The following is a 113533-nucleotide window of genomic DNA, read 5'->3' as shown; positions in this document are numbered from 1 at the left end:
CGTCGCCTGCGACTATCGAGCAAGTAGCCGCCTCCTGCGAAGAGAACCCAACCGACGATGATCGTGACCGCGGTGGGGAGCGCGGGTGCGTCCGTTAGACCATCCCAGACGTACGGACTCACGAACGCGACGACGATCGACAAAACGAAACCGACCGCGAAGAACATGCGGGAGAGGCTAGCACTTCGATTGCACGCACGGACACTCGATGCGATATTCCGTTGAGTCTTCTTGACCACTCGACACCACCCATCTGAAGCCACTGGCGCCCCGAGGCGGTCCGGCTTCAAGCCCTATCTGGACTAGACGCAACGAACATTGGTGAAGTTGCCGTCGAGTGTGTAGTTGTATCGGATTGACTGATTATGGGCCGCGCACGTGAGCTGTTCCATCTGCGGCCCAATCGCCCCGCCCAAACTGCCGAGGAGGAGAGCGCCGAACGGCCCGAGAAGTAGCCCGAGGGATCCGAGCAGAAGAGTGCTCCCGCCCGTAAGGAACGACCGCTGGTCAGCCGGTGAGAATTGAATGTACTGCCCGTTGTAGTCCGAGCCGACGCTGAGCGCCGCCACCATCAGATCGGAAGCACCGGAGGGGATCGGCGGAGTCTCAATTACCGTCAGGATGGAACCACGACCGAACTCATAGTCTTTCTCCACTCCATTCCCTGTGAGCCGAACGTCGACCGGCGTCACCCGCTCGTCGAGCGCGAGGAGCGCACTGGCGAGGGCCTGTTCGTTGGTCACACTTGCCTTGGGCTCCGCCAGGGCCTCTGGCTCCGCTGCCGCCGCTGCTGCGCCTGTTGCGAAGATGCCGCTCACGCTGAGCGCTCCAATCGCCAAGCTCGTCGTTACCTTCTTGATTCCTAGTGTCATTCGAATGCCCATGATGTCTCTCTGTCTTTTTTCTAACTCCCGCCTACCTTGTTTATCTATTATTTTAGATCTTCGAATCTAGAATTTCTGTCCCCATTTTGGGGGACACTAAGAGAGGGTGGGCTTCCGCTTGCTGCGTCGCGGCTGAACGAACGACTTCGCACCGCTGACGCCGCACCAAGAAGCGCCCGGTCCCTTGAGGGGCCGGGCGCTTCTGTCGAGGTGACGACTCAGAGGTCGTTGTCAGCCAGCCACTGCGTCGCGATGTCGGACGCCGACTTCTGGTCGACCGTGCTCTGCACGTTCAGGGCGACGAGCTCCTCGGCGGTCAGCTTTGCGCTGATCGCGTTGATCACGTCAGCGACCCCGTCGGCCACGTCGTCCGAGACGATCGGCACCACGTTCGAGGCCAGGATGATGTTCTCCGGGTCTTCGAGCGCCACGATGTCCTGCGTCTGGAACGCCGGGTCGGCCGAGTAGATGTCGGCGACCTGGATCTTGCCGGCGAGCAGCGACTCCAGCGTCGTCGGGCCGGTGGCCGAGAACGCCAGATCGACGCCGTAGACCTCCTTGGCCGCGGCAGGACCGTACGGACGCTGCTCGAACTCCGGCGCGGCGCCGATGGTCACGGGGGTGGTGACCTTGGAGAGGTCGCCGATCGACGTGAGACCGTTCTCGTCGGCGAAGCTCTTCAGCACCGTGTAGGTGTCCTGATCCGAAGCGTCGGCGTAGTCGAGCGCGGTGAGACCGTCGGGCAGCGCGTCCTGAAGGGCGGCGTAGACGTCGTCGGGGCTCGTGGCGGTGGCGTCCTTGTCGAGGTACTCGAGCAGGTTGCCCGTGTACTCCGGGAACACGTCGATCGCGCCGGACTCGACATCGGGCATGTACGCGTCGCGCTGTCCGATGTTGAACTGGCGGTCGACGTCGAAGTCGGCCGCCTCGAGCGCCTGAGCGTAGATCTCGGCGATGATCTCGTTCGAGTAGTACGCCTGCGAGCCGATCACGATCGTCTCGCTCTCACCGGAGCCTGCGTCGTCGGTGGGCGCGTCGAGCGGGTTGCTGCTCGCGCAGCCGGCGAGGACGAGCGCCGCGACGAGCGAGACGCCGCCGGCGAGGGCGAGTCGTGACTTACGTGCTGTGAACATGGGACTTCCTCTTCTCTGGGACAACGGTATGGATGCTGTGAGTCGGTGTCAGGCGGGGGCCGCGGCCGTGGCCTTGATGGCGGTGCGCGATCGACGCTTGCGCGGTGCGGCGCGCACACCGGCGGGGACGGCAGCGTGCTGGAGAAGCGCGAAGATCAGGTCGACGGCCAGCGCGAGGACGGCGACGAGGATCGCTCCGCCCAGCACCTGATCGAACTTGCGCAAGGGGATGCCCTGGATGATCGGCTGGCCGAGTCCGCCGAGGTTGACCCATGCGGCGATCGTGACCGTGGCGATCACCTGGAGGAGAGCGGATCGGATACCACCGACGAGCAGCGGCAGACCGAGCGGCACCTCGACCTTCCAGAACACCTGCCATTCGGTCATCCCCATGGATCGCGCCGAGTCGAGCACGCGCCGATCGATGGCCTCGAAGCCGGTGTAGGCGCCGGCGAGGAGCGAGGGGATCGCGAGCAGGACGAAGGTGATGATCGCGGCTTCGGGGATGCGGAGCACGCCGAGCAGCAGCACCAGAAGCACCAGGAGTCCGAACGACGGAATCGCGCGCGCCGCACCGGAGATCGCGACGGCGACCTCGCGCCCGCGCCCGGTGTGGCCGATGAGCCAACCGATCGGAACGGCGATGACCGCGGCGATCAGCACCGAGATCAGCGTGTAGTACATGTGCTGGCCGAACAGGATCGGCAGCGCGTAGGTCCCCTCCCACCGGTCGGGGGAGAAGAGCCAGGCGAGGGCGTCGGCGAACACGTTCATGCGGCCGCCCCCATGCTCACAGCGCGACGAGCGGCCGACGGAGTCTTCGTCGCGCGCGTCCACGGCATCAGTGCGCGACCCAGCAGCAGGAGCAGCAGGTCGATCACCAGTGCGATCACGACGACCGCGACGACACCGGCGAACACCTCGGCGAGGATGCGGCGCTGCAGGCCGTTCTCGAACAGGTAGCCGAGGTTGGTGACGCCCACCAGGATGCCGACGGTGGCGAGCGAGATCGTGCTGACGGCAGCCACACGGAGCCCCGCGAGGACCACGGGGCCGGCGAGCGGGAAGTCGACCGTCCAGAACCTCCGGAATCCGCCGTACCCCATCGCGGTGGCGGACTGTCTGATCGCGGGGTCGACCGAGTCCAGGCCGTCGGAGACCGCGCGCACCAGGATCGCGATCGCATAGATCGTCAGCCCGATGATGAGGTTGATGGGGCTGCGAGCCGGATAGCCCGCGACAGACGGCAGGAGGATCAGCAGCGCGAGCGAGGGGATCGTGTAGAGCAGCCCGGTGAGGACGATGACGGGGCCTTTCACCAGCTGGTAGCGCCAGGCGAGCCATCCGAGCGGCAGGGACAACACGAAGCCGAGCACGATCGCGATCGCGCTCTGCTGCAGGTGGATCGCGGTCAGCTCGAAGATGAGGCCGAGATTGTCGACGACCCAGTTCACGGAGCGCCCTTCGTCGCGCTCTCCTCGCTCAGGAGCGCGTCGGTCACGGCATCCGGCACGTCGATGATCGAACCCTGCGTGCGGCCCTCGGAGTCGACCACCACGGTTCCTCGTGGCGTCTGCTTGAGGTGCAGCGCCCGCTTGCCGCGGTCGGCGCCGATGAACGCGGCCACGAAGTCGTCTGCCGGGTTCTCGATGATCTCGCTCGGGCTCCCCACCTGCACGATGCGCGCGCCCTTGTCGAGGATGACGACCTGGTCGCCGAGCAGGAAGGCCTCGTCGATGTCGTGCGTGACGAACACGACCGTCTTGTCGAGCTCGTGCTGGAGTCGGATGGTCTCCTGCTGCAGGTCGGCCCGGACGATGGGGTCCACCGCGCCGAAAGGCTCGTCCATGAGCAGGATGTTCGGGTCGGCGGCGAGCCCGCGGGCCACGCCCACGCGCTGCTGCTGACCTCCGGAGAGTTGGCTCGGGTAGCGCTCGGCGAGCGCCTGGTCGAGGCCGACCGTGTCGAGCAGTTCCCGCGCACGCTTGTGCGCCGCGGCCCTCTTCACACCGGTGAGCCGCAGCACGGTCGCCACGTTGTCGATGACCGTGAAGTGCGGCATGAGCCCGGAGTTCTGCATCACGTAGCCGATACGCCGACGCAAGGTCACCGGGTCGCCGTGCAGCACGCTCTCGCCGTCGATCTCGACGTCGCCGGAGGTCGGCTCGACCATGCGGTTGATCATCCGCAGCAGGGTGGTCTTGCCGCAGCCGGACGAACCGACGAAGACGGTGGTCTTGCGGGACGGCAGCACCAGGCTGAAGTCGTCGACGGCGAGCGCGCCGCCGGGGAACCGCTTCGTGACGTTGCGGAACTCGATCATGGGCTGTTCTCCAGTCGGTCGATCGATGCGAGGGCGGGCGAAGCTTGGCTCTTCAGATGACTACGGGCCGACCTCGACGCGCGGGTCGAAGGCCACGTACCCCGAGAAGTCCTTGCCCACGCGGTCGAAAGCCGAGGGATACGGGTGCGGATACGACCAGGCGTAGTCGGTGTGGAGCTCGCCCTCGGTCTGCACCGAGTAGTACTGAGCGGCGCCCTTCCACGGGCAGGTGTACGGGGTGGGGCTCTCCACGAGCACGCCGGGGGTGACGGATGCGGGTGGGAAGTACCAGTTCCCCTCGATGCGGGCGAGATCGCTCTCGTCGGCCTCGGCGATGACGGTTCCTGCGAGTACAGCCTTCATGGTCCTGCCTCCTCGGATGTGGGTTCGAGCGTATAAGACGGCGGCGACATCGGGCTGGCGGGTTGCGCGCGGGCCGTCAATATGAGAAACAATCCGGGATCTGTTCGGCCTGGTCCCGAAAACGGATTGCCCGCCGGCTCAGGCGGAGTCGCGACCGTAGCCCTCGAGGAGCCTCAGCCAGACCTCGCTCACGGTCGGGTACGACGGCACCGCGTGCCAGAGACGGGCGATGGGGACCTCCCCCACGATCGCGGTGGTCGCGGCGTGCACGAGCTCCGCCACCTCGGGACCGACGAACGTCGCGCCGACCACGACGTCGCGGTCGGTGTCGATCACGAGCCGCGCCTGACCTTCGAATCCGTCTTCGTACAGACTGGCGCCGGCCACCCAGCCCAGGTCGTAGTCGACGACCTTCACGGTCTTGCCCGCCTCGCGCGCCGCGGCCGCGGTGAGACCGACCGAGGCCACCTCGGGGATCGAGAACGTGACCTGCGGGACGGCGGAGGCATCGGCGGTCGCGACATGGCGCCCCCACGGAGCGTCATCGACGTCGTCGCCGTTCGCGCGCGCGACGATCACGTCGCCGGCGGCGCGGGCCTGGTACTTGCCCTGGTGCGTGAGCAGCACGCGCCCGTTGACGTCGCCGACCGCATACAGCCAGTCGGAGCCGGGCACCCGGAGCGTGTCGTCCACCTCGATCCATCGCCCGGGCTCGAGTCCCGCGATCTCCAGGCCGATGTCGCCGCTGCGCGGGGAGCGGCCGGTCGCGGCGAGCACCTCGGCGGCCGTGATCTCCGCGCCGTCGTCGAGCGTGATCGTGACGCCGTCGTCTCCGCGGCGGACGGCCGTCGTGCCGGTACCCGTGCGCACGTCGACGCCGAGCTCCTTCAGTCCTGCGGCCACGCGCTCGCCCGCGAACCGCTCCATGCCGCCGAGCAGGCCGCTGCGTGCGATCACGGTCACGTGCGAACCCAGGGCTGCATACGCGGTCGCCATCTCGACCGCGACCACGCCGCCGCCGATCACGGCGAGACTCTCCGGCAGCTCCTCTGCGCTGGTCGCCTCGCGGCTCGTCCATGGCGCGGCTTCGCGCAGACCGTCGATCGGCGGGATGACGGCATCCGATCCGGTGCTGACGGCGACCGCGTGACGCGCGCGCAGCACGCGCTCTGCGCCGTCGGCATCCGTCACGGTCACCTCGCGCTCGCCCGTGAGCCGGCCGTGCCCGCGGGCGAGGTCGATGCCGGCCGAGTCGAGCCACTTCACCTGTCCGTCGTCGGACCAGTTGCTGGTGAACGAATCACGGCGGTCGAAGACGGCGCGCACGTCGAGCTTCCCGGTCACCGCCTGCGACGCCCCGCCGACGTGCTGCGCGGCACGGAGCGCCTGCGCGGAGCGGAGCAGCGCCTTCGACGGCATGCACGCCCAATAGGAGCACTCACCGCCGACGAGCTCGCTCTCCACGATGATCGCGGTGAGTCCGCCCTGCACGGCGCGGTCGGCGACGTTCTCGCCGACGGGTCCTCCGCCCAACACGATCAGGTCGTATTCGTCGGTCTTGTCCGCAGCAGTCATGCGTCGCACCTCTCGTCGCCGGAACCGTCGCCGGGCTCCGTCGCCCAGTCTCGCTCAAGAGCAACACCGAGTCACGGGTGAGTTGTTCCCGTCGGCGTGGCGTGCGCGTCGGAGCGACCGGGTGCCGGGCCGATGGTGCCGATGGGACAGACGGGGTCGGCGGGTTCACTTGTCGGACCGGAGCGGAGCGAACGGCGTGGCGAGCGCGTCAGGCGGCGACGGGTTGCCGCACCGGACGGCTGTCGGCGAAGGCGCGCGGGTAGGCGCGACGCAGGGCGACGACGACGAGGGTGGCGGCGGTCACCTTGATCAGGTCTCCGGGGAGGAAGGCCAGGCTCGACAGCGCGGTGAGGTCGAGCGGGACGCCGGTGACGAGCGCCTGCACCGGGATGCCGAACGCGTACACGACGAGCACCCCGCCGACGAGGGCGGCCACGGCGGCACGCCACCAGGTGAAGCGCCCGGTACGCAGGATGAGTCCGATCACCACGACGCCGACGATCCAGCCGATCATGTAGCCAACGGTCGGTCCGACGAAGACGCCCAGGCCGCCGCGGCCACCGGCCAGGACGGGGAGTCCGACCGCGGCGAGCGCCAGCACGACGGCGATCGACCACGGTGCGACGCGCGGCCCGAGCACGAGGCCGGCGAGCATGACACCGAGTGTCTGCCCCGTGATCGGCACCCCGCCCGGAAGCGGGACCACGACCGTGCCGAGCACGATGATGAGGGCGGCGAACACGGCCACCCGGCCGAGAGTAGCGCTGGTGTCACGGGGGGAGTCGGTCATCGCCCATCCTTCCTGAACGGTGTTCACCTGAACATCGTTCATCAGAGTACGGATGCGGTGAGTCCAGCGCAAATCACGGCGTCGCTGTCAGTCGCGCCCGCGGGTTTCTTCGAAGCCGGACGCCGCGACACGGACACGGGGCGCGAGGACGGCGGCGGCGAGGGCGACGACGGCCGCCAGGGCGAACACACCGAGGAACGGATCGGCGGCGGCAAGCGCGGTGAACAGCGTCCCGGTGACCGCGAGGGCCAACGCGCTGCCGAACGAGTCGGCGACGGTCATGGCACCGCTGTTGAACCCCTGATCCTCCGCAGGAGACAGTGCGAGCGTGAGCGCGCTCGTGCGCGGACTCATCAGCCCCATTCCCGCCCCCGCGACCACCCACGCCGCAGCCGCCATCACGGCGCCCCAGCCGAAACCTGCGGTCGCGACCGTGAGCACGATGCCGACCAGCACCAGGACCGTGCCCACCTGCACCGCCGTCACGCTGGAGAGCCGAGCACCCATCCGCCCCTGGATGGTCGCGGCGGCCGACCAGGCGAGCGCGCCACCGGTGAGGGCGAGGCCCGCGAGCGTCGGCGAGTTCATAGCGGTCGGTGAGCAGGTACGGCAGGTAGACCTGCGCCCCGAAGAACGCGGCCGCCGTCACGCCGCGGACCAGGATCACGGAGGGAAGACCCCGACGCGCACGGAACGTCCCTCGCGGGACCAAGGGCCGCACGGCGATCAGCGCGACCACGATGGCGAGGAGGGCGAGCACCGGACCGACACCCGGGATGTCGCCGACCAGGTTCAATCCGAGCACGGCGACCGCCGCCAGCACCGACCACCCGAGTCGGCCGAACGCCCACGGCGTCGTCGCGTCACCGTCGTTCGCGAGGCCGCGGAGCGCGGGGATCACCATCAGCAACGCGACGAGCACGAGGATGACCACGCCGAGGAACACCCAGTGCCAGCTCCAAAGCTCGGTCACGGCTCCCGCGACCGTCGGACCGATCAGCGAAGGGATGACCCAGGCCGCAGCGAAGCCCGCGAAGATCGCCGGGTGGAGCTCCTGCGGGTAGACACGGGCGACAACGACGTACAGCGCCACCATGAGTCCGCCGCTGCCGAGGCCCTGAGCGAACCGTCCGGCCACCAGGACCTCCATGTTCGGCGCGAGACCGGCGATGAGCAGACCGACGATGAACAGGGCGACCGCGGTGTACAGCGGCGCGACAGGTCCTCGGCGGTCGGCCCAGTTCCCCGCGATCACCATGCCGATCACGCCGGTCGCCAGAGGTCCGGCGAATGCCAGAGCGTAGAGCCGCTCGCCGCCGAGGTCGGCGCTCACGGTCGGCATCACCGTGGTGACGGCCAGGGACTCGAATGCCCCGAGGAACACGAGGGCGCATGCGCCGATGGTGATCCAGAGGTAGTCGCTGCTCGTGATGCGCGGCGAGGCCGCACCCGGCGTCGACACCTGCTCGGTCTCCGAAGTCATGAAGACGACGCTAGAACCTCAAGTGAGGTTGAGGTCAAGCGCTGTTTCGGGCTGCGCTCAGCGCACGGGCAGGAAGTGGGTCGGCGTCGGGACCTGCGCCTCGTGACGGATGCCGAGGGGCGCGCCGGTGCGTTCATCGAGGTCGAGCAGCGTGATCGTGTCGGAGCGCTGCCCCGCGACGAGCATCTTGCCCTCGTGCACCAGGTGGTGACGCGGCCAGTCCACACCGGAGTCGGCGAGCGCCACGGATTCCAGGGCCTCCCCGCCGTCGCGCACGCGCAGTGCCGCGATCGTGTTGCTGCCGCGCAGGGCCGTGTAGAGGAACTGTCCGTCGCGTGTGCGGGCGAGCTCGGCGGGGAAGTCGGTGCCGACCTGGGCGATCGGGCTCGACAGGGTGGACGACACGACACTCCAGGTGCGATCCGCTGCCTCGGCGAGGGTGAACACCTCGCACGAGTACTCGGTGACCACGTGCAGGTGGCCGCTGGGGTGCAGCACCATGTGGCGCGGCCCGGTGCCGAGGGGGAGCACGACCTCGTGGTCGAGCACGAGCCCGCTGCCGCCCTGACGCCAGAAGCGCACGAGGTCGAACCCGAGGTCGGTCGTGGCGATGCGTCCATCGCGCAGGAACACCGCGGCGTGCGCGTGCGAGGCCCGTTCGCCACCCGCCGCATACGGGTCGATCGCGGCGATGCCGTCTCCCGGAGGAGTCGGCGCAGGGGCGTCGGGGTCCACGTCGTCACCGAACAGTGCCGCACGGAGGGCCGCCGCCGCATCCGGCTTCGCGGGCAGGATGCGGCCCTCTGCGTCGAGGTCGAACCGCACGACACGGCCGTCTCCGTAGCAGCTGGCCACGAGGGCGGAGCCGTTCGGGGCGACCGCGATGTGGCAGACGAACTGACCGACCGGGACCGGGGCACCCAGCGGTGCGAGCATCGACTCCCCCGTGCGGACGAACGCCTGCACGGCCGCGTCGCCCTCGAGGGCCGCGTAGACGATGTCGAGGGACGGATGCGGAGCCAACCACGACGGCGACGGCGCCTCGACAGCCGCGCCACGGTAGGCGAGCGTCGTGGCCTCGCGGCCCTCATCTCCCGCGAGCAGACCGATGCCGTCGGCCGAGCCGTCCATGCCGGGGCCGTAGCCGCCGAGCCAGAATCGCGTCATGGAATGCCGCGTCAGTCGAGCAGGTCGTGACGGACGATGACCTGGTCGCGCTCTGGCCCGACGCCGATCACCGAGATGCGCGTGTTGCTCATCTTCTCGAGCGCCAGCACGTAGTCCTGCGCGTTCTGCGGCAGATCTTCGAAGGTGCGCGCCACCGAGATGTCTTCGCTCCAGCCGGGGAAGTACTCCAGGATCGGCTTCGCGTGGTGGAAGTCGGTCTGGTTGACGGGCACCTCGTCGAACCGCTCACCGTCGACGTCGTAGGCGACGCACACCGGGATCTGCTCGAGGCCCGTGAGGATGTCGAGCTTCGTGAGCACGAGGTCGGTGATGCCGTTGATGCGTGTGGCGTAGCGCGTGATGGGCGCGTCGTACCAGCCCACCCGGCGCGGACGGCCGGTCGTGGTGCCGAACTCGAAGCCCTGCTTGCGAAGCCACTCGCCCTGCTCGTCGAAGAGCTCGGTCGGGAACGGACCGGAGCCGACGCGCGTCGTGTACGCCTTGACGATGCCGACGATGCGGTCCAGCGCGCCAGGACCGACGCCGGCGCCCGTCGATGCCCCGCCGGCGGTCGCCGACGAGGAGGAGGTCACGAAGGGGTAGGTGCCGTGGTCGATGTCGAGCATCGTGGCCTGGCCGCCCTCGAACACCACGACCTCGCCGCGATCCAGCGCCTGGGCGATCAGGTACCCCGTGTCGGCGACCATCGGCCGCAGCCGCTCGGCGTACGACAGCAGGTCTTCGACGACCTCGTCCGCCGTGATCGCGCGGCGGTTGAAGATCTTCACCAGCAGGTGGTTCTTCTGGTCGAGGGCGCCCTCGACCTTCTGGCGCAGGATGTTCTCGTCGAACAGGTCCTGCACGCGGATGCCGACGCGGTTGATCTTGTCGGCGTATGCCGGGCCGATGCCGCGACCGGTGGTGCCGATCATGCGCTTGCCGAGGAAGCGCTCGGTGACCTTGTCGAGCGTGCGGTGGTACTGCGTGATGATGTGGGCGTTGGCGCTCACCTTGAGCCGCGAGATGTCGATCCCCCGCGCCGCGAGCGCCTCGAGCTCGAAGAAGAGGACCTCGAGGTCGACCACGACACCGTTGCCGATCACGGGCGTCACGCCCGGGGAGAGGATGCCGGAGGGCAGCAGGTGCAGCGCATACTTCTCGTCGCCGACGACCACGGTGTGTCCGGCGTTGTTGCCGCCGTTGAACTTCACCACCCAGTCGGTGCGCTCACCGAGAAGATCGGTGGCCTTGCCCTTTCCTTCGTCGCCCCACTGCACGCCGACGATAACGATTCCTGGCATGGGTAACCCCCTGGCTTTCGCCGGGTTCGCACCGGCCGATGAGCTGGCCCTCTTCGGGCGGTCCCATCCTATCGAAGCTGGTCGCGCACACTTTTCGGGCATCCGGGGTCGTCATCGCCCATTCCATCCGTCGCGCAGAGCAACGTCCGTGCGCGCCTCGGCGGCGGCGCGAACGAAGCGGTCGATGCCCTCCGGATGCGCATCACCGACGTTCAGCAGCACATGGAATGGAATCGGCGCCTGGGCGTAGATCTCGGGGCTGTCTACGCCCTCGGACCAGGATTCACCGGCGGAGTGCAGGTGCGCAGGAACGCTTCGAGGTCGAGCGGGTCGTCGACCAGCACCTCCGTCGAGCGTCATCGATGCCCCTCGGCGGCGCGCTTCCGCGCGTTCGCCTCGATCTCCCGCATCCGCGCATAGTGCGCCTCGATACGCAGGGCCTGCGGCGATCCGGGAGCGGGATAGCGCAGAGACTCCGGCATGACCTCGGCTGCCTTTCCGCAACGCTCGTCGGTGGTGGGGTCGATCACTCCCCGGAAGGCGGCGGGGATCCAGGGGTCTCCGCTCAGCGCGCGCAGCTCATCCACCTCCGCCGGGTGCTTCGTCCAGCGATGCAGAGTCCCCAGTGAGGTGGCCGCCATACGTGTGGGGTCGAGATGCGGGGCGACGAGCTCGGCGTACTCCGGGCCGAACCAGGTCAGCCACTGCGGCTCGGTCGGCAATCCGCTCCACGGGTCGTCGCGCTTGACCGCCATGAAGCGCTGAGCCGTGGCGTATCGGCTCGTGTTCACCTCGGCGAAAGCGAAGAAGGAGCCGGTCCGCTCCGCGAGCGCGACGAAGAACGGTTCGATGGCGTCCAGCGCTTTGAGCTTCACGAGCCGATCGAACTCGAACTTCAGCCTGACCGACTGCGTTCGCTGGCGCAGGTCGTTCGTCCAACCGTCGATGGTGCCATGCTCGATCGGCTTGCCCGCGAGGATGAGGTCGCCGATGAAGCAGTCGTCGCGGTACATCGCATCGAACTTCGCGTCATCGTCGCGGGGGAACCGCCCCTGGAACGGTTCGTACGTGCCGAATCTCGACGGCACTCCCGGTGGGAAGAACTCACGAGCGGTGCGGAGGTAGATCTCGGCGAGATCCTTGTCGTTCACGTCATCGAGCAGACGGAACCAGCGCAGATGCAGGAAGCGGGGCCGCTCCGGCTCGGGTTCCGGCGCGGGGTCGGGCTCTGGCTCCGGCGCGGGCGGTTCGTCGTCCTGAGGGTCGATCACCGTACCGTCGACGCGCTCCGCCAGCCGGGCCGCGAACGCCGTCGCCGCCGCCAGGTTCGGACCGTCGACGCTGAAGGAGAACCCTCCGGCACCCGACTGCACGTCGTACGGCACATGGATGCTGTACAGCACCGTCGCATCCGCGACCTCGGTCCATCCCTCCGGAATATCCTCCGGCTCCAGCTGATCGGGGCCGTCGAGTTCGAACGCGATCGCGCGGCCCCGCTTGTGCATGATCGACGAGATCGTCTGCGACCTGCGATCCACCGTGGCCTTGAGGCCCCGCACCGACGAGACGACCTTCGCCAGTTCCCTCGCCGTCAGCGAGACCTTTCCGTACACCTCGAGGTCATACGACATCGACCACTCCCCCTCCGAATCGTCTGTCCTCATCCTGCCCGACGGAACCGACACGACCGCCGGCCCCTGAGCATGGTGTCCGAAAACGAGCGACGTGTGTCGGGTCGGCGGCTCGCCCGATGTCCGCGGCCCCTGTCAGGATCGAAGGATGGCAGAAGCCGCATCCGGCGATCCCGGGATCCGCACGAGCACCACCGACTCCACCAGCACCGGCGCGCCCAAAGGCAGGGGGCGCTCGTGCTCGTCGCCGCCCTGGTCACGGTGGTGCTGTGGGCCTCCGCGTTCATCGGCATCCGCGGCGCCGGCCCGCACTACGACCCCGGCGCTCTGGCACTGCTGCGCATGGCCGTCGGCACAGTCGTGCTGACGATCATCGCCGTGCGCCACGGCATCCGCATTCCGGAACGCCGCCACTGGCTGCTCATCGCGGTCTGGGGCGTCGGCTGGTTCTGCGTCTACAACCTCGCCCTGAACAGCGCGGAGCTCACGCTCGACGCCGGCACCGCGGCCATGGTCGTGAACCTCGCCCCGCTCATGGTCGTGGTCTTCAGCGGGCTGTTCCTGCGCGAGGGCTTCCCGAAGCCGCTCGTGATCGGTGCGCCCATCGCCTTCCTGGGTGTCGTGCTGATCGGCATGAACTCCTCCACGAGCGCCGGACCCGACATCACCGGCCTGCTGCTCGCGCTCCTCGCCGCCGTCATGTACGCCGGATGCACGCTCGTGCAGAAGCGGCTTCTCACCTCGGGCGTCGACCCGACCACTCTCACCTGGCTGGGTGCGGGTGTCGGCACCGTCGCCCTGCTGCCCTGGATCGGCAACCTCATAGGCGCGCTGCAGACGGCACCGCTGGATGCGACGCTGTGGGTCGTCTACCTCGGCATCTTCCCGACTGCGATCGCCTTCACGACCTGGGCCTACGTCTTGCAGCGCAGCACCGCGGGGCAGACCTCGGCGACCACGTACGTCGTCCCCGCAATCGCGATCCTGATGTCGTGGGCGATCCTCGGCGAGGTGCCGACCCCGCTGATGTTCCTGGGCGGCGCGCTCTGTCTGCTCGGTGTGCTCATCACCCGGCTGCGCTGGGGGCGCCGAACCTGACCCCACGGCCCGACGCGCCTGAGCTACAGCTCAACGTCCGGTGATGATGCCCCGCGCGATGCCGAGTTCGGCGAGCCTGCTCGCGGCCAACGTGCGCTTGAGCTCGAGCGACTCCCCGATCTCGGCGGCCAGTCGAGGGCGCGTGCGGATCAAGGTGTCGATCGTGGCCAGCGGCAGCACCACCACGGTGAGGATCTCGCCGGCCACGGTCACCGCCTGCGTGCGCTCCCGGGTGAGGGCGGTCTGCCCGATGAGATCGCCCTTCTCCGCACTCGCGAAGTCGACCCGTCCGTCATGGACGTCGAGCGCGAGCACCGCGCGACCGGACAGCACCACACGTACCTCGTCGGGCACCACGCCGCTGGGCAGCACGATCTCGCCGACGCCGTACCGTTCCAGTCTCGCCGCCGGGAGGATCTCCTCGAAGTCCTCTTCGCGCAGGTGCAGTGTCGGCGCGATCTCGTGCATGGCCTCGACCAGCCGCTGCGGCTCGGCCAGCGGGTCGGTGGAGTCGCCGTCGAGTGCGAAGCCGCGGCGGCGCGCGGCGTACCAGAGCCACGAGAGATACATCGAGAGCGCGCGCGATGCGTCTGCCGGACCCGCCACCGGTATCGACACCGCGTACGCGCCTGCGCCCGAGTAGTCGACACTCGCCCGTTCGCGTTGCAGCCGCATCGGGAGCGAGTCCGCCACCTCGATCAGGAGCGCGATGACCTCGTGCGGCGGGTCGTCGGTCGAGAACTTCACGGCTGTCTCAGCGGAGTACGGCCCCTCGGGTTCGCTCAAGTTCGTGAACGAGGCCCCGGACAGCGAGGAGTTCGGCACGATCTGGATGCCCGCCCCGGTGTCGATGTGCACAGCGCGCCAGTTCACCTCGACGACACGGCCCTTCACTCCGGCGGCATCGAGCCAGTCGCCGATCTTGAACGGTTGCTCGAACAACAGCAGCAGACCCGAGATCACCCCGCCCACCGCGTTCTGCAGAGCGAGGCCGATCACGATCGACCCGACGCCGAGCGCCGTGAAGAGCCCGCCGACGTCGGCGTCCCACACCCACGAGAACAACAGTGCGAGACCGACGCCCACCAGGACGAGCCGTCCGATCTCCACGAAGATCGAGGGGATGCGCTCTCGCCACGAACCCGGCTTCGCGTTGGCGAACAGCGCGACGTTGAAGGCGGAGAGCACGAGCAGGATCACCAGGAACCCGAACACCGTGGCCACGACGCGTGTCCACACCTGATCCGCGGGCGACTGGATCGCGAACACCAGGAGCGCGAACAGGGCCCCCACCGGGATCACCCAGTTGCGCAGCATCCGCAGCGGCTTCGCGACCGGGTTGCCCCGCCGGGTCAGCGCCCCGATCAGCTCGGTGAGCACGACGAGGAGGGCCGGGACGCCGACCGCGAGGCCGATGATCCACCACCCCCATCCGCCCGCGAACACGTCGCCCATGATCAGACCACCTTCCACACGGTCTCGGTCCTGCCCTGGGTCTCCACCGTCCCCGCCTCGACATACGTGACGAGTTCCTGGGTGCGGTCGCGCACGGTCTGACTGACGTAGATTCCTGGCTCACCGGTGACCGAGCGCACCCGGTAGGCGAGGTTCACGGCATCGCCCCAGAGGTCGTAGGCGAGGCTGGTCCGCGCGACGAGTCCGCTCGTGACCGTTCCGGTGTCGACGCCCGCGCGGAGCGAGATCTGCGTGCCGTGCTGGGCGTTGAAGCGCTCGAGGACGCCGAGAAGGTTGCGGGCGAAGTCGACCGCGCGACGGATGTTGTCGACCCTCGGCACGACCAGGCCCGACGAGGCGAGGTACCCACCGCGCAGGGTGCGCACCTTCTCCACGCCGGCTTTCTCGGCCGCCTCGTCGAACCCGCGCATCAGGGTGTTCAGGAGGCTGATCTCCTGCTCCGCACCCATCTCCCGCGCGAGGTCGTCGAAGCCGACCAGCTCGGCGAAGACGACCGACACGTTCTCATGCGCCTCGGTGATGGCCTCATCGCCCTGCTTGTACTTCGTCGCGACGCTCTCGGGCATCAGGGTGTGCAGCAGCTTCTCGTTCTCACGTTGCTGCTCCTCGATCAGGTCCTGCTTGATCCGCAGACTCGAGGCCATGTCGTTGAACGCGCTGCCGAGGTCGCCGAACTCGTCGCGAGAACCCTGCGGCACCTGCACGTCGAGGTCACCCTCGGCCACCCGGTGCACAGCGCCGACGAGGCGGTGGATCGGACGCGTGAACACCTGTGCGAGCAGGAGCGAGAGCAGGGAGACGCCGAGCAGGATGCCCAGCAGCGACAGCAGCACGTTGCGGGTGAAGACGTTGACGGGCTCGAATGCCTCGGCGGTGTCGATGCGCGCGATCACGACCCAGTCGAGGCCTTCGATCTCGAGCGGCGCATAGGCGGTGACGCTCTCTCCGCCGATGAAGTCCCTGCCGACGACGGTGCCGCTGCGTCCGGCCTGCGCCTCCTCGACCGCCTTGGTCGTCACGGGCTGCAGCAGCACGGTTCCCTTGATGGCCGCGATCCGGTCGACGATCGTCGGCGCCATGCCGCCGCTGATGAGCCGCTTCACGTAGTCGTCGGGGTCTTCCACGAGGCGGCGGGCCGTGCTGCGCATCAGGTCGTCTCGGCCGACGAGGTACACCTCACCCGTGTCGCCGAGGCCCTGAGCCTTCCAGCCCTCGTCGCCCGTCATCACGTCGTTGATCGTGTCGATGGAGATCTGGAACGCCATGGCCCCGGTGATGCCGCGGTCGTTGCCGACAGGGGACACGACCCACATTCCCGGCACGTTCAGCGAGGGGATCCAGCGGTCGAAGTCCGTGAGGACGACGGTGTTGACGGAGTTGGTCGCCATCGCCTCGGTGTAGGCCTTCGCGAGCGCGGAATCGCGATACGGACCCGTGAGGAGGTTGGTCCCGAGCTCGACGCCCTTGTACGCCGAGTAGGTGACGTCGCCGTCGGTGTTGAGCAGCAGGGCGTCTTCATACCCGGCTTCCTGCACCAGACGCGTGAAGTAGTCGCCGTAGCGCTCGGTCGCCACGGAGTAGGTCGTGCCGTCTCCGCTGTCGGTGAGCGCGAGCTGTGCGTCGTAGTCGGCGTCGAAGTCCTCGTTGCCCGTCACGAACTGCCGCTGCACATATTGCCCGGCTGTCGATTCGGGGATGAAGGCCGTGTCGCCGTATTCCTCGCCGGAGCGCTGCTCGAGTTCGGGGATGAACACGTCCTTGTAGTACGCCGCCAGCTCGGCGCGTCGGCTCTCGTCGAGCTCCACGTCGGCGAGGTCGGCGAAGCCCGCGTTCACGGCCGCCGACATGCTCTGCGCGCTGAGGTTGCGGCTGTTGAGCGAGGCGTCGCGTCGCACGCTCTCGATCGCCGTCGTGATCTCGGCTGCGCGCATAGAGCGGATGGTGATGAGCTGGTCCACCGCCGAGTCGTGCAGCGACTGCCGTCCGTTGATGAACCCGATGGCGCCGACGATCACCGACGAGACGAGGCTCACCGCCAGCAGCATGATCAGGAGCTTCGACTGGATGCTGAGACCCGCCCGGCCCCGCCAGCTCCTCCTCTTCGTCGTGTGCGCGCTGATCTGCTCTGTTCCGCTGTCGCTCATCTGCCCCTCCGCCATGCGCGTCCTGCGTGCTGGGACCGACGATAGCGATATACCGGTGCCGCGGTCTATGGCGGCGTGACGCTACAGTGTGCGTCGGAGGCGAAATGACGACCTGGTGGCCCTATGCACGACTCGCAGCATCCGTCCTCGCCGTCGCGGCCATCGTCGCGCAGCTGGTCAGGACCCTGGAGATCGCCCTCGTCGCGGAGACGGAGTGGGCAGGCCACCTGCCGACGGTCGTGGCGAACTTCTTCAGCTTCTTCACGATCGAGTCGAACGTGCTGGCAGCGGTGGCCCTCGCCATCGGCGGCATCTGGACGCTCACACACCGCGGCACGACGGCGGAACCACGATGGTTGGCGCTCCTCCTCGTCTGCGCCAGCACGTACATGATCGTCACGGGCATCGTCTACAACACCCTGCTGCGCGGCATCGAGCTGCCCCAGGGGTCGACGGTGGGCTGGTCGAACGAGGTGCTGCACGTCGTGATCCCGATCATCATGCTCGCCGACCTGCTGTTCGCTCCCCGCCGCCGCGCGCTCGGGTGGAGCGCCGTCGCGATCACGGCCGTCTTCCCGATCGTGTGGGTCGTGTACACGCTGATCCGGGCGAACCTCGTGATCGCCCCGTCGACCGGCAACACCTGGTGGTACCCCTACCCGTTCCTGGACCCGCGCCTGAACGGCGGCTACGGGGGCGTCGCCCTCTGGGTGCTTCTCATCGCAGCGATCATCGTCGCGACGGCGGCCTTCGTGGTCTGGGTCGGCCGTCGCCGGGGAGCCGTGGAGTCCGCGCCGACCTCGCCCCTCGAGCCCGCGAGCGAGCGGAGGGGCGAGGCACGCTGACGGCGGTCAGACGGCGGCGAGCGCCTCGCGGTCGTCGTCGCGACGCTGCCCGGCGATGATGCGCTCCGCCTCGACGGCATCCGGATCCACGTCGAGGTAGCGTTCGAGGGAGTCGTCGAGCTCCTCGAGCCACGGCGTGTGGTGCACGACCGCGATGGTCCCCGTCATGACCGATTCGTACACGCGGTCGCGGTACCCCATGATGTCGTCCTTCTTGTCGCGCTTCCACGCGAGGAAGATCTCGACGACACGGTCGATGTCGAACTCGGGATAGTCCGTCAGCTGCAGCAGATCACGGATGTAGTCGGCCTGGAAGCGGATCTCCGCCGCGGCCGAGTCGATCTGCGCGAAGCGTGCACGCCACTCGACGATGGATGCTGCGCGCTCCTGCTCGTCGGGCATCGCGATGCGGCCGAGGATCAGATCGCGCACGAACCAGGCCTGCACGTCGAACATGTTGAACGTGAACCACTGATCCTGCGCGCCGAGGTAGGTCAGGCGCGGATTGCCCTGCCAGACCACACCGCGGTACAGGCCGTCGGGGTACACGTTGTTCGGTGACGAGAGCGCCAGGTCGTCGGGAAGGAACGGGTACTTGTGCAGGTATCCGGTGCACATGATCACCGCATCCACGTGCTTCGAGCTGCCGTCGGCGAAGAAGGCGACGCTCCCCTCGAAACGCTCGACGACCGGGCGCTCCTCGATGCCATCGGGCCAGTCGTAGCCCATCGGCGCCGAGCGGAAACTCGCGGTGACCGAGCGGGCCCCCATCTTGAAAGCCTGGCTGCCGATGTCCTCGGCCGAATAGCTGGCGCCGATCACGAGCACGTCCTTGTCGGCGAACGCCTCGGCGCCGCGGAAGTCGTGGGCATGGCTGATGTAGCCGGGGAAGGTCTCGATGCCGGCGAAGTCCGGCATGTGCGGGAACGAGAAGTGTCCGCTCGCGATGATCACACGGTCGAACTCGTCGGTGGTCGACTCGCCCGTCGGAAGGTGCTCGCTGGTGAGCGTGAACACCTGGCGGTCGGCGTCGAACTCGACCCAGCGCACCACGGTCTGGAAGCGGATCAGAGCCCGCACGTCGGTCTTCTCCAGCCGCCCGGCGATGTAGTCCCACAGCACCGGACGCGGGGGGTAGGAGGAGATGGGGCGGCCGAAGTGCTCGTCGAAGCTGTAGTCGGCGAACTCCAGTGCCTCTTTCGGGCCGTTCGACCACAGGTTGCGGTACATGCTGGAATGCACCGGTTCGCCGAATTCGTCGAGTCCGGTGCGCCAGGTGAAGTTCCACTGTCCGCCCCAGTCGGCCTGCTTCTCGAAGCAGACCAGGTCGGGGATCTCCGCCCCCGTGCGGGCCGCGGACTCGAAGGCCCGCAGTTGGGCCATCCCCGAGGGGCCGGCGCCGATGATCGCTACTCGTTCTCTACTCGTCACGTATCGTCCTCATACTCTTCAGTCATGTATCGGGCGCGGCCGCATCCGAACGAGGAACAGTTCAGTCCCGGCGGGAGCGGAATGCTCGACCTGCCCGAACGCGGCTGCTCTTCGACGTTATCAGTGTCGGCGGTCACCCCCGGGGCCCGTCCCGCCTGCACGATCGATCCCCGGATGCACGACGCGTCGTGGGTGTTGGGTCGCGCATCCGTTCCCGGATCGTGCAAACGTGCCAAGGGACGGGCGGAACGCGGGCCGTGGGCGGCCTCCAGGCGTTGCGATTACGCTGGTCGGCGGAGGGGTGCGCGGGGCAGTCCCCGCGCACGAACGAGGGAGACGCGAAAAACGATGAACGAGCCCGACGTGCAGAATCCGCCGACGATCTCCGCGCCCCCGCCCCCGCCCGCCCCCAGCTCCGCGCCAGTGGCCGCCGCCGCACCGGTACCCGCCCCGGCGCACCCACGGATGCCGAGATGGCCAGGGCGACCGAGGTCCTGCGGATCATCTCCTCCTCATACTCCGCGAAGATGGTCGGCCAGGAGCGGCTGCGCACCAGCCTGCTCGTCTCGCTCATCGCCGGCGGTCACATCCTGCTCGAGAGCGTCCCCGGCCTGGCCAAGACCACGGCGGCCAGCACCCTCGCCGACACCGTGAAGGCGCAGTTCAAGCGCATCCAGTGCACACCCGACCTGCTCCCGAGCGACATCACGGGAAACCAGATCTACGACGCCGCGACCGGCAGCTTCCGCACGGTGCTCGGCCCTGTGCACGCGAATTTCGTGCTCCTCGATGAGATCAACCGCTCGAGCGCGAAGACCCAGAGCGCCATGCTCGAGGCGATGCAGGAGCACCAGACCACGATCGGCGGCGAGATCCATCACCTGCCGAAGCCCTTCCTCGTGATCGCGACGCAGAACCCCATCGAGCAGGAGGGCACGTACGAACTCCCCGAGGCGCAGATGGACCGTTTCCTGCTGAAGGAGATCGTCGAGTACCCGAGCCCCGCCGAAGAGCTCGAGGTGCTCAGCCGCATCGACTCCGGCGTGCTGGATCCTGACAGGCATGTCGCCAGCGCGGTGAGCCTCGACGACGTGCACCTGCTCCAGGACGTCGCGAGCCGTATCTACGTCGACCCCGCGATCCGCAACTACATCGTGTCGATCGCCTATGTCACCAGGAACCCCGCGCCGTACATCGGCGAGGAGCGGGCGCGTTTCATCAAGTACGGCGCGAGCCCCCGTGCGAGCATCGCCTTCCTGCAGGCTTCGCGGGCGCTGGCACTGCTCAAGGGGCGCGCACACGTGCTCCCGGAAGACATCCGCGAACTCCGTCACCTCGTGCTGCGCCACCGCGTGCTGCTCACGTTCGAGGCCGATGCCGAGGGCATCCGCAGCGAGGAGATCATCGACCAGATCTTCGCGTCGGTCCCCACGCCCTGACGCGTCCATGGCCAGCCTGATCACCCAGGTGAAGAGCAAGCTCTTCATCCACTCGTCGCGCAAGTCGCTGCATGCGCTCGACGGCGCCTACGCGTCGCTGCTGCACGGCAGGAGCCTCGACTTCGAGGATCTGCGCAAGTACGAGTACGGCGATCAGGTGCGCGACATCGACTGGCGCGCGACCGCCCGACTCGGCACTCCGCTGGTCAAGCGCTCGCGGGCGACCCGCATGCACACCGTGATGTTCGTGGTCGACACCGGCCGCTCGATGTCGGCCCTCGCGGCGGACGAGCGTTCGAAGAAGGAGCTGGCGATCCTCGCGGCCGGCGTGCTCGGCGTGCTCACCCTGCGCCACGGCGACGACTTCACCACGGTGTACGGCGATGCCGCGAAAGTGCGGCGTCTCGCGCCCGGCCGTAGCGAAGGAGCGCTCGAACACACGCTGCGCACGATCGACCGCGCCATCGACCAGAGTGCGGCGCCGAGTGACCGTGACGCTCTGCTGTCGTTCGTGACGCGCACGATCTCGCGCCGCATGATCGTGGTCGTGATCACCGATGAGGCACCGGTCACGAGCGAGACCGAACGGATGCTGCGCCGTCTGTGCGTGCAGCACGATGTGCTGTGGCTCACCCTGCGCGACGCCGATCCGGTGCTGGACCACGCGACAGGTCGCCTCCGCGCCGACGTGGACAGTCGGTGGCAGGTGCCGGGCTTCGTGCAGGGCGACCGCGAGATCGTGCGGGAGCTGACAGCGCAGCGCGAAGCCGACGCCGCCCATCTCGCCGAACTCCTCACCCGGATGGAGATCAGCCACTCCTCCCTCGACGGGCAGGAAGACGCCGTCGCGCAGCTGCTGCAGCTGCTGAATCGGAGGTCGAATGCCCGGCTCTGACGAGCTCTACCCCCCGGCGCAGTACGGATGGGGATGGATGCTGCTCGCCATCGGCATCCTCATCCTCCTGGTGCTCGGAGCCTGGCTGCTGATGGTGCTCACCCGGCCACGGCGCACCCTGACCGTCGCGGACCCGGCCGTCGAGCACGCGCCGCTGATCGTCGATGTGCTGTCGCAGCTGCGCACCGAGTACTTCGCACGCATCGAACAGATCGAGACCGAATACCGCGAGCGCCGACTGCCCGCACGACAGGCGAACCTCGAGCTGAGCAAGGTCGTCCGCACCTTCGTGAACGAGTACAGTGGCTTGGAGGCTCCGGTGCTCACGCTCGACGACCTCGTGGCACGGGGCGTGCACCCTGCCCTGATCGACGCGTTGAGCAGGCACTACTACCCCAGCATCTTCCGCCCCGGTCCCTCGATCGACCCCGTCGCCGGGGCCGAGGCGGCGCGAACGGTGGTGCGCACATGGCACTAGCGAACGCGTGGATGCTGATCGCCGCAGTCGCCGTGGTCCTGGTCGCCCTCGCGGTCGGCGTCGTCGTCGGACTCCGCCGCAGCGGCCGCGCGCGCGGTGGCGACACGGCCCGCATCGCCAGAGCCGAGCGGCTGCGCGCACTGCCGACCTTCCGCCGCGCGCTGGCACGGCGGGCACTCGCCCTCTCCGGCATCCTGGCGCTCGGCGCGGTGACCACGATCGTGGCCGGTGTCGTCGCCGCCCGCCCGATGTCTGCGCAGACCATCCACCCGGTCAACACGAGCCGGGACATCATGCTGTGCCTCGACGTGTCCGGCTCCATGACCGAGGTGGACGTCGAGGTGCTCACGGTCTTCGACGAGCTGCTCGACGGTTTCGAAGGCGAGCGGATCGGTTTGACGATCTTCAACAGCTCCCCGGTGCAGATCTTCCCCCTCACCGACGACTACGACTTCATCCGCGAGCACCTGGCGAGCATGACGCAGAGCTTCGACTACGTCGATCAGGTCCCGGAGCATTGGGTGGGCACTCTGAACGGAGACGGTGCCTCCCTGATCGGCGATGGACTCGCCGCCTGCACGATGGGCTTCGATCGCCCCGACGACGAGCGCTCGCGATCGGTCATCTTCGCCACGGACAACGAGGTCAACGGCGCCTCGATCGTGACTCTCGAGGAGGCGGCTGCGTACGCGGCGGCGAAGGACGTGCGCGTCTTCGCGCTGAATCCGGTGCAGGGCAAGGATGCGGATGTCAGCGCCGAGCTCGCCGCCGCCGCCGAGGCGACCGGCGGTGCCGCGTTCGGGCTGCGCGACACGACGACGGTCTCCGACATCGTCGCCCAGGTGCAGGAGCAGGAGGCTACCGCGCTGCGCGGGGAGGCGCAGGTGGTCTGGACGGACACGCCGAACCTCTGGATCGCGCTGCTGTCGGTGGGCGTCCTGGCGTTCGTCGTGGTGCTGTGGAGGGTGCGACTGTGATCTTCCAGCCGGTCCTCAACCCGTTGCTCATCGCGCTGCTGTGCCTACCGGTCGCCGCGCTCGTGATCTGGATCATCGTGCGACCGTCGGCATCGACCGGAATCACGGTGTCCGACTCGCGCACCCGTGCCGGGCACCGTGCGCTGTGGGTGATGCGTCTGGTGCTGGTGCTCGCCTGCGCCACGATGCTGCTGCGACCGGGCATCCCCGGGGGCGCGACGCAGACGCTCGCCACCGACACCGACATCGTGCTCGTCGTCGACACGACCGCGAGCATCGTCGCCGAGGACTGGGCCGACGACGAGCCCCGCCTCGACGGCATCCGCGAGGACGTGCGCGCGCTGGTCGAGGAGTACCCGGGCGCGCGCTTCGCGCTCATCACCTCGGATGCCGCAGCCGAACTGCGGATGCCGTTGACGACCGACACCACCGCGCTGATGGGTTCGCTCGACGTGCTGCGCCCCGAGGTCACCAGCCAGTCCCGTGGCAGCTCGATCGGCGTCGCGGCGCCCCTGCTGTCGGAGACACTCGCGTCGGCGGCGTCCTCGTCGCCCGACCGCTCCCGGATGGTGTTCTACTTCGGCGACGGCGAGCAGACGGTCGAGTCGGAGCCGGAGTCGTTCAGTGCGAGCGCGGAGTACACCGACGCCGGCGCCGTCTTCGGGTACGGCACCGTCGAGGGTGGACCGATGCGCATCACCACCGGCGGACTCTCCGACGACGGTGCCGACTACATCCAGTACGAGGGTTCCGATGCGCTCTCGGTGATCGACGAGACGAACCTCGAAGCGATCGGCGAGCAGCTCGGCGTGGACTATCAGCATCGGACGGCCGATGCCGCACCCGTGCTTCCCGAGGCACCATCGACCACGACGAACTACGCGGAGTCGGGCGAGGTCGGCAACGTCACGGAGCTCTACTGGATCGCGGCACTGGTCGCCCTGCTCATCCTCGGCGTCGAGGTGGCCCGCGCCACGGTGCTGATCGTCCAACTCCGCGGGCTCCGCGCTCCGCGCCATCCGGGACGGTGATCGCACCGGCGTCCGCTGCGAGGAGGGGACCTACTCGAAGCCGGGGTAGTCCTGCAGTTTCGTCTCGAACTCGGCCCGGTCGGCCTCGCTGAGCACACCGCTGGCGATGACCACGAGCTGCAACCCCTCCAGAGGTTCTCCGGTACGAGCGTTCTGCGCCTCGCGTGCGGCGCGGAATCCGCCGTCGGTGTCCTGGGAGAGGTCGTAGATGTTGGCGTAGAACCGCAACGGGTCCGGATAGTTCTCGGTGTAGTACTCCCACGTATGCTGAGTGCGCGGGTCGTCGCTGCCGTAGAGCTTCGCGATCATCCCCTGGTCGATGCCGGAGTTCGTCGGGTCGTTGAAGGAGTACAGCTCCCACAGTCCGCTCTGCACGACGACGTCGTCGATGACGGCCATGACCTCGAGCTTGCGGTCGTAGTCCTGAATCGGCTGCTCGGTCGCCCAGGAGGCAGAGGTGTACTCGACGAGCATGGACTCGCCGCCGTAGCCGTTGCGCTCAGGTCGGAGATCCTCGTCTCCGACCTGTGTCCACGTGTAGCCGAACTCCTCGGTGAGCCGTGCGCGGATGTCGGAGAACAGGCTCTCGGACTGCGCGCGGACCTCGTCCAGCGACTGCTGCGCGAGCGTCTCCTGGGGGTCGGTGCCCTTGATGCCGGGATAGGCCTCGGCATGCTTCTGGGCCGCCGACTTCGTGCCTTCGTAGTTGCCGGATGCGGAGGTCTGCAACGCGCTCATGCCGCCGACGGTGGCGACGTTGAACAGCGCGGCGACGACGAGTGCGATCGCCCCGAGAGTGCGCCCTCGCGCCGAGAACAGCGCGGCCACGATCGTCGCCGCGACCACGAGCTGCACCGTGAGCATCGTGACCCCGTAGAGGATGTCCGTGCCCCCGGCGAACAGTGTGCCGAGCAGGACGAGTGCGAACAGGACGGACGCCGCGAGGGCGATCCACCCGAGAGCGTTCGCGGGCTTCTTCTGGTCTGCCGGGGTCGTGGTCTCGATGGGCGCGGCGACGGGTGCCGCAAGCGGTGACGGGACGGAGGCGGGTGCCGTCCCAGATGCGTGGCGTCGCGCGCCGCGATAACCGCCAGGGGGTGGCACAGGAGGTGCGCCTTCTGTGCCGGCGATGTAGCGCGCGCGCTGCTTCTCGTGGTCCATCACCACGGTCTGTCCGTTCCGGAGCCGCCGGGGTCGTCGCCCTGCTGCTGGTCGCGTTCCTGTGTGCCCTGCTCGAGCTTGTCCTGGAGCCCCTGCAGCTTGTCCTCAGAGGGCTGCTCGTTCTCCTCCGGCTGCGGCTGGGGTTGCTCCTGCTGCTCTTGCTCCTGTTGCTTCTGCTTCAGCCGGTCTTCGGTGCCGTCGAGGGTGTCCGACATGTCGCGCTGCGGATCGGAGGACTGCTGCTGCGCCTGATCGCTGTGGCACTCCTCCGGTGTCTCGACCGTCACGGTCAGCGCCTGTCCGTACAGGTCGGCGGCAGTCGCACCGTCTCCGTCGGCCCGCGCCGCATCCCCCATCCGCTCGAGGACCAGGGCGAGGTTGATCCGGACCCCGCACACCTCGAGCCCGGTCGCCAGGTCGAGCGCCTCTTCCAGTTCCGCCCTGGCTTCGGGCAGCTGCTCCGCGGCTCCGAGTGCGGTGCCGATGTTGAACGGGGCCTTGTACGGCTCGAACCAGTTCAGGAAGTCCTGTCCGCGCGCCGATCCCTCGGCTCCCGCGAAATCGTCGACCACATAGGCGGTGATCGCCTGATGGGCGAACGCGTACATGCTCAGCAGCTTGCCCACGAAGAGCAACGCGGCGAGTGTGAGCGGGAGAGTGCCGATCACGACCCACCGGCGGACAGCGCGACGGCGACGGTTCGATCGGAGCAGCGCGGCCGCGTCCCCTGATCCGTCCTGGGTTTCATGGGCCGGGGCTGCGGGGCGTGTCGAAAGACCTGTCACGCCGCACCCCCTCACCGTTCGTCGACCGCACCGCGGACAAGGAATGTTCCCGGGAGCGGCACGAACGAAGCGGTGAACATCCTATCCGCGCAACCTTCCGGCGACGCACAGCCGGCCCCGGGGGTTTCCTCCCGGGGCCGGCTGAGTCGCATCCCTAGTTGGTCGGGGCCAACGTGAACAGGGAGCGGCTTATCGGTGTGGCAGCGCAGTTGTTCTGCACGAATGCTGCACCGTCAGCGGTGTTCCCGTCTTGCAGCGTGAGGCACTTCCCGGAATGAGACGCGATGAGCTGGTTGTAGCCGTTCAGCGACAGCTTCAGGCTCCAGTAGTGGTTCTGCTGTTCGCTGCAGGTCCATTGGACGACGCGTGCCCCATCGTCGACGCTCGGACCGGACACGGCGAGACAGGCACCGGGCGCGGCGTTCTTCAGCTGGAAGGTACCGTCGCCCTTCGGGACCATCGTCCACTGCTGCGACGGCGAGTCCGCGATGGTCTGCTGAACCGTCGGCGAATCGGTGCCGTTCACGCCGACGGCCTTCCCGCTGTCACTCGCCACGATCCTCACCTTGCCCGCCGGGGCCAACATGAACTGCGAGGAAGTTGCCGGCGTGGCAGAGCAGTCCTTCTGGATGAACGCCGCTCCGTCGGCGGTGATGCACTTCCCGGAGTGCGACGCGATGAGCTGAGCGTACCCACCATCCGCCTGCTTCAGGCTCCACAGGAAGTTGGGGTCGTCGTAACACGTCCACTGGATGACCTTCGCGCCGTCGTCGACGCTCCGATCCGCCACGGCAAGACACGCTCCCGTCGCTGCATTCTTCAGCAGGAACTTGCCGTTCGCCCGCGGCACCATCGTCCAGCGCTGCGACGTGGAATCCGTGACCGTCTGCGGAACCGTCGGAGAGACGGTCCCGTCCACGCCGATCGCCTTGCCGCTGTCTCGTGCCATGAGCGCGAGCTGTCCGGTCGGACTCAGTGTGAACTGCGAACGCGTGGCGGGTGTGGCCGCACAGTCGTTCTGGATGAATGCTGCACCATCGGCCGTGTTGCCGTCTTGAAGGGTGACGCACTTCCCGGACTGAGAGCCGACGAGCTGGCTGTAGCCGCCGTCCACCTGCTTCAGACTCCACAGGAAGTTGGGATCTTCGGTGCAGGTCCACTGAAGGATCCGCGCGCCGTCTGTGAGGCTATGGTCCGAGACCGCAAGACACGCTCCCGTCGCGGCGTTCTTCAGCAGGAACTTCCCGCCTGCCCGCGGCACCATCGTCCACCGTTGCGACGGCGACGACACGCCCGAGATGCTCTGCTGAACCGTCGGCGAATCAGTGCCGTTCACTCCGACGGCTTTCCCGCTGTCACGCGCTACGAGCGCGATCTGCCCCGTCGGGAGGGTGGGAGCGACGATAGCGGCGCTCGTCGCGGCGTTACCGTTGCCGTCCTTTGCAACCACCGTGTAGGTCTGCGGAGTGCCGGCGGGCGCTGCCGGGTCCGCGAGATGAACGATCGGTCGCTTCCACCAGGTCGCGTCCATCTTGGTGGTCGCGACCGGCGCCGCTGTTCCGTTGCGGTAGAGCTCGTATGTCAGAGACATATCGTCGCGATCCCAAGTGGCGGGGATGGAGATGCTCACGCTGTGCGGAGCGTCAGCGGTCCGCACCACATTGCCCTTCCACTTGTCACCCGAGACACGAGGTCCGTCCTTCGGACCACCCGGAGGCGTCGTCGAGAAGCGCACGAGACCTTCGAACTGCCCGTTGTTGACAGACCGGAACTCGCCACCGATGGAGATCATGTTGCCCGTACCGGTGATCGACAGACCGGCCTGACCCAGGCCCGAGGTCACGCCCACGGCGAAGTCGGGTGTCCAGGCGTACGCGGAGGGCGCTGGCATACCCGCCCAATCCGTGTAGTGGGAGAGGTTCGTCTGGGTTCCCAGCGTTCCGCGCGCGTCGGCGGTGTATGCCTCGGCGTAGTGGAACGCACTCGGGCTCTGCTCCGGCTGCAGATTCATCGTGCTGCAGGTGTGAGTGTGGCCGGTCGCGTAGACCACCTTGCCGGTGGAGTAGATGCCGTAGTGATCTCCGAGGCAGTCGGCGAGCCAACGGATCTTGCCCGTGCCGGCATCCAGCGCGAAGGTGCCCTCGACGTTGCCTTCGACGCTGAGGCCGTAGGACCAGCCGGTGCCGTACACGCCGTTGGCGTCGACTGCGAGAGCGAAGATTCCGGTCATCCCGTTGTCGACGCCTCCGTTGACCCCGTTGTGGATCGTCTTGGACGCCTGCCACGCAGTGTCCACCGCACCAGTGGTCTTGTCGACGGCACCGATGCCGTTCTGCCCGGTGTCACCGCTGATCTGCGAGAAGCGTCCGCCGATGATCGTGTCTGTGCCGGCCGGATCCATGACCATCGCGTCGACCTGGAGATCGGTCTGCGGCGCCCACGGCAGCAACGCACCGGTGGACGAGTTGAACGCCGTCAGGTTCTTTCGCGCCGTCCCGTTCGCCTGGGTGAACAGGCCACCCGCGTACACGGTGGATCCGGACGTGGTCAGCGCGTAGACGCCGGATCCGCCGATGGAGGGGGCGAAGCCCGGAACCAGTTCTCCCGTGTTGGCGTCGAGGGCCGCGATATTCCATCGCGCCTGCCCGTTCACGGAGCTGAACGAGCCGCCGATGTAGATCCGGGTCCCGTCGGGCGACGCGGCCACAGCCTTGATCACACCGTTGACCTTGGGGGCGAACGGCAGCAACGCGCCGGTGTTGATGTCATACGCGAGCACGTTCGACCGTGCCGTCAATGCCGTTCCGGGCGCTGCCTTCGGCTCCCGCGCGTTGTCGAACTTTCCGACGGCGTAGACGGTCGATCCGATCGTGGTCTGCGCCCACACGTAGCCGTTGTCGATCTGCACCGTCGGAATCGGATCCGACGTGACGACGTTGGCGTCGCGCTGCAGCAGCGGCGGCATGTCGGGCGACACATCCGCCACCGCCGCTCCTCCGCCGAGTGAGACCAGTCCGGCCACGACCAACATCCCGACGACGGCGCCGATGGCCGTTTTTCGGGCGCGCCGCAGCGCGAGGTTCTTTCCCATGATTTGTATCCCCAGTTATCAGCTGTCGACCTTCGCGCCGACAGGACACCGCCGTGTGATCCGAGCCGCGCCAGCTTCCCCAGAAAGCTCTGCGACGCGGGAGAACACCTCGACGACGTGTGGCTGTGGGCACGATAGCCGACAGCGGGTAACACAATAGCATCGAAAACGTGGAGTGCAACTCAGGTTCGGTTGCCCGTTGAGAGCGGACAGACAAAGCCGGCCCCGGGTCACCCCGGGGCCGGCCATAGTGCTCCTTCTGTGTTCTCAGAGCACGAGGTTGCGCAGGTCTACGGAAGAGTTGGAGTTCGGAGCGTCGCAGGCAGCCTGCACGAACTTCGTCCCGTCTGCGATGTTCCCGTTCTCGAGCGCGAGGCACTTGCCGGAGTGGGCAGCCACGAGTTGGCTGTGGCCGTTACCGAGGTCTCTCACGTTCCAAAGAGTGCTGGACAGGTTGGTGCAGGCGGTGGTGACGATCGGAGCGCCGTCATCGACACTCGCGCCGGACACCCCGAGGCACCCGCCGCGAGTCCCGTAGTACGCGTTCCGCACCTGAACGGTGCCGTTGGCCTGCGGAAGGACCCACCACTGCTGCGTCCGATCCTGCGTGACCGGCTGCGTGACCGGCGGAAGGTCATTGCCCACCGCCCCCATCGCCTTCCCGCTGACCGACGAGACGATCAGGACCTCGCGGGACGTCTGCTGAACCGGGTCGGGGCCCGTGTACGGTGCGGGCCCGTTGATGACCGCGCTCGTCGCCGTGTTGCCGTTGCCATCCTTCGCGACGACCGTGTACGACAGCTGCTGATGGCCGGAGGACGTGGAGTCGACGAGCTGGATGTTCGGCCGGTTCCACCGTGTGGTCGAGGCCGCAGCCGTCGCGACAGGGGTCGTTCCGCCCGCGCGATAGAGCTCGTAGTAGAGCCCCAGGTCGTCGCGGTCCCAGTTGGCAGGAATGGTGACAGTGGTGCTGTCGACGTTCGCATCGGGACGCACTGCGGTGCCGGTCCAATCGGCGCCAGACACGCGGGGGCCTTGCTTCGCCCCTCCAGGAGGTGTCGTCGAGAAGCGCACGAGCCCTTCGAACTGGCCGTTGTTCACCGACCGGAACTCGCCACCGATCGAGATCATGTTCCCAGTGCCGGTGATCGAGAGACCAGCCTGGCCCAACCCGGAGGTCGTGCCGACGGCCCAGTCCGGGGCCCACTGATACGCCGACGGTGCCGGGTTACCAGCCCAGTCCGTGTACCCAGCGACCTGGTTGTGCGAGAGAGTTCCCCGCGCGTCAGCGGTGTATGCCTCCGCGTACTGGTTCACGTGCGGAGTCGTCTCGGTGAACTGCCCCATCGTCGCGCAGGCGTGCATGTGGCTCGTGGTGTACACGACCTTCCCTGTCGAATAGACCCCGTAGTGATCGCCGTGGCAGTCCGCGACCCAACGGATCGCGCCGGTCCCAGGCTCTGCGGCGAACGTCCCCTCGAAGATCGAGTTGCCCCACCCGGTACCGTAGACGCCGGTCGCGTCCGTCGCGAGACTGAAGATGCCGCCGATCCCGGTGGTGAGGTTGATGCCCTTCACGGTCTTGGAGAGCAACCAGGAGGTGTCCAGCGCACCTGTCGACATGTTCACCGCGGCCGACCCGACCACTTCACTGCCGTTCACGTGGGTGAAGCGTCCTCCGACGATGGCGTTCGTGCCTGCCGGGTCGATCACCATCGCGTCGACCTGCTGATCCGGCTGTGGCGCCCAGCTCAGCACCGCCCCCGTTGACGCGTCGAACGCGGCGAGGTTCTTCCGCGCGACGCCGTTCGCCTGCGTGAACAGACCGCCCGCGTACACGGTGGATCCGGCCGTGGTCAGGGCATACACGCCCGAACCACCGATGGAGGGGACGACTCCAGGAACCAGCTCGCCGGTCTGTGCGTTGATGGCCGCGAAGTTGTTGCGCTCCTGCCCGTTCACGGAGTTGAACGAGCCGCCGATGTAGATCCGGGTGCCGTCGGGCGACGCGGCCACAGCCTTGATCACACCGTTGACCTTGGGGGCGAACGGCAGCAACGCGCCGGTGTTGATGTCATACGCGAGCACGTTCGACCGTGCCGTCAATGCCGTTCCGGGCGCTGCCTTCGGCTCCCGCGCGTTGTCGAACTTTCCAACCGCGTACACCGTCGATCCGATCGTCGTCTGCGCCCAGACGTAGCCGTTGTCGATCTGCACCGTCGGAATCGGATCCGCGGAAACGACATTGCTGTCGCGCTGCAGCATCGGCGGGACGTCCGGCGAGACAGCCGCCTCCGCCGCACCGCCCAACGAGGCCAGGCCGGCCACTATCAAAGCCCCGACGACGGCACCGACGGCCGCCTTCCGGGCGCGCTTCCGCGCGAAACTCTTACCCATTTCTTACTCCCAGTATTGGCTGCCGACATCGGGCCGGCACGCATCGCTGCCCCCGCCGCGCCGATGCGTCTCCCCTCACACGGCACGACTCTCGGTTTCACGAATCCCCATCGCAGACATATCGACCTGCAACGTGTAACACGCTAGCAGAGTGCGACGAAGGCATCACGAGGTATCGCTCCCGCCAGCGGCGAACTCGTTCCAGCGGCGAGCAGCTCGGCGGGAACACGAAAGCCGGCCCCGGTATCCCCGGGGCCGGCTCCGTGTCGCTCACTCAGCCAGGAGGCCGCAGGTACATACGCGAGTACGAGTTCGCCGCATCACACGAGGCCTGCACGTAGGTCGCGCCCTCCGCCGTGTTCCCGTTCGCCAGGGTGAGGCACTTGCCGGAATGCGCGGCGACGAGCTGCACATCGCCGTTGCCGATGTCCCTCACGTTCCAGACAGTGTTGGACGGATCCGCACACGACGACTGGACGATCTGTGCACCCTCGTCGACGCTCCCCCCGGAAACCCCCAGGCATGTCGCATACAAGGGGCTCCTCAGCTGGAGAGACCCGTCAGCTCGCCAGACCGTCCACCACTGCATCGACCGGTTGAGGGAGATCGTCTGCGCGAAAGGAACGGAGTTGGCGTAGGGTGCTCCGATCGCCTTGCCGCTGAGTCGTGAGACGATCAGCTTCGTCACGAAGGAGTGGTCCACGGGCGTGCCCGGGTCTCCTCCGCCGCCCACACCCGGGGCGGGACCGGTGATCGCGGCACTCGAAGCCGTGTTGCCGTTGCCATCCTTCGCGACGACCGTGTAGGTCTGCTGCTGGCCACCGGAGGGCGTCGAGTCGACGAGCTGGATGTTCGGTCGGTTCCACCAGGTGGTCGAGGCCGCAGCCGTCGCGACAGGGGTCGTTCCGCCCACGCGATAGAGCTCGTAGTAGAGCGCCAGGTCGTCGCGGTCCCAGTTCGCAGGGATGTTGACGGTCACGCTGTCGGCGTTCGCATCAGGACGAGTCGCGGAGCCGGTCCAGCTGGCACCCGAGACGCGGGGGCCCTGCTTCGCCCCTCCGGGAGGAGTGGTCGAGAAGCGCACGAGCCCTTCGAACTGCCCGTTGTTCACCGACCGGAACTCGCCACCGATCGAGATCATGTTCCCAGTGCCCGTGATCGACAGACCGGCCTGCCCCAGGCCCGAGGTCACACCGACTGACCAGTCGGGCGTCCAGACGTATGCCGACGGTGAAGGAGTACCCGCCCAGTTCGCGTAGTCGGGAGTTCTCGGCTGCGTCCCCAGCGTCCCGCGAGCATCGGCGGTGTACGCCTCCGCGTAGGTGTAACGCGTCGGGTTCTGCTCTGAATGCTGACCCATCGTGGGGCACGAGTGCATGTGACTCGTGGTGTAGACCACCTTGCCGGTCGAATACACGCCGTAGTGGTCGCCCAGGCAATCCGCGATCCAACGCACCTGCCCGGTGCCCGCCTCGGCCGCGAACGTCCCCTCCAGGTTGCCCGTCGCGACATTGGCCTGCACCCACCCGGTGCCGTACACGGCGGTGGAGTCGGCGGTGAGGCTGAAGATGCCGGCCTTGCCGGCGTACGTACCCGTCGCCGCACCGTTCTTGACAGTCCTCGGCAACGCCCAGGCGGTATCCAACGCGCCCGTGTTCTTGTCGAGCGCGGCGGAACCGCGCATGGACAGGTCGCCGTTCACCTGCGAGAAGCGCCCACCGGCGATGACATTGTTGCCTGCCGGATCCATCACCATCGCGTCGACCTGCAGGTCGGTCTGCGGCGCCCAGTTCAGCACCGCGCCGCTCGAGGTGTCGAACGCCGCGAGGTTCCGCCGCCCTACTCCGTTCGCCTGCGTGAACAGGCCACCTGCGTAGATGGTCGGTCCCGACGTCGCCAGCGCGAACACGCCCGAACCACCGATCGAGGGCACGACACCCGGAACCAGCTCGCCGGTCTGTGCGTTGATGACCGCGATGTTGTTGCGCTCCTGCCCGTTCACCGAGCTGAACGAGCCGCCGATATAGATGCGGCTCCCGTCCGGCGACGCCGTCACGGCCCTGATCACACCGTTCACCTGCGGAGCGAACGGCAACAGCGCACCCGTGTTGATGTCGTACGCCAGCAGGTTCGAGCGACCTGTCAGCGCGGTTCCGGGCGCTGCGCCGGGCTCTCGGGCGTTGTCGAACCGTCCGCCCGCGTACACCGTCGATCCGATGGTGGTCTGCGCCCAGACGTAGCCGTTGTCGATCTGCACCGTCGGAATCGGATCCGCCGTCGCGACGTTGCCGTCACGCTGCAACATGGGCGGCACGGACGGCGAGACATCCGCCTCCGCCGCCGCACCACCCAACGAGGCCAGTCCGGCCACTATCAAAGCCCCGACGACGGCACCGACGGCCGCCTTCCGGGCGCGCTTCCGCGCGGAGTCTTTACCCATTTCCTACTCCCAGTACTGTGTGCCGACGTCGGGCCGACACGCATCGCAGTGCAGTCCGAGCCGAGAAAGCCCCCCATGACACGCTCGGCGTACAACCACGAATCCCCATCACAAGCCGATTAACCTGCAACACGTAACACGCTAGCAGTGGACTGATCGCCTCGGATGGGGACTTTTGTCTCGACCTGCGTACACTGGGCGCCACACGGAAGGATGCGCGATGATCCGAGTTCTCGATGAGCAGCAGTCCTATGAGATGTTGAGCACGACCACGGTGGGCAGAGTCGGGTTCGTGGCCGACGGGCGGGTGCAGATCTATCCGGTGAACTTCGCCGTCTCCGGGCGCACGCTGCTCTTTCGCACCACCGGCGACGGGCTGCTGGGTTCGCTCGCCCCCGACGCCGTGGATGTCTCGTTCGAAGTCGACTATCACGATCCCCTCGGCGCCACAGCATGGAGCGTGCTGATGCACGGCTCTCTGTCACGCGCCCCCGAAGACCAGGCAGCCGCCGTCAGCGCCAGGGTCAATCCCTGGGCCGGCGGTGATCGCGACGTCGCGCTGATCTTCCAGATCGAGAGCATCGAAGGACGTGTCGTCCGGCGGGACTGATCAGGCCAGCGCGAGACCTGCGGCGAGCGCGAAGCCGAGCACCGTCGCAAGGCCCGTCGACTCCTTGGCTTTCGACTGCGCCTCGGGGACCATCGAGTCGACGAGCATGACGAGGAGCGCGCCGGCCGCGAAACCGCTCGCGGCAGAGCGGAAGTCGTCGCCGGTCACGCTGGCGAGCGCGAACCCGCCGACCGTCGCTGCGGTGCAGACCACGGCGACCGCCGCCCACAGGAGGAGCACGCGCGACTTCGCCATGCCTCCCTCGAGCAGGTCGGCCGCCGAGCCGATGGACTCGGGCAGGTTCGAGACGAGGATGGCCACGACGAGGGCGACGCTCACGGGTTCTCCCGAAGCCAGGCCGATGCCGAGCACCAGCTGCTCGGGAATCCCGTCGAGCAGGGCCCCCACCGCGAGCTGTCCGCCGCCCGCGCTCCGTGTCGTCTTGGCCGCACGGGCATCGAGGATGCGATCGGCGATGTAGTAGCTGATCGCCCCCGCCGCCACTCCGGCCACCAACGGGATCGGGCCGGCGAGATCCAGACCTTCCTCCCACAACTCGAAAGCGATGGATGCCATCAGCGCGCCCGCACCGAATCCCAGCACGATGCCCAGCCATTTCGGCGGCCACTTCCGCACCAGGGCAAGCAGCGCACCGAGGAAGAGCGGCGCCGCAGCCACGGCACCCCATAGGATCGCATCGCCCAAATCGCACCTCCGTGGGCCCTACTCTCCCACCTCGTGCTCTCCTGCGGCCGCGTCGGCGGCGACGACCGCGACGTGTCGCGCTCGGTCGACGTGTCTCGGGCGGCACCCCGCTTCGCCCGCAGCGCTGCTCCGCTTCGGACGGCTTCCCCTGTCGGAGCCGATATGAAGCATCGAGGAGAGATGGCATCCTGCCCTTGGAATGGTAGCGTGATGGCATGAAGGCAACCATGGACAAGGCAGGAAGGATCGTCATCCCCGCGCAGCTCCGCGAGCGCGTAGGCCTGGTCCCCGGGCCGGTCGACCTCATCCTCGACGGCAACGGCATCCGGATCGAGATCGAAGCGCCGGACAACGTCATCGAGAAGGATGGGCGTCTCGTCATCACCGGAGGGCCCGTGCTCACGGTCGACGACGTCCGGGAGTTGCGACTTGCCGACCAGCGCTGATCTCCTCCTCGACACCAGCGCTGCCCTCGCGCTGATCCACGACATGAACCCCGCCCATGAGCAGGTTCGCCTCCGCACGAAGGATCTCCGACTCGGCCTGGCCGGCCACGCGGCCTTCGAGACGTACTCGGTTCTCACTCGCATGCCCGGCGCCGCGCGGGTCACGCCGGCCCGCGCGGTCGAGATCATCGAGAGGGCATTCCCGTCATCGGTTGCACTTTCCTCCGCCGCGGCGTTGAGCGCGGTCCGAACCCTCTCGGAGGCCGGGATATCCGGCGGGGCGGTCTACGACGGACTCGTCGGCCTCGCCGCCCGCGAGGCCGACATCCCTCTCGTGACGTGCGACCGCCGAGCGATCGGCACCTACGCAGCACTGCAGGTCGATGCCCACGTGGTGTGAGCCCCGCTCGTCACGCGGCACGGGGCGACACGCCGCCCGCCGATAGACTGGAGAGCATGTCCAAGGTCCTCCAGTCCCTTCCCGTCGGCGAGCGCGTCGGCATCGCCTTCTCCGGAGGACTCGACACCTCCGTCGCCGTCGCGTGGATGCGCGAGAAGGGTGCCGTGCCCTTCACCTACACCGGCGACCTCGGTCAGTACGACGAAGACGACATCGCCTCGATCCCCGGCCGCGCGCTGGAGTACGGTGCCGAGGCCTCCCGCCTGATCGACTGCAAGACCGCCCTGGTCGAAGAGGGCCTCGTCGCCCTCTCCTGCGGCGCCTTCCACATCCGCTCCGGCGGCAAGACCTACTTCAACACGACACCTCTCGGTCGCGCCGTCACCGGCACGCTGCTGGTGCGCGCCATGAAGGAGGACGGCGTCGACATCTGGGGCGACGGCTCCACCTACAAGGGCAACGACATCGAGCGGTTCTACCGCTACGGCCTGCTCGCGAACCCTCGTCTGCGCATCTACAAGCCGTGGCTCGACGCCGACTTCGTCACCGAGCTGGGCGGCCGCAAGGAGATGAGCGACTGGCTCGTCGCCCGCGACTTCCCGTACCGCGACTCGGCAGAGAAGGCATACTCCACCGACGCGAACATCTGGGGCGCGACGCACGAGGCGAAGACGCTCGAACACCTCGACGTCTCCCTCGAAACCGTCGACCCCATCATGGGCGTCAAATTCTGGGACCCCTCCGTGGCCATCGAGACCGAAGACGTCACGGTCACGTTCGAGGCCGGGCGCCCTGTCGCGATCAACGGCGTCGAGTACAGCGACCCGGTCGCGCTCGTGATGGAGGCGAACACGATCGGCGGACGCCACGGCCTCGGCATGAGCGACCAGATCGAGAACCGCATCATCGAGGCGAAGTCGCGCGGCATCTACGAGGCTCCGGCCATGGCGCTGCTCTTCATCGCCTACGAGCGCCTCGTCAACGGCATCCTGAACGAAGACACGCTCGCGACATACCACGAGCAGGGCCGCCGCCTCGGGCGCTTGATGTACGAGGGCCGCTGGCTCGAGCCGCAGTCGCTCATGCTGCGCGAGTCGATCCAGCGCTGGGTCGGCCTCACGATCTCCGGCACCGTGACGATCCGTCTGCGGCGCGGCGACGACTGGACCATCCTCGACACCGTCTCGCCGAACCTCTCATACGGCCCCGAGAAGCTGTCGATGGAGCGCGTCGGCGATGCGGCGTTCGGTCCGGTCGACCGCATCGGCCAGCTCACCATGCGCAACCTCGACATCTCCGACTCGCGTGCACGCCTGGAGCAGTACGCGGGACTCGGTCTGGTCGGCGGCGCGACGGGCGAACTCGTCGGACGCGTGACCGCAGGCGAGTCCGCCGAGATCACCGAGTCGGTCCACGGCTCGGTCTCGGAGGCCGATGAGTCTCTGGCGGACGCCCTCGACACAGCATCCGAGGGCGCCGCCTTCGACTCCGGCACCGACTGACCTCACGGGCAGTCGGCGGACGGGTCAGGCTTCGCGAGCGTAGGCAGGGCGCATGTGCCCCGGCTGCGATTCATCCGAGTTCGTCTGCTCGGCCGCCCGGTCGATGATCGCCGGCAGCACGTCGTCGAAGAGCCTCACGATGGCCGAGCGCGTCACCGCGGCATCGCGCTGCCGGATCGCCTCGCGGACCTCGGCCGTGGCGCGTTCGATGCCCAGCCAGTCGAAGGCGCCGCGCGCCTGCTGCGTGAACCGCCTGATCTGCGGGCCGAGCACCTCGATCGCGCCGACGCGCGTGGAGTTCCCCTCGATGCGCGCGAAGCCGACGACGACTGCACGAAGGGCTCCGCTGAAGGCCGCGACGTCACGCTCGGTGATCGCCGCGGTCATGTCGTCCGTCAGGTCGATGAGATAGGCGACGTCGTCTTCCTGAAGCAGAGGCATCGCGTGACGCACCGAGCCGATCCAGATGTCACCGAACATCGCGACGGCGTCGCGGATGTGATCGATGTCGAGCGGCGCGACCCGCGTGTACCGGTTGCGCTGCATCTCGACGAGCCCCAGTTCGGCGAGGCGCGCCAGAGCGTGACGGACGGGCGTCTTGGACGTTCCCAGATCCTCCGCCAGCTCGTAGTCCCGAATGCGCTGACCCGGCCGCAGCTCGCCGTTCACGATCGCATCTCTCAAACGCCGATAGACGTCTTCGCTCACCGTCGTGCGCTCCAACGCGCCATCGATACCTGACAATTCGCACCCTCCTCGACCACAGCGGTTCCCCACCCTCAGAGACCGACGTTCACGGTCTCCTGTGCGCTCGCGGGAGCGACGCCCCCCATTGCCTTACGTCGCGCAACGCGTAACATAACACAGCTCTCTCAATGGGCACTGAACAATCGATGCTGAGAGAGTGCAGTGTGATCTTGCACAATCATGTGCATGATAATTATCATCGAAGGATGACCACTCGTGCACCCCGCCGCGACGCGGTGGAGAACCGCGCCGGGATCCTCTCCGCCGCGCGCGCGCCCTCGCCGTCGATCCGCATGCCTCCATCGACGCCATCGCCCGCAATGCCGGCCTCTCGCGTCGCACGCTCTACGGACACTTCGACGACCGTGATGCACTGATCCGCGAACTCATCTCTGCGGGAGCCCAGCGCTTCAACGCGATCGCCGAATCCGTGGACGACGCCGACGCCCGGATCGCCCTCGCCCGTCTCGCCGCACGGCTCTGGCAGGAGGCGGCGCACGTGCAGGTGGCCGCGGCACTCGCACTCGACGAGTCGCATGTGGAGCACACCGCCGCGGCGCTCGCCCCGCTGCGTCGCACGGTCGCCGCGCTCGTGCGACGCGGGCAGGAAGACGGCAGCTTCCGCACCGACCTCGCCGCGCCCACCCTCGCTCGGCTGATCGAGGAGATGGCCCGCACGGTCGTGTCACGGACGGATGCGACGAGCACGGGGGCCGCCGACCTCGCCGTCCGCACGGTGCTGAGCATCGCCGGGCTCTCCTGGCGCGAAGCCGACACCCTCCTGGCATCACACCCCGACATCGACACCACCGTCGTCGCGACAGCCGACGCCGACAGGGAGGCCAACGCATGAAGATCGCCCTGCAGGATGTGAGCAAGGGTCGCGGCGGGCAGGCCCTCCCGTCGACGTCGCTCGAGTTCCACACCGGCGCCGTGCGCTTCGCACTCGCCGAGACCGAGCAGCGCCCGACGGTGCTCGGTCTGATCGCGTCCGGCCGGATGCGCCCGGATTCCGGGAGGGTCAGCATCGATGGGACATCGGACGCGAAGGCGCTGCGTCGCCGCGTCGCACTGGTCGACGCGCCGGATGTGAGCGATCCCCACCCCGACATCACCCTCGCGGGCGTCGTGGGCGAGGAGCTCATGTTCGCCGGCGTCGGCGCCACCCCCTGCACGCGCGACGCTGGCTCGCACAACTGGGCTTCAGCGAGCTCGCCTCCGCGCCGATCGGCACCATCGATCCGGCGGCACGCGTGCGCATCCTGTGCGAACTCGCCGTGCTGCGCGACGGGGTCGACGGCGTGGTGCTCGTGTCGCCCGATCGACACGGAGGAAGCCCCGACGGCTGGTGGCGCATCGCCGGTGAGTTCGCGGACCGCGGCTACGCGATGCTCGTGATCATCGGCGGGTCCGCCGCCGTCGCCCTCGAGCGGATGCACGAGTTCGAGGCGATCAATGCCTCAGGGCCCGTCGAACCTCTGGTCCTCGGGGAACCCGAAACTGAGGCTGCACCCGAACCGGAGCAGGAGCCCGAGCCCGAGCAGGAACCCGAGCCCGAGCAGGAACCCGGAGCGATTCCGGAACCCGACACCGAGCCGGAGACCGAGCCGGAGACCGAGACGGAGACCGAACCACTACCCGAACCCGAAGCGGAGTCCGACGTCACGACGCAGGAGAACGGAGAGGCGCGATGAAGGTTCCCGCCATGATCGCCGCCGAGCTTCGGCGGCTCACCGCGAGCAGGATGGGCATCCTCGCCCTGGTCGCCCTGATCTGCGTGCCGATCCTGTACGGCGGCCTCTACCTGTGGGCGAACCAGGACCCGTACGCGAAGTTCCCCGAGGTGCCGGTCGCTCTGGTCGTCGATGACGACGGTGCGCCGGCACCGACCACCGGCACGGAACCCGCGACGGGTGACACCGTGAACTACGGGGAGGATGTCGCCGAGAACCTCATCGACGGCAACGCCTTCGACTGGCAGCGGATGACGGCCGACGAGGCGGCCGAGGCGCTGCGCACGGGTACGGTCGACTTCACCGTGACGATCCCGGTCGACTTCTCGGCGGCACTCACCTCTGCCGCCGGCGACGACCCTCATCAGGCGCGCATCGAACTCGAGACCAACGACGCCAACAACTACCTCGCGTCGTCGATGGGGACGCAGGCGGTGGAGAAGATCCGCAGCTCGGTCGCCGAGATGGTCGGCAGCGAGGCCGCAGAGCGACTGCTCACGGGACTCAGCGACGTGCGCGACAGCCTCGTCACCGCGACCGACGGTGCGACCCAGCTCGCCGACGGAGCGGGCACGGCCGCTTCGGGCAGCACGACCCTCGCCGAAGGCACGGCGAAACTGGCCGACGGCACCGCACAGCTGGCATCCGGTGCGCAGACGCTCGCGAACGGGGCGCAGCAGGTCAGCGCGGGCAACAGGCAGCTCGCCGACGTCGCCGACCGTGCAGGAGCGGCGGTGCAAGAGGCCGCGAACGCCCTGCCCCAGGTGCGCACCGACATCGCGGACGCCCTCACCGAGCAGGGCCTCACGCCCGAGGAGGTCGACCAGGTGCTGGCCAGGCTCGACCCTCTCGGCGCACGCCTGCAGGAGGGGAACACGCAGGTGCAGAACGCGGTCGGAAAGGTCGACCAGCTCGCAGCCGGCGCCGCGTCCCTCGCCTCCGGCGCCAGCGACCTCGCCTCCGGCGCCGGTACCGTCGCCACGGGCGCATCCGCGGCGAACGACGGGGCCGCACAACTGCGCGACGGCCTCGCCACGCTCGCCTCAGGAACGACGGAGCTGCGTGACGGGCTGTCCGACGGCGTCGAAGCGATACCCGCCTCCACGCCGGAGCTGCGCACCCTGCAGGCCGACACGATCGCGGATCCGGTCAAGGTCTCGAGCGACAAGGTCGCGTCGGCCGAGGACTACGGTGCAGGTCTCGCGCCATTCTTCGCCGCGCTGTCCGCGTGGATCGGCATCTACGCACTGTTCCTGATCGTGAAGCCGATCTCACGCCGCGCCATCACCGCGCTGCACTCCCCCATACGCATCACGCTGGCCGGCTGGCTGACACCCGCCATGCTCGGCGCCGTGCAGATGCTCGGCCTCATGGGCATCCTGGCGATCACGCTCGGCTTCACTTTCGACCACCCCCTCGGCACCCTCGGGGTGATGGTGTTCGCCTCCGCGACCTTCGCGGCGATCATCCTCGCGCTCAACGTGTGGCTGGGTTCGGTGGGCCAGTTCCTGGGGCTCGTGCTCATGGTGCTGCAGCTCGTCACAGCCGGGGGCACGTTCCCCTGGCAGACCCTCCCGGCGCCGCTCGCCGCACTGCACCATGTCCTGCCACTGGGCTATGTGGTCGATGCGATGCGGCAGCTCATGTACGGCGGAGACTACGCACGCGCCGGCTGGGACCTCGCGGTCCTCGGCGCCTGGCTGCTCGGGGCGCTGCTTCTCGCCATGATCGGCGTGACGCGGATGACCCATCGACGCACGCTCCGCGATCTGCAGCCGAGCCTCATCGGGTGACCGTCCCTGCCCGCCGTGGAACACTCCGCGGCGGGCAGGGGGATATGATGCGAAGGCGCGCCCCTGACACGCGCACTGGGGCTCGGTGGGACTGAGTTCCACCTGTCTACCCGAAAGAGTTCTCGACGATGATGACCGATTCGACGGCGTCTGCCGTACCCTCGCGCCGTTCCCTGGGCGTCCGCATCGGACGCATCGCGTTCCTGGTCGTCGCGGGGATCATCGTGATCGCCGTCGCGGCAGCCTTCTTCGTCACCTGGACGATCCAGCGCTCGTTCCCGCAGACCGCGGGAACGCTGGAGCTCGACGGGCTCCAGGCCGAGGTCACCGTGCAGCGGGACGACCGCGGCATCCCCACGATCACCGCCGACTCCACCGACGACCTGTTCTATGCCGAGGGGTTCGTGCACGCCCAGGACCGGTTCTTCGAGATGGACTTCCGCCGTCACGTCACAGCCGGCCGCGTCGCGGAGATGTTCGGCGAGTCGCAGGCGGCGACGGATGCCTTCCTCCGCACCCTCGGTTGGCGCGCCGTCGCCGAAGCCGAGGTCGAGGCGATGGACGAGACCACCCGCGGGTACTACGAGGCCTACGCCGACGGCGTCAACGCCTACCTCGCCAGCCGTTCCGGTGCAGAGCTCTCGCTGGAATATGCGGTACTCGGCATACAGAATCCGGAGTACGCCCCCGAGCCCTGGGAGCCCGCCGACTCGGTGGCATGGCTGAAGGCGATGGCCTGGGACCTGCGAGGGAACATCGAAGACGAGACCGAGCGATCGCTCCTCGCCGCTGAGCTTGGCGACGGCGACGACGTCGACGTCGACGTCGACACCGCGGCTGTGCTCGCCAAGCTCTACCCCGACTATCCGTTCGACGAGAACCCGGTGATCGTCCCGAAGATCTCGACCGTGCCGGCCCTCGACACCGACGCGGAGCCCGCCGCGTACACCTCCTCGGCGGACGACGGAGAGATCCAGCAGGCGACGACGACCGTGGAATGGACCCAGACCTCTGGCGTCATCGAGGCGGCGAGCGAACTCGTCGGCGACATCGGGGAGGGTATCGGCTCGAACTCCTGGGTGGTCTCCGGGGACCTGACCGAGAGCGGCATGCCGCTGCTCGCGAACGACCCGCACCTCGGCGCCTCGCTGCCCTCGGTCTGGTACCAGGTGCAACTGAAGTGCTCGACCGTGGACGAGGACTGCCCGTTCGACGTCGGCGGGTTCTCGTTCTCCGGGCTCCCCGGCATCGTGATCGGGCACAACCAGCACGTCGCCTGGGGCTTCACGAACCTCACCACCGACGTCACCGACCTGTACGTCGAACGCGTCGTCGGCGACGAGTACTGGCGAGACGGCGCCCTCGTCCCCCTCGAGACGCGCACCGAGACGATCAAGGTCGCAGGCGGCGACGACATCGACCTCACGATCCGCTCGACCGTGCACGGGCCCATCATCTCCGGCCTCACGGACGACTTCACCGCGATCGCCGAGGATCCTGGCCCCGCACTGGAAGAGGCGACCGGGGCTCCCGCGACCCTGCCCGATCCCGACGGCGACGCCGAGACCGCGGTCAGCCTGCGCTGGACGGCGCTCGACCCCGGCACGACAGCCACCGCGATCTTCGCCTTGTCGACGGCACAGGACTTCGAGGACTTCCGCTACGCCGCGTCGCTCTTCGACGTCCCGGCGCAGAACCTCATCTACGCCGACACCGAGGGCAACATCGGCTACCAGACCCCCGGCCGCCTGCCGATCCGCGGAGCCGGCGACGGATGGATGCCGCAGCCGGGGTGGGACAGCAGCTACGACTGGACGGGCTTCATCCCGTTCGAGGAACTCCCCGTGTCGTACAACCCGAGGTCGGGGTACATCGTCACCGCGAACAACGCGATCGTGACCGACGACTACTCCTACTTCCTCTCCCGCGACTGGGACTACGGGTACCGTGCAGCCCGCATCACCGACCTCATCGAACGGCGAGCGGCCGCAGCCCCATTGACCGCGCAGGACATGCGCGACATCCAGATGGACGAGGAGATGTGGATCGGCACCCAGCTCGCCGCCGCCATGGGCGACATCGACGTGTCCGGCGCGGGACCCACGGAGGCCGTCGAACTCCTGCGGTCATGGGATGCGCAGAACTCGGCGAGCTCGCCCGCTGCGGCGTACGCGAACGTGCTGTGGTCCACCCTCGTGCAGAACATCTTCGCCGAGCGCGAGCAGCCTCTGCCGATCGACGGACAGGGACGCCTGTTCACCGTGGTCGGAGCCATGCTCGACGACCCCTCGGACCCGCTGTGGAGCAACCCGACTCTCGAGGTCGACGGCATGGAGGCCATGCTGACGCTGTCGGCGGAGGAAGCCTACGACGAGCTCTCGGCGCTGCAGGGAGACGTGGTCGCGCGGTGGAACTGGGGCGACCTCCACGCCATCACCCTCACGAGTGACACGCTCGGCTCATCCGGCATCGCCCCCATCGAAGCCCTCTTCAACCGCGGCCCGTACCCGGTCGGCGGTGGAGCATCGGTCGTGAATGCCACAGGGTGGGAGCTCGGGGTCTCGTACGCCACGACCACGGTGCCCTCGATGCGCATGGTCATCGACCTGGCAGACTTCGACGCCTCGACGTGGAACCACCTCACCGGCGCGTCCGGCCACGCCTTCCACGAGCACTACACCGACCAGACTGCCGACTGGGCGGCCGGACTCCAGAAGCCCTGGGCATACTCGGAGAAGGCCGTGCAGGCCGCGACCGTCGACACCCTCGTGCTGGCCCCCGGCGACTGACACGAGAAGCGGAGCTTCCTCGGATAACGTGGATGCGTGCCATCCAGCTACCTCGCCCCGAAGGGGACCATCGCCACGCTCCTGGAGTACGAGCACGGCGGGGCGACCCTGATCGCCGAGACCTTCGGTGAAGGCCCGCACACGTATCTGCTGCTGCACGGCATTGGCATGGGTCGCAGCGTCTACCTCGACATCGTGCAACGGCTCGAAGGGCGCGTGATCGCCGTCGATCTGCCCGGCTTCGGCGAAGCGCCTGAGCCGGAGAAGACACTCACGATGGAGCGGCACGCCGACCTCGTCGCGGCCTATCTGAAGCACGTGCATGCAGGGCCGGTCATCGTGATCGGGCACTCGATGGGGAGTCAGATCGCCGCGGAGCTCGCAGCCCGGCACCCGTCTCTCGTCGAAGGGGTCGTGCTGGCGGGCCCGACCGTGAACAAGGCGGCACGGAACATCGGCGCACAGGCGCGGTATCTGCTGACCGACCTGGTCGGAGAGCGGCCTCTGGTGATCTGGCGCGGAGCCAGGGAGTACCTCCGCGGTGGACCGCACCTCATCCGCAAGATGCGCGCGACGATCGTGCACGAGCCCGAGGACGCCTTCGTGCGCATCGACTGCCCGGTACTCGTGCTGCGCGGCGAGAGCGACCCGCTCGCGCCGATGAGCTGGTGTCAGGAGATCCTCGACGCCATCCCTGGCGCTGACCTCGAGGTCATCCCCGACCACGGGCACGGCACGCTCATCAGCGACTCCGAGCCCGCGGCGCGACTGATCCACGAGTTCGCCGCCCGCCTCTGACGCCCGCGGACCCTCCTCACGGACGGCTCGCGGGCGGCTCGCGGGATCAGGCCATCTCGTCGGATCAGCCGGCGGCGGGAGGGGTCTGCTTCGACTCGGCCAGCTCGTCGACCACGAGCCCGCGCTGCTCGATGGTCCCGTTGCGATAGGCCTGCCGCCCGACCATGTGCGCCGAGAGCGGAGCCGTGGCGAACTGCATCAGCACGACAGGGGCGACCAGCACGAATCCGACGAGGATGCCCCCGATCGAGCGCTGCGACAGCGCGATGGCGATGCAGATGAGGAGCAGCCCGAGCACCTGGGGCTTGGTGGCAGCGTGCAGCCGCGAGGGGACGTCGCGGAAGTGCAGCAGGCCGACCGCGGCCGACAGGCACAGCAGCGCGCCGAGCAGGATGAGGATCAGGACCGCCACATCGACGACGGCATCCGGGATCATGAGACCGAACACGTTCATGGTGTCGTGTTGTCCCTTCTCGCGACGAACCGGGCGACGGCGATCGACCCGAACACCCCGATGGCCGCGATGATCAGGAGCACGGGGATGTTCCGGGTGTGACCGTTGATCGCCATCTCGGCTCCGATCACGCACATCACTTCGGTGAGGAGCACGTCGGACGCCACGGCCCGGTCGAGGATCGACGGTCCCCGAACGATGCGTATCAGCGCGAGAACCGCGGCGATGCCGAACACCACCATGATCAGCAGCAGCAGGATGTTCATCGGGCGCCACCCTTCGTCAGTCCGAGGCCGGCGCGCTCGTCGGCTTTGAGAGCACGGTACTGAGCGGGGTCGCCGAGCGCACGCACGACCCGCTGCTCCCAGCGCAAGACTCCTGCGCGTTGCTTCTCCACGTCTTCGAGGTTTCTGACGCCGATCACGTGCAGGTAGAGGATGCGTCGATCCCGGTCGGTCTCGACCACCAGCGAGCCGGGGATGAGCGAGGACACGACGGCGACGTGCGTCATCACGAGGTCATCCGCGTATCGCAGCGGCACCGCGATGATCGCCGTACCGGGCTGACGGCGGAAGTCGAACACCTGCACCGTCACCGAGAGGGCACCGCTGAGCACGGCGAACAGGAACTGCACGACGAAGAGCGCAGCGTACCAGAGGTTGATGCGCCCGGAGAGGGCGACGGTCGGCAGGCGGAAGACGCGGGTGACGAAGATCGCCACGACGAGACCGGTGAGGAACGACAGCACCGTGAACTGCGCCCACAGCAGCATCCAGAGCACCACCAGCCACGCGAGGAACGGCAGCTGCACACGGATGTCGCGCCAGAGGTGACGTCGGGTGTCGCGCGCCATCAGCCCACCTCGTCTTCCAGCTGTACGAGGCTCACGGGCTGCAGAAGACCGGCGCCGATCCGGTCGCAGAGGGCGTACAGGGGGCCGGCGAAGACCGTCAGAGCCAGAGTCACCGCGACCATGCCCCCGGTCGCGAGCGTCATGATCTTCGGAATGCGACGACGTTCCTGCTGCTCGTCGGCGGCGGGAGCGTTGCCCAGGTAGGAGATGCGACCCTCGGTCTCGGAGGAGTCCTCCTCCTCACGCCAGAAGGCGAGGTTCCAGGCGCGCATCAGGGCGTACAGCGTCAGCAGTGACGTGATGATGCCACCGAAGATCAGCACGATCATGATCGGCGTCCCCACCGACGCCGCGGCCTCGAACAGCGCGAACTTGCCGATGAATCCCGAGAAGGGCGGCAGGCCGCCGAGGTTGATCGCCGGGACGAAGTACAGCACGGCGATGACGGGCGCGACCTTCAGCAGCCCCTTGACGCGCAGGATGGAGGTGCTTCCCGCTCGGCGTTCCACGAGCCCGACGGCCAGGAACAGCGTGGTCTGCACGACGATGTGGTGCACGATGTAGTACACCGTGGCGCCGATGGCGGCGGGTGTCGCTATCGCGAGCCCGAAGATCATGTAGCCGACGTGGCTGACGAGCGTGAACGACAGGATTCGTTTGAGCTCTGCCTGCGCCACCGCACCGAGCACGCCGACGATCATGGTCGCGAGCGCGATGATCAGCATCAGCGTGTCGATGCTGTTCGAGGCGAAGAGCTGCGTCTCGGTGCGGATCAGCGCATACACGCCCACCTTCGTCAGCAAGCCGGCGAACACCGCGGTGACCGGGGCCGGAGCTGTCGGGTACGAGTCCGGCAGCCAGAAGGACACCGGGAAGATGGCGGCCTTGATGCCGAAGGCGACCACGAGCATCAGGTGCAGCACCAGCTGCGTCTCCTGCGGGAGCTCGGACATGCGCTCGGCGATCTGAGCCATGTTGACCGTGCCCAGCGCGCCGTAGATCATCGCGATCGAGGCGAGGAACAGGATCGACGACACCAGCGAGACGACGATGTAGACCGCGCCGGTGCGGATGCGTGACTCCGTGCTGCCGAGCGTGATCAGCACGTAGGAGGCGACGAGCAGGATCTCGAACCCGACATAGAGGTTGAAGAGGTCGCCGGCGATGAAGGCGTTGAAGATGCCGGCCGCGAGGATCAGGTACGACGGGTTGAAGATCGAGATGGGGGTCTCGTCCGTACCGTCCGCCGCTCCCTGGCCGATCGAGAAGAGCAGCACCGCCAACAGCACGATGCTGGAGATGAGCACCAGCAGCGCGGCGAGCCTGTCGACGTACAGCACGATGCCGAACGGCACGGGCCAGCCGCCGACCGACACCGCGAGGGGCGCCCCGGAATCGACGACGACCAGGAGCACGGCGGCGATCACCGAGACCGCGGCGAGAGTGGCCACGGTGACGACGACCTGGAGCCTGGCGTTGCGCCCGAACACGAGCGTGACCGCCGCGCCGAGCAGCGGCAGTGCGACGAGGAGGGGGACGAGGGCGGTCATGGCCTGCCCTCCTCGTTCTCGTCGCGGTCGTGTGGTTCGTGGGGGTCGACTCCTCGTCGTCCGGCCGCGATGAGGGTTCGGCACCCCACCCGGTCGGTGCGTCGAAGGGCGCGTCGTCGTGGATGGCGGGGTGGTCGCGCATGTGCAGCACGGTGATCGGCGCCGTCTGCACGCCGACGAAGTCGGTGGTCGCCTCGTCGTCGTCGGTCTCGGACTCGTCGTCCATGACGTCTTCGTCGGCGTCGGTGCGCTCGCGGAGCGCGATGTCGGCCTCGTCGTCCTCGACCGTGTCGGCCTGACCGAGCTGCCAGGAGCGGTAGATGAGCGCGAGGAGGAACGCCGACACGGCGAACGTGATCACGATCGCGGTCAGGGTGAGCGCCTGCGGGAGCGGGTCGCTCATCTCGCCCTCCGTGCCGAAGAACGGCGCGTTCCCCGGTACGCCCATGACGATCAGGAGCAGCAGGTTCGTGGCGTTGCCCAGCAGCAGGAAGCCGATCAGCACACGGGTCAGGCTGCGCTCCAGCATCGCGTACACGCCGCACGCGAAGAGGATGGCCATGATGACGATCAGGGTGAGAGAGACATCCATCAGCTGCTCCTCCCGCCCCGTGAGAGGAAGCCTTCCGGCCCCGGGGTCGTGCGCAGAGCGGCCTGTCTGTCGACCTCGGCTCCGAGGCTGCGCAGCACATCGAGCACCAACCCGATCACGACGAGGTACACGCCGATGTCGAAGATGGTCGACGTGACGAACTCCATATGCCCGATGCCGGGGATCTCCCACTCCCAGAACGTGCTCGTGAGCGGTGCGAGGCCGAAGAAGAGCGGGACGACGGCGGTGCCGACGGCGAGGATGAGCCCTGCGCCGAGCAGTCGGCCGGCGTCGGTCGGGGCCGCAGCGCCCAACTCCCAGCGACCGCCCGCGATGTAGCGCATCACGAGTGCCATGCCGGCGACGAGTCCGCCCGCGAAGCCGCCACCGGGAAGGTTGTGGCCCGAGAACAGCAGAAAGATCGACACCACGATGATCGTGTGGAACAGGATGCGGACGATCACCTCGAGCAGGATCGACCTGTTCTCCGGCTTCATCTTCTGTCCGCCGACGAGCCACGCGCGCGGGCTGCTCTCGTTCTCGGTGGTCTGGAACCGGATGCCCTCGGTGGTCTCGACGAGCGGTCTGCTGCGCGCGGCCTTGCGGGTCGCCCGCGGCAGGTTCTTCGTCGCCGCGAGCAGGTCGGCGCGATGCGTCACGAAGACGAGGGAAGCCACGCCGGTCGCTGCGAGCACGAGCACCGAGAGCTCGCCCATCGTGTCCCAGCCACGCAGGTCGACGAGCGCCACGTTGACGACGTTCTTGCCATGACCGATCTCATACGCGAGCTTGGGGAACGCCTCCGAGATCGGGTCTGCGACGCGGGACTGGGTCGCGACGACCGCGACGAAGGCCATGGTCACTCCCACGCCGATGGCCAGGAGCGCACGGGGGACCCGCCCGACGGAAGCGTTGTGCTCGCCCATGCGGGCGGGGAGCCGACGAAGGACGAGCGCGAACGTGACCATGGTGACGGTCTCGACCAGGATCTGCGTGAGCGCGAGGTCGGGGGCGCCGCTCGTCGCGAACAGCACCACCATCCCGAGTCCCGTGACCGAGACGAGCACGACCCCCGTGTAGCGCTTCTGCGCACGGACCGCGAAGACACCGGCGATGGCCATGATGGGCGCCACCACGATCTGCGCGGGGGTGTGCCAGGCCGAGAGGTTGTAGCGGTCGATGTCGCTGGCGATCAGAGCCGTGACCTCGGCGGCGACGAACACCACGAAGATCGTGCCGACGTAGACCGGCAGCGAACCTCGCTGGGTCAACGTGGTGCTGAGGACCGAGAGGCGGTCGACGCCGCGCACGACGAAGTAGTACACGTCTGCTGCGGTGAATCGCAGCACGCGCGCCTTACGATCCCATCCGGTCTTGCGGGTGAGGAGGAACAGTCCGATGCCGAGCAGGATCGACAGGATCGAGATGCCGAGGGCCGGCTCGAAGCCGTGCCAGAGCGCGAGGTGCCCCGGCCCTTCGACGGCCTCGCCCGCGCGGTCGAGTCCGGGGTCGCGGTGACCGCGTAGCCCTGGAGCGCGATGTCGAGCGCAGGAGCCCCGATGCCGGCGGCGAGTGTGACCCCGGCGAGGATGATCGGCGCCGAGAGGAAGCCGACCGGGGGTCGGGCCACGCCGTGTCCGGCACTTGCCGGCCCTGCTCGTCCCGCTTCTTCCAGAACGCTCCCCACAGGAATCGCACTCCATATGCCGCAGTGAGCATAGACCCGAGGACGACCCCGATGAGGGCGACGAGGCCCCAGGGCGAGCCACCGAGGGCGTCGTCGAGGAGCGCGGTGAGTGTGGACTCCTTGGCGACGAAACCGATGGTGGGCGCGATACCGACCATCGAGGCGACCGAGATGAATGCCGCCGTCGCCATGACGGGAGCCTGCCGCCCGACACCCGAGAGCTCCGTGATGTCACGCGTGGACAGCTGACGGTCGATCACGCCGACGATGAGGAACAGGGCCGACTTGAACAGCGCGTGACCGATGACCAGCGCGAGTCCTGCGAGGGCGGTCGCCTGGGTGCCGTAGCCGACGACGACGGCGAAGAACCCGAGCTGGCTCACGGTGCCGAACGCCAGCACGCGCTTGAGGTCGGTCTCGCGCAGCGCCTGGATGCCGCCGAGCAGCATCGTGAGGATGCCCAGGGTGATGACGATCGGACGCCAGGTCGCGCTGAACGCGAAGATCGGCGCGAAGCGGGCGATGAGGTAGATGCCGGCCTTCACCATCGCCGCGGCGTGCAGGTAGGCGCTGACCGGCGTGGGGGCCGCCATCGCGCCGGGAAGCCAGAAGTGGAAAGGGAACAACGCCGACTTGCTGATCGCTCCGACGAGGAGCATGACGATCGCGGCATCCACGATCGGACCTGTCGGGGCGATCTCGAGGATCTCGCGGATGCTCGAGGTGCCGGTATCGACCACGAGCAGCACCACGCCGACGAACATCACGAGTCCGCCCAACGTCGTCACCAGCAGCGCCTGCAGGGCCGCGCGTCGGCTGGCGGCTCGACGACGGTAGTGCCCGATCAGGAGGTACGAGAGGATGCTCGTCACCTCCCAGAACATGACGAGCATGACGAGGTCGTCGGTCAGGACGAGCCCATACATCGCACCGGCGAAGCCGAGCAGCACGCCGGCGAACTGGCCGATGCCGACGGTGTCGTCGTGGAAGTACCACCGGCAGTAGAGGAGCACCAGGGCTCCCACGCCGCTGACGATGAGCGTCAGCACCCAGCCGAGGACGTCCATGTTCATGGACAGGTCGAGACCGAGCTGCGGGATCCACTCGACGGATTCGAACGGCACCGGTCCGTCGAGCACCTGCGGTGTCATGACGAGTGCGTGCACGAAGGCCGCTGCAGGGACGAGGGCCGCGATCGCGAACGCCTGGGCTCCGAGCCAGCGCACCAGAACGGGCATCAACAGCGACCCGAGGAGGAACACGGCGAGGAGCATCAGCATATACGCGGCTCCCTCAGGGCTCGTCGGCCATGCGGCACAGGCGGGCGGGTGTCAGGCCAGTTTACCGGGGCGAAGGGCTTCTGAGGTCCACGGCTTGCACGATCGTGCGAGAGTGGGCGCATGGGGCGGGCTGGGGTGCGAGAGCTGGCCGGGTGGTCCGGTGCCCTCGCGGTGTCGCTCATCACCGCGGCACAGGTCGCCTCCTCCGCCCGATCGGAGCTGCTGTTCCGTGACGGAGATTCCCTGATCGTGGCGATGTTCGCGCGCTCTCTGCTCGCCGGAGGACCGGCGGACTGGGCGCTGTCGAGTGTGCTCTTCGTCCCGGAGACGGCGGTGTTCGCTGGTCTCGACGCCCTGCTCCCGCTCGAGGTCGACGGCGTGCTCGCCGTGAACGCGGTGCTCAATCTGCTCGGCCTCTTCGGTGCGCTTCGGCTCGTGGCTGGCCGACGGCGACCGGGTTCAGCGCCCGTCGCGTGGTCTCTTCTCGGCCTCACGGTGTTCTCCGTGATCGCGATGACCGAGACGTCGGCATCGCGGGATGCCTTCGAGCTGGCTTCCCTCTCGTTGACGACCACCTACTATTCCGGCACCGTGATCGCTGCGGTCCTCTCCGTCGGATTCGTGCGGCGGGTCGTCGATCGCCCCGCCGGCGGTGCCATGATGCTGGTTCTTCTGGGGCTCACGGCGGCTGTCTCCACGCTCTCGAACCCGCTGTACGCGGCGTGGGCGACGGCTCCGCTCGCGCTGCTGCTCACCGTGCTGCTCCTCCGCTCGCGGGAACGGCTCCGACCTGCACTGCTCCTCGCCGTGCTCCTGTGCGGCACGGCGATCGGCTTTGTCGGTCGCATTCCGCTTCAGGCATGGATCACGAACAGCGGGGCGGGCTACGTGCAGCCCGAGCGCTGGGCCGAGTCCCTCCGCTACTACTCCGACCTCTTCGCAGACCGCCTGTCCACGCCAGCCGGGGTCGTCGGGGGCGCCATCGTCCTCGCTCTCCTCGCGCTCGCCGTGCATCGCACGGTGCGGGTCACAGACACGGGAGCGCGCGTCGTGGCTGCGCTCGCGTGGATCACGCCCCTGCTCGTGGTGGTCGGCGCCGTCGCCCTCGGCACCCACGCGGCGCGCTACCTGCAACCGCTCGCTTTCGCCCCGGTACTCGCTCGTCGCCTCCCCGCAGGCGGTGCGAGTCCCTCGGCGGACGCGGAAGTTCGTCATGGCCGCGACCGGGGTGCTGCTGGTGCTCGCGGGCACGCTCAGCATCCCCCGCTTGGCGTCCGCCGCCGGGGCCGCCGACCCCGACCTCACCTGTGTGACCGCGTGGGTCGATGCCTCGGATCGCATCGGGGGCGGTCAGTTCTGGACGGTTCGGCTGCCGAAACTGCACCTCAAGGATCCGGCACGACTGGTGCAGGTCGATCACGAGCTCAACGGATATGCGTGGCTGGTGGACCGTCGCGACTTCGACGCAGGCGAGGTGTCGTTCCTCGTGGAGGATGCGCAGACGGTCCCGTGGCACCTGCCCGTCCCTGCGGTACCCGATGAGGTGGTCGACTGCGGCCGATACCGCATCCTCGATTTCGGCACCGTGACGCTGCCGCTCGGCCCCCTGCGGAGCTGACGGGAGGTCCGGTCAGCGCGGTGCCCGCGCGGTCGTCGTGCCGGCGTGGAACCGGCAGGTGAGGTGCTGCGTGACGCCCGGCTCGCCGCGCAGCATGCGCGCGACCTGCTCCCCGCCGCGCGCCCCTTCTCCACGGCGGGCTGCACGCTGGTCGTGAGGCTGAGGTCGCCGAGGCCGTCGAGGGCGATCCCGTCGAACCCGGCGACCGAGAGGTCCTCCGGCACGCGCAACCCCAGCTCTTCCGCGGCACGGATCACGCCCACTGCGAGCAGGTCGCTCTGTGCGAGAACGGCTGTGGGCCTCGTGGCGGGATCGGTGAGCAGCATCCTCCCCACCAGCACCCCCTCGTCGATGAGACTGCCCGACGCCGAGATCGCCGGTGCGTCGGGGAACACCTCCCGCGTCCCGGCGAGGCGGTGGATGGTCACGTCGACCGTCGCCTCTTCGAGCCTCTCCGGGGTGATGAGAGCACGTTCACGGTCGGTGTCGAGCGGGAGCGTGACGAGCGCGACATCGCGGTGACCGAGATCGTGCACGTGTCGAGCGATGTCGGCGGACGCTGCGGCGTTGTCGAGCGTGATGCGCGGGATCGACTCCCCCGCATCGCCTTCGATGACGACGACGGGCAGTCCGCGACCGACGACGACCTCGAGGGATGCCCTGGTACGGCCGGAGCATCCGATCAGCACGAACGCATCGACCGGCGCGCTCGCGATCGCCGCTCCGTCGTCGCCGGGGTCGTCGCGCATCAGCAGGATGCCCGAGCTGAGCTCGGCGAGTCCGTCGGTGAGTCCGTCCATCATCGCCGTCGTCACGGGGTCGAGGAACGCCGCGCGCAGGTGGCCCTCCAGCACGACGGCCACGATGCCGCTGCGCCCGCGCCGCAGCGATGCCGCGCGGGGATCGGGCCCCGCGTAGCCGAGTTCCGCTGCGGCGGCGAGCACGCGCTCCCTGGTCGCGGGGGCGACTTTGGCTTTCCCGCTGAAGACGACGGAGGCCGTGGACGTCGCGACTCCCGCCTCGCGGGCGACGTCGGCGATCGTGGCGCGACGCGGCGTCTCCTGACTGCTCATACTTCGAGGATAGCTGTCTTCCACCCCCCTGGGTCGAATCGATTCGATAGGCTATCCGGCATGGATGCAGCCCTCACCCGTTCGCAGTTCGTCCGCTGGCGCGCCGCGATCTTCGCCATCTTCCTGGCGAGCGGCCTGTCGATCGCGACCTGGGCATCGCGCGTTCCGGGGATCAAGCAGGCGCTCGACCTCGACAATGCGCAGGTGGGCCTGATCCTGCTCGGCATGGGCGTCGCCTCGATCCTCGGCATCTCGACAGGCCCCGCCGTGATGGCGCGCACCGGGGCACGACGGGGCATGCTCCTCACGATGCTGACCTTCGCCGCGGGCATCGTCCTCGTCGGGTTGGGGGCTGACGTCTTCAGCTCCGTGCCCGTGGTCCTGATCGGCATGGCCCTGTTCGGCTTCGGCAACGGATCGGTCGACGTCATGATGAACGTCGAGGCGACGGCGATCGAGCAGCAGATGGGTCGCACGATCCTTCCGGTGTTCCACGCGTTCTTCAGCTTCGGAACCGTCATCGGCGCAGGGATCGGTGCGCTCGCGGCGCAGCTGGCCTTCGACGTCGCGACCCACGCCACGGCCATGGGAATGCTCATCGCCGCGATCGCGGTCGCCTGCTACTTCCAGGTACCAGTGCGCGAAGCCGCCCTCGACCCCGAAGGTCACGAGAAGCCGCCGTTCCGGGAGCGCATGCACACCGCACTCGAGGCGTGGCGCGAGCCGCGCACCTACCTGTTGGGGACCGTGATGCTCGGCATGTCATTCGCCGAAGGCGGTGCGAACGACTGGATCGCCCTCGGCACGGAGCAGGGGCACGGATTCACCGAAGGCACCGGCGCCCTGGCGCTGGCGGTGTTCTCGATCGGCATGACCACGGTGCGCCTGTTCGGAGGTCCCCTGGTCGACCGGTTCGGCCGGGTCGCCGTGCTGCGGATCCTCGCCGTGACGGCGGCATCCGGGATCCTGCTCTTCATCCTCGCGCCGACCTTCCCCCTCGTGCTCGTCGGAGCGGCGCTGTGGGGCGTCGGCGCCTCGCTCGGCTTCCCCCTGGGCATGTCGGCTGCCGCGGACGACCCCGCCAAGGCCGCGGCTCGCGTGAGCGCCGCAGCCACCATCGGGTACGTTGCGTTCCTCGGCGGGCCCCCGTGCTCGGGATCATCAGCGAGCACATCGGCCTGTTGAACACGCTGTTCATCCTGGTCGCACTCGTCGTCCTCTCCGGACTGTTCTCCGGCGCCGCGCGTCCGCTGCTGCGCGACGACGAGAAGATCGCGGCGAACAGCGCCCGCGAAGGATGATCCTCAGATCTCGCGTCCGCGCACGAGCGCGGCCGCGTGGGATCGGCTGCGCGCGCCGAGCTTCATCAGCACGTTCGACACGTGCGTCTTGACCGTCGGAACCGAGATGCGCAGGCGCGTCGCGAGCTGCGCATTCGACCAGCCTCTCAGGATGCCGTCGAGCACCTCCCGCTCCCGCGCCGTCAGGTCGGGCTGCGCGGCACGACTCGGCGGCACCGGGGCGGCACCGCTCGCCGCTGCGGCGAGCGCACGCCGAGTCACGCGAGGGTCCAGCGCTCCGTCGCCCGCGGCCACGGCACGGACGGCCTGCACGAGGGTCGGCGCATCCACCGTCTTCAGGAGGAAGCCGACGGCACCGGCGCGTATCGCCCCCAAGACCAGCTCGTCTTCGTCGAAGCTCGTCAGCACGAGCACGTCGCCGAGCCCGCGGTCGACGATCTCGCGGGTCGCGGAGACGCCGTCCCTGTCGGGCATCCGCAGGTCCATGAGCACGACGTCGGGACGCAGTGCAGCCGCATTGCGTACCGCGACGTCGCCGTCTGCGGCCTCCCCGACCACGGTGATCCCGTGCGCTTCCAGCATGATCCGAAGGCCCGCTCTGATCGCGGAGTGATCGTCGGCGAGCAGCACGGTCGGGGCGCTCACACCCGCACCTCGATCGGGATCCGGCCCTCGACCGACCAGCCTTCGACCACGGGTCCTGCCGTGAACACGCCGCCGAGCGCCACCACGCGTTCCTCCAGCATCTGCAGACCCCAGCCGTCGCCCGCCCGCACGACGGCAGCGCTGGCGACGCCTCCTCGCGATCGCACGATCACCCGCACGTCGTGGTCATCGCGGTCGACCACGATCTCGACGTGCGCACCGCCGGCGTGACGGATGCAGTTGGCCACCGCCTCCCTGACGATGCGGACGACCGCCTGCTCGGGTCCGGTGCCGAGGTCGCGGAGGTCGGCGACGGAGAGGTCGACGACCAGTCCCGCCCTTTCGGCCTCGTGCACGATGCCGTCGATGTCGCCCCAGCGCGGCGGTCGCGCCAGGTTCCCGTCGCCGCGCCGCAGCACCGAGATCATGGATCTCAGGGCGCCATGGGCGTCGAGGCCGGCGTCGCGAACCGCCTGAAGCGCGTCTCTGTCCTTGGTCCTATCCGCCTCGGTCGACAGCGCCGCCTCCGCACGGATCGCCATCGCCATCACGTGCCCGGCCACCACGTCGTGCAGCTCACGTGCCATGGTCTCGCGTTCGCGTCGGACGGCTTCGGCTCGGTCCCGCTCCGCGACGATCGCGGCGTGCTCTGCTCGTTGACGGTGCAGTTCGGCCAGTTCGTGCGCTTGAGAGACCGCGACGGCCCACCAGTAGTCCGTACCGAAGATCGCTCCGAACTGCACGCCGATGAGGAACGCGACGGCGAAGGAGACGTCGGTGAAGAGCCATGCGGCGACGAAGAGGACGAGCGTCGACGCCCCGAGCAGCAGGAGCAGAGCGCGACGCCCTCGTTCCCCGGCGAGGAAGGCAGCCGTCCAGAGCACGTCCAGCAGCACGACGAGAGTTCCGATGCCGCCGACCGTCAGCAGGTCGACCACGAACAGCGCGGACACGAGCGCGAGCACGGTCATCGGCATCCGACGCTTCGCGAGCGCGAGAGCACAGGCGGGTAGCGCGAGCACCAGTGCCCACCACGGTGAGACGGGAGCGGTGAGGACCGAGAACGGTCCCCAGATTCCGCGGAAGCCGAGACCGGCCATGACCACGGCGAGGATCGCCATCCCGACCGGGTCGGCCCACCAGCGGTGCCGGCGATACCAGGCGCCGATGCCGCCGTGGACCTGCTCGTGCATGTCCTCATGCAACCACGACACGGTCCGCGGCGCATCCGACGAAGGGATGAGACGAGGAGGCGGAGCCCTACTTTCGCCCGATTCGCCGCATCCGTGTTTCGGAGAGCGTGGACGCATGGAACTCTTCGGCGGTCTGCCGCTCCCCCTCTCCCTCGCGCTCCTGGCGCTGATCGACGGCCTCAGCGTCGGCACGCTCCTGATCCCGGTGTTCCTGCTCCTGCATCCCGGCCGGGTGCGGGTCGGACGCATCCTCCTCTATCTCGTCACGATCGCCGCGTTCTATCTGGTCGTCGGCCTCCTGTTCCTCTGGGGACTCGTGAACCTGGTCGACGTCGCCTCCGAGTTCCTCGCATCTCCCGCCGGAATGATCATCCGTCTCGTCGTGGGAGGCGCGCTCCTCCTCACCGCGTTCGTGATGCCCACGGGCGACAAAGCGGCGGCGAAGGTCTCCACCTCGGCGAGCGCTGCACCGACGGCACCTCGCGTCTCGCCGTGGACGGGGATGCCGTCGGCGGCGGACGCCACAGTCGCCGCACCCCTGACACCGCCTGCGGCGACCTCCGACGCCGAGATGGCCCCTCCGTCCGGGCGCATCACGCGCTGGCGGGAGCGTCTGCTCGACCCGCGCACGCGGGGAGCTGCCGTGATGGCCGTGGCGGTCGCCGCCGGCCTCGTCGAGGTCGCCACGATGCTTCCGTACATCGTGGGGATGACCATGCTGGCGGACGCCGGAATCGACACCCCGCTGCGGGTGCTGTCCCTCGTCGGATACTGCGTTCTCATGATCCTGCCCGCGATCGTGCTGCTGATCCTCCGCCTCGTCGCCGCTCCTGTCGTCGAAAGGCCCCTCCAGCGCTTCGCCGCCTGGATGCAGCGCACCGGAGCGGAGAACACCGCCTGGATCATCGGCATCATCGGGTTCCTGATCGCCCGCTCCGCCGCCACCGAGCTCGGCCTCTTCGAGGCTCTCGGCGGCTTCCTCGGCAACTGATCGCCACACTCCGAGGCGGCGAACAATGGGACTCCGACGAAGTAGGCTCGACGGGTGCGTCTCGTCATCGCCCGCTGCTCGGTCGACTACACCGGTCGGCTCAATGCCCATCTCCCGCTCGCCACGCGTCTGCTCGTGCACAAGGGCGACGGGAGTCTGCTCGTGCACTCCGACGGCGGCAGCTACAAGCCGTTGAACTGGATGAGCCCGCCCTGCTCGCTGTCGAGCGAGGAGCCGGGCGAGGAGGAGTCGAGCGCCGGCGTCGTCGAGGTGTGGCGCGTCACGCACAAGAAGACCGGCGATGCGCTGCGGGTGCAGATCTACGAGATCATCCACGACACGTCCCACGAGCTCGGCGTCGACCCCGGACTGCAGAAGGACGGCGTCGAGGCCGATCTGCAGCGGCTGCTCGCCGAGCAGGTGGATCGCATCTCCGAGGGTGCGACCCTCGTGCGCCGCGAATACCCGACCGCGATCGGACCGGTCGACCTGCTCGTGCGCGATGCCGAAGGTGCCGCCATCGCGGTCGAGATCAAGCGCCGCGGCGACATCGACGGCGTCGAGCAGCTGACCCGCTACCTCGAATTGCTCGGGCGCGACCCTCACCTCGCCCCCGTGCAGGGCGTCTTCGCCGCGCAGGAGATCAAGCCGCAGGCACGTGTACTGGCCGAGGACCGCGGCATCCGTTGCCTCGTCCTCGACTACGACGACATGAAGGGGATCGAGTCGGGCATCCCCCGTCTGTTCTGAGCCGCAGTCGTCCTCCCCCGTCGCCTCCCCGGTCCCGAGCGGTCAGCGCACCATCATCAGCCTCGGGGTCGGCCCCTCGAGCCGCGCGACCGCGACCCTCACCCCGGTCATCTCGAGCTCGATGCTGTGGATCCGCTTCTCCAGCCTGTCGAACCTGTCGTCGACGCGGTCGAACCTGTCGTCGACACGGTCGAACCGGTCGTCGATCCTGTCGAAGCGCGCCTCGTACTTCGCGTCCTGCGCAGCGAACCGCGCGTCCATCCGAGTGATCATCCACCCGAAGCCGCTGACGATCGCCACCAGCAGTGTCGCCGCTGTCGCCAGCATCGTGATGACTTCCATCGACACGTACATCCCCCCATTCTCACCCGCTCACCCGCCGTTGTCACGACCTTATATGGGGACACAACGCATTCACGTAAGGTGTGGAGAAGATAGCACCCTGCACACCTGTGCAGGGTGAGTGATCACCCTCCCGCGTGACCCTAGGCTGGAGGCATGCCCCACTCCCCCTTCTCCTGCGTGCTCTGGGACGTCGACGGCACGATCGTCGACGCCTCCGTCGGCATCCTCCGCCGGTTGAACGTCGCGCTCACGCACTTCGGGCACCCGGCACCCACGCGCGAGGAGCTGGTGCACTGGATCGGGCCTCCCATGTTCCAGTCGTTCCAGGACCAGGCGGGGATGACGCCGGAGCAGTCAGCGGAGGCGGTGGCCTTCTACCGCACTCTCGGCAAGGCCGACGGGTACACGACCGATGTCGCGACCTACCCCGGCGTCACCGAGCTCATCCACGATCTGCACGCCGCCGGCGTGCCGCAGGCGACCGCCAGTTCGAAGCCGGAGAACCAGGTCGACGCGCTGGTTGACCACTTCGGCCTCCGCCCCGCCTTCCTCACGACCGTGGGCGCGACGCCCGACGAGTCGACCCTCGCCTCGAAGACCGACATCGTCGCCGAGGCCCTGCGCCGCCTCGGTGAGCTCGGGGCTGACACGGCACGGCCCGTGCTCGTCGGCGACCGCCACCATGACGTCGAGGGCGGCCTGGCGAACGGCGTGCCCGTCATCTTCGTCGACTGGGGCTTCAGCGATCACCACGAAGGAGACGATGCCGCGTTCCGCGTCTCCACGGTCGACGAGCTCCGAGGACTCCTCCTCGACTGATCCGCTGTCCGCCGCCCCCGCACGGGCCGTGTCGAAGCGGTGCTCAGGCCACGCGCGAGGCCTCATCGACCCGCACGAAGCACAGAACTCCCCGCCGGATGTCGCGCGAGAGGCGCGCTCCGGTCGGGGAGTTCCGTGTCTCGCCCGTCTCAGACGGGGCGAATGTTCTCTGCCTGAAGGCCTTTCGGACCCTGTGCCACATCGAACTCGACTCGCTGGTTCTCTTCGAGAGACCGGTAGCCGGATGACTGGATGGCGGAGTAGTGCGCGAAGACGTCAGCGCCTCCGTCGTCGGGGGAGATGAAGCCGAAGCCCTTCTCCGAGTTGAACCACTTGACCGTGCCCTGGGTGCTCATGTACTGCCTGTTCTGCTGGGTAAAAAGCCGACGCAGGGATGCCCCGACATCGCTAACGCTAGTGGAGGAGGCCCCGAGGGGAATAGCGGCGGCGAGAAGGTAATCCAAATGTTGCACGAGCGCTACACGGCCGTCACGTGGCGGAGTCGCGGCGAGGGGGCGGAGTCACCCGGAAAATGGTGTGGCCCTCACCGCGGGGGGAGCGATGAGGGCCGAAGACGACCGGAGGGTGCGTCAGAAACAGCCTAGCTCCTTTTCGGAGGCCTTGTCCCCCTTTTGGGGGACAAATCCGAAAATCGGTGGGAGGATGACGATAGCGGCCCCCTCGAGTAGCCCATTGGGGACTGAACTACTCGAGAGGGCCCAATCGCATGCACGGATCGTCTTGCCCCTGGGGTGGGCCGTCCGTCTCCTGGGGAGAGACGGAGACGATCAATCCCCTTGTGCATGCACCTTCACCATAGGGGAGGACTCGCGCGGCACGCGAGTACCCTGATGCGGTGACGCTGCTCAACAAGGACATGACCCTGTGCATCTCGCTGTCCGCTCGACCGAGCAACAACGGGACACGGTTCCACAACCACCTCTACGAGGCGCTCGGCCTGAACTGGATCTACAAGGCCTTCGCTCCGACCGACCTTCGACTGGCCATCGCCGGCGTGCGCGGACTCGACATCCGCGGCTGCGCGATCTCGATGCCCTACAAGGAAGACGTGATCGCGCTCGTCGATCGGATGGACCCGTCTGCGCAGGCCATCGATTCGGTCAACACGATCGTGAACGACGCCGGCGTTCTCACCGCCTACAACACCGACTACTCCGCGATCGTGCAGCTGATCGAGCGCTCCGGCCTCGACCCCGCCGCGTCCGTGCTGCTGCGCGGCTCCGGCGGCATGGCGAAGGCCACCGCAGCCGCCTTCCGCGACGCCGGGTTCGCGCACGTCACCGTCGTCGCCCGCAACGAGACGAGCGGTCGCGCGCTGGCAGATCTTTACGCATTCGCGTGGCGGCCGGAAGTCGGCGGCGCGACCGCGGACGTCCTGGTCAACGTCACCCCGATCGGGATGGCCGGCGGAGCGGACGAGGGCGCGCTGGCTTTCGCGACCGAGACGATCGCCGCGGCTTCGGTGGTCTTCGACGTGGTGGCCCTTCCTGCCGAGACGCCGCTGATCGCCGCTGGTCGCGCCGCAGGAAAGACCGTGATCACCGGCGCAGAGGTGGCGACACTGCAGGCGCTCGAGCAGTTCGTCCTCTACACGGGTATCCGCCCCTCCAGGGAACAGGTGCGTGCCGCCGAGGAGTTCATGCGCGCAGGAACCGCGTGATCACCGGGCCGATACCTGGGTAGCCTAGGCGCATGAGCGCGCCTCGCACCGCACGAAGGACCCTGTACCGGCGAACACCCGCCGCGTTGGCCACAGCAGCCATCGCCGCACTGGTTCTGGCGGCCTGCACGGGCGGGGAGAAGATCCGGAGCCCGAGGCAGGGCAGGGGTTCCCCGACGACGGCTGCACCCACATCACGGTGGCGACCTCGTCGGAGAAGGTCAACATGCTCGACGAGCTCGCGACCGCGTTCAAGGATTCTCCCGAGCACGAGGGCTCGACACGTGCGCGACGGTGCGCCCGACGAACGTCTCCTCCGGCAACGCCGCCCGCTACCTCACCTCCGGCGACGACTGGCCCAGCGACGATCGTGCCCTGTGGCCGACACTGTGGTCGCCCGCATCGACGGTGTGGACCGACCGTGTCGCGGCCGCCGCCTCGGCGAACCTCGTCGGCGAACCCGCCTCGTTCACGCGCACCCCTGTCGTGTTCGGGATGCCCGAGCCGATGGCCAAGGCGCTGGGGTGGCCGGACACCCCCATCAGCATCACCGACCTCGAGGGCCTGTGCCAGAACCCCGAGGGTTGGGGGAGCGTCGGCAAGGACATCTGGGGCGCGTTCAAGATCTCCAAGACGAACCCGAACACCTCGACGACCGGGCTGTCGACCATCCTCATGCAGTCGTACGAGGCCTCGGGCAAGTCGGAGGGACTCACCGGTGACGACGTGGACGCTGCCGAGGACTTCTCCCGGGTGTTCGAGGAGTGCGTGATCCACTACGGCGACACGACCGGCAACGTGCTCTCGACCCTGTATGACGAAACGCAGAACGGCGCCAACGGCTCGGCCTACGTCTCGGCCGTCGCGCTCGAGGAGACGTCGCTGCTCAACTACAACAAGGGGAACCCCGACTCGCACACCGTGCAGCCGGGAGAGACGCTGACACCGCCGAAGACCAAGCTCGTCGCCGTGTATCCCTCCGGCGGCTCGATGTGGTCCGACAACCCGGTCACGGTGCTCGGCGCAGACTGGATCACCCCCGAGCAGCGCACCGCCGGCGAGGCGTTCGCAGCCTTCCTGCAGACCACGCCGGCCCAGCAGATCCTCCCCGAATACGGCTTCCGCCCGCTCGACGAGTCCGTCGCCCTCGGCGACCTCTTCACCGCCAACTTCGGCGTCGACCCTGCGCAGCCCACCGTGACACTGCCCAAGCCCGACGTGGATGTCATCTCGACCGCGATCGACCAGTGGACGCAGGTGCGCAAGCCCTCGTCCGTGCTCGAGCTCATCGACATCTCCGGGTCGATGGATGACCCGATCGGCGACGGACGCTCGCGGCTCGACGGGGCGATCGAGGGAGCACAGACCACACTCGACCACTTCCGGTCGACCGACGAGGTCGGCGTCTGGGCCTTCACGACCGGGGTCGAGTCCGACGAGGGCGACGGCATCCAGGTGCTGCGCGACGTGTCGGCGCTCGGGTCGGACGGCGAGAAGCTCGACTCCTCGCTCGACGATCTGCGGTACGCGCAGCGCAACGGGACTCCGCTGTACGACGCGATCCTCACCGCGTACGAGGCCATGGGCGAGCGCGCCGAACCCGGACGCATCAACGCCATCGTGGTGCTGTCCGACGGGGAGGACACCGACTCGACGACCTCACTCGACTCGCTGATCGCGAAGATCGGCAAGAGCACGAAAGAGGGCGGCACCGATGCCCCGGTCCGCATCTTCCCCATCGCTTACGGCGAGGGCGCCGACACCTCGGCGCTGCAGCGGATCGCGGACGCCACAGGGGGGCAGATGTTCGACGCCTCCGACGCCGAGCGCATCGACCTCGTGTTCGCCTCCGTGATCAACAACTTCTGAGGTGAGGATGATCAGCACCACCGCATCCGACCCGAGCGGGGTGACCGACGCGATCGCGGCGCTTCAGTCCGGCGACGTCTACGTCGCGCCCGGCGTGCAGGGGCAGGCAGCGCTGACCGAGGCGCTGACGGCCGCCGTGCCGGGAGACCGGACGATCGCCGTCGTGGTGCTTCCGGAGGATGCCGACCTGGCCGCCGTCTACGACCTCGAACTGCTGGACCGGCTCAGCGAGCGGGTGCCGCAGACGACCGTGGTGCTCGCCGTCGGGGACGATCTGCAAGCGGGCTCCACGGTGATCGACAGCAACGACGTGCTGCGGATCGCCAACGAGAACGAGGCAGCGGCCGGTGGTGACACGCAGTCCGCCCTCGTCGAGACGGTGCAGCAGATCGTCGACGAGGCGCCCTCGTCGCCGGGGAGACCGCGGGGGAGCGGGAGATGCGATCCTTCCCGTCGTCATCGGAGGCGTCGTCCTCGCCGCAGCCGCCGGTACCGCCATCGTCCTCTTCCTCCGCCGGCGCCGCACACCGAAGGCGGTCGCCACCGCGGACCCGTTGCCTCCGGCCATCCGCCTGCGTGTGAACCGGCTGCGCGAACTGCGCGTCGACTATGCGACCCTCCAGGGCGACACGGTCGCGGCGGAGACCGCGGCGGCGATCGACATGCTCGCCTCCCACGTCGAGCAGCTCTTCGTGCGGCTCGACGCCAAGGCCGAAGCAGACCAGGTCATGCTCGCCGAAGCCGAGTACGCCGACAAGCTCGCCCGGCTCGTCGCGGCACTCGAACCCGACTACCTGCTCGACCTGCTCACCCGACCCGACCTGTGGGATTCACCGCAGGAGCGTGTCGACGAGGTGCGCGAGGCCCTCGCCGGCCTCACGACGCAGATCGTCGACAACATCAAGCAGGTCAACGCCCGCAAGGGGCTGCTGTTCCAGGTGTCGCTCGACTCGCTGATCGGCCGCTCCGAGCTGCGGGATTGGGAGCGGCAGTTCAAGGACGGCGCGGGGGAGTGACGTCGCGATGAAGACCATCGGAGTGCTCGGCGGCATGAGCTGGGAGTCCTCGCTGGAGTGGTACCGGCTGGCGAACGAGCGCGTGCACGCACAGCTCGGCGGGCATCATTCCGCGCGCATCGTGCTGGACTCGCTCGACTTCGCCGAGATCGAGGCGATGCAGGCTCGCGGCGACTGGGACGCCGCGGGCGGTCTCCTCGCCGACCGCGCCGCAGCGCTTCAGGGCATGGGAGCCGAACTGCTCGTGCTCGCCACCAACACGATGCACCTGGTGGCGGATCGGATCGAGGCCGCCGTGAGCATCCCCTTCCTGCACATCGCGGATCCCGCGGGCGAGGCCATCCGTGCGTCCGGTCTCGCGACGGTCGGGCTGCTCGGCACCGCGTTCACGATGGAGCAGCCGTTCTATGCGGATCGGCTCGCCGCACACGGCATCCACACGATCGTGCCCGACGCGGAGGATCGTGCCATCGTTCACCGGGTGATCTACGAGGAACTCGTGCACGGCATCATCAGCGACGACTCGCGACGGCGGTACGTCGACGTGATGGAGCGTCTCGTGCTGCGGGGTGCCGAGGGTGTGGTGCTCGGATGCACGGAGATCGAGCTTCTCGTCTCGGCGGAGGACGCGCCGGTCCCCGTGTTCCCCACGACCGCCCTGCACGTCGAGGCGGCCGTCGCTCTCGCGCTCAGCGCATGAGGTCGCTGACCCGGACGACCGCTCAGCCGTGGTTCACGACTCCGCGCGCCCCTCGGCGAGGTAGGCGAGTCGATGAAGTGTCTCGGCGTTGCGCCAGCGCAGCATCGGCGCCGTGAACAGTCGCGGGATCAGCGCGGCCGGCCCCTTCACGGGCTCCTCGTCGATGCGGACCTGGCACCCGGCGGGAGTCGTCCGTGCCCGCAGTGTGACCTGCGCCTCACCCATCGGCCAGCCACGCGCACGGAGCACGATGCCGCGAGGGGGATCCCACTCCAGAACCTCGGTCGTGTCGTCGAGCAGCGCCGGCCAGACGCCGACCGAATGGTGCAGCTGCGCGCCGGGTTCCGGCCAGGACTCGTCGACATCGCGCATGCGGGAGGCTCCGACCACCCACGCGGGGTAGAGCCAGCCGTTCGCGAGCACCCGGAACACGTCATCGGTGGTGCACGCCATCTCTCGGGTGTTGCGCGTCATGGTTCCTCCATCCACCGCCATCCTGGACGACACGGTCTCTTCGCAGCAGGTGCTTGACACACGCAGCGTCGATCCGGATACCACATCCGGATCGCGAACGCTCCCCCCTGGAGCACTGTCACAGCTCCTGGCACGGTCGGAGGATGTTCCAGAGACTGACCTCCCGAGTGTCGCGCGCGGTCGACGCGATCGTGCACGACGATGCCCCGACGCTCCTCACCCGCGGCTACGACTTCGGCGAGCGCATCTGGCGGCGAGCGCAGTCCGGAGCGCGGTCGGCTCCGATGCGGCTCCTCGGCGACGACACGGCGTTCGTGCGGGGCGCGGAGGGCGTCGAGCTGTTCTACGACGAGTCCCGTATCGTGCGTCACGGCGCCATGCCGGCCCTCGTGCAGGAGACGCTGTTCGGTCACGGCTCTGTGCACAGCCTGGACGGCGAGGCCCACCGACACCGCAAAGCCACGTTCGTCGAGGTCGCCTACGAAGACGCGCAGGTCGGGCGGCTCACACCGTGGCTCGAGAGGGAGTGGGCGGTCGAGCGCGAAGAGTGGCTTCGCGACGGTACCCGCAGCGCGTACGACGCCGCGATCGGGGCCTTCGGCCGCGCGATCATGGGATGGGCGGGCCTGCCAGGGACCCCGGGAGCGAAGACACGGTGGTCGGCGCGACTCGCGCAGATCGTCGACGGCTTCGGCGTTCCCTACTCGCCGGAGTACCTCGCGGCCGCCCTGAACCGAGTGTGGTCGGACCGGCACGCGCAGCGTCTCATCGAGGCCGTCCGCGCCGGCTCGCTGGATGCCCAGGAGGGGACGGCGCTCGCGCTGTGGTCGGCGCACCGCGCTCCGGACGGCGAACTCCTCCCTTCGCGGGTCGCCGGCATCGAGCTGCAGAACAGCATCCGTCCCATGATCGCTGCGGCCCGGTTCGTGGCGTTCGCCGCCAAGGAGCTGCACGACCGCCCGGAGTGGCGCGCGCGCATCGCCGCGGAGACGGAAGAGCGTGGAGCGCTGGTGGGCGGCACCCTCGCCACGATGTTCGCGCAGGAGGTCCGCCGGACGGCGCTGTTCGTGCCGATGCTCCCCGGGCGCGCGATCGCCGACATCGAGATCGGCGAGGTGCGGGTTCCCGCGGGCGGACGGGTGGTGCTCGACATCCTCGGCACGAACACCGACGAGCAATCCTGGGCACATCCGCACCGGTTCGCCCCCGAGCGGTTCACCGACGTCGACGACTACGAGTCGCTGCGCACGTTCATCCCGCAGGGTGGTGCCGAGGTCGCGACCGGTCATCGATGCCCAGGGAGAAGCTCGTGATCGCGGGGCTGTCTGCCGCGATCGCCGTGCTGAGCGATCCGCGACTCCGGATCCTCGACGACGGCCTCGACGTGAACCGCCGCCGCCTGCCGACCAAGCCCGCATCCGGCGGACGCGTACGCGCCGCCGGCTCCGGACGAGGCTGCCCGTTCCACTGAGCGGGGGCGCATGCCCGGAGGCACCTGTCAACCGGGTAGGCGGGATCCACATCGGCGACGACCGTGGGGCGGACGACGACACGAGCGGAGGACGCCATGAAGGCACTGACCTGGCAGGGCAAGCGCACGGTGACGGTCGAGGAGGTTCCCGACCCGGTGATCCAGCAGCCCGAGGATGCGATCATCCGCATCACCTCGTCCGCGATCTGCGGCTCGGACCTGCATCTGTACGAACTGCTCGGGCCCTTCCTCGACCGCGGCGACATTCTCGGCCATGAGCCGATGGGCGTCGTCGTGGAGGTCGGCGCGAACGTGACGAGTCTGTCGGTGGGCGACCGCGTCGTGATCCCGTTCAACATCGCGTGCGGCGAATGCTTCCTCTGTCGGCGCGGGTTCCAGTCGCAGTGCGAGACGACGCAGGTGCGGGAATACGGCAGCGGCGCCGCGCTGTTCGGTTACACCAAGCTGTATGGCCAGGTGCCCGGCGGGCAGGCGGAGTACCTGCGCGTACCGCTCGCGGACTACAACCACATCCCGGTCGGCCCCGACCTGCCGGACGAACGGTACCTCTTCCTCAGCGACATCCTCCCCACGGCCTGGCAGGGCGTCGAGTACGCCCAGGTCCCGGAAGGCGGCACGCTCGCGGTGATGGGTCTCGGGCCGGTGGGGCAGTTCGTGTCACGGATCGGGCGACACCGCGGCTATCGGGTGCTCGCGGTCGATCCGGTGCCCGAGCGCCGCGCGATGGCCGAGCGCCACGGGATCGAGACCTTCGACCTCACCGACACGATCGTGGAGGAGCTGCGCGATCTGACCGAGGGGCGTGGCGCGGACTCCGTGGTGGATGCCGTCGGCCTCGAGGCGCACGGCAACTCGGGCGTCGAGTTCGTGCAGAAGGCGGTGGGGCTGCTGCCGGATCCTGCGGCGCGCCAGGTGCTCGACAAGGTCGGCGTCGACCGGCTCGCCGCCGTGTACGCATCGATCGATGTGGTCCGCCGCGGCGGCACCGTGTCGCTGAGCGGCGTGTACGCGGGCGATGCCGACATCATGCCGATGAAGACCCTGTTCGACAAGCAGATCACTCTGCGGATGGGGCAGTGCAACGTGAAGCACTGGGTCGACGACCTGGTGCCGCTCGTCGAGGACATCGCCGATCCGCTCGGAGTGATGGACCTCACGACCCACAACGCACCCCTCGACGATGCCCCCGGGCTCTACCGCACGTTCCAGCAGAAGGAGGACGGCTGCATCAAGGTGGTGCTGCACCCCTCGACAGTGTGAGTCGACCGCGTGAGTCCTCGGCGGGGGTGGCCTCAGGCGTTCGCGCCGGGGTCGCCCACGTCGCGGTTCGCCTCGTCGACGTCGGGACGCCGGGTGCCGATGCCGGGTTCGTCGTTGTGCGTCGACTCGTCGGGCACGGATGATCGCGATCCGCGCTCGACGCCGACGGCCTCCGCCGCACCCGAATCGGCTCCCGCTCCTCCCGCAGGGACCTCCCCGAGGTCGCGGCCGCGTCACCGCCGCGCTCGGCGAGGTGCTCGGCGATCCGTCCGTGCGCATCGCCGTCAGCGGGGGACGACACGTTCTCGGAGTGCTGACCCTGATCGTCGATGCCGCTCATTCTGACCCGTCCCTCAGGTCGGTCGGCGCGTCGCCGCTGTGGCCACCGCCCTCGTCCTCGGGCGCGATATCGCCCTGGCCGTCTTCGCCGAGCTCGGCCTCGACCGGGTCGTCGCCCTGCGTCTCAGGCTGCTCGGCATCGGTCGGGTACACATCGGGATTCGACATCGTGACCTCCTTCTCGTCGGGAGACTCCAGCGTCCGGCGGATGCCGTCGCGACGCAGCACCGTTGACACGCGCACGAAGGGAAGGTAGCTGGGACCGGTGGGTACGCCGGACGCGCACGTCGACGCACCCACCGGGGGAGTTCGCTCAGCCCTTCGCTCCCTTGCGCGGCTTCAGGAACTCGTCTGGTGCGTTCTTCTCGCGCTTCGCGGCCCGCTTCTCCTTGAGCGTGAGCTGCGGCGCCTTCTTGCTGGCCTTACCCTGGATGGACTTCCCGGACATGGTTACTCGCTTCCCCTTGTGCTGGCTGGCGTAACCTCCGACCATAGCCCGCCCCAGAGGGAAGTCAAATTTCCCTCTGACCGGGAAATATTTGCTAGGCTGGAGTATTCGCTGACCACGGAGGACGACCTCCGGCGGGAGATTCAGACCGGGGACGGCCCCGACTCCAGGAGTCCGCCCATGTCCCGCGCAGAAGTGAAGCAGTTGATCGGCGTCAAGGACGTCGCCCGCATCGTTCTCGGATGGGGAGCGTTCGCCGCGCTCCTGATCCTGCACCCGCTGCTGGAGCCGCCCGTGCCCGCTCCGGTCCTCGTCATCGCGCTCGCGGTGATCGTCGCGGTGATACTCGTGTGCGCGTTCGGCGTGGTCACGCAGGCCGAGGCTCTCGCACATCGTCTCGGCGATCCCTACGGCTCGCTCGTCCTGACGCTCTCCATCGTCCTGATCGAGGTCATCCTGATCTCGGCGGTCATGCTCGGACCCGGTGAGCATGCGACGATCGCCCGCGATTCGGTGATGGCCGTCGCGATGATCATCCTGAACCTCGTCATCGGTCTCGCGCTCCTTCTCGGCGGCATGCGTCACCGTGGCATGACGCACAACCGCACCGGCACATCCGCGTACCTGTCGATGCTGGTGGTGCTCGTGGCTCTCGCGTTCGGCCTGCCAGCGCTGATCGGCGTCGACGGCTCATACGCCACCGCGCAGGAGGTCCCGATCGTCATCCTGACGCTCGTGCTCTACGCCTTCTTCCTGTTCCGGCAGATGGGCGCGCAGGCGGGCGACTTCACCGAGGTCGAGCCGCTGTCGCCGCAGCGGTCGCCGCGCGCGCAGGAGGAGGAGCGAACCGGCATCCGGCAGGTGCTGGCCGCACACCGCACCGAGGTGATCGTCCGCCTCGCGCTTCTGGTGGTGACCGTGATCCCGATCGTGCTGCTGTCGCACGACATGGCGGCGCTGCTCGACGACGGCCTCGGTCGCCTCGGCGCTCCGGTCGCCCTCGCGGGAGTCCTCATCGCGGGCATCGTGTTCCTGCCGGAGTCGATCACCGCCGTCCGTGCCGCGCTCGGCGGCGAGGTGCAGCGCGTCGTCAATCTCTGCCACGGCGCCCTGGTGTCGACCGTGGGGCTGACGATCCCCGCCGTGCTGGTGATCGGCATCGCGACGGGCCAGACCGTGGTGCTGGCCGAGTCTCCGGCGAATCTGCTGATGCTGGGCGTCACGCTGCTGCTCTCGGTGACGACGTTCGCCGCGAAACGCGTGACGGCCATGCACGGCGCGGCACACCTGGTGACCTTCGCCATCTACGTCGTCGTGCTGTTCAGCTGACACTCTCGTGCCCCCGCCCCGGCGACCTAGACTTGCCGCTATGAGGGGGAGCCGGCTCGCATCGACGTCGGCCGTGACCTGGGGACGCCTCTACTTCGCCGGTCAGGCACTGGCGGGCGTCGCGTGGTGGATCGCGGTCTTCACGGTGCCTGACGTGCGTACGGCGACGCTCGGCACCCTCGATCCGCGGCTGCTCGCCGTCGCGGACATCCCTCTCTTCGTGGTGGCGTCGGCGCTGGTGGCGCTCGGCGTGCGGCGCGCGGCATGGATCGCCGCCCCTGGACGCTGCTGGTCGCCATCGGGATGGGTCTGTACGCGACGGTCACGGCGACCGCGGGCTGGGGCGCACTGCTGATGGTGGCTGCGGCAGCGGGCTCGACGGGCGCGGCGATTCTCGTGCTCGTCGGGAGGGTGCCGTCGAACTGGCTGCTGATCGGGCCGTTCCGCTTCCGGTCGGCTCCGCCGATGAACACCCGCGCGCTCGTGTCGAAGGCCACGCTCCAGACTGTGGTGTTCTCGGCGATCTTCCTGCTCGCGCTGCCCGCCGTCATCGTCGTGCTGGAGCTGCGGTGGGGACTGCACGTCGCCTTCCCGCCAGCTCTGCGCATCGGCGGCGCGGCCCTGTTCGCGGCAGCGCTCGCCCTCTCGACCTGGTCGTCTGCCGCGATGTCGGTGCAGGGAGCGGGCACGCCCCTCCCGTCGTCGATGCCGCGTCGACTCGTGATCTCCGGTCCCTACCGGTTCGTCCGGAATCCGATGGCGATCGGGGTCATGGCAGGCTCGTGGCTCGTGGTCGTCTACGCCCTCTGTGGCTCTCTGGTCTGGAACACGGTCGTGCGACCACTCGAAGAGGCAGACCTCGAGGAGCGTTTCGGCTCGGCGTTCCTGGCGTACCGAGACCGCGTCGCCTGCTGGCTGCCACGGCGCCCACTCGCTGCGTCGGAGGGCGCGCACGAGGAGTCGGTCTCGTCCGACGTCTGAGTCGAGGTCAGCAGAAGTCGCCTCCTCAGTTGCCTCAGGCAACTATCGGCGTACACTGGCGGTATGACAGTCGCTGACGGTGTCGCGGGCATCCACGTCGCACTCGTGCGAGTGGTCTCCGAATGGACGGAGAGCGATGTCCAGGCGCAGATCGCCGACGGCGTCGGTGTCGCGCTCGACCCGACGGGCATCCGTGCGGTCTACCTGCTCGGACTCAGCGGGGGTGCGATGGGCTTCACCGCGTTGTCCGAGCGCGCCTCGATGTCGCGCCCGACCACATCCAAGCTCGTCACTCGGCTGGAGACCCAGGGGTCGTCGAGCGCGTGCGTTCGGGACGCACGGTCGAGGTGCGGCTGACGGATGCCGGAGCCCGGGCGTACGCGCGCCTCGTGGCGGCAGGGCATCGCATGGTCGATGACGCCGTCACGGACTGGACGCCTCAGGAGGTCGAGCAGTTCCGTGCGCAGCTCGTCCGGTTCGTCGCGGCCCTCTCGCGGACGACACACCCGCACGACCCCATGACGACGCCTGATCGGGCGCCCACCCACAAGGAGGAAACATGACACGTACCTACATCGTCACCGGCGCCGCATCCGGCATCGGTGCCGCCACGACGCAGCTGCTCCGCGCGCAGGGCCACACCGTGGTCGGCGTGGACCTCGCCGGCACCGAGGTCGAGGGAGACCTGTCGACCCCGGACGGCCGCACGGCCGCAGCGGAGGCGGCGATCGACGCGGCTGGCGGCAGCATCGACGCCGTGATCGCCTGTGCGGGGATCGCCGCGCCGATCGCGAAGACGATGGCGATCAACTACTTCGGCGTCACCGAGTTCCTGACCGCGCTGCAGCCGACGCTGAGCCTCGCCGATCAGCCGAGGGCTGCGGTGGTGTCGTCCATGGCCTCCCTGCAGCCCGTGTCGGCCGCGCTCGTCGATGCCGCGCTCGACGGCGACGAGGCACGAGCGTTGGAGATCGGCGACCAGCTCGCCGCGACGCCCGAGGCCGGCTTCCTCAACTACTCGTCGAGCAAGCGCGCGGTGTCGCGGTGGGTCCGCCGAGAGTCGGTCACGCCCGCGTGGGCCGGGGCGGGCATCCCGCTCAACGCCGTCGCACCCGGCACGGTCACCACGGCCATGACCGCCGGCCTGCTCGCGAGCCCCGAGGGCCTGGCTCAGGTGGATGCCGCCGTGCCGATGCCCCTCAACTACCACCAGCCCGCATCATCGATCGCGGAACTGCTGGTGTGGCTCACGAGTCCGGCGAACACCCACATGGCCGGTCAGACCATCTACTGCGACGGCGGTGCCGACGCCGTGCTCCGCGGCGACGACATCTGGTCGTGGAACGACGCCTCGCAGGGTTGAGACACGCCCCGACGAAGGCCCGGACCGCGGCGGACCGGGCCTTCGTCGTATCCCGCACCCGTTCCTTATTTTGAATGACTCAAAATAACTTGCTAGGGTCGAAGAGACCCCCACAAGAGGAACCACCATGGATGAGACCCGATCCGGCTGGACACCCAGCCCCGTCTTCAGCTCGATGCCGCACGCGATGGGCCGTGGCTCCCGTGAGGACATCGTGTGGGAAGCACTCGAGCGTGTGGACGGCAAGCCGGCGCCGACGATGGGCGCGATGCAGGCGGCCATGGGCAACGAGGCGCAGATCCGACTGGTGACCGACGTGATCCGCCGCTACCTCGACGCGCGCGGGGTGCGCGACCTGGGCGAACTCACCGCCCGCACGTCCTAGTCCCTCCACCCGCATCCGACACGTGTCTCCGTCCTGCTGATGGCCGAGGTCGCCGGAGTCGCGGTCGGCGCCGCCGAGGCTCATGTGCACCCGGGGGAGCCCGCGGACGTCGAGATCGCCGTCCGCGAAGACTGCCGGCGTCACGGAGTCGGTCGAGCGTTGCTCGAAGCCGTGCGGTCCGCGCTGCATGGCGCTGCCACGGTCATGCGCGCCGAGACCTCCACCGAAGCCGGAGTCTCGTTCGCCCGATCAGCGGGGCTCGACGTCGGCACCCGCGAGATCCGTCAGATCGTCGAGCTTCCGGTGCCGGAGAGCAGGCTTGCGGAAGGAGCCGGAGCACCCGCAGGTGTCGAGGTGCTCTCCTGGTCCGGTCGGTGTCCTGACGACGCGCTCGACGACTGGGCTCGACTGCGATCACGGATGTCCGCTGAGGTACCGACAGGAGAGCTGACCCGCACCCTGGAGACCGCCGACGTCGAGGCGGTGCGTCGCAACGAGCAGCGCATGTCGGCTCAGGGCTACACGCTCGTGCGGAGTCTGGCGCGCGAACACGGAGACGCGGTCGGATACACCGAGATCCTGCTGTCCAGAGCCGATCCCGAGATCGTGTATCAGGACGACACCTTCGTCGAGGAGCGGGCTCGAGGTCGAGGGATCGGTCGCGCGATGAAGGTCGCCAATCTCCGTCAGCTCATGACCGTGCCGGAGAGCGCCGCCTCGCGGATCCTGCAGACCCACACCGAGCCGGGGAACGCGCCGATGCTCGCGCTCAATCGATCCTTCGGGTTCGACGAGGCCGACGTGCTCACGGTTCTCGAGGGTCCGCTGGGCTGAGTCCCCGCACTACCGACGGTGCACGATGATGAGGCCGTCCCACCCCTTCTCGCCCACCGTCTGCAGCGCCGTCGCATCGAGGTGCGGGTTCGCGGCGATCGCATCGATCACTGCACGCACCCCCTGCACACGCGGGTCGCTGCTGTTCGCATCGGCGACGGCGCCGTCGCGCACCACATTGTCGATGACGATCACCGCACCCGGCGCCGTCAGCTCGAGCGCCGCGGCGAGGTAGATCGGATTGCTCGGCTTGTCGGCATCGATGAAGACCAGATCGAACGGCTCGACCTGCTGGTCGATCAGCCTCTGGGCGGAGTCCGCGGCCGGACCCACCACCACATCCACCCGGTCGGCGACTCCTGCGCGCTCCAGGTTCTCGCGTGCGATGGCGGCGTTCTGCTCTTCGAGTTCGAAAGTGACGACATGGCCGCCGGCGCCGACGGCACGCGCCAACCAGACCGTGGAGTAGCCAGCGAGCGTACCGAACTCGAGCACGCGCTGCGAGCCGGAGATCTGCGCCAGGAGGCCGAGCAGTGCGCCCTGATTCGCGGCGACCTCTGCGTTCGGCATGGTCGTGCGCGCCCCCGACTCGCGTGCCTCCACCAATGCGGCATCCTCGTCCACGAGTGCGGCGGCGAAGTAGGAATCGACAGCGCGCCAGGCCGGAGCGGATGCGTAGCGGTTCTCGGGAGGCTCGTGCTGGTCGCTCATGATGCCATTCTTTCACCCGCGCTCGGACGTGCTGGCGCGTGGCGGGCCTCCCGATTCGGAAGGCCCGCCGCGGGGGTCAGCGGCTCACTTCCGCCCAGGTGCGCGTGCGAAGCGAGTCGTCGATGGCGTCGAGCACTCGCGCCGCAGACACCGCTTCCTCGATGCCGATGCGGCTGGGGAGATCGAACTCGACCATCTGCAGGAAGTAGTCGAACTGCTGCGGCACGACTCCCTCCAGCCGTCCGTCGAGTTCCGGGTCGAGCATCGTGTTGGGGAGCCGGAACTCGTCGAGCGTGTCGAGCGAGATGCCTTCGGCCGTGACATCCACCTTGATGTTCCCGTCGGTGCCGTACAGATCGAACTGCGAGGCGAGGCCGCTCGGAGTGGAATCAGGGAGCACCCAGGAGATCTCGATCGTGCCCACGGCACCGTTCTCGAGCTCGGCGAGGATCAGGGCGACGTCCACGCCCTCCTTGCCGGCCGCGGGGAGGACCTTCGCGGCGGTGGTGGCCGAGACGCGCACGATTGGGCTCCCGGAGATCCACTGCACGAGGTCGATGTCGTGGATGCCCTGATACATGTAGATCGGGGACGCCCCGTTGTTCGCGAACCCGACGCTGCGGGGGACGATCCGCGCCGCGCGGAAGTGGACGGGGTCGCCGACCGTCCCCGCGGCCACGGTCTTCGCCGCCGACCGGAACCGAGGATCGTGGCGCAGCACGTGTCCGACGAGGACTTTGGATGCTGTCGCCTTCGCCGCGGCGTCCGCGATGGTGCGAGCACCTTCGAGCGTGTCGGCGAGGGGTTTCTCGACGAGGACGTGGAGTCCTGCCTCGATGGCCTCCACGGTGACGCCGACGTGCAGCTTGTCGGGGACTGCGATCACCACGCCGTCCAGAGCGACAGCCTCACGGGCGGCGCTGAGCGTGGGGAACCACGGCGCTCCGTACTGCGTGGCGACGCGGCGACCGCTGTCCTCGAACGGGTCGACCACGGCGGCCAGTGTCGCCCTCGGGTTCTCGGCGACGATTCGGCAGTGGACCTGGCCCATGCGGCCGGCGCCGACGACGGCGATGTTGGTGGTCATGCGGATGCTCCCTTCGTGAGCGTGGGTACTGCAGCCAGGTAGCGCTTGGTCAGCGCCATCGGCTCGGTGATGGATGTTCCGACGACGACCGCGAAAGCTCCGGCCTCGAACGCTGCCCGAAGCTCCTCGGGTGATTTGATGCGCCCCTCCGCGATGACCGGGGTCGGGCGGGTGGCGAGTCGGGCGACGAGCTCGATGTCGGGATCGCCGCCGCGGTTCTGCGGCACGCTGGTGTAGCCGGACAGCGTCGTACCGACCAGGTCGGCGCCGAGCTCACCCGCGTGCGCGCCGGCCTCGAAGCTGTCGATGTCCGCCATGACGGCCGCGCCGAGCTCGCGAACAGCCGGAAGGAGGGTGTCGACGCCCGGGTGCTCGCCGCGAGCGCGCAACGTCGCATCGACGGCGATGATGTCGGCGCCGGCGTCGAGGAGGGCCTTGGCCCTGTCGACGGTGGGGGTGATCCACTGGAACCCGTCCGTGACGACCTTCTCCAGACCGATGATGGGGACGGTGACACGTTCGCGGACGGCCGCCACGTGCTCGGCGCTGTTGATGCGTACAGCGCCCGCGCCCGCGAGCACGGCCGCCTCGGCGATCGCGGCGATGATTCCCGGGTCGCGCAACGGCGACCCGTCCGGCGCCTGACAGGACACGATGAGGCGTCCACGAAGCGTCTCGAGGTCGAGCATTCTTACTCCTTCACTGCGATGAGACCGGCGAACGCCGGTCGGATAGATACGTCTTCGGCGATGACGCGCGCACCTTCGAGGGCGGCATCGGCTCGAACGAGGACGTCGTCGATCGGCAGACCGATGAGGCCCAGCGCTGCGCGGACTTCTTCGACGAACAGGGGAGCGCGCACCAGGCCGCCGGTCAACCCGATGGGCCCATCGGAGATCCGGGCGGCGCGGATGGTCTGAGCGAGTTCGGCGGCGGCGGCTCTGACGATGTCGTGCGCGACGGAGTCGCCTTCGGCCGCTGCTCGGATCACGTCAGGGGCGAACTCCGCGACGAACTTCGGGGGCGGGACCGAGCCCATGGCCTGGAGATAGATGTCCGCCGGGGTGCCGAGACGCTTGCTGCGGCCGGCGAGCGCTGTGGGTTCTCCGCGCCCTTCGAGAGCATCGAGAGCTGCCTGAAGACCGCGTTGACCGATCCAGAACCCGCTGCCGACGTCGCCGAGCAGGTAACCGCGAGCGTCGATGCGCCGCGGCGAGGCACCGGTGTCGATACCGAGCGCAGCGACCCCGGTTCCACAGATCACGACGGTGCCAGGGCGCGCGCCGACCGTGCCGAGGAGCGCGGTGACGGCGTCTGCCGCGACCACCACGCTGCGGGCGCCGAGCGCTTCCTTCAGATGTGCCGCGAGGGCGTGCGGAGCGTCTGAGCCGTCGACGAAGCCGGACAACCCGACGCCCACGTGCTCGGCCTGCGTGCCCTCCGGGACGTGAGCGGCGATGCGCTGCGCGAGCGAACGGACGTGCTCTTCGCTCGTGAGTGCCGTGACGCCGAGGGAGAAGCCGACGACCTCGCCCTCGTCACCCCGCATGCGGAACCCGGTCTGCCCGACGTCGATGGCGAGGGTGCCGTTCATGCGTCGCCCCCGTCCCGCGCGGGAGGCCGGAGCTGCGAGGCGGCACCCTCGTCGAGGAACCACGTGACGTCCGCGTGGTCGCGGAGGACGCTCGCGGGCATCGCCTCGGTGCGCGGTCCGTCGATCGCCGCAGCGACCGCTGCCGCCTTGTCGACCCCCGAGGCGACGACGACGATTCTGCGCGCATTCAGGATGGTGCGGATTCCCTGGGTCACGCTGCGGTGGGGGACTTCGGCGAGGGAGCCGAAGAAGCGGGCGTTCGCTTCGCGCGTCGACTCGTCGAGGTCGACCACCCGCGTGAGGGAGTCGAACGACGAGCCCGGTTCGTTGAATCCGATGTGACCGTTCCTCCCTACTCCCAGGATCTGCAGGTCGATGCCGCCGTTGGCCGCGATGAGTTCGTCGTAGGCGGCGGGCTCGGCGCCGTCCGGCAGGTGCACACGCGTCGGGGGGACGCGGAGGGGGTGGGCGACCTCCCGTTCGACGACGGTGCGATAGCTCTCCTCGTGACCGTCCGGCAGCCCGATGTACTCATCCAGCGCGAACAGCGTCACCTCCGACAGGTCCAGCTGACGTCGGGCCATCTCTCGATAGACGGGGCCGGGAGATGAGCCCGTCGCGACTCCCAGAGTGCGCAGGCCGCCGGAGTGCAGGAACGCTTCGATGACATCGACCGCTGCCGATGCCGCCGCCGTGGCCGTCCGGTGCGTCGCAGCCACGGACTTCCGCACGGTGATGCCGGTCACTTGACCCCTCCGAACGAGAGGCCGCGGGCCATGTGCTTGCGGACGATGATCGCGAAGATGACGATGGGCAGCGCACCGATGACGCCGGCGGCGGTGAGTCGGGCCCAGTTGGTGCCGAAGAAGCTCAGGAAGCCCGCGATGGTCACGGGAACCGTCTGGCTGTCGCCGCTGGTCAGGACGAGGGCGTACAGGAACTCGTTCCACGACTGGATGAGCGCGAGCACGAACGTCGCGAACGCGGCGCCCCAGACGTTCGGGAGCACGCACCGGAACAGGGTGCGCCACTCGCCCAGGCCGTCGATCATCGCCGCCTCACGGATCTCGCGCGGGAAGGCGACGAGGAACGAGCGGAAGATCAGCACGGCGAGAAGGATCGCGTAGAAGGAGTGCACGATCGTGAGCCCCACCGGGTTGCCGGTCAGCCCGATCCCGAAGAACGCCCGATAGAACGGCGTCAGCGTGAGCACCGGGGGAACCGTCGTCAGCAGGAGGATCGCGAGCGTCACGCGCGCGGACCACGCGGACTCCGGCGGCCACACCTGGGTCGTCAGGTACGCGAGGGGCAACCCGACGACGATGCCGACGACGCTGCTGATGATGGCGACGACGGCGCTGACGACCATGGCCTGCCCCATCCCGCCGTCGACCCAGGCGCTGACGTAGCTGCCGAACTGGGGGACGAAGAACCAGACCGGCTCACGACTGAACGCGTCGACGTCGCTCTTGAGAGACGTGCTGACCAGCCAGACGACCGGAAGGATGCACCAGATGACGAAGACGTAGACCGCGACGACGCGGAGGGTGTGCAGGATGTTGCGGCGCGTTTTCATCGGCGTGCCTTCCAGATTCGCAGGCCCATGAGGCGCGTGGCAGTGGGGAACAGGACGACCAGGACGACCAGGGAGACGAGGGCGCCCACGGTCGTCGCATACCCGATGTCGAAGGTCTCGAAACCGAGGCGGTAGACGTAGTTGCTGATGGCGAGGGTCGATGTGCCTGGTCCGCCCTTCGTCATGGTGTTGACGATGGCGAACGTCTTGACGGCATCGATGACGCGAAGGAGCACGACGATCGACAACACGGGAGCGAGCATCGGCAGGGTGACGTTCCAGAGCAGGCGGAATCCTCCCGCGCCGTCGAGCTGCGCGGCCTCGAACGGAGACGGGTCGAGCGACTCGAGGCCGGCGAGCACGATGATCACGACGAAAGGCGTGTTCTGCCAGACCTCGACGAGGATCACGGCGGCGAGCGCAGTGGCCGGGTCGGCGAGGAACGCATGACCGCCGATGCCGACGGCGTCGAGGAACCAGTTGATGAAGCCCGAAGTGGGGTCCATGAGCAGGCGCCACATGAGCCCGGCGACGACGGGAGTCAGCACCATCGGGATCAGGATGAGGGCGCGGAGCACGCCCTTGCCCGGGATGCGTCCGTGCAGGGCGAGGGCGATGGACACACCGAGGACGAGTTCGATGGCGACGGCCGCGACGACGTAGACGAGGGTGACCCGGATGGAGCCGAGAAGCGTCGGGTCCGACAGCGCCCTGGTGAAGTTGTCCCACCCGACGAAGATCTCCTCGCTGCCGGGGCGGAGGAGGTTCTCGGCGTGGGTGACGAGGTTGGCGCCCTGCATGATGATGATCACCAGCAGAGGGACGATCACGATGAGTGCGGGGAGTGCGAGGCTCGCTTGCGCGAGCCTGGGCCGGAGGGCCTTCCGGCGAGGTGGACGCCGGAACGGAGGGTCGTCGACTCTGGTTTCCGCATCGGGACGTGGGGGCGTCAGGAGCTTGGTCATCGTCTTTCTTCTTCCGTTCCGGCGTCCGTGGTCTCAGCCGAGCTGAGTCTCGAGTGCTTTCTGAGCGGCGGTCAACGCGTCCTTCGCGTCCGCTTCTCCCGCCAGGGTCCGCGACAGCGCCTGGCCGACCTCGGTGATGATGGCGTTGGCGTCGGTGCCTGCGGGGAGGTAGTCGACGTTTCCGGTGGCCAGCTGCCCGAGGAGCGCGTCCTTGAACGGCCCGTACTTCTCGTCGTAGGCGGGGCTCTCCAGGACGGAGTCGAGGGTGACCCCCACGGCCTCGGTGGTCTCGACGGCGTTGTTCTGCACTTCCTCGCTCGTCGCCCAGGTCATGAACTGGTAGGCCGCGTCCTTCTTCTGGGAGAAGGAGCTGAGGTACAGCGCGTGGACGTTGAGGGAGTTGTCGGTGTTGCCGCTGGTGGGCGGGTCGGAGATGGCGTACGGGATCGGTGCGTACCCGACCTTGCCCGCGATGACGCTGGCCTCGGTGTCTTCGTTGAAGGGACCGTTGGCGGTGGCGTCGATGGTCATCGCGGCGGTGCCCTGCGTGAAGGCGATGCGGTTCTGCTCCCAGTCGAAGTTGCCGACACCGGAGGGGCCGTACTCCTTGAGCAGGTCAGCCCAGAACTGGGTCGCTTCGACGGCCTCGGGCGAGTCGACGGCCAGGGTGTCCCCGTCGTAGAAGTCGCCGCCGAAGGCGCGGAGGAACCCCGCCCACGGGTACACGCTCTGGATGCCCGGGGCTCCGCGGAGGGTGATGCCTGCGACCTCGCCGCCCGATCCCTCGCTGATGGTCTTCGCTGCCGCTTCCAGGTCGTCCATGGTGGTGGGCGGCCCGTCGATGCCGTACTCCTCGAAGAGATCGGTGCGGTACATCAGCCAGGTGCTCTCGCCGTAGACGGGAAGGCCGAACGTGGCATCGTCCTTCTGCATGGGGGCGAGGTACGGCTGGTAGAAGTCGTCGAGCGCGACGAAGTCGGATTCGTACTCGGACAGGTCGTCGATGTAGCCGGACTCGAAGTAGCCGGTGCCGTACGTGTTGTCCGTGAAGACGACGTCGTAGTCGCTGGATTTCTGGCTGAAGTTCAGCAGGATCTTGGCGGCCTGGTCGCTGTACGGCACCGTCTCGATGTTGACCTTGATGCCGGTCTGCTCCTCGAAGTCGGGGAGCAGCTCCTTCCAGTTGTCGGTGTAGGAGATGTCTTCGGCGAGGACGTTGATCGTCACGCCGCTGCCGTCGCCGTCTCCGTCCGAGCCGGACGGTGCGCAGGCGGTGATGCTTCCGGTAGCCGTCGCGAGACCGACGAAACCGGCGCCGATGCGGACGGCGAGCCGTGGTGCACGCGAGCGGGCGGGTGTTGCAGCGCTCATGGGATCCTCCGTTGGAAAGTGGTGCATTCGGGTGGGGTCTTGAATACCATAGGGTAGAAGTAGCACCCTAGGGTTACAAGGAAGTTACACCGTCCGTCGAACATCCGCAATCACGCACCGGACCGGATCCGACGGCCGATGCGTGATAGTTATGGTGCTGGCTCTCACGCGAAAGGAGGGGATGTGGCTGCGAAGTACGAGCTCGTGATGAAAGAGCTCTCCGCGGAGATCGCGCAGATGCGCGCAGGCGATCAGCTGCCCACCGAGCAGCAGCTCGCGGCGCGGTTCAACGTCTCCTCGATGACGGTGCGACGGGCGCTCGAGGCGCTCGCCCACGCGAAGAGGATCGTCGGCATCCGGGGCAAGGGCACCTTCGTCGCCGAGCCGGCTCTGACCAAGCGCATGACTCTGGCCTCGTTCACCGATTCCATGCGCGCGGCGGGGCGGACGGCCCGTGCGGAGGTCCTTTCCGCTGGCATCGCCCCGGCTCTCCCGGAGGTCGCCGCGGACTTCGGGCTGGAGGGGACCGCATCGGTCTACACGGTCGAGCGCCTGCGGTTCGGTGATGACACGCCTCTGAGCATCGACCGCTCGCTTCTTCCTGCCGCGCTCTTCCCGAACCTGCTGGGCAACGATCTCACCGGGTCGCTGTACGAGATCCTCCGCCGGCGGTACGACGTGCACCTCACCCGCGCTTCGTCACGGGTGGCCGCTGTGCTGCCGACCGCGCGCGAAGCGGAGCTGCTCGGGATCACGCTCGACCAGCCGTGCCTCCGCGTCGTCGCCCGAGGCAGTCTGGGCGACGGCAGGGTCGCCGAGATCACCCGCTCGATCTACCGTGGCGACCTCTACGAACTCCTGATCGAGCCCGAAGACTCCTGACGAGAAGCCGCGGCAGAGCTCCCCCGGTGATCGCTCCCGCGAGCGCATGACGTCGAGAAAACGGAAGAGCCGGTCAGAAGCATCTTCTGACCGGCACTTTTCCTTGAGGAGCACTCGAGGCTGAAACGAATTCAGCCTTCGTGTGCGCGAGGGGGGACTTGAACCCCCACGTCCTTACGGACACTGGCACCTGAAGCCAGCGCGTCTACCATTCCGCCACTCGCGCGAGTGTCTCGTTCCGAAGAACTCAACTTCCCGAGGATATCACGCGATTTCACCCCCCGTTGCACACCCCCGAACGCCGATCGGCGGCGTTCCCCCAGGTCACCTGACTACGATGTGTCTACCGGTCGGCATGCCAGAGGAGCCCAGTGGGACTACTTGACAGCTTTGAGAAGGGTCTCGAGCGCGCAGTGAACAGCGCGTTCGCGAAGACCTTCCGCAGCGGCATACAGCCGGTGGAGATCGCCTCTGCGCTCCGCCGCGAAGCCGACACGAAGGCCGCGGTCGTGAGCCGCGACCGCATCATCGCGCCCAACAGCTATGTGGTGCGTCTGAGTACCGACGACGCGGAGCGGATGCGCGGCCTCGGCGGCGCTCTCACCGATGAACTGCTCGCTCTCATGACCACCCACGCCAAGGCCCAGGGCTACAGCTTCGCCGGCCCCCTCTCGATCACGCTCGAGGCCGACGAGAAGGTCGCGACGGGAACCGTGCGCGTGAACTCCGGCACGGTGGAAGGTCGCGTCAGCTGGCAGGCCGTCGTCGACGTCGACGGTCGCCGCCACTCGATCACCCGCGCCCGCACCGTGATCGGTCGGGGGACGGATGCCGACATCACGATCGCCGACGCCGGATCGAGCCGCAAGCACGTCGAGATCCTGTGGGACGGCGAGCGCGCCATGATGCGCGACCTCGGATCCACCAACGGCACCAAGGTCAACGGGCAGAAGCTCCGCGAAGCCGCGCTCCCCAGCGACACCACGATCACCATCGGCCGTACCGAGCTGGTGTTCCGCATCGTCCCGGTGGCCGCACCTTCGCGCCCCGCCCCACGTGGCGACGACGCCACCCGCGCGTTCGGAGGCCTCGGTTGAGTGAGCTGATCCTCCTCCTGCTCCGCATCGGGTTCCTCGTCCTGATGTGGTTCTTCGTGTTCGGTGTCGTGTACTCGCTGCGCGCCGACCTCTTCGGTGTGCGCGTGCGCAAGCTTCCGGCCGAGGCCACAGCGGGAGCGCCTGCGCCGGCGCCGACGCCCGCCCCCGCCGCGAAGCCGGCCTCCTCCCGTCCCTCCACGGGACCCGCGACCGTCGCGACGGCCAAGCGCCTCGTGATCACCTCGGGCCCGAAAGCCGGCCTGGAACTCCCGCTCAGCGCCGATTCGCTCACGATCGGCCGTTCGAGCGAGTCCGCCCTCGTGATCCGCGACGACTACACGTCCAGTCACCACGCGCGCCTGATGCTGCGCGGCGATGCCTGGGCCATCCAGGATCTCGACTCCACGAACGGCACCTTCGTCGCGGGCCAGCGCGTCGGCTCCTCGCCTGTGTCCCTCTCGCTCGGAACCCCCATAAAGGTGGGCGCCACGACCTTCGAGCTGCGAGCCTGACCCCGGCATGGTCTTCGAGGGCTCGAGCGTCGCGATCTCCCATACCGGGAAGGTCCGCTCCAACAACCAGGATTCCGGCTACTCCGGAGCGAACCTGTTCGTCGTCGCCGACGGCATGGGCGGCCACGCCGGCGGAGACGTCGCCTCGAGCATCGCGATCCAGCGGTTGGAGCCCCTCGACCAGGCGTACGCCTCGACCGAAGACGCTCAGGCGTCGTTGCAGGCGGCGGCGACCACCGCTGCGGGCGACCTCATCCGCGCGGCCAAGGATCGCCCGGAGCTCGCCGGCCTCGGCACCACCGTCAGCGCGATCATCATGGTCGACGAGTATGCGGTCATCGGCCATATCGGAGACTCCCGCATCTACCTGTACCGCGACGACGCGCTCACGCAGATCACGGCAGACCACACCTTCGTGCAGCGGCTCGTCGACTCGGGGCGCATCACCCCGGAAGAGGCGAGATACCACCCCCGCCGGTCCGTGCTCATGCGCGTGCTCAGCGATATGGACTCCGACCCCGAGCTCGACATGTTCGTCATGCACACCCAGCCGGGCGACCGGTGGCTGCTGTGCTCCGACGGTCTGTCCGGCGTGGTCGACGAGCCTCACATCCTCAAGGCCATGCAGCTCGGTCTCGCTCCCGGTCGCACGGCAGACAACCTCCTCAAGCAGGCGCTCGACGGGGGCGCCCCCGACAACGTCACGATCGTCCTGGTCGATGTCGGCGGACAGCATCCGATCCACTCCGGCACACCGACCATCGTCGGCTCGGCCTCGAACCCCGACGGCGTGTATGTGCCGCCGGTGCGCCCGCCGCGCGGCAACTGGCTGCACCCGGTGCGTCAGGCTGCGAACGAGCCGAGTCACTTCGAACCAGCGCCCGAATACCTCGAAGAGCTCATCGAAGAAGACCGTCGTCGTGCGAAGCGGCGGCGTCTCGGCTGGATCGCGGGCGCGCTGGTGGTCGTCGCGATGCTGGCGGTCGCCGCCTTCGCCGCCTACAGCTGGACGCAGACGCGCTACTTCATCGGCGCCGACGACGACAGCGTCGTGATCTTCCAGGGCGTGCAGCAGAACATCGGCCCGATCACCCTGTCGACACCGGTCGAAGACACCGACATCCTGCTGGCGAACCTCCCGCCGTATCAGCGTGCGTCGGTCGAGCGCACCATCACCGCACGCTCGCTGTCCGACGCGATGGCGATCGTCGACCGGCTGCGTGCGGGTGCCGATGCGAACGCGATCCCCACCCCGCTTCCGACGCCGCTGCCGACCCCGACCGACACGCCCGCAGGCGGTGAGGGATGAGCACCGACCTCCAGGCGGACACCACCGTCATCAAGGCACTGAAGCGTCTGCGTCTGCCCCAGACGCAGCGCAACCGCGAGTTCTGGCTCCTGCTGTTCGCGTGTGCGATCAGCGGCGCGGCGCTCACCCTCGTGCAGCTGGGTGCGCTCGGAGTCATCGACCCGATGATCCTCGCGATCGGCGGAGGCCTCGCCGCGCTCGCCTTCGCCCTGCACATCGTGCTGCGCTTCGTCGCCGCCGACGCCGATCCGTTCGTGGTGCCGATCGCCACCCTGCTCACCGGCCTCGGTATCGCGATGATCTACCGCATCGACATCGCGTATGAGAACACCGGGTGGGATGCATACTCCACGAAGCAGCTCGCCTGGACGGCGATCTCCCTCGCGGGTGCGATCGCGGTCGTCATCCTGCTCCGCAACTACCGGATCCTCTTCCGCTACACGTACATCTTCGGCCTCGCCGGAATCCTCCTGCTGCTGCTGCCGTTCGTGCCCGGTCTGCGCATCGCAGACGCGAACGCAGCCGTCTGGGTGTCTCTCGGCGGGGTCTTCGCCTTCCAGCCGGGCGAGCTCGCGAAGATCTGCCTCGCGATATTCTTCGCCGGCTACCTGGTGCGCACCCGCGAAAGCCTCACCTCGGTCGGCAAGCGGGTGCTCGGCATCACGTGGCCGCGGATGCGCGAGCTCGGCCCCGTGCTGGTCGTCTGGATCATCTCCCTCGGCATCATCGTGTTCCAGCGCGACCTCGGCACGGGAACCCTGATCTTCGGCATGTTCGTCGCGATGCTGTACGTCGCGACCGGCAAGACGAGCTGGGTGCTGATCGGCTTGACCCTGGTGGTCGCGGGTGTCGCGGTGGCGACGCAGATCCTCAGTTACGTCCATGGCCGTTTCATCAACTGGCTGTTCCTGTTCGACGCGAACCAGGTCGACCCCGACGGCGCCGGTTATCAGCCGATGCAGGGCCTCTTCGGCCTCGCCCGCGGCGGACTCATCGGCACGGGGTGGGGCCAGGGTCGCCCCGAGGTGACCCCGCTCGCCCACAGCGACTACATCATCACCAGTTTGGGAGAAGAGCTCGGCCTCATCGGGCTGTTCGCGATCCTGTGTCTCTACATGGTGTTCGTCAGCCGCGGCATGCGCATCGGTCTCGCGGGGCAGGATGACTTCGGCAAGCTGCTCGCGACCGGGCTCTCGTTCACGATCGCATTGCAGGTGTTCATCATGGTCGGCGGCGTGACCCGTCTGATCCCGCTGACCGGCCTGACGACGCCGTTCCTCGCCGCCGGTGGTTCCTCGCTCGTGGCGAACTGGCTCATCGTGGCGCTGCTGCTGCGCATCTCCGACGGCGTACGCCGCCAGCCGAGGGTGGTGATCGGATGACGAGAGAGCTCCGTCGTCTCAGCATCGTGATGCTGTTCATGTTCGTGGCGCTGTTCGCGGCGACCAGCTGGATCCAGGTCGTCGAGGCCGACAGCCTCGCCCAGAACAGCAACAACACGCGCACCCGGCTCGACAGCTATGAGATCCAGCGCGGGTCGATCATCGTCGACGGCGCCGCCATCGCGAACTCGGTTCCGAGCGACGACCGCTACCAGTTCCAGCGGGTCTACACCGACGCCGCGATGTGGGAGCCGGTCACCGGGTACTTTAACGCGGCACTCGACTCGCGGACCGGCATCGAGCAGGCGATGAACGCCGACCTCTCCGGCACCGGGAGCAACGCGCTGCTCGGCGAGATCGAGCGCATCCTCTCGGGTCAGCCGCAGCGCGGATACAGCGTCGAACTGTCGCTCGACACCGCCGCGCAGCGAGCCGCCTTCGAAGCCCTCGACGGCCTCCAGGGTGCCGTCGTCGCCATGGACCCGAAGACCGGACGCATCCTCGCCATGGTCTCCACGCCGGGGTTCGACACGAACCTGATGGCGACGCACGACGCGGATGCGGCGAACGCCACTCACGATCAGCTCGCCGCCGACCCCGGAAAGCCGCTGTCCAACCGGGCGATCGCCGGAGACCTCAACCCGCCGGGCTCCACCTTCAAGGTCGTCGTCGCGGCCGCAGCATTCGCCAGCGGCAACTGGACACCGAGCTCGACGCTCCCGAACCCCGCCTCGTACACGCTCCCCGGCTCGTCGAACCGCGTGTCCAACGCGTGGGGCAGCGCCTGCGGCCCCGGAGCCACCGTCACGATCGCGGAGGCCATCCGTCTCAGCTGCAACATCCCGATGGCCGAGCTCGCGGTCGAGCTCGGCGACGACGCGATCCGCGAGATGGCGGAGAAGCTGGGATTCAACCAGTCGTTCGACACGCCGTTGACGTCGACGGCCTCGAGCTACCCTCGTGCGCTCGACGATGCGCAGACCGCCCTGACCGGATTCGGGCAGGGGCAGGTCACCGCGACACCGCTGCAGATGGCCATGGTCTCTGCGGGCCTCGCGAACGACGGAGTGGTCATGAACCCGCGGATGGTGGACGCCGTGATCGGCAACGATCTCTCGGTGATCAGGGCCTTCGAGGACAGCGAGTTCGGCCGCGCGATGGAGGCGGATGTGGCGAACGATGTCACCGCGGCCATGGTCGCGAGCGTCGCTACGGGCGCGGCGCAGGGTGCAAGAATAGACGGGATCGACGTGGCCGGTAAGACGGGCACCGCAGAGAACGGAAACAGGCCGCACACGTTGTGGTTCACCGGCTTCGCGCCGGCGGACGACCCCGCGGTCGCAGTAGCGGTCGTCGTCGAAGACGGCGGCGGACAGGGACAATCAGGCAGCGGCGACACCATCGCCGCTCCGATTGCGAAGAAGGTCATAGAGGCGGTGCTGGGCAGATGAGGCCGACGCAGGGTGTGTCGTTCGGTGGTCGTTACGAGCTGCAGTCGCGTATCGCGATCGGTGGCATGGGCGAGGTGTGGGAGGCGACGGATCACGTCATCGGACGTACCGTCGCCATCAAGATCCTCAAGGACGAGTACATGGGGGACCCCGGGTTCCTCGAGCGGTTCCGCGCGGAGGCCCGGCACGCAGCGCTCGTCAACCACGAGGGCATCGCGAGCGTGTTCGACTACGGCGAGGAGAACGGCAGCGCCTACCTCGTCATGGAGCTCGTGCCCGGTGAGGCCCTCTCGACCGTGCTCGAGCGCGACGGCGCGCTGAGCGCCGACAAGACGCTCGACATCGTCGCGCAGACGGCATCCGCCCTGCAGGCTGCACACGCCGCCGGCCTCGTGCACCGCGACATCAAGCCGGGCAACCTCCTCATCACGCCCGACGGCCGCGTGAAGATCACCGACTTCGGCATCGCCCGCATCGCCGACCAGGTGCCGCTCACGGCGACCGGTCAGGTCATGGGAACCGTCCAGTACCTCTCGCCCGAGCAGGCGTCAGGACACCCGGCCTCCCCCGCGACCGACACCTACTCGCTCGGCATCGTCGCCTACGAGTGCCTGGCGGGCAAGCGTCCGTTCACGGGCGAGTCGCAGGTCGCGATCGCGATGGCGCAGATCAACGAGCAGCCGCCGCCGTTGCCGCCGACCGTGCCGATCCCGGTCCAGAACCTCGTCATGGCGATGATCGCCAAGAAGCCCGCCGACCGGCCTTCGTCCTCCGCGACCGTGGCGCGTGCCGCACAGGCGCTGCGTCGGGGTGACCTGAACTCCGCGGCGATCGCCGTGCCGGCCATCGCATCCGGCGGCGTCGCGTCCGCCGACGACGCGACGCGGATGCTGACGGCGTCGGGGGACGACGGCACCACCCGCATCCTCCCCACCACCGCGCAGCTTCCACCGAAGACGCAGCGGAGGAGCCGAAGAAGAAGCGCAGCCGGTGGACATGGCCGCTGATCGCGCTGATCGCCCTGCTGGTGATCGTGCTCGGCGGAACGTTGTGGGCGATGCTGGCGAACCAGGGCGGCGACGATCCTGATCCGACGAGTCCGCCTCCCAGCTCCCCGTCGCAGTCGCCGACGCCGTCGGACACGCCGACGCCCGAGGTGACCCGCGTCGACGTGACGGCCCTCAACCTGGTCGGGATGGACTGCGGCACCGCGACGTCGACCCTGAAGAGCGCCGGCTTCGACAGCGACATCACCTGCACCGACGGCGACCCCGCCGCCACCGATGACAAGGTCGGCACCGTCTACCGCGTCGCGCCATCGGGGAACGTCGAGACCACGCAGCCGATCGCGCTGACGGTCTACGCACCGCGGGCAGCCCTGCCGACGCCGACCGATGCGCCGACGATCACCGGAGACCCGGTAGCCGGCAGCACTGTGAGCATCGCGTGGGGCACCGGATTCACGTGCCCGAGCGGCACCACGCTCTCGGGTTACGTCGTGTCGCTGCAGAACGGGACGTTCGTCTCCGGAGGACCGAACTTCCAGCCGACGCAGCGCAACACGCAGGTGCAGGTCGCCGACGCGGCGGGTCAGCAGCTCATCGTCACGTACCAGGGCATGTGCTCCGGTGGCGATCAGCGCACCTCCGCCGCCTCGCCGCCGCTGTCGGTGCCGATCGTCGCCGCGCCCGACCCCGGCGAGGGTGACGACGGCGGCGAAACCGCCGGGTAGCCTGTAGTTCCAGCTCAGTCGAAGTCGTTTCCAGGGGGTAGTACGTGTCCACAGAGCCACGAGTCATCGCGGGCCGATACCGCGTCGACGAGCTCATCGGGCATGGCGGCATGGCGAAGGTCTACCGCGGGTACGACCTGACTCTCGGCCGCGAGGTCGCGATCAAGATCCTCGATCCTGAGCTCGCGCGCGACACGGCGTTCCGCACACGGTTCCGGCTGGAAGCCCAGGCGGCCTCGCGCATGTCGCATCCCTCGATCGTGCGCGTGTACGACGCGGGCGACCCTTCGACCAACGACGCCTCCTCCGAAGAGCTTCCGTACATCGTGATGGAGCTGGTCAAGGGAACCCTCCTCAAGAAGATCATCGCCGACGGTCCGGTTCCCGTGGAAGATGCGGTGCGCTACGTCGACGGCATCCTCGAAGCCCTCGACTACTCGCACCGTGCGGGCGTGGTGCACCGCGACATCAAGCCGGGCAACGTCATGGTGACCGACAAGGGCCAGGTCAAGGTGATGGACTTCGGCATCGCACGCGCGGTGTCCGATTCGTCGTCTACCGTCGCCGAGACCACGCAGATCATCGGCACCGCGGCCTACTTCTCGCCGGAGCAGGCCAAGGGCGAGCCGGTCGACGCCCGCGCCGACCTGTACTCCACCGGCGTCGTGCTGTACGAGCTGCTCACCGGCCGTCAGCCCTTCCGTGGTGAGTCTCCGGTCGCCGTCGCATACCAGCACGTGAGCGAGACCCCGATCCCGCCGACCGAGGTGAACGAGAACGCACCGGGCGCACTCGACCCGATCGTGCTGCGGGCACTCGCGAAGGATCCGTACCAGCGGTACCCCGACGCCGCGCACTTCCGCGCCGCCCTCGACTCCGCCGTCGCGGGCAACGCTCCGACGCGCAAGGAACTCGGGTCGCTGACGAGCGAACTGTACGGGCCGAGCCCGCGGCAGGCTCAGGAGACGGCGCGGTCGCTGCGACAGCTCAGCACCGACACCACCATGACCCGCACCCAGTCGGGTCCGCCGGTCGCCTGGATCTGGGCCGGTGTCGCTCTGCTCGCCGTGCTGCTGGCGTCCGTGCTGTTCTGGGTGGTCACGATCAGCATGCGGCCGCCCGAGGTACCCAGCACATCACGCATCGTACCGAACCTCGTGAACGTCTCCTCGGAGCGCGCGCAGGACGATCTCGCCAAGCTCGACCTCACGGCGAAGATCGTGATCGAATCCAGCCCGGACATCGCGGAGGGCAACGTGATCCGCACCGATCCCGAGGCTGGAGTCTCGGTAGAGGAAGGGTCGACCGTCACCGTCCATGTGTCGTCCGGGGTCGAGACGGTCACGGTGCCGAAGATCGAGGGCATGGCCCTCGCCGATGCCACGAAGGCGCTGAAGACCGCGGGGCTCGAGCTCGGCACGGTGATCCAGCGCAACGACAAGGCCCTGGCAGCGGGAACCGTGATGTCCGCCAGCGAGGATGCGGACAGCGAGGTGGCTCCGGGGACCGTCGTGAACGTCGAGGTCGCGAGCGGCAAGGTGACTCTGACCAACCTCGTCGGCTGGACCGTCGATGCCGCCACCACGAATCTCACCGATCTCGGATTGAACCCGGTTCCGGTCGAGGAGACGGATTGCCCCGCGACCGAGCCGACGACCGTGCACTCGATGTCGGTCGCGCCCGGAGACGTCCCGGTCGGATCGTCTGTCGAGCTGCGGTACTGCGCCGGGGGCTGAGTCGTAGAGCGTCGCTGGAGCGACACGGGTCAGCGTGACAGCGGGTGCAGGCTCTCTGCACGGGCCACGGCATCCTGCGCGCCGCACAGCTCGAGCCAATTGGCGAGGAGCCGGTAGCCACCCTCTGTGAGCACACTCTCGGGGTGGAACTGCACTCCCCACAGCGGCAGTTCCCGGTGGGCGAGCGCCATGACCGTTCCGCTCTCGGTCCACGCCGTGGCGACCACACCGGGCGGGAGGTCGGCCTCCGCGAGCGCCAGCGAATGGTAACGGCCGGCCTCGAATGGGGAGGGGATGCCCGAGAATAACGCCGATCCGTCGTGCGACACCGCCGAGACCATCCCGTGCATGAGCTCCGGCGCCTCGTCGACGTGCGCACCGAAGGCTTCGCCGATCGTCTGATGGCCCAGGCAGACGCCGAGAGTCGGCGTGCGCAGGCGTGCCGCGGTCCGCACCGCCGCGACGGATGCGTCGGCGTCGGCAGGACGACCGGGTCCGGGGGAGAGGAGTACGGCATCGTGGGAGGGCATCAGGCGCTCGAGTTCGTCGGCGTCCACGGCGTCCGACTCGACGATCGCGGTCTCCGCTCCGAGTTCGTGGAGGTAGCCGACGAGCGTGTGCACGAAGCTGTCGTGGTTGTCGACCACGAGCACGCGGGTCATTCGACGTCGACCTCGCCGGGGGAGATGATCGGACTCACCCACGGGAAGACGTACCAGAACAGACCGTAGAGGATGGCAGCGACGACGATCACCAGGATCAGCACGCGCAGCCACCACGGACCGGGCAGCAGGCGCCAGAGTGCGGCGTACATCAGTCTTCTCTCTCGTGAACGTCCATGGTCATACCGATGGGGCGGCCGGAGGCGGGGGCGGGTCGGTCAGTGCACTGGGCGGTCCCTCTGCGCGCGGCTGGAAGCTCTCGAAGACCCCGTAGGCGACGATGCGCTCGGCGAGCGAATACAGCGGCGAGCAGGCCGTGAGAGTGATGTACTGCTCACCGGTCTGCTGCTCGGGCATCTGCGGGACATCGGCGAGGACGTCGGTCTGAGTCGGCTTGACATACTCGAGCGTCCGGAACCGGTATGTGTACCACCCGTCGGGCGTCTCGACGACGATCGCATCGCCCAACTGCAGCTTGTCGAGCTGATTGAACGGCTTGCCCCACGTGGTGCGGTGCCCGGCCATCGAGAAGTTGCCGACCTCGCCGGGCATCTTCGAACCCTTGTAGACCCCGATCCCCTTCTGGTCCAGCGTACGAGCGCGGCTCGTGCCGCCATAGATCCCGAAGTTGTAGTCGGCTCCGAAGCGGGGGATGTGCATCTGTGCGAACCACGCTCCATCGGCGGGCGCGGCCGGTACGGGTGGGACGTACGTCGGGGTTCCCTCGTCATCCTCGACCACGGGCGGCAGCTCGGGTGCTTCTGCCTGAGCCAGTTGCTGAGAGATGGCCGCACCCTCGTCGTTCTTCTGAGCGCTGATGATGATGTCGCCGATCCACATCTGCCACGCGACGAACAACAGGACGATCACTCCGGCGGTGAGCAGGAGCTCGCCGAGCACGCTCGCGAAAGTGGCGCGGGAGCGCGGTCGCTCTCGTCGCGGGCGTCGCCCCCCAGGCACGACGGTTGCGGTCATGCCGTGATCATATCCGTCGTCGCTGAACAGTCACCGGATCGGCGCTACGACCGGCGAGGGTCCCGTGCGAGATGCGCCGCACCGGAACTCGAGGGCTCTCGGCGCGGCACAGATGTCTTGGGTACAATGACGGCATGGCACGTGACCACAAGACCGAAGAACCCGCCGTCGAGCGCGCCGAAGGCGAAGCAGCTCCCAACGCCGTCTGGTTCAAGCCGGTGATGATCGGCTTCATGCTCCTCGGTCTCGCCTGGATCCTCGTGTTCTACATCTCGGGCATGCAGTTCCCCATCCCGGGGCTCGACAACTGGAACCTCGCGATCGGTCTCGGCATCGCTCTGATCGGCTTCCTGATGACCACACGCTGGCGCTGACGCCACTCCTTCTTCTCGAAAGGCCCCTCGCATCGCGAGGGGCCTTTCTTCATGCGGGAGCCAGAGTTATCCACAAGACTCTCCACAGCCTGGGGAGAATTACACCGGTGTTATTCACAGGGGTTAACAACCCTGTTAACAACTCCGGATCAGGCCAAAAGGAGCAGGGGCGGAACGAAGGCGACGATCACGAGCAGCAGGACGACCAGTGCTGCGAGCAACACGATCTGCCAGGTGCGCTGATCACGGCGCTTCGTCCGGGTGTAGATGAGGGCGACCAGGGCGCCGACGACCGCGCCGCCCAGGTGGGCCTGCCAGGAGATCCCGCCGACGAACAGGCCGAAGGCGAAGTTGATCCCGAGGATGACGAGGATCCCCGTGACGTTGGCGCCGATGTGGCGTCCGATGATGAGCAACGATGCCAAGAGCCCGAAGATCGCGCCGGATGCGCCGACCGTCCACGACCCTGGAGCGAGGAGCGCGACCATCACCGACCCGCCGAGGCCGCTGATCAGATACATCGCCAGGAAGCGGACACGACCGAGCATCGGTTCGAGGCTCTGCCCGAGCATCCACAGGGCGAGCATGTTCAGCGCGAGATGGATGAAGCCGCCGTGGACGAACAGGACCGTGAGCAGACGCCATGGTTCGAAGGGCAGAGCGAAGAGGTTCGGGTAGAGATAGGGAGCGAAGAAGCCCAGAGCCTGGGTGATCGGCTGATTCATCCCCGGGATCAGCTGCACCAGTCCGATGAACGACGTCACGGCGAGCAACGCGTAGGTGACGACGGGCCTTCCGCTCCGGGCCATCGCCATCGTCCCGGTGCCGCGACCGCCCCAGCGGCGAGCGGCCTTCTTCTGTGCCGGCGTACGGTTCTTGCGCTCGGCGTTCATGCACTGCGGACAGATGACGCCGACGGGCGCCTGTGTCTGACACTCGGGGCAGATGGTGCGCATGCACCGCTGGCAGAGCACGAAGCTCTGCCGATCCGGATGCCGGTAGCAGAAGTTTTCGCGATTGCTCGTGAACTCAGGCGTGGTCATCCGGATCGGCCGCAGCTGTCGTCAGGCCGCGACGATGTCGATCGACTGCAGCACCACGGGCTCGATCGGCTGGTCGCCCGGACCCGTCTGCACGGCGCCGATCTTGTCGACCACAGCCTTGGAGGCGTCGTCGGCGACCTCGCCGAAGATCGTGTGCTTGCCCTGCAGCCACGGCGTCGGGTCGGTGGTGATGAAGAACTGCGAGCCGTTGGTGCCCTCGGGCTTGCCGGTGATGGCGTTGCGACGAAGGCCGGCGTTGGCCATGGCGAGGATGTAGGGCTCGTTGAAGTTGAGCTCCATGTTGATCTCGTCGTCGAAGTTGTAACCGGGACCGCCGACACCCTTACCGAGCGGGTCGCCGCCCTGGATCATGAAGTTCGGGATGATGCGGTGGAAGATGACGTCCTTGTAGAGAGGTCCCTCGCCCGGCTTTCCGGTGGCGGGGTGCGTCCACTCCTGGGTGCCGTCGGCGAGGCCGATGAAGTTCTTGACCGTCTTCGGGGCGTGATCGCCGAAGAGGTTGATGACGATGTCACCGTGGTTGGTGTGCAGGGTTGCGACGTGAGAAGCGTGAGCCATGCCCTCATTCTCGCAGAGCTTTCGGTGAGTTCGCCCGGTGTACCGCGGATCGGACGAAGGCGCAAGGGCCGGGCGATTCCCGCCCGGCATCCAGCCTCTCGTGGCAAGATGGGGAACCCGTACTCCAATGGACAGGAGAGCATCGTGAGCCTCAGCCGCAAGCGGAAGAAGGAACTGCGTCGTCTTCAGAACGACGCGAACCAGCTTTGGGAGAACCAGCAGGTGCTCGTCGGCCACGCCGCTGACGTCGCCCGTGAGGCCGGTCGTCAGCTCGGCAACATCAATCGCGAGCAGGTCGTGCCCGTGATCCAGGACGCGTACAACCGTCGTGTCGCCCCGACCGTCGACCGCGGTGTGCAGTTCGGCAAGCACGTCGTCGACGACAAGGTCGTCCCGATCGTCGGCGGGGTCGTCGGATCCGCGCTGACCGCGTGGGACGTCGCGAACGCCAAGCGCCACGGGGTCTCGGCCCCCGCGCCTCGTGGCGCATTCGGCAAGAAGCAGAAGTCGGGTCCCGGCCTCGGGTCGGTCATCGCGATCATCCTCGGTGCTGCGGCCGCCGTCGGCGTCCTCTACGCCGCATGGCAGACGCTGCGCGCGGATGACGAGCTCTGGGTCGCCGACGACCCGCTCTCCGCTCCTGACGCGTGAACACCTCTGATCCCGCCTCCGTCGCCTCCGGTGGCGGAGGCGATCAGCATGCACGGGTGCGCGATGCGGCCCGCGCGCGGGGCCTCGAGATCGAGATCCGCGAGCGCCCCGCCGCCGGAAGCCTGTTCGAGGCCGCGGAACTGCTCGGCATCCCCGCCTCCGGCATCGTGAAGACGCTGGTCGTGAAGCGGTCGGATGACACCTTCCTGTTCGCCCTGGTTCCCGGTGGGCGCTCGATATCCTGGCCGAAGCTGCGGGCACTGGTCGGCGTGAACAAGCTGCGGCTCCCTGAGCCGGAGCTCGCGCTCGCGGCGACCGGCTACGAGCGCGGCACCATCGTGCCGATCGGCAGCACGACCGCGTGGCCGGTCTATGCGGACGAGTCGATCGTCGGCCGGCGGATCGCGATGGGAGCGGGCGCCCACGGCTACAGCCTCTTCGTCGAAGCCGACGACCTCATCGCCGCGTACGGGGCCACCGTCGCCGACATCTCCGTGCCCGAGGACCGCTGACTCCCGGGTCGACGATCCGGGTCGGGATCAGATGATCCCCGCCATGCGCATCGCGATGTCGACGAGCTTCACCCGCTGCAGCTGGGCGACGGCCTTCAGGGAGAACCACTCCGCCATGTCGGTCGACCCGCCGGTCTCGAAGCGGAGCTTGCCACCCGTGACCTCGGCTCGATAGACGATGCGAAGGGTGTGCAGGGGGTCTGCAGCTTTCTGGACGCGACGGCCAGCGGGGATCACCCGGGAGTGGATACCGAGGAGCTCCCCCACCTTGACGCTGTAGCCGGTCTCCTCCCGGAGTTCACGACGAACCGCATCCTCAGGGGATTCGCCGGGTTCGAGGCCACCACCGGGCATCGTCCAGGCCACGCGGCGACCTTCCGTCCAGCGCGCCAGCAACAGACGCCCGTCGTCATCGGTGACGACCGCGTACGCCGCGACACGCAGGTCCATGGCTCACACACTATCCGGCGGCGGAAGGTCCCGATGACCGCGTGTCAGACGACGCGGACCCCGAGGATCGATCACGAATCGAGAAGCGCGTCCTGGTCCGGAATCCGTAGTGTGAGTCCCACACCGGCAGCACATCGAGAGGACAGGTCATGGCGGAGAAAGAGAAGAACTTCAGCGCCGAGGAACGCGAGGCCATGCAGGCCGCAGCGAAGGAAGCACGAACTCGGCGTTCTCGGGCGAAGAAGTCTCCGGAGGAGCTGCGAGCTGCAGGAGAGGCCGATCTCAAAGAGGCGATCGAGAAGCTGACGCCGGAGGACAAGTCTCTCGCCGAGAAGCTGCACGCGCTCGTCTCCGAGGTCGCGCCGGAACTCGTTCCCCGCACCTATTACGGCATGCCCGCGTGGGGTCGAGACGGCAAGGTGCTGTGCTTCTTCCAGCCGGCGAGCAAGTTCAAGGTGCGTTACGGGACCTTCGGCTTCGAACCGATCTCCAACCTCGACGACGGCACCGTATGGCCGACCGCTTACGCCGTGACCGACCTGACGAAGAAAGACCTCGAGTTCCTGGCGGAGCGCATCCGCGTCGCGATCAGCTGACGGCGACCGAGAGTCGCGGGGCAACTCCGTCGGAGGATCGGGTGCCCAGTGCGAGGGGTGCACAGTAGCGTGGATGCCGTGAGCACATTGCCCTTCCCCGCCGCCGTGTACGCCGCCCGTCTCGCCCGGGCCTCATCGCTCGCCGCCGAGTCGGGACTCGACGCCATCGTGGTGGGCCCCGGCCCCGATCTGCAGTACCTGCTGGGCGTGGAGGGCGACACCATCGAACGGCTGACCGCCCTCGTGATCGGACCGGCCGTGACGCCGACCGTTGTTGTGCCGCGGATGGAGCTCGCCAAGGTCCGCAGCACGGCTGTCGGGGAACTCGAACTCGAGATCGCCGACTGGGTGGACGGCGAAGACCCGTACGGGCTGGTGACCGCCGCCGTCGGCCATGCTTCTCGAGTAGGAGTCTCCGATGCACTGCCCGCGCTGCATGTGATCCCTCTCGGTGAGCGCCTCGGTGTGCAGCTGGAGCTCGCCACACCCGTGCTCCGGGAAGGGCGCATGATCAAGGATGCCGAGGAGATCACGGAGTTGCGTCGCGCCGGCGAGGCGATCGACGCCGTCCACCGCCGCGTTCCGCAGTGGCTTCGTGCCGGACGCACCGAGAGGGAGGTGGCCACCGACATCGCAGAGGCCATCGTCGCCGAAGGCCACCGAACGGTCGAGTTCGTGATCGTCGGATCGGGTCCGAACGGTGCCGACCCGCATCACGAGGTCTCGGACCGCGTGATCGAGCAGGGCGACGTCGTGGTGGTCGACATCGGCGGCGCCGTGCCCAGCGGGTACAACTCCGACAGCACGAGGACCTACGTCGTCGGCGCACCCGACCCCGCGGCAGCCGAGCGGATCGCCGTTCTCGTACGCGCGCAGCAGGCGGCAGTGGATGCCGTGCGTCCCGGCATCACCGCGGCCGAGGTCGATGCGGCCGCGCGCACCGTGCTCGTCGAGGCGGGCCTGGGTGAGGCGTTCCTGCATCGCACGGGTCATGGGATCGGCGTCTCAGTGCACGAGGAGCCGTACATCGCGCCGGGCAACGACCTCGTGCTGCGTGAGGGCATGGCGTTCAGCATCGAACCCGGTATCTACTTCGCTGGGGAGTGGGGCGCCCGCATCGAAGACATCGTGGTCGTCACGGCTGCGGGGGCGAGCGGTTGAACGTCGCGCCGCACGAGCTCGTCTCGGTCGGCTCGGACTGACGACGCTCCAGCGCCCGTCGGGGTAGCATCGGCCCATGCGCCGCCGCCGCAAGGTCTCTTCCGCCACCGCGTCTCCGGCGACCCGTGCCCGCTACGCCAAGCGACGTCAGGGGCGACTCGCCCGTGTCGACAATGACTTGACCGATACACAATGGCATGAGCTGATGGAGGCCTGGGGCGGGTGCGCGTACTGCGGGGGAGACGGCGCGGCACTGCAACGCGACTGCATCCAGCCGATCTCCCGTGGCGGTCGATACACGCTCGCTAACGTGGTCCCGGCGTGCGCGTCGTGCAACGCCAGCAAGCACAACGACGAGGTGACCGGATGGCTTCGCCGCAAGAAGCTCGATGAGCGCACCTTCCTCGTGCGTCACGCCACGATCCTGCGGGACCTGCGTCCTGCCGAGTGAGACCTCGCAACGGAAGAAGCCCCCGGCGGCGGCCAGGGGCTTCATCTTCCTGTGGAGCCTAGGAGATTCGAACTCCTGACATCCTGCTTGCAAAGCAGGCGCTCTACCAACTGAGCTAAGGCCCCGTGAGGGTGTTTCTTGAATTGAGGAGTGGGGCTACCAGGACTTGAACCTGGGACCTCTTCATTATCAGTGAAGCGCTCTAACCGCCTGAGCTATAGCCCCGTCAACCTCCAAGACTTTACCGGAGAAAGACGGAAAATCCGAATCGAGGGCGAGGACCACGCAGAGTCCCCACCCCCGACGGGATTCAGCGGCTCGGACGGATGGTCGCCGTGCCCGCGGAGAGCGAGACGTCGATCGTCCTGCGAGCGCTCGAGGCTTCGTCGACCTTCGCGTTCAACGTGCCGGCGCTGATGTCCTGGGTGATCGCATACTCGACATCGGGGACGGTCAGATCCAGCGAGCCCGCGCTCACGTCGATCGTCGTCTGCGTCGGAGGCGTGCCCGTCAATTCGACCGTGAGGTCACCGGCCGACACACCCAGGTCCGCGGAGGAGACACCATCGACGATGATGTCTGCACGGCCGGCGCTCATCTGCACGTCGAGCTCCTCGGCAGACCCCGTGGCATCCAGGGCCCCCGCGCTCACTGTCACGTCGAGCACCCCGAAGTCCCCGTCCACGTCGAGGCTGCCGGCCTCGAGAGTGAGGTCGGCGTCGAGTCCCGCGCCGCGGAGACTCTCGGGCAGGGTGAGCACGGCGATCTCCTCATCGCCGAACCAGTTCCCGAACCACCAGCCGAAGACACCCTGCGGACTCCGCACGATCAGCTCATCGTCGTCACGCTCGAAGGTCCACGCGGTGCCGCGACCGTTGGTCACGGCCAGCTCCGCCTCATCGACGTCGCCGAACTCGACGCGCATGCTGCTGGCGTCCGCGTCGACGTCGAGTCCCTCGATGCCCGCGACATCGACCGTCTGCACCGAGTCTGGGCGACTCGACGAGATGACGGTGCCTGCCGCCGCCGCGGCGGCCGTCCCGCCGGTTCCCAGCAGGGCGATCCCGCCCACGACGGCGGTCACGACCAGAACCGCGGTGGCGCCGGACGAGCGTCCACCCGCGGAGGGTGGTGGCGTACTCGGAGACGGGGGCGCCTGAGGTGCGGACATCTGAGGTCCACCGGGGGCGGCGGTGAGGCGGGCGGCGGCGTGAACGATGTGTGCTCTGCCGGGGCGTCGTTGTTTTCGGTGGTCATCGTGCCACTCCTGTCTGGCCGGTCGGCGGCGTCGTGCCGCCCGTGTTCTCGATGTGGGCGAGCGCGGCGAGCACGCGGCGGTTACCGGACTCGTCCGGGTCGAAGCCCAGCTTCTGGAAGATGGAGGTGATGTGCTTCTCGACGCTGGCCTCCGAGAGGAACAGCAGTCCGGCGATCGCCTGATTCGACTTCCCCTCGGCGATCAGCGCGAGAACGGTGCGTTCGCGTTCCGTGAGCCGCAGCATCCGATCGTCGCGATTCCGTCGCGTGAGCAACTGGGCGACGACCTCGGGGTCGAGCACGGTCGCGCCCTCCGCGATGCGCTGCACCGAGGCGAGGAACTCCGCGACGTCGGCGACGCGATCCTTGAGCAGGTATCCGAGCGGACCGCCCTGCGCTGCGATGAGATCCGAGGCGTATCGCTCTTCGACGTACTGCGACAGCACCAGGATCGCGAGCGAAGGATCGGTCGACCTCAGTGCCAGCGCCGCGCGGATGCCCTCATCGGTGAACGTCGGGGGAGCCGCACATCCAGGATGCAGAGCTCGGGCGCGGTATCCGCGACGGCGGCCTCGAGGCCTTCGGTGTCGGACAGCGCCGCGACCACCTCATGGCCGGCGTCTTCGAGAAGACGGACGAGGCCCTCTCGCAACAGGACGGAGTCCTCGCAGATCAGGATGCGCATGGGACGGTCACCTCCAGGCTGGTCGGTCCGCCCTGCGGGCTGTCGAGACGGAAGGTTCCGCCGGCGGCGAGGATGCGGTTGGCGATGCCGTCGAGGCCGCCTCCCGGTTGCACCTGCGCGCCGCCGATCCCGTTGTCCTCCACGCGGGCCCAGAGCGTGTTGCCTTCGCGAAGTCGCACGATGACCCGCGCCTCGCTGGCTCGGGAGTGCTTCGCCGCGTTCGTCAGCGACTCGGCGATCGAGAAGTACACCGCCGCTTCGGCCTCGCGGCTGCACCGCCCGTCCATGCGCACGTCGAGGTGCACGGGGATGTGCGAGCGTCCGGCCAGGGCGGAGAGGGCCGCGTCGAGGCCGCGATCGTCGAGCACCGAGGCGTGGATGCCGCGCGCGAGCTGCCGCAGCTCGGTGATGGCTGCCTTCGTCGAGGTGTGCGCCTCGTTGATCAGCTCCTTCGCGGTCTCCGGGTCGCTGTCGATCTTCTGCTGGGCGAGGCCGAGGGTCATGCCGACCGACACGAGCCGAGGCTGGACCCCGTCATGGAGGTCCCGCTCGATGCGGGTGCGCTCCACGTCGGCGGCGCGCACCGCGCCTTCCCGCTGAGCGGAGGAGGTGCGGACCCGCTCGGTGAGCTCCGTCTCCCTGCTCCGAACCACGATCGCCAGCGAGAGGGTCCGGTGCAGCAGGGCGAGACCGATCATCCCGACGATGCAGGCGGCGATTCCGAGGATGCCCACCAGAGGGGCCCATGCCACGGGGATGCCTCCGCCGCCGAAGGGTCCCATCACCGCGTCCGCGGCCGTGAGGGGGGCGAACGAGATGATGATCGACCACACCAGGCCCCAGAACAGACGGAGGACGACAACACCGAGGATGGCCGAGATCGCGAAGTTGGCGACGGCGCGCCACATGCGACCGTCGATCGCCTGGCGCCCGAGAGAGCGGAGCCAGCCGCCGAAGCCGGGACGGTCCCGTCGCTGAACCTGCAAGGGGGCGATGGGCGTGCGGTAGAGGGCTCCGACGCGAGCCACCTCGAACCAGCCGAGGCCGTACAGAGCGTAGACGAGCCCTACGAGGAGCACGAGGCCGACGCCCGCGACGAAGAGGAGGCCGAGGCCGGTACCGAGGAGTCCCGCGAGCATTCCGAAGATGGCGCCGCCGAGCACTCCGAGACCTGCCAGGTGCAGGATCGTGAGGAAGATGCGCGACGGCGGCTTCACCGCGGGTGCGGGTGCCGGGGTCGCAGTCTGAGTGGTCATGTCTCCAAGGTACGGCGGGGCACCCAGAGCCGACACCGAGTCATCCGGACTCTCGTCTTCGGGTTTTCCCTACCCGGGAGACGACGAAGGGCGGATGCCGCAGCATCCGCCCTTCGTCCGGTTCGAGGAACCGTGGGTCAGTTCGACATGAAGCCGACGAGCAGTCCGCCGGTCACCTTGACGGCGAGGTTGTAGATTCCGGCGATCACTGCGCCGAGAACCGTGAAGACGATCAGGTTCAGGATCGCGACCACCGCCGCGAACGCCATGACCTGCGGCAGACCGACGACCTCGGAGAGCACGAACGTGTTGTCGGTGATGCCGAGCAGGAAGCTCTCGGCCGTGCTCATCACATTCGTCGCCTGGAGCACGAGGAAGATGAGGAAGAACGACACCATGGTGACCACCGCGAGAGCGACCGCTCCGAGGAACGAGAGCTTCACAGCCGACCAGAAGTCGACGTAGACCAGACGGAGTCGGACCTGCTTGCCGCCTGTCTTGCGTGTCGACTTCTTCGCCAGCTTGTCGGCCACTGTACTCATGCGTCTGTATCCTCGGGGGTCTCTGTCGTCTCAGGCGCCTGGGGGTCGGCATCCTCCGCATCCGCCTCTTCGTCTGCGAGGCCACGCTCGCCATTACGGGCGATGGCGAGGATGCGATCGGCCTCGGTCGTCCGGGCGAACACCACTCCCATGGTGTCTCGACCCTTGGCGGGGACCTCGGCCACGGCAGAGCGTACCACCTTGCCGCTGGACAGAACCACCAAGACCTCGTCGTCCTCCGAGACGATCAGACCGCCCGCGAGAGTGCCTCGATCGTCGTTCAGTTTCGCGACCTTGATGCCCGTTCCGCCGCGGCCCTGGACGCGATATTCCTCGACCGCCGTGCGCTTCGCGTACCCTCCGTCGGTGACGACGAAGACGAACTTACCTGGTGCGGCGACGGATGCCGAGAGCAGGCAGTCCTCGTCGATCTTGAACTTCATGCCCCGGACACCGGCCGTCGCCCGGCCCATCGGACGCAGGGCCTCATCGGTGGCTTCGAAGCGCACCGACATGCCGCGACGGCTGATCAGGAGGATGTCGTCTTCGGCGTTCACCAGCAGGGCGCTGACCAGCTCGTCCTCGTCGTTGAGACGGATCGCGATGACGCCGCCCTGACGGTTGGTGTCGTAGTTGTCGAGCCGTGTCTTCTTGACCAGGCCCTCGCGCGTCGCCAGCACGAGGTAGTCGGCGACCTTGTAGTCGCGGATGTCGAGCACCTGGGCGATGCTCTCGTCGGGCTGCAGAGCAAGCAGGTTGGCGACGTGCATGCCCTTCGCATCGCGGCCGGCTTCCGGGACCTCATAGGTCTTCGCGCGGTAGACGCGGCCCTTGTCTGTGAAGAACAGCAGCCAGTGGTGCGTCGTCGTCACGAAGAAGTGCTCGACGATGTCGTTCGCACGCAGCTGGGCACCCTTGACGCCCTTGCCACCGCGATGCTGAGAGCGGTAGTTGTCGCTGCGCGTGCGCTTGATGTATCCCTCACGCGTGACGGTGACGACCATCTCCTCCTCGGCGATCAGGTCTTCCATCGACACGTCGCCGTCGAATCCGTGCAGGATGTGCGTGCGCCGCTCGTCGCCGAAGCGCTCGACGATGCCGGTCAGCTCTTCGCGGATGATCGTGCGCTGACGACCCTCGTCGGCGAGGATCGCCTTGTAGTCGGTGATCTGGGCTTCGAGCTCGTTCGCCTGGTCGATGATCTTCTGACGTTCGAGGGCGGCGAGGCGTCGAAGCTGCATCTGCAGGATCGCATCAGCCTGGATCTCATCGATGTCGAGGAGCGTCTGGAGCCCTTCGTTGGCATCTGCCGTGGTCTGCGAACGACGGATGAGCGCGATGACCTCGTCGAGCGCGTCGAGCGCCTTCAGGTATCCGCGCAGGATGTGCATGCGCTTCTCGGCCTCGCGCAGACGGAACTCCGTGCGCCGGACGATCACATCGATCTGGTGGGCGATCCAGTGCGAGATGAAGCCGTCGATGGCGAGCGTGCGCGGAACGCCGTCGACGATCGCGAGCATGTTCGCGCCGAAGTTCTCCTGCAGCTGGGTGTGCTTGTACAGGTTGTTCAGCACGACCTTCGCGACCGCGTCGCGCTTGAGCACGACCACGAGACGCTGACCGGTGCGGTCGGACGACTCGTCGCGGATGTCGGCGATACCCGTGATCTTGCCGTCGCGGGCGAGGTCGCCGATCTTGACCGCGACGTTGTCGGGGTTGACCTGATACGGCAACTCGGTGATGACGAGGCAGGTGCGTCCCTGGATCTCTTCGACGTTGACGACCGCGCGCATCGTGATCGAGCCGCGTCCGGTGCGATACGCCTCGTGGATGCCCTTGGTTCCGAGGATCTGGGCACCGGTCGGGAAGTCCGGCCCCGGCACCCGCTGGATCAGGCCGTCGAGCAGCTCCTCGCGGGGGAGGCCGGGGTTGTCGAGCGCCCAGAGCGCCGCATCCGAGACCTCTCGCAGGTTGTGCGGCGGGATGTTCGTGGCCATGCCGACCGCGATGCCGACCGATCCGTTGACGAGCAGGTTCGGGAAGCGTGCCGGGAGGACCGTCGGTTCCTGCGTCTGACCGTCGTAGTTGTCGGTGAAGTCGACGGTGTCTTCTTCGATGTCGCGCACCATCTCGAGCGCGAGCGGAGCCATCTTGGTCTCGGTGTATCGCGGGGCTGCGGCGCCCATGTTGCCGGGGGAGCCGAAGTTGCCCTGGCCGAGAGCCAGCGGGTAGCGCAACGACCACGGCTGCACCAGGCGGACGAGCGCATCGTAGATCGCAGAGTCGCCATGAGGGTGGTACTGCCCCATGACCTCGCCGACCACGCGAGCGCACTTCGAGAACGACTTGTCCGGTCGGAAGCCGCCGTCGTACATGCCGTAGATGACACGGCGGTGCACCGGCTTGAGTCCGTCGCGCACGTCCGGAAGGGCGCGGCCCACGATGACGGCCATCGCGTAGTCGAGGTAACTGCGCTGCATCTCGAACTGCAGGTCGACCTGGTCGATCTTGCCGTGTTCGTGTTCCGGCTCGGTGCGTTCTTCGTCAGTCATAAGTCAATCTCTCTGTCACACATCTGGTCTGAGCCCGCGGGGCGTCAGATGTCGAGGAAGCGGACGTCCTTGGCGTTGCGCTGGATGAAGCTGCGCCGGGACTCGACGTCCTCACCCATCAGCACGCTGAAGATCTCGTCGGCCGCGGCCGCGTCTTCGATGGTGATCTGCTGGAGGGTGCGCGTGGTGTGATCCATCGTCGTCTCCCACAGCTCCTTGGGGTTCATCTCGCCGAGACCCTTGTAGCGCTGGATGCCTGCATCCTTCGGGATGCGCTTGCCGTTGTCGAGGCCGTGCTTGAGCAGGGCGTCGCGCTCGGCGTCGCTGAACACGTACTCGTGCGCCGAGTTCGACCACTTGAGGCGGTACAGCGGCGGCATCGCGAGGTACACGAAACCGGCCTCGATGAGTCCGCGCATGTAGCGGAAGAGCAGGGTGAGCAGCAGCGTCGTGATGTGCTGGCCGTCGACATCGGCATCGGCCATCAGCACGATCTTGTGATAGCGCGCCTTCTCGATGTCGAACTCTTCGCCGATGCCCGTGCCGAAGGCCTGGATCATCGCCTGGACTTCCTTGTTGCCCAGGGCCTTGTCGAGTCGGGCGCGCTCCACGTTGAGGATCTTGCCTCGCAGCGCCAGGATCGCCTGCGTGTGCGGGTCGCGACCCTGCACCGCGGAGCCGCCGGCGGAGTCACCCTCGACGAGGAAGATCTCGCTGATCGACGGATCCTTGCTCGTGCAGTCCTTGAGCTTGTCGGGCATGGCCGCCGACTCGAAGACGCTCTTGCGGCGGGCGGTCTCGCGAGCCTTGCGGGCGGCGAGACGAGCCGTCGCGGCATCGATCGCCTTGCGGATGACGTTCTTCGCCTGGTTCGGGTTGCGCTCGAACCAGTCTCCGAGCTGGTCACCCACGACCTTCTGCACGAAGGCCTTCGCCTCGGTGTTGCCCAGTTTCGTCTTGGTCTGACCCTCGAACTGCGGTTCACCCAGCTTGATGGAGATGACGGCGGTCAGACCCTCTCGGACGTCGTCGCCAGAGAGGTTGTCATCCTTCTCCTTGAGCAGGTTGTTCGCACGGGCGTACTTGTTGACCAGGGTGGTCAGCGCCGCGCGGAATCCCTCCTCGTGTGTGCCACCTTCGTGGGTGTTGATCGTGTTCGCGTAGGTGAAGACGTTCTCGGTGTACGAGGTCGTCCACTGCATGGCGACCTCGAGCGAGATCTTCCGTCCGGTGTCCTCCGATTCGAAGGCGATGATCTCCTCGTTGACGACCTCGGCGTGACGCACCTTGTTGAGGTATTCGACATAGTCGACGAGTCCGCGCTCGTAGAAGAAGACGTCGCCGGGCTGCTTGGTGACGGTCGCGCCGTCTTCCTCGACCTCGTAAGCGGACGACTCTCGCTCGTCGCGCAGCTCGATGCGCAGTCCCTTGTTCAGGAACGCCATCTGCTGGAATCGGGTGCGCAGCGTGTCGTAGTCGAAGTCGATCGTCTCGGTGAAGATCTCGGCATCCGGCCAGAACGTGATGCTGGTTCCCGTGTCGTCGGTCGCCTCGCCCTTCTCGAGCTTCTGCTGCGGGACCCCGCCGTCGGCGAAGGAGTGGCGCCAGACGAAGCCCTTCTGCTTGACCTCGACGTCGAAGCGGGTGGACAGAGCGTTCACGACGGACGAGCCGACACCGTGCAGACCACCGGAGACGGCATAGGCACCACCGCCGAACTTCCCGCCGGCGTGCAGGATCGTCAGCACCACCTCGACCGTCGACTTGTTGGGATCGGACGAGTGCGGGTCGACCGGGATTCCACGACCGTTGTCGACGACACGGACGCCGCCGTCCGCGAGCATCGTCACCAGGATCGTGTCGGCGTAGCCGGCCAACGCCTCATCGACGGAGTTGTCGACGATCTCGTAGACCAGATGGTGCAGGCCTCGTGGTCCGGTCGAGCCGATGTACATGCCGGGGCGCTTGCGGACGGCTTCGAGACCTTCGAGGATCTGGATCGAATCCGCGCCGTACTCTCCCGGCTGCTTCGCCTTGGGTGCAGTGGTGCCCTCGGTTGCGGGGGTTCCCCCGTTGTTCGATTCCGTCTCGTCAGCAGGGGATTCAGGCGTCATCAGAGGGCATTCTCCACATCGATATCACGAACTCCCATTCTAGCGGGGTTTCGTCGGGAAATGCCGCTCAACGGCCGCGTGTGGCCCTCTGAGCGTTTCAGACCCCTTGCACGGTGCCCTACCCGTAGGTATCGCGCGGGCCCCGTCCTGGAACGGCTCTGGGACCCCATTTCCAAGAGGGGACGTCCGGGCCGATGAAGCGGAGGTTCTCGACGCCCGCGTCGGGATACCGTCGACCGATCTCGGTGAGAATCGTGGCTCGCATGAATTGGAGGTTCTTCGCCCATGCCGTCGAATCGCACTTCACGGTGAGCAATCCACGCTCGAGAGAGACAGGTTCGGAGTGCTTCGCGGTGTCGGCGCCGGCGAGATCGGCCCATTGCCGCACGAGGTCTTCGCGAGCGAGGGTGGTCTGCCATCCGGAGTCGCGGGTCAGCCGATCGAGGATGTCACCGAGCATTCCCGGATCCCGCCCTGGTGTGAACGGCGCGTTGTCATCGTCGACGGCGATACGGCGTTTGCGCTTCCAGCTCGTGGAACTCGGCTTGAGGCCACGCAGGCGCAGGTAGGTGGCGACCGTCTCCGGGACCTCGGCTGCGGGAGCCGGAACCGCGTCACTCATCGTCACCCGCCTCACTCTCGCTGGATCCGTGTGCGTGCCGGACCGCCCGGTCATCGCTGATGGTCCCGGCGCTGATGTGGACCACATGCGCATGCAGCACCGCAGGGATATCCTCCTCCACCGCAGCGGTGACCACCACCTGCTCGTATCCTGCTGTCAAACCCGCGAGCCTCTGACGGCGGTCGGCATCGAGTTCTGCGAACACATCGTCGAGAATGAGCACGGGATCGCCCGCGGGCGACTCGCTCCGCAACAATTCGGCCGAAGCGAGCCGCAGTGCGAGGGCGACGGACCAGGACTCGCCGTGAGATGCGTAGCCCTTCACGGGAAGATCGCGCACCCGCAGCACGAGGTCGTCGCGGTGGGGTCCGGTGAGGGTGAGCCCACGATCGAGTTCGTTCGATCGCTTCGCAGCGAGCGACGCACGGAACATCTCGGCGATCCGGGCCGTGTCTCCGACCGGTGCGGCCTCGGCGTCGTCGACGACACCGTCTTCTTCTTCCGGATCTCCCCCATCGACCGACAGCGCCCATTCGAGTCGAGGCCTATGGTCGGCTCCGGCGATGGCCTCGTAGGCGTCGGCCACCGGCTGCTGCAGATCGGTCGCGAGTCGCTGTCGTGCCGTGATGATCTCGGACCCGAGGGCCACGAGCTTGTCATCCCAGACGTCGAGGGTGCTCAGTCCCTCGCCCCGGACACCGCGCGCCCGTGCGGACTTGAGAAGTGCGTTTCGCTGTTTGAGCACACGGTCGTAGTCGCCGAGCACCGCTGCCATCCGCGGGGTGCGCTGTATCAGCAGCTGGTCACTGAACCTGCGGCGTGCAGACGGGTCGCCCCGCACGATCTGCAGATCCTCCGGGGCGAAGAGAACGACGTGCGCGTAGCGGGGCAGTTCGTTGGGTTTCGAAGGGGCGCCGTTGATTCGTGCTTTGTTCGAACCTTGCCGATTCACCTGCACCTCGGCGAGGACGCGACGTTCGCCATGCGACAGCCGGGCACGGATGACGGCGAACTCCTGGCCATCGCGCACCAGCGGAGCGTCGGACGACACGCGGTGCGAGCCGAGAGTCGCGAGGAAGACGACGGCTTCGGCCAGATTCGTCTTGCCCTGCCCATTGCGCCCGACGAGCACGTTCGGTCCGCGGTGAAGTGAGAGTTCGGCGGTCGCGTAATTGCGGAAATCGACCAGACTCAGGTGCTCCACAATCACGGAGCCAGCCTACCTTCGGGGTCTGACACGGGATTTCTTCTCGGTTTTGGTGCTTGTGGGTCGCAGGTGAAGACGCACCCTTCGCTCGCAGAGCGGGTTCCCTCCCACTTCATGGGGCCCCTCCCGATGCTCGCTCCGGGAGCATCGTCACCTGCGACGGTTCCGTGGATCGTCTTACTGGCTGATCCGGGGACGTTCGGGTATGACGGGGAGTGAGGGATCAGCGAAGGAGGAGGTTGGGCTGAAGCAGGTACTTGAACGAATCCAGACCTGCCTGATCGACAGAGGTCTGGCTCGTGATGAGGACCGGGCTGAGCTTGTTGGCGTTGTCGCTCGAGGTGAACGTCACCCGCACGAACTCGCTCTTCACCGCACCCAGAGCCTCGATCAGGTACTGGGGGTTGAGGCCCAGAGTGACTTCGTCGCCACCGGAGAGGATCGCATCGACCGACTCGGAGGCCCGTGCATGCTCGCTGCCGGAGGCATCCATCGTCACGCTGTCGTTCGAGAAGGTGAAACGCAGCGGAGCAGCGCGGTCGAGCACGAGAGAGACGCGGCGAACCGCTTCGATGAGATCGGCGGTGTTGACGACGGCGTAGTGGTCGGTCTGCTCCGGGAACAGACGCCTCACCGGCGGGAAGTTGCCCTTGATGAGCAGCGACGTCACTGTCTTGTTGCCTGCGGTGAATGCGATGATCTCGCGGTCACCCGCTCCGGAGAACGCGACCTGGATAGTGCCGGCATGACCGAACGTCTTACCGACCTCGAGCAGGGTGCGAGCCGGAACCAGAGCGGTCGCTTCGACCGACTCTCCGTCCCATGGGACGTCTCGGAGCGAGACACGGTACCGGTCGGTGGCGACCAGGCTCAGGTTGTGACCCGAGACCTCGAGCTGGACACCGGTGAGCACAGGCGTGACGTCGTCGCGGGACGCCGCGAATCCGACCTGGGCGATCGCGGTGCCGAAGTCATCGGCCGGGACGACGCCGGATGACCCGGTGACCTCGGGGATCGACGGGTATTCCTCGACCGGCATGGCAGCGAGGGTGAATCGGGCGGAGCCACAGGTCACGGCGATACCGCCGTCTTCCTCGACGGCGATCTCGATCGGCGCATTCGGCAGCCGGCTGGCGATGTCGGAGAGCAGTCGACCGTGCACGAGGATTGTGCCCGGGGTGTCGACGGTGGCTTCGATCGTGGTGCGAGCAGACGCTTCGTAGTCGAAGGCCGAGAGCGTGAGTCCGGAGCCGTCTGCCTCGATCAGGACTCCGGCGAGGATCGGCTGCGGATTGCGCTGGGGCAGAAGCTTGACGACGAACGAGACAGCCTCGCTGAAGACATCGCGGTTGACCTGAAACCTCACGGGTGCTCCCTTGTCGTCGATCTGTGACGCGTTGTCGTCGTTCCTGCCGGTGCAGGGCTTCCCATGCTAGCCCCACACTCCCGCGTATCCCTACGCCGAGCTTCTTGTCGTCCCTCCGACGGTTCTCCCCACCGTCTGGTGATCGGATCGCGCCTTGAATGGGTTAACTCCTTAACAGTGTTAACAGCTGTGGATACTGTGGATAACTCGGTGGATATCAAGAGCGAGTAGGGAACTACACGGCTGTCAGTTGTGGAATCCCTGAGGAAACCGCGGGTTCCACCGTTTTTGGGGCCTGGTGCCGAACCCCGAGTTATCCACAGGTTCCACCGATCGGCCCACATTCGTCCCGATCCGGAGCGCTCTCATCCACAAGTTATCCACATGTGCATAGAGGCATTTATCGGTTGCACCTGAGCGGTGTCAAGTACAAGAAGAGGGGGGCACACCGCTCCTCATCCGGATGCGGTGTGCCCCCTCGGCGGAGACGGTGCGGACTCAGCGACGACCGAGCTGCGTCGTGATCTCGGTGACCTGGTTGTAGATCGAACGCCGCTCCTTCATGAGCTCGCTGATCTTCTTGTACGCGTACATGACCGTCGTGTGGTCGCGATTGCCGAAGAGCTGGCCGATCTTCGGCAACGACAGACTCGTGCGCTCCCGGCACAGGTACATCGCGATCTGTCGGGCGGTCGCGATCTGCTGCGACCGGCTCGAGCCGTACAGGTCGTCGACGGTGAGCTTGAAGTACTGCGCGGTCGCCGTGATGATGTCGGTCGGCGAGATGATGTTGTCTTCCGCCGTGTCGATGATGTCGCGGAGCACGGTCTGGGCGAGCGAGATGTCGAGCGCAGAGCGGTTGAGACTGGCGAACGCCGAGACGCGGATGAGCGCACCCTCGAGTTCACGGATGTTCGACGAGACCACCGTCGCGATGTACTCCAGAACTTCATCCGGGATGTGGAGTGCTTCGCTCTGGGCCTTCTTGCGGAGGATGGCGATGCGGGTCTCGAGGTCGGGTGCCTGAACGTCGGTGATGAGACCCCACTCGAAGCGGCTCCGCATCCGATCCTCGAACCCCGTGAGGTGCTTGGGGGCCACATCGCTCGTGATCACGACCTGCTTGTTGTGATCGTGAAGCGTGTTGAACGTGTGGAAGAAGGCTTCCTGGGTCTCGGCGCGCCCTTGGAGGAATTGGATGTCGTCGATCAGGAGGATGTCGACGTCGCGGTACCTGGCCTGGAACGCCGCGCCGCGGTTGTTCGCGATCGAGTTGATGAAGTCGTTCGTGAACTCCTCACTCGAGACGTAGCGAACCTTGACCCCGGCATAGAGGGACTGCGCGTAGTCGCCGATGGCGTGCAGGAGGTGCGTCTTACCGAGGCCCGAGTCGCCGTAGATGAACAACGGGTTGTATGCCTTGGCCGGTGCCTCGGCGACCGCGACCGCTGCGGCATGCGCGAAGCGGTTGGACTGGCCGATGACGAAGTTGTCGAAGGTGTACTTCGGGTTCAAGCGTGATTCGTGCCGCAGCTGCGTCGGCTGCTCCATCGGCGATTCGATGCGTGTCGGTTCCTGGCGTCCGAAGTCACCGACCGCGATCGGCGCTGTCGGCTGCTCCGCGAGCTCATGGTTCACCACGACCCGGTACGAGGTGACCTCATCGCCGATGTGTGAGAGCGCCTCCATGATCGGAAGACGGAGTCGCTTGTTGATCTGCGCCGCCGTGAGGTCGTTGGGAACCTCGAGATAGAGCGTCGCCGCCATGACGCCCGCCGGCACGGCGAGACTCAGGAACCCCTGAAGCTGCGGGGTGACCCGATCGTCGTCGACCAGAAGATCCTGCACCGTGGTCCAGATCGGGACGTCGGGCTGGGCAGGTGATGACAT

The 113533-nt window shown here is 67.9% G+C and carries 105 protein-coding genes, 3 tRNA genes and 7 pseudogenes; 51 read left to right on the top strand and 64 right to left on the bottom strand.

Annotated elements, in window-relative coordinates; genetic code table 11:
* Window positions 1-302: 302 nt before the first annotated feature.
* From K1X59_RS00560 to K1X59_RS00505, 12 genes and pseudogenes are all read right to left on the bottom strand, one after another.
* Window positions 303-818: a hypothetical protein gene (locus K1X59_RS00560; RefSeq protein WP_210274217.1), complete on the bottom strand. Its 516-nt coding sequence runs from the start codon at window positions 816-818 to the stop codon at window positions 303-305.
* 284 nt (window positions 819-1102) lie between these two features.
* A complete protein-coding gene (locus tag K1X59_RS00555) occupies window positions 1103-2017 on the bottom strand; it encodes an ABC transporter substrate-binding protein (protein ID WP_183151462.1) in 915 nt (304 codons plus the stop codon).
* A 48-nt stretch (window positions 2018-2065) separates the two neighbouring features.
* Window positions 2066-2791: an ABC transporter permease gene (locus K1X59_RS00550; RefSeq protein ID WP_183151461.1), complete on the bottom strand. Its 726-nt coding sequence runs from the start codon at window positions 2789-2791 to the stop codon at window positions 2066-2068.
* Window positions 2788-3471 carry an ABC transporter permease gene (locus K1X59_RS00545; protein WP_183151460.1) on the bottom strand — a complete coding sequence of 228 codons (684 nt, stop codon included), beginning with the start codon at window positions 3469-3471 and terminating at the stop codon, window positions 2788-2790. Before K1X59_RS00545 ends, K1X59_RS00550 begins: the two co-directional genes overlap by 4 nt.
* Window positions 3468-4340, bottom strand: coding sequence for an ABC transporter ATP-binding protein (locus K1X59_RS00540; RefSeq protein ID WP_220173824.1), 873 nt, complete (start codon window positions 4338-4340; stop codon window positions 3468-3470). Before K1X59_RS00540 ends, K1X59_RS00545 begins: the two co-directional genes overlap by 4 nt.
* Before the next feature lie 60 nt (window positions 4341-4400).
* Window positions 4401-4703, bottom strand: a complete 303-nt coding sequence (locus K1X59_RS00535) for a DUF427 domain-containing protein (protein ID WP_183151459.1) — start codon at window positions 4701-4703, stop codon at window positions 4401-4403.
* Window positions 4704-4841: 138 nt separating this feature from the next.
* Window positions 4842-6278, bottom strand: a complete 1437-nt coding sequence (locus K1X59_RS00530) for an NAD(P)/FAD-dependent oxidoreductase (protein ID WP_220173823.1) — start codon at window positions 6276-6278, stop codon at window positions 4842-4844.
* A gap of 208 nt (window positions 6279-6486) precedes the next feature.
* On the bottom strand, window positions 6487-7068 hold the full coding sequence (locus K1X59_RS00525) for a biotin transporter BioY (RefSeq protein ID WP_183151458.1): 582 nt from the start codon (window positions 7066-7068) through the stop codon (window positions 6487-6489).
* 87 nt (window positions 7069-7155) lie between these two features.
* Window positions 7156-8551, bottom strand: a pseudogene (locus K1X59_RS00520) (MFS transporter).
* 57 nt (window positions 8552-8608) lie between these two features.
* Window positions 8609-9718, bottom strand: a complete 1110-nt coding sequence (locus K1X59_RS00515; RefSeq protein ID WP_220173822.1) for a beta-propeller fold lactonase family protein — start codon at window positions 9716-9718, stop codon at window positions 8609-8611.
* Between the two features lie 11 nt (window positions 9719-9729).
* Window positions 9730-11019 (bottom strand): adenylosuccinate synthase, encoded by a 1290-nt coding sequence (locus K1X59_RS00510; RefSeq protein WP_220173821.1) that lies wholly within the window; start codon window positions 11017-11019, stop codon window positions 9730-9732.
* A gap of 356 nt (window positions 11020-11375) precedes the next feature.
* Window positions 11376-12650: a hypothetical protein gene (locus K1X59_RS00505; RefSeq protein ID WP_183151454.1), complete on the bottom strand. Its 1275-nt coding sequence runs from the start codon at window positions 12648-12650 to the stop codon at window positions 11376-11378.
* Window positions 12651-12887: 237 nt separating this feature from the next.
* On the opposite strand from K1X59_RS00505, the gene K1X59_RS00500 reads away from it, so the two are divergent.
* On the top strand, window positions 12888-13748 hold the full coding sequence (locus K1X59_RS00500) for a DMT family transporter (protein ID WP_258566985.1): 861 nt from the start codon (window positions 12888-12890) through the stop codon (window positions 13746-13748).
* A 30-nt stretch (window positions 13749-13778) separates the two neighbouring features.
* Here the strand turns inward: K1X59_RS00500 and K1X59_RS00495 are convergent, their stop codons facing one another.
* Both K1X59_RS00495 and K1X59_RS00490 read right to left on the bottom strand, forming a co-directional pair.
* A complete protein-coding gene (locus K1X59_RS00495) occupies window positions 13779-15203 on the bottom strand; it encodes a mechanosensitive ion channel domain-containing protein (protein WP_183151453.1) in 1425 nt (474 codons plus the stop codon).
* Window positions 15204-15205: 2 nt separating this feature from the next.
* Window positions 15206-17368 (bottom strand): adenylate/guanylate cyclase domain-containing protein, encoded by a 2163-nt coding sequence (locus K1X59_RS00490; protein WP_183151452.1) that lies wholly within the window; start codon window positions 17366-17368, stop codon window positions 15206-15208.
* Between the two features lie 104 nt (window positions 17369-17472).
* On the opposite strand from K1X59_RS00490, the gene K1X59_RS00485 reads away from it, so the two are divergent.
* Window positions 17473-18213, top strand: coding sequence for a Pr6Pr family membrane protein (locus K1X59_RS00485; RefSeq protein WP_183151451.1), 741 nt, complete (start codon window positions 17473-17475; stop codon window positions 18211-18213).
* 6 nt (window positions 18214-18219) lie between these two features.
* Here the strand turns inward: K1X59_RS00485 and K1X59_RS00480 are convergent, their stop codons facing one another.
* On the bottom strand, window positions 18220-19644 hold the full coding sequence (locus K1X59_RS00480) for an NAD(P)-binding domain-containing protein (RefSeq protein WP_258566984.1): 1425 nt from the start codon (window positions 19642-19644) through the stop codon (window positions 18220-18222).
* A 473-nt stretch (window positions 19645-20117) separates the two neighbouring features.
* Here K1X59_RS00480 and K1X59_RS00475 point away from each other — a divergent pair, with 473 nt between their 5' ends.
* Genes K1X59_RS00475 through K1X59_RS00455 form a run of 5 tightly spaced genes read left to right on the top strand, consistent with a single transcriptional unit; the run spans window position 20118 to window position 24464 of the window.
* Window positions 20118-21083 (top strand): MoxR family ATPase, encoded by a 966-nt coding sequence (locus K1X59_RS00475; protein WP_183151450.1) that lies wholly within the window; start codon window positions 20118-20120, stop codon window positions 21081-21083.
* Between the two features lie 7 nt (window positions 21084-21090).
* On the top strand, window positions 21091-21978 hold the full coding sequence (locus K1X59_RS00470) for a DUF58 domain-containing protein (protein WP_183151449.1): 888 nt from the start codon (window positions 21091-21093) through the stop codon (window positions 21976-21978).
* Complete coding sequence (locus tag K1X59_RS00465) at window positions 21965-22456, top strand: hypothetical protein (protein WP_183151448.1); 492 nt, start codon at window positions 21965-21967, stop codon at window positions 22454-22456. Before K1X59_RS00470 ends, K1X59_RS00465 begins: the two co-directional genes overlap by 14 nt.
* On the top strand, window positions 22447-23433 hold the full coding sequence (locus K1X59_RS00460) for a VWA domain-containing protein (protein WP_244632281.1): 987 nt from the start codon (window positions 22447-22449) through the stop codon (window positions 23431-23433). The genes K1X59_RS00465 and K1X59_RS00460 overlap by 10 nt, the downstream gene beginning before the upstream one ends.
* The gene (locus tag K1X59_RS00455) at window positions 23430-24464 is read left to right on the top strand and encodes a VWA domain-containing protein (RefSeq protein WP_183151447.1); all 1035 of its coding nucleotides are present in this window, start codon (window positions 23430-23432) and stop codon (window positions 24462-24464) included. The genes K1X59_RS00460 and K1X59_RS00455 overlap by 4 nt, the downstream gene beginning before the upstream one ends.
* Window positions 24465-24494: 30 nt before the next feature.
* On the opposite strand, the gene K1X59_RS00450 is transcribed toward K1X59_RS00455, so the two are convergent.
* The 5 genes from K1X59_RS00450 to K1X59_RS00430 form a co-directional block, all read right to left on the bottom strand.
* Window positions 24495-25625 (bottom strand): hypothetical protein, encoded by a 1131-nt coding sequence (locus tag K1X59_RS00450; protein ID WP_183152713.1) that lies wholly within the window; start codon window positions 25623-25625, stop codon window positions 24495-24497.
* Window positions 25625-26293 carry a tetratricopeptide repeat protein gene (locus K1X59_RS00445; RefSeq protein ID WP_244632280.1) on the bottom strand — a complete coding sequence of 223 codons (669 nt, stop codon included), beginning with the start codon at window positions 26291-26293 and terminating at the stop codon, window positions 25625-25627. The genes K1X59_RS00450 and K1X59_RS00445 overlap by 1 nt, the downstream gene beginning before the upstream one ends.
* Before the next feature lie 271 nt (window positions 26294-26564).
* Window positions 26565-29501, bottom strand: coding sequence for an RICIN domain-containing protein (locus tag K1X59_RS00440; protein WP_183151445.1), 2937 nt, complete (start codon window positions 29499-29501; stop codon window positions 26565-26567).
* A gap of 267 nt (window positions 29502-29768) precedes the next feature.
* Entirely contained in the window at window positions 29769-31898 is a 2130-nt protein-coding gene (locus tag K1X59_RS00435) for an RICIN domain-containing protein (RefSeq protein ID WP_183151444.1), read from the bottom strand.
* 274 nt (window positions 31899-32172) lie between these two features.
* Window positions 32173-34338 (bottom strand): RICIN domain-containing protein, encoded by a 2166-nt coding sequence (locus K1X59_RS00430; protein ID WP_183151443.1) that lies wholly within the window; start codon window positions 34336-34338, stop codon window positions 32173-32175.
* 220 nt (window positions 34339-34558) lie between these two features.
* On the opposite strand from K1X59_RS00430, the gene K1X59_RS00425 reads away from it, so the two are divergent.
* A complete protein-coding gene (locus tag K1X59_RS00425; RefSeq protein WP_183151442.1) occupies window positions 34559-34948 on the top strand; it encodes a pyridoxamine 5'-phosphate oxidase family protein in 390 nt (129 codons plus the stop codon).
* Here the strand turns inward: K1X59_RS00425 and K1X59_RS00420 are convergent, their stop codons facing one another.
* Window positions 34949-35626, bottom strand: a complete 678-nt coding sequence (locus tag K1X59_RS00420) for a ZIP family metal transporter (RefSeq protein WP_244632279.1) — start codon at window positions 35624-35626, stop codon at window positions 34949-34951.
* Between the two features lie 242 nt (window positions 35627-35868).
* Between K1X59_RS00420 and K1X59_RS00415 the strand changes: the two genes are divergently transcribed.
* The 3 genes from K1X59_RS00415 to argG are packed head-to-tail and all read left to right on the top strand — an operon-like array spanning window position 35869 to window position 38001.
* Entirely contained in the window at window positions 35869-36099 is a 231-nt protein-coding gene (locus tag K1X59_RS00415) for an AbrB/MazE/SpoVT family DNA-binding domain-containing protein (protein ID WP_244632278.1), read from the top strand.
* On the top strand, window positions 36083-36499 hold the full coding sequence (locus K1X59_RS00410) for a PIN domain-containing protein (protein ID WP_220173820.1): 417 nt from the start codon (window positions 36083-36085) through the stop codon (window positions 36497-36499). The genes K1X59_RS00415 and K1X59_RS00410 overlap by 17 nt, the downstream gene beginning before the upstream one ends.
* Before the next feature lie 56 nt (window positions 36500-36555).
* Window positions 36556-38001 carry an argininosuccinate synthase gene (gene argG, locus K1X59_RS00405; protein ID WP_183151440.1) on the top strand — a complete coding sequence of 482 codons (1446 nt, stop codon included), beginning with the start codon at window positions 36556-36558 and terminating at the stop codon, window positions 37999-38001.
* A gap of 24 nt (window positions 38002-38025) precedes the next feature.
* Here argG and K1X59_RS00400 read toward each other — a convergent pair whose 3' ends face one another.
* Window positions 38026-38745 (bottom strand): GntR family transcriptional regulator, encoded by a 720-nt coding sequence (locus K1X59_RS00400; RefSeq protein ID WP_244632277.1) that lies wholly within the window; start codon window positions 38743-38745, stop codon window positions 38026-38028.
* Between the two features lie 304 nt (window positions 38746-39049).
* Between K1X59_RS00400 and K1X59_RS22635 the strand changes: the two are divergent.
* From K1X59_RS22635 to K1X59_RS00370, 7 genes and pseudogenes are all read left to right on the top strand, one after another.
* A pseudogene (locus K1X59_RS22635) lies at window positions 39050-39094 on the top strand (hypothetical protein); the annotation flags it as partial.
* A gap of 84 nt (window positions 39095-39178) precedes the next feature.
* A complete protein-coding gene (locus K1X59_RS00395) occupies window positions 39179-39601 on the top strand; it encodes a hypothetical protein (RefSeq protein ID WP_309491612.1) in 423 nt (140 codons plus the stop codon).
* Window positions 39598-40146, top strand: coding sequence for a hypothetical protein (locus tag K1X59_RS00390; protein ID WP_220173819.1), 549 nt, complete (start codon window positions 39598-39600; stop codon window positions 40144-40146). Before K1X59_RS00395 ends, K1X59_RS00390 begins: the two co-directional genes overlap by 4 nt.
* Complete coding sequence (locus tag K1X59_RS00385; protein ID WP_220173818.1) at window positions 40137-40442, top strand: hypothetical protein; 306 nt, start codon at window positions 40137-40139, stop codon at window positions 40440-40442. The genes K1X59_RS00390 and K1X59_RS00385 overlap by 10 nt, the downstream gene beginning before the upstream one ends.
* Complete coding sequence (locus K1X59_RS00380; RefSeq protein WP_183151437.1) at window positions 40439-42274, top strand: YhgE/Pip family protein; 1836 nt, start codon at window positions 40439-40441, stop codon at window positions 42272-42274. Before K1X59_RS00385 ends, K1X59_RS00380 begins: the two co-directional genes overlap by 4 nt.
* 131 nt (window positions 42275-42405) lie before the next feature.
* Entirely contained in the window at window positions 42406-45063 is a 2658-nt protein-coding gene (locus tag K1X59_RS00375; protein ID WP_396652595.1) for a penicillin acylase family protein, read from the top strand.
* 36 nt (window positions 45064-45099) lie between these two features.
* A complete protein-coding gene (locus K1X59_RS00370; protein ID WP_183151435.1) occupies window positions 45100-45861 on the top strand; it encodes an alpha/beta fold hydrolase in 762 nt (253 codons plus the stop codon).
* A gap of 64 nt (window positions 45862-45925) precedes the next feature.
* Here the strand turns inward: K1X59_RS00370 and mnhG are convergent, their stop codons facing one another.
* The 7 genes and pseudogenes from mnhG to K1X59_RS00330 all read right to left on the bottom strand — a co-directional run bounded on the left by mnhG (window position 45926) and on the right by K1X59_RS00330 (window position 54968).
* Complete coding sequence (gene mnhG, locus K1X59_RS00365) at window positions 45926-46315, bottom strand: monovalent cation/H(+) antiporter subunit G (protein ID WP_183151434.1); 390 nt, start codon at window positions 46313-46315, stop codon at window positions 45926-45928.
* Complete coding sequence (locus K1X59_RS00360) at window positions 46312-46581, bottom strand: monovalent cation/H+ antiporter complex subunit F (RefSeq protein ID WP_021200077.1); 270 nt, start codon at window positions 46579-46581, stop codon at window positions 46312-46314. The genes mnhG and K1X59_RS00360 overlap by 4 nt, the downstream gene beginning before the upstream one ends.
* Window positions 46578-47168: a Na+/H+ antiporter subunit E gene (locus K1X59_RS00355; protein WP_183151433.1), complete on the bottom strand. Its 591-nt coding sequence runs from the start codon at window positions 47166-47168 to the stop codon at window positions 46578-46580. The genes K1X59_RS00360 and K1X59_RS00355 overlap by 4 nt, the downstream gene beginning before the upstream one ends.
* Window positions 47168-48718, bottom strand: coding sequence for a Na+/H+ antiporter subunit D (locus K1X59_RS00350; protein ID WP_220173817.1), 1551 nt, complete (start codon window positions 48716-48718; stop codon window positions 47168-47170). The genes K1X59_RS00355 and K1X59_RS00350 overlap by 1 nt, the downstream gene beginning before the upstream one ends.
* An 87-nt stretch (window positions 48719-48805) precedes the next feature.
* Window positions 48806-49310, bottom strand: a pseudogene (locus tag K1X59_RS00345) (Na(+)/H(+) antiporter subunit C); the annotation flags it as partial.
* A pseudogene (locus tag K1X59_RS00340) lies at window positions 49310-52277 on the bottom strand (Na+/H+ antiporter subunit A). The pseudogenes K1X59_RS00345 and K1X59_RS00340, both read right to left, overlap by 1 nt.
* Window positions 52278-53693: 1416 nt before the next feature.
* On the bottom strand, window positions 53694-54968 hold the full coding sequence (locus tag K1X59_RS00330) for a LacI family DNA-binding transcriptional regulator (protein ID WP_258566983.1): 1275 nt from the start codon (window positions 54966-54968) through the stop codon (window positions 53694-53696).
* A 60-nt stretch (window positions 54969-55028) separates the two neighbouring features.
* On the opposite strand from K1X59_RS00330, the pseudogene K1X59_RS00325 reads away from it, so the two are divergent.
* Window positions 55029-56269 (top strand): annotated as a pseudogene (locus tag K1X59_RS00325) (MFS transporter).
* A gap of 3 nt (window positions 56270-56272) precedes the next feature.
* On the opposite strand, the gene K1X59_RS00320 reads toward K1X59_RS00325, so the two are convergent.
* Together K1X59_RS00320 and K1X59_RS00315 are read right to left on the bottom strand one after the other, a co-directional pair.
* Window positions 56273-56914 carry a response regulator transcription factor gene (locus K1X59_RS00320; RefSeq protein ID WP_220173816.1) on the bottom strand — a complete coding sequence of 214 codons (642 nt, stop codon included), beginning with the start codon at window positions 56912-56914 and terminating at the stop codon, window positions 56273-56275.
* Window positions 56911-58107, bottom strand: a complete 1197-nt coding sequence (locus tag K1X59_RS00315; RefSeq protein WP_220173815.1) for a sensor histidine kinase — start codon at window positions 58105-58107, stop codon at window positions 56911-56913. The genes K1X59_RS00320 and K1X59_RS00315 overlap by 4 nt, the downstream gene beginning before the upstream one ends.
* A gap of 115 nt (window positions 58108-58222) precedes the next feature.
* On the opposite strand from K1X59_RS00315, the gene K1X59_RS00310 reads away from it, so the two are divergent.
* Together K1X59_RS00310 and nucS are read left to right on the top strand one after the other, a co-directional pair.
* Window positions 58223-59098, top strand: a complete 876-nt coding sequence (locus K1X59_RS00310; protein WP_183151431.1) for a GAP family protein — start codon at window positions 58223-58225, stop codon at window positions 59096-59098.
* Window positions 59099-59152: 54 nt separating this feature from the next.
* Window positions 59153-59848, top strand: a complete 696-nt coding sequence (nucS, locus tag K1X59_RS00305) for an endonuclease NucS (protein ID WP_183151430.1) — start codon at window positions 59153-59155, stop codon at window positions 59846-59848.
* A 42-nt stretch (window positions 59849-59890) separates the two neighbouring features.
* Here nucS and K1X59_RS00300 read toward each other — a convergent pair whose 3' ends face one another.
* Window positions 59891-60202, bottom strand: coding sequence for a response regulator (locus K1X59_RS00300; protein WP_183151429.1), 312 nt, complete (start codon window positions 60200-60202; stop codon window positions 59891-59893).
* A gap of 144 nt (window positions 60203-60346) precedes the next feature.
* Here K1X59_RS00300 and K1X59_RS00295 point away from each other — a divergent pair, with 144 nt between their 5' ends.
* Window positions 60347-61012, top strand: a complete 666-nt coding sequence (locus K1X59_RS00295) for an HAD hydrolase-like protein (protein WP_183151428.1) — start codon at window positions 60347-60349, stop codon at window positions 61010-61012.
* 149 nt (window positions 61013-61161) lie between these two features.
* Here the strand turns inward: K1X59_RS00295 and K1X59_RS00290 are convergent, their stop codons facing one another.
* A complete protein-coding gene (locus tag K1X59_RS00290; protein WP_017203899.1) occupies window positions 61162-61368 on the bottom strand; it encodes a cold-shock protein in 207 nt (68 codons plus the stop codon).
* 500 nt (window positions 61369-61868) lie between these two features.
* Here K1X59_RS00290 and K1X59_RS00285 point away from each other — a divergent pair, with 500 nt between their 5' ends.
* Both K1X59_RS00285 and K1X59_RS00280 read left to right on the top strand, forming a co-directional pair.
* The gene (locus K1X59_RS00285) at window positions 61869-62693 is read left to right on the top strand and encodes a shikimate 5-dehydrogenase (RefSeq protein ID WP_258566982.1); all 825 of its coding nucleotides are present in this window, start codon (window positions 61869-61871) and stop codon (window positions 62691-62693) included.
* 294 nt (window positions 62694-62987) lie between these two features.
* A complete protein-coding gene (locus K1X59_RS00280; RefSeq protein ID WP_258566981.1) occupies window positions 62988-64562 on the top strand; it encodes a substrate-binding and VWA domain-containing protein in 1575 nt (524 codons plus the stop codon).
* On the opposite strand, the gene K1X59_RS00275 is transcribed toward K1X59_RS00280, so the two are convergent.
* A complete protein-coding gene (locus K1X59_RS00275; RefSeq protein ID WP_220173814.1) occupies window positions 64549-64842 on the bottom strand; it encodes a hypothetical protein in 294 nt (97 codons plus the stop codon). The two genes, K1X59_RS00280 and K1X59_RS00275, sit on opposite strands and share 14 nt — an antisense overlap.
* A gap of 70 nt (window positions 64843-64912) precedes the next feature.
* Between K1X59_RS00275 and K1X59_RS00270 the strand changes: the two genes are divergently transcribed.
* Window positions 64913-65578: a hypothetical protein gene (locus K1X59_RS00270; protein WP_220173813.1), complete on the top strand. Its 666-nt coding sequence runs from the start codon at window positions 64913-64915 to the stop codon at window positions 65576-65578.
* A 7-nt stretch (window positions 65579-65585) separates the two neighbouring features.
* Window positions 65586-66278, top strand: coding sequence for an aspartate/glutamate racemase family protein (locus K1X59_RS00265; protein WP_183151426.1), 693 nt, complete (start codon window positions 65586-65588; stop codon window positions 66276-66278).
* Window positions 66279-66311: 33 nt separating this feature from the next.
* On the opposite strand, the gene K1X59_RS00260 is transcribed toward K1X59_RS00265, so the two are convergent.
* Window positions 66312-66752 carry an SRPBCC family protein gene (locus K1X59_RS00260; protein WP_220173812.1) on the bottom strand — a complete coding sequence of 147 codons (441 nt, stop codon included), beginning with the start codon at window positions 66750-66752 and terminating at the stop codon, window positions 66312-66314.
* Between the two features lie 143 nt (window positions 66753-66895).
* Between K1X59_RS00260 and K1X59_RS00255 the strand changes: the two genes are divergently transcribed.
* The 3 genes from K1X59_RS00255 (at window position 66896) to K1X59_RS00250 (ending at window position 69504) form a co-directional block, all read left to right on the top strand.
* Window positions 66896-68065, top strand: a complete 1170-nt coding sequence (locus tag K1X59_RS00255; RefSeq protein ID WP_258566980.1) for a cytochrome P450 — start codon at window positions 66896-66898, stop codon at window positions 68063-68065.
* Window positions 68044-68223, top strand: coding sequence for a hypothetical protein (locus K1X59_RS20510; RefSeq protein WP_258566979.1), 180 nt, complete (start codon window positions 68044-68046; stop codon window positions 68221-68223). The genes K1X59_RS00255 and K1X59_RS20510 overlap by 22 nt, the downstream gene beginning before the upstream one ends.
* Window positions 68224-68319: 96 nt before the next feature.
* A complete protein-coding gene (locus K1X59_RS00250; RefSeq protein WP_183151424.1) occupies window positions 68320-69504 on the top strand; it encodes a zinc-dependent alcohol dehydrogenase in 1185 nt (394 codons plus the stop codon).
* A gap of 336 nt (window positions 69505-69840) precedes the next feature.
* On the opposite strand, the gene K1X59_RS00245 is transcribed toward K1X59_RS00250, so the two are convergent.
* Window positions 69841-70086, bottom strand: coding sequence for a hypothetical protein (locus K1X59_RS00245; protein WP_183151423.1), 246 nt, complete (start codon window positions 70084-70086; stop codon window positions 69841-69843).
* Between the two features lie 70 nt (window positions 70087-70156).
* Window positions 70157-70291: a hypothetical protein gene (locus K1X59_RS20505; RefSeq protein WP_258566978.1), complete on the bottom strand. Its 135-nt coding sequence runs from the start codon at window positions 70289-70291 to the stop codon at window positions 70157-70159.
* A gap of 180 nt (window positions 70292-70471) precedes the next feature.
* On the opposite strand from K1X59_RS20505, the gene K1X59_RS00240 reads away from it, so the two are divergent.
* The 8 genes from K1X59_RS00240 (at window position 70472) to K1X59_RS00210 (ending at window position 75183) form a co-directional block, all read left to right on the top strand.
* The gene (locus tag K1X59_RS00240) at window positions 70472-71620 is read left to right on the top strand and encodes a calcium:proton antiporter (RefSeq protein ID WP_183152710.1); all 1149 of its coding nucleotides are present in this window, start codon (window positions 70472-70474) and stop codon (window positions 71618-71620) included.
* Between the two features lie 40 nt (window positions 71621-71660).
* On the top strand, window positions 71661-71975 hold the full coding sequence (locus tag K1X59_RS22250; protein WP_309491611.1) for a hypothetical protein: 315 nt from the start codon (window positions 71661-71663) through the stop codon (window positions 71973-71975).
* The gene (locus K1X59_RS00235; protein ID WP_309491610.1) at window positions 71885-72601 is read left to right on the top strand and encodes a methyltransferase; all 717 of its coding nucleotides are present in this window, start codon (window positions 71885-71887) and stop codon (window positions 72599-72601) included. Before K1X59_RS22250 ends, K1X59_RS00235 begins: the two co-directional genes overlap by 91 nt.
* A 63-nt stretch (window positions 72602-72664) precedes the next feature.
* The gene (locus K1X59_RS00230; RefSeq protein WP_220173811.1) at window positions 72665-72958 is read left to right on the top strand and encodes a MarR family transcriptional regulator; all 294 of its coding nucleotides are present in this window, start codon (window positions 72665-72667) and stop codon (window positions 72956-72958) included.
* A 50-nt stretch (window positions 72959-73008) separates the two neighbouring features.
* A complete protein-coding gene (locus K1X59_RS00225; protein ID WP_220173810.1) occupies window positions 73009-73164 on the top strand; it encodes a hypothetical protein in 156 nt (51 codons plus the stop codon).
* On the top strand, window positions 73161-73964 hold the full coding sequence (locus K1X59_RS00220; RefSeq protein ID WP_220173809.1) for an SDR family oxidoreductase: 804 nt from the start codon (window positions 73161-73163) through the stop codon (window positions 73962-73964). Before K1X59_RS00225 ends, K1X59_RS00220 begins: the two co-directional genes overlap by 4 nt.
* A 127-nt stretch (window positions 73965-74091) precedes the next feature.
* The gene (locus tag K1X59_RS00215) at window positions 74092-74349 is read left to right on the top strand and encodes a hypothetical protein (RefSeq protein ID WP_183151420.1); all 258 of its coding nucleotides are present in this window, start codon (window positions 74092-74094) and stop codon (window positions 74347-74349) included.
* Window positions 74350-74388: 39 nt separating this feature from the next.
* Entirely contained in the window at window positions 74389-75183 is a 795-nt protein-coding gene (locus tag K1X59_RS00210) for a GNAT family N-acetyltransferase (protein WP_220173808.1), read from the top strand.
* 9 nt (window positions 75184-75192) lie between these two features.
* On the opposite strand, the gene K1X59_RS00205 is transcribed toward K1X59_RS00210, so the two are convergent.
* The 8 genes from K1X59_RS00205 to K1X59_RS00170 all read right to left on the bottom strand — a co-directional run bounded on the left by K1X59_RS00205 (window position 75193) and on the right by K1X59_RS00170 (window position 82487).
* On the bottom strand, window positions 75193-75894 hold the full coding sequence (locus K1X59_RS00205; protein WP_183151418.1) for an O-methyltransferase: 702 nt from the start codon (window positions 75892-75894) through the stop codon (window positions 75193-75195).
* Between the two features lie 76 nt (window positions 75895-75970).
* Window positions 75971-76981: a Gfo/Idh/MocA family protein gene (locus tag K1X59_RS00200; protein ID WP_220173807.1), complete on the bottom strand. Its 1011-nt coding sequence runs from the start codon at window positions 76979-76981 to the stop codon at window positions 75971-75973.
* Window positions 76978-77670: an N-acetylmannosamine-6-phosphate 2-epimerase gene (locus tag K1X59_RS00195; protein ID WP_183151416.1), complete on the bottom strand. Its 693-nt coding sequence runs from the start codon at window positions 77668-77670 to the stop codon at window positions 76978-76980. Before K1X59_RS00195 ends, K1X59_RS00200 begins: the two co-directional genes overlap by 4 nt.
* A gap of 2 nt (window positions 77671-77672) precedes the next feature.
* The gene (locus tag K1X59_RS00190; RefSeq protein WP_220173806.1) at window positions 77673-78575 is read right to left on the bottom strand and encodes an N-acetylglucosamine kinase; all 903 of its coding nucleotides are present in this window, start codon (window positions 78573-78575) and stop codon (window positions 77673-77675) included.
* On the bottom strand, window positions 78572-79321 hold the full coding sequence (locus K1X59_RS00185) for a glucosamine-6-phosphate deaminase (protein WP_244632271.1): 750 nt from the start codon (window positions 79319-79321) through the stop codon (window positions 78572-78574). Before K1X59_RS00185 ends, K1X59_RS00190 begins: the two co-directional genes overlap by 4 nt.
* Window positions 79318-80151 (bottom strand): carbohydrate ABC transporter permease, encoded by an 834-nt coding sequence (locus tag K1X59_RS00180; RefSeq protein ID WP_183151413.1) that lies wholly within the window; start codon window positions 80149-80151, stop codon window positions 79318-79320. The genes K1X59_RS00185 and K1X59_RS00180 overlap by 4 nt, the downstream gene beginning before the upstream one ends.
* Entirely contained in the window at window positions 80148-81116 is a 969-nt protein-coding gene (locus K1X59_RS00175; RefSeq protein WP_183151412.1) for a carbohydrate ABC transporter permease, read from the bottom strand. Before K1X59_RS00175 ends, K1X59_RS00180 begins: the two co-directional genes overlap by 4 nt.
* 33 nt (window positions 81117-81149) lie before the next feature.
* Entirely contained in the window at window positions 81150-82487 is a 1338-nt protein-coding gene (locus K1X59_RS00170) for a sugar ABC transporter substrate-binding protein (RefSeq protein ID WP_183151411.1), read from the bottom strand.
* A 183-nt stretch (window positions 82488-82670) separates the two neighbouring features.
* Here K1X59_RS00170 and K1X59_RS00165 point away from each other — a divergent pair, with 183 nt between their 5' ends.
* Complete coding sequence (locus K1X59_RS00165; protein ID WP_183151410.1) at window positions 82671-83369, top strand: GntR family transcriptional regulator; 699 nt, start codon at window positions 82671-82673, stop codon at window positions 83367-83369.
* Window positions 83370-83512: 143 nt separating this feature from the next.
* On the opposite strand, the gene K1X59_RS00160 is transcribed toward K1X59_RS00165, so the two are convergent.
* Window positions 83513-83595, bottom strand: a tRNA-Leu gene (locus K1X59_RS00160).
* Window positions 83596-83740: 145 nt separating this feature from the next.
* Here K1X59_RS00160 and K1X59_RS00155 point away from each other — a divergent pair.
* The 7 genes and pseudogenes from K1X59_RS00155 (at window position 83741) to pknB (ending at window position 92588) form a co-directional block, all read left to right on the top strand.
* On the top strand, window positions 83741-84466 hold the full coding sequence (locus tag K1X59_RS00155; RefSeq protein ID WP_183151409.1) for a DUF3662 and FHA domain-containing protein: 726 nt from the start codon (window positions 83741-83743) through the stop codon (window positions 84464-84466).
* Complete coding sequence (locus K1X59_RS00150; protein WP_220173805.1) at window positions 84463-84978, top strand: FHA domain-containing protein; 516 nt, start codon at window positions 84463-84465, stop codon at window positions 84976-84978. Before K1X59_RS00155 ends, K1X59_RS00150 begins: the two co-directional genes overlap by 4 nt.
* A 7-nt stretch (window positions 84979-84985) precedes the next feature.
* Window positions 84986-86287 carry a PP2C family serine/threonine-protein phosphatase gene (locus K1X59_RS00145; RefSeq protein ID WP_183151408.1) on the top strand — a complete coding sequence of 434 codons (1302 nt, stop codon included), beginning with the start codon at window positions 84986-84988 and terminating at the stop codon, window positions 86285-86287.
* Entirely contained in the window at window positions 86284-87669 is a 1386-nt protein-coding gene (locus tag K1X59_RS00140) for an FtsW/RodA/SpoVE family cell cycle protein (RefSeq protein ID WP_183151407.1), read from the top strand. The genes K1X59_RS00145 and K1X59_RS00140 overlap by 4 nt, the downstream gene beginning before the upstream one ends.
* Window positions 87666-89120, top strand: coding sequence for a penicillin-binding transpeptidase domain-containing protein (locus K1X59_RS00135; RefSeq protein WP_183151406.1), 1455 nt, complete (start codon window positions 87666-87668; stop codon window positions 89118-89120). Before K1X59_RS00140 ends, K1X59_RS00135 begins: the two co-directional genes overlap by 4 nt.
* Window positions 89117-90852: pseudogene (locus K1X59_RS00130) on the top strand (protein kinase). The gene K1X59_RS00135 and the pseudogene K1X59_RS00130 overlap by 4 nt, the downstream one beginning before the upstream one ends.
* A 44-nt stretch (window positions 90853-90896) precedes the next feature.
* On the top strand, window positions 90897-92588 hold the full coding sequence (gene pknB / locus K1X59_RS00125) for a Stk1 family PASTA domain-containing Ser/Thr kinase (protein WP_183151405.1): 1692 nt from the start codon (window positions 90897-90899) through the stop codon (window positions 92586-92588).
* A gap of 29 nt (window positions 92589-92617) precedes the next feature.
* Here pknB and K1X59_RS00120 read toward each other — a convergent pair whose 3' ends face one another.
* From K1X59_RS00120 to K1X59_RS00110, 3 genes are read right to left on the bottom strand one after another with little or no spacing between them, the layout of a single operon-like run.
* Window positions 92618-93250, bottom strand: a complete 633-nt coding sequence (locus tag K1X59_RS00120) for an aminodeoxychorismate/anthranilate synthase component II (RefSeq protein ID WP_183151404.1) — start codon at window positions 93248-93250, stop codon at window positions 92618-92620.
* Entirely contained in the window at window positions 93247-93402 is a 156-nt protein-coding gene (locus K1X59_RS00115; protein WP_183151403.1) for a hypothetical protein, read from the bottom strand. The genes K1X59_RS00120 and K1X59_RS00115 overlap by 4 nt, the downstream gene beginning before the upstream one ends.
* 28 nt (window positions 93403-93430) lie before the next feature.
* Window positions 93431-94225, bottom strand: coding sequence for a class E sortase (locus K1X59_RS00110; protein WP_183151402.1), 795 nt, complete (start codon window positions 94223-94225; stop codon window positions 93431-93433).
* A 134-nt stretch (window positions 94226-94359) separates the two neighbouring features.
* Here K1X59_RS00110 and K1X59_RS00105 point away from each other — a divergent pair, with 134 nt between their 5' ends.
* Window positions 94360-94599 (top strand): cell division protein CrgA, encoded by a 240-nt coding sequence (locus K1X59_RS00105; protein WP_183151401.1) that lies wholly within the window; start codon window positions 94360-94362, stop codon window positions 94597-94599.
* Between the two features lie 149 nt (window positions 94600-94748).
* Here K1X59_RS00105 and K1X59_RS00100 read toward each other — a convergent pair whose 3' ends face one another.
* Window positions 94749-95642 carry a rhomboid family intramembrane serine protease gene (locus K1X59_RS00100; RefSeq protein ID WP_183151400.1) on the bottom strand — a complete coding sequence of 298 codons (894 nt, stop codon included), beginning with the start codon at window positions 95640-95642 and terminating at the stop codon, window positions 94749-94751.
* Window positions 95643-95663: 21 nt separating this feature from the next.
* Window positions 95664-96221, bottom strand: a complete 558-nt coding sequence (locus K1X59_RS00095) for a peptidylprolyl isomerase (protein ID WP_183151399.1) — start codon at window positions 96219-96221, stop codon at window positions 95664-95666.
* Between the two features lie 144 nt (window positions 96222-96365).
* On the opposite strand from K1X59_RS00095, the gene K1X59_RS00090 reads away from it, so the two are divergent.
* Together K1X59_RS00090 and K1X59_RS00085 are read left to right on the top strand one after the other, a co-directional pair.
* Window positions 96366-96872, top strand: coding sequence for a DNA helicase (locus K1X59_RS00090; protein WP_183151398.1), 507 nt, complete (start codon window positions 96366-96368; stop codon window positions 96870-96872).
* Window positions 96873-96928: 56 nt separating this feature from the next.
* Complete coding sequence (locus K1X59_RS00085; protein ID WP_183152708.1) at window positions 96929-97384, top strand: aminoacyl-tRNA deacylase; 456 nt, start codon at window positions 96929-96931, stop codon at window positions 97382-97384.
* Window positions 97385-97411: 27 nt separating this feature from the next.
* Here K1X59_RS00085 and K1X59_RS00080 read toward each other — a convergent pair whose 3' ends face one another.
* Window positions 97412-97834, bottom strand: coding sequence for an NUDIX hydrolase (locus K1X59_RS00080; protein ID WP_183151397.1), 423 nt, complete (start codon window positions 97832-97834; stop codon window positions 97412-97414).
* Between the two features lie 149 nt (window positions 97835-97983).
* Here K1X59_RS00080 and K1X59_RS00075 point away from each other — a divergent pair, with 149 nt between their 5' ends.
* The 3 genes from K1X59_RS00075 to K1X59_RS00065 all read left to right on the top strand — a co-directional run bounded on the left by K1X59_RS00075 (window position 97984) and on the right by K1X59_RS00065 (window position 100042).
* The gene (locus tag K1X59_RS00075) at window positions 97984-98430 is read left to right on the top strand and encodes a DUF1801 domain-containing protein (protein WP_183151396.1); all 447 of its coding nucleotides are present in this window, start codon (window positions 97984-97986) and stop codon (window positions 98428-98430) included.
* 78 nt (window positions 98431-98508) lie between these two features.
* Complete coding sequence (locus tag K1X59_RS00070) at window positions 98509-99591, top strand: Xaa-Pro peptidase family protein (protein WP_258566976.1); 1083 nt, start codon at window positions 98509-98511, stop codon at window positions 99589-99591.
* A gap of 76 nt (window positions 99592-99667) precedes the next feature.
* Window positions 99668-100042 carry an HNH endonuclease gene (locus K1X59_RS00065; protein WP_183151394.1) on the top strand — a complete coding sequence of 125 codons (375 nt, stop codon included), beginning with the start codon at window positions 99668-99670 and terminating at the stop codon, window positions 100040-100042.
* A gap of 52 nt (window positions 100043-100094) precedes the next feature.
* On the opposite strand, the gene K1X59_RS00060 is transcribed toward K1X59_RS00065, so the two are convergent.
* The 12 genes and pseudogenes from K1X59_RS00060 to dnaA form a co-directional block, all read right to left on the bottom strand.
* Window positions 100095-100167 (bottom strand) — tRNA-Ala (locus K1X59_RS00060).
* A 26-nt stretch (window positions 100168-100193) separates the two neighbouring features.
* Window positions 100194-100267 (bottom strand) — tRNA-Ile (locus tag K1X59_RS00055).
* 85 nt (window positions 100268-100352) lie between these two features.
* Window positions 100353-101126 carry a DUF4097 domain-containing protein gene (locus K1X59_RS00050; protein ID WP_244632269.1) on the bottom strand — a complete coding sequence of 258 codons (774 nt, stop codon included), beginning with the start codon at window positions 101124-101126 and terminating at the stop codon, window positions 100353-100355.
* A gap of 169 nt (window positions 101127-101295) precedes the next feature.
* Window positions 101296-101984 (bottom strand): annotated as a pseudogene (locus K1X59_RS00045) (LuxR C-terminal-related transcriptional regulator).
* Window positions 101972-103240, bottom strand: a complete 1269-nt coding sequence (locus tag K1X59_RS00040; protein ID WP_183151392.1) for a histidine kinase — start codon at window positions 103238-103240, stop codon at window positions 101972-101974. The pseudogene K1X59_RS00045 and the gene K1X59_RS00040 overlap by 13 nt, the downstream one beginning before the upstream one ends.
* Window positions 103241-103377: 137 nt before the next feature.
* Window positions 103378-103782: a DUF3566 domain-containing protein gene (locus K1X59_RS00035; protein WP_183151391.1), complete on the bottom strand. Its 405-nt coding sequence runs from the start codon at window positions 103780-103782 to the stop codon at window positions 103378-103380.
* Window positions 103779-106334 (bottom strand): DNA gyrase subunit A, encoded by a 2556-nt coding sequence (gene gyrA, locus K1X59_RS00030; protein WP_183151390.1) that lies wholly within the window; start codon window positions 106332-106334, stop codon window positions 103779-103781. Before gyrA ends, K1X59_RS00035 begins: the two co-directional genes overlap by 4 nt.
* A 44-nt stretch (window positions 106335-106378) precedes the next feature.
* Window positions 106379-108448: a DNA topoisomerase (ATP-hydrolyzing) subunit B gene (gene gyrB, locus K1X59_RS00025; RefSeq protein WP_183151389.1), complete on the bottom strand. Its 2070-nt coding sequence runs from the start codon at window positions 108446-108448 to the stop codon at window positions 106379-106381.
* Between the two features lie 118 nt (window positions 108449-108566).
* Window positions 108567-109070, bottom strand: a complete 504-nt coding sequence (locus tag K1X59_RS00020; RefSeq protein ID WP_183151388.1) for a DUF721 domain-containing protein — start codon at window positions 109068-109070, stop codon at window positions 108567-108569.
* Window positions 109063-110280 carry a DNA replication/repair protein RecF gene (gene recF / locus K1X59_RS00015; RefSeq protein WP_183151387.1) on the bottom strand — a complete coding sequence of 406 codons (1218 nt, stop codon included), beginning with the start codon at window positions 110278-110280 and terminating at the stop codon, window positions 109063-109065. The genes K1X59_RS00020 and recF overlap by 8 nt, the downstream gene beginning before the upstream one ends.
* 220 nt (window positions 110281-110500) lie before the next feature.
* Entirely contained in the window at window positions 110501-111643 is a 1143-nt protein-coding gene (gene dnaN / locus K1X59_RS00010; RefSeq protein ID WP_183151386.1) for a DNA polymerase III subunit beta, read from the bottom strand.
* A gap of 498 nt (window positions 111644-112141) precedes the next feature.
* Window positions 112142-113410, bottom strand: coding sequence for a chromosomal replication initiator protein DnaA (dnaA, locus tag K1X59_RS00005; protein WP_396652594.1), 1269 nt, complete (start codon window positions 113408-113410; stop codon window positions 112142-112144).
* Window positions 113411-113533 lie beyond the last annotated feature (123 nt).

Origin of the sequence: Microbacterium sp. Se5.02b, assembly GCF_019464375.1 — a bacterium.
In the GTDB taxonomy this organism is placed as follows: Bacteria; Actinomycetota; Actinomycetes; order Actinomycetales; family Microbacteriaceae; genus Microbacterium.
Note: the sequence above shows the minus strand (reverse complement) of the source record. Positions and strands in the feature narration are given on the sequence as shown.

Excerpts from the sequence above, each read along its gene's own strand:
- K1X59_RS00450 (WP_183152713.1), bottom strand. The coding sequence starts at position 25,625 with ATGGACCACGAGAAGCAGCGCGCGCGCTACATCGCCGGCACAGAAGGC.
- K1X59_RS00515 (WP_220173822.1), bottom strand. The coding sequence starts at position 9,718 with ATGACGCGATTCTGGCTCGGCGGCTACGGCCCCGGCATGGACGGCTCG.
- K1X59_RS00425 (WP_183151442.1), top strand. The coding sequence starts at position 34,559 with ATGATCCGAGTTCTCGATGAGCAGCAGTCCTATGAGATGTTGAGCACG.
- K1X59_RS00295 (WP_183151428.1), top strand. The coding sequence starts at position 60,347 with ATGCCCCACTCCCCCTTCTCCTGCGTGCTCTGGGACGTCGACGGCACG.
- K1X59_RS00380 (WP_183151437.1), top strand. The coding sequence starts at position 40,439 with ATGAAGGTTCCCGCCATGATCGCCGCCGAGCTTCGGCGGCTCACCGCG.
- K1X59_RS00485 (WP_183151451.1), top strand. The coding sequence starts at position 17,473 with ATGACGACCTGGTGGCCCTATGCACGACTCGCAGCATCCGTCCTCGCC.
- K1X59_RS00105 (WP_183151401.1), top strand. The coding sequence starts at position 94,360 with ATGGCACGTGACCACAAGACCGAAGAACCCGCCGTCGAGCGCGCCGAA.
- K1X59_RS00385 (WP_220173818.1), top strand. The coding sequence starts at position 40,137 with ATGCTCGTGATCATCGGCGGGTCCGCCGCCGTCGCCCTCGAGCGGATG.
- K1X59_RS00180 (WP_183151413.1), bottom strand. The coding sequence starts at position 80,151 with ATGAAAACGCGCCGCAACATCCTGCACACCCTCCGCGTCGTCGCGGTC.
- gyrB (WP_183151389.1), bottom strand. The coding sequence starts at position 108,448 with ATGACGCCTGAATCCCCTGCTGACGAGACGGAATCGAACAACGGGGGA.
- K1X59_RS00210 (WP_220173808.1), top strand. The coding sequence starts at position 74,389 with ATGGCCGAGGTCGCCGGAGTCGCGGTCGGCGCCGCCGAGGCTCATGTG.
- K1X59_RS00200 (WP_220173807.1), bottom strand. The coding sequence starts at position 76,981 with ATGACCACCAACATCGCCGTCGTCGGCGCCGGCCGCATGGGCCAGGTC.
- K1X59_RS00115 (WP_183151403.1), bottom strand. The coding sequence starts at position 93,402 with ATGTACGCCGCACTCTGGCGCCTGCTGCCCGGTCCGTGGTGGCTGCGC.
- K1X59_RS00465 (WP_183151448.1), top strand. The coding sequence starts at position 21,965 with ATGCCCGGCTCTGACGAGCTCTACCCCCCGGCGCAGTACGGATGGGGA.
- K1X59_RS00375 (WP_396652595.1), top strand. The coding sequence starts at position 42,406 with ATGACCGATTCGACGGCGTCTGCCGTACCCTCGCGCCGTTCCCTGGGC.
- gyrA (WP_183151390.1), bottom strand. The coding sequence starts at position 106,334 with ATGACTGACGAAGAACGCACCGAGCCGGAACACGAACACGGCAAGATC.
- K1X59_RS00435 (WP_183151444.1), bottom strand. The coding sequence starts at position 31,898 with ATGGGTAAGAGTTTCGCGCGGAAGCGCGCCCGGAAGGCGGCCGTCGGT.
- K1X59_RS00145 (WP_183151408.1), top strand. The coding sequence starts at position 84,986 with ATGGTCTTCGAGGGCTCGAGCGTCGCGATCTCCCATACCGGGAAGGTC.
- K1X59_RS00120 (WP_183151404.1), bottom strand. The coding sequence starts at position 93,250 with ATGACCCGCGTGCTCGTGGTCGACAACCACGACAGCTTCGTGCACACG.
- K1X59_RS00505 (WP_183151454.1), bottom strand. The coding sequence starts at position 12,650 with ATGTCGTATGACCTCGAGGTGTACGGAAAGGTCTCGCTGACGGCGAGG.
- K1X59_RS00020 (WP_183151388.1), bottom strand. The coding sequence starts at position 109,070 with ATGAGTGACGCGGTTCCGGCTCCCGCAGCCGAGGTCCCGGAGACGGTC.
- K1X59_RS00350 (WP_220173817.1), bottom strand. The coding sequence starts at position 48,718 with ATGACCGCCCTCGTCCCCCTCCTCGTCGCACTGCCGCTGCTCGGCGCG.
- K1X59_RS00555 (WP_183151462.1), bottom strand. The coding sequence starts at position 2,017 with ATGTTCACAGCACGTAAGTCACGACTCGCCCTCGCCGGCGGCGTCTCG.
- K1X59_RS00440 (WP_183151445.1), bottom strand. The coding sequence starts at position 29,501 with ATGGGAAAGAACCTCGCGCTGCGGCGCGCCCGAAAAACGGCCATCGGC.
- K1X59_RS00065 (WP_183151394.1), top strand. The coding sequence starts at position 99,668 with ATGCGCCGCCGCCGCAAGGTCTCTTCCGCCACCGCGTCTCCGGCGACC.
- K1X59_RS00035 (WP_183151391.1), bottom strand. The coding sequence starts at position 103,782 with ATGAGTACAGTGGCCGACAAGCTGGCGAAGAAGTCGACACGCAAGACA.
- K1X59_RS20510 (WP_258566979.1), top strand. The coding sequence starts at position 68,044 with ATGCCCAGGGAGAAGCTCGTGATCGCGGGGCTGTCTGCCGCGATCGCC.
- K1X59_RS00250 (WP_183151424.1), top strand. The coding sequence starts at position 68,320 with ATGAAGGCACTGACCTGGCAGGGCAAGCGCACGGTGACGGTCGAGGAG.
- mnhG (WP_183151434.1), bottom strand. The coding sequence starts at position 46,315 with ATGAACGTGTTCGGTCTCATGATCCCGGATGCCGTCGTCGATGTGGCG.
- K1X59_RS00470 (WP_183151449.1), top strand. The coding sequence starts at position 21,091 with ATGGCCAGCCTGATCACCCAGGTGAAGAGCAAGCTCTTCATCCACTCG.
- argG (WP_183151440.1), top strand. The coding sequence starts at position 36,556 with ATGTCCAAGGTCCTCCAGTCCCTTCCCGTCGGCGAGCGCGTCGGCATC.
- dnaA (WP_396652594.1), bottom strand. The coding sequence starts at position 113,410 with ATGGCGGCGACGCTCTATCTCGAGGTTCCCAACGACCTCACGGCGGCG.
- K1X59_RS00075 (WP_183151396.1), top strand. The coding sequence starts at position 97,984 with ATGGCGGAGAAAGAGAAGAACTTCAGCGCCGAGGAACGCGAGGCCATG.
- K1X59_RS00195 (WP_183151416.1), bottom strand. The coding sequence starts at position 77,670 with ATGCTCGACCTCGAGACGCTTCGTGGACGCCTCATCGTGTCCTGTCAG.
- K1X59_RS00205 (WP_183151418.1), bottom strand. The coding sequence starts at position 75,894 with ATGAGCGACCAGCACGAGCCTCCCGAGAACCGCTACGCATCCGCTCCG.
- K1X59_RS22250 (WP_309491611.1), top strand. The coding sequence starts at position 71,661 with ATGAGGGGGAGCCGGCTCGCATCGACGTCGGCCGTGACCTGGGGACGC.
- K1X59_RS00460 (WP_244632281.1), top strand. The coding sequence starts at position 22,447 with ATGGCACTAGCGAACGCGTGGATGCTGATCGCCGCAGTCGCCGTGGTC.
- K1X59_RS00355 (WP_183151433.1), bottom strand. The coding sequence starts at position 47,168 with ATGGCGCGCGACACCCGACGTCACCTCTGGCGCGACATCCGTGTGCAG.
- K1X59_RS00230 (WP_220173811.1), top strand. The coding sequence starts at position 72,665 with ATGACAGTCGCTGACGGTGTCGCGGGCATCCACGTCGCACTCGTGCGA.
- K1X59_RS00475 (WP_183151450.1), top strand. The coding sequence starts at position 20,118 with ATGGCCAGGGCGACCGAGGTCCTGCGGATCATCTCCTCCTCATACTCC.
- K1X59_RS00415 (WP_244632278.1), top strand. The coding sequence starts at position 35,869 with ATGAAGGCAACCATGGACAAGGCAGGAAGGATCGTCATCCCCGCGCAG.
- K1X59_RS00495 (WP_183151453.1), bottom strand. The coding sequence starts at position 15,203 with ATGGGCGACGTGTTCGCGGGCGGATGGGGGTGGTGGATCATCGGCCTC.
- K1X59_RS00190 (WP_220173806.1), bottom strand. The coding sequence starts at position 78,575 with ATGAACGGCACCCTCGCCATCGACGTCGGGCAGACCGGGTTCCGCATG.
- K1X59_RS00510 (WP_220173821.1), bottom strand. The coding sequence starts at position 11,019 with ATGCCAGGAATCGTTATCGTCGGCGTGCAGTGGGGCGACGAAGGAAAG.
- K1X59_RS00315 (WP_220173815.1), bottom strand. The coding sequence starts at position 58,107 with ATGCACGAGCAGGTCCACGGCGGCATCGGCGCCTGGTATCGCCGGCAC.
- K1X59_RS00235 (WP_309491610.1), top strand. The coding sequence starts at position 71,885 with ATGGATCGCCGCCCCTGGACGCTGCTGGTCGCCATCGGGATGGGTCTG.
- K1X59_RS00170 (WP_183151411.1), bottom strand. The coding sequence starts at position 82,487 with ATGAGCGCTGCAACACCCGCCCGCTCGCGTGCACCACGGCTCGCCGTC.
- K1X59_RS00240 (WP_183152710.1), top strand. The coding sequence starts at position 70,472 with ATGTCCCGCGCAGAAGTGAAGCAGTTGATCGGCGTCAAGGACGTCGCC.
- K1X59_RS00540 (WP_220173824.1), bottom strand. The coding sequence starts at position 4,340 with ATGATCGAGTTCCGCAACGTCACGAAGCGGTTCCCCGGCGGCGCGCTC.
- K1X59_RS00100 (WP_183151400.1), bottom strand. The coding sequence starts at position 95,642 with ATGACCACGCCTGAGTTCACGAGCAATCGCGAAAACTTCTGCTACCGG.
- K1X59_RS00260 (WP_220173812.1), bottom strand. The coding sequence starts at position 66,752 with ATGACGCGCAACACCCGAGAGATGGCGTGCACCACCGATGACGTGTTC.
- K1X59_RS00390 (WP_220173819.1), top strand. The coding sequence starts at position 39,598 with ATGAAGATCGCCCTGCAGGATGTGAGCAAGGGTCGCGGCGGGCAGGCC.
- K1X59_RS00490 (WP_183151452.1), bottom strand. The coding sequence starts at position 17,368 with ATGAGCGACAGCGGAACAGAGCAGATCAGCGCGCACACGACGAAGAGG.
- K1X59_RS00135 (WP_183151406.1), top strand. The coding sequence starts at position 87,666 with ATGACGAGAGAGCTCCGTCGTCTCAGCATCGTGATGCTGTTCATGTTC.
- K1X59_RS00220 (WP_220173809.1), top strand. The coding sequence starts at position 73,161 with ATGACACGTACCTACATCGTCACCGGCGCCGCATCCGGCATCGGTGCC.
- K1X59_RS00175 (WP_183151412.1), bottom strand. The coding sequence starts at position 81,116 with ATGACCAAGCTCCTGACGCCCCCACGTCCCGATGCGGAAACCAGAGTC.
- K1X59_RS00525 (WP_183151458.1), bottom strand. The coding sequence starts at position 7,068 with ATGACCGACTCCCCCCGTGACACCAGCGCTACTCTCGGCCGGGTGGCC.
- K1X59_RS00300 (WP_183151429.1), bottom strand. The coding sequence starts at position 60,202 with ATGTACGTGTCGATGGAAGTCATCACGATGCTGGCGACAGCGGCGACA.
- K1X59_RS00110 (WP_183151402.1), bottom strand. The coding sequence starts at position 94,225 with ATGACCGCAACCGTCGTGCCTGGGGGGCGACGCCCGCGACGAGAGCGA.
- K1X59_RS00140 (WP_183151407.1), top strand. The coding sequence starts at position 86,284 with ATGAGCACCGACCTCCAGGCGGACACCACCGTCATCAAGGCACTGAAG.
- K1X59_RS00255 (WP_258566980.1), top strand. The coding sequence starts at position 66,896 with ATGTTCCAGAGACTGACCTCCCGAGTGTCGCGCGCGGTCGACGCGATC.
- K1X59_RS00095 (WP_183151399.1), bottom strand. The coding sequence starts at position 96,221 with ATGGCTCACGCTTCTCACGTCGCAACCCTGCACACCAACCACGGTGAC.
- K1X59_RS20505 (WP_258566978.1), bottom strand. The coding sequence starts at position 70,291 with ATGTCCGGGAAGTCCATCCAGGGTAAGGCCAGCAAGAAGGCGCCGCAG.
- K1X59_RS00430 (WP_183151443.1), bottom strand. The coding sequence starts at position 34,338 with ATGGGTAAAGACTCCGCGCGGAAGCGCGCCCGGAAGGCGGCCGTCGGT.
- K1X59_RS00530 (WP_220173823.1), bottom strand. The coding sequence starts at position 6,278 with ATGACTGCTGCGGACAAGACCGACGAATACGACCTGATCGTGTTGGGC.
- K1X59_RS00290 (WP_017203899.1), bottom strand. The coding sequence starts at position 61,368 with ATGAGCACCCAGGGCACGGTCAAGTGGTTCAACTCGGAGAAGGGCTTC.
- K1X59_RS00360 (WP_021200077.1), bottom strand. The coding sequence starts at position 46,581 with ATGAACATCCTGCTGCTGCTGATCATGGTGGTGTTCGGCATCGCCGCG.
- K1X59_RS00080 (WP_183151397.1), bottom strand. The coding sequence starts at position 97,834 with ATGGACCTGCGTGTCGCGGCGTACGCGGTCGTCACCGATGACGACGGG.
- K1X59_RS00310 (WP_183151431.1), top strand. The coding sequence starts at position 58,223 with ATGGAACTCTTCGGCGGTCTGCCGCTCCCCCTCTCCCTCGCGCTCCTG.
- K1X59_RS00040 (WP_183151392.1), bottom strand. The coding sequence starts at position 103,240 with ATGACCACTCAGACTGCGACCCCGGCACCCGCACCCGCGGTGAAGCCG.
- K1X59_RS00215 (WP_183151420.1), top strand. The coding sequence starts at position 74,092 with ATGGATGAGACCCGATCCGGCTGGACACCCAGCCCCGTCTTCAGCTCG.
- K1X59_RS00535 (WP_183151459.1), bottom strand. The coding sequence starts at position 4,703 with ATGAAGGCTGTACTCGCAGGAACCGTCATCGCCGAGGCCGACGAGAGC.
- K1X59_RS00265 (WP_183151426.1), top strand. The coding sequence starts at position 65,586 with ATGAAGACCATCGGAGTGCTCGGCGGCATGAGCTGGGAGTCCTCGCTG.
- K1X59_RS00550 (WP_183151461.1), bottom strand. The coding sequence starts at position 2,791 with ATGAACGTGTTCGCCGACGCCCTCGCCTGGCTCTTCTCCCCCGACCGG.
- K1X59_RS00330 (WP_258566983.1), bottom strand. The coding sequence starts at position 54,968 with ATGAGCAGTCAGGAGACGCCGCGTCGCGCCACGATCGCCGACGTCGCC.
- K1X59_RS00225 (WP_220173810.1), top strand. The coding sequence starts at position 73,009 with ATGGTCGATGACGCCGTCACGGACTGGACGCCTCAGGAGGTCGAGCAG.